The sequence below is a fragment of the Bradyrhizobium sp. Kon58 genome, assembly GCF_055807455.1.
The window spans coordinates 1-112716 of sequence record NZ_JBVVOT010000001.1 but is presented as its reverse complement, the minus strand read 5'-3'; the positions used below and the strand labels follow the sequence as shown (position 1 = coordinate 112716).

At 64.1% G+C, this 112716-nt stretch carries 103 protein-coding genes and 1 pseudogene (1 of these 104 only partly in view); 57 read left to right on the top strand and 47 right to left on the bottom strand.

What is annotated here, in order from left to right; all coding sequences use genetic code 11:
* The 6 genes from accC to AC0L20_RS00495 all read right to left on the bottom strand — a co-directional run.
* A protein-coding gene (gene accC, locus AC0L20_RS00520; RefSeq protein WP_473286971.1) for an acetyl-CoA carboxylase biotin carboxylase subunit crosses the window boundary here: on the bottom strand, positions 1-1049 show its 5' portion. It extends 310 nt beyond the left edge of the window; only the first 1049 of its 1359 coding nucleotides appear in the window; the start codon lies at positions 1047-1049; its stop codon lies beyond the left edge, outside the window.
* A gap of 60 nt (positions 1050-1109) precedes the next feature.
* The gene (accB, locus tag AC0L20_RS00515; protein WP_473286969.1) at positions 1110-1598 is read right to left on the bottom strand and encodes an acetyl-CoA carboxylase biotin carboxyl carrier protein; all 489 of its coding nucleotides are present in this window, start codon (positions 1596-1598) and stop codon (positions 1110-1112) included.
* 37 nt (positions 1599-1635) lie between these two features.
* Entirely contained in the window at positions 1636-2103 is a 468-nt protein-coding gene (gene aroQ / locus AC0L20_RS00510) for a type II 3-dehydroquinate dehydratase (RefSeq protein ID WP_456764528.1), read from the bottom strand.
* 264 nt (positions 2104-2367) lie between these two features.
* Positions 2368-3207, bottom strand: a complete 840-nt coding sequence (locus AC0L20_RS00505) for a DUF1236 domain-containing protein (protein WP_473286967.1) — start codon at positions 3205-3207, stop codon at positions 2368-2370.
* A 216-nt stretch (positions 3208-3423) separates the two neighbouring features.
* The gene (locus AC0L20_RS00500; RefSeq protein WP_473286965.1) at positions 3424-4191 is read right to left on the bottom strand and encodes a DsbA family protein; all 768 of its coding nucleotides are present in this window, start codon (positions 4189-4191) and stop codon (positions 3424-3426) included.
* Between the two features lie 111 nt (positions 4192-4302).
* Positions 4303-5706: a M48 family metalloprotease gene (locus AC0L20_RS00495; protein WP_027569830.1), complete on the bottom strand. Its 1404-nt coding sequence runs from the start codon at positions 5704-5706 to the stop codon at positions 4303-4305.
* A gap of 220 nt (positions 5707-5926) precedes the next feature.
* Here AC0L20_RS00495 and AC0L20_RS00490 point away from each other — a divergent pair, with 220 nt between their 5' ends.
* The 3 genes from AC0L20_RS00490 (at position 5927) to AC0L20_RS00480 (ending at position 9175) form a co-directional block, all read left to right on the top strand.
* A complete protein-coding gene (locus AC0L20_RS00490) occupies positions 5927-7114 on the top strand; it encodes a pyridoxal phosphate-dependent aminotransferase (protein ID WP_473286963.1) in 1188 nt (395 codons plus the stop codon).
* An 87-nt stretch (positions 7115-7201) separates the two neighbouring features.
* Positions 7202-7756, top strand: a complete 555-nt coding sequence (locus AC0L20_RS00485) for a biotin transporter BioY (protein ID WP_473287453.1) — start codon at positions 7202-7204, stop codon at positions 7754-7756.
* Positions 7757-7840: 84 nt separating this feature from the next.
* A complete protein-coding gene (locus AC0L20_RS00480; RefSeq protein ID WP_027569833.1) occupies positions 7841-9175 on the top strand; it encodes a dicarboxylate/amino acid:cation symporter in 1335 nt (444 codons plus the stop codon).
* Positions 9176-9201: 26 nt separating this feature from the next.
* On the opposite strand, the gene AC0L20_RS00475 is transcribed toward AC0L20_RS00480, so the two are convergent.
* Entirely contained in the window at positions 9202-10080 is an 879-nt protein-coding gene (locus AC0L20_RS00475) for an SDR family oxidoreductase (protein ID WP_473286961.1), read from the bottom strand.
* 89 nt (positions 10081-10169) lie between these two features.
* Here AC0L20_RS00475 and AC0L20_RS00470 point away from each other — a divergent pair, with 89 nt between their 5' ends.
* Complete coding sequence (locus AC0L20_RS00470; RefSeq protein ID WP_473286959.1) at positions 10170-11006, top strand: helix-turn-helix transcriptional regulator; 837 nt, start codon at positions 10170-10172, stop codon at positions 11004-11006.
* A 71-nt stretch (positions 11007-11077) separates the two neighbouring features.
* Here AC0L20_RS00470 and AC0L20_RS00465 read toward each other — a convergent pair whose 3' ends face one another.
* The 3 genes from AC0L20_RS00465 to AC0L20_RS00455 form a co-directional block, all read right to left on the bottom strand.
* Positions 11078-12310, bottom strand: a complete 1233-nt coding sequence (locus AC0L20_RS00465; RefSeq protein WP_473286957.1) for an NAD(P)/FAD-dependent oxidoreductase — start codon at positions 12308-12310, stop codon at positions 11078-11080.
* Between the two features lie 17 nt (positions 12311-12327).
* Complete coding sequence (locus tag AC0L20_RS00460; protein ID WP_473286954.1) at positions 12328-13554, bottom strand: MFS transporter; 1227 nt, start codon at positions 13552-13554, stop codon at positions 12328-12330.
* Positions 13555-13621: 67 nt separating this feature from the next.
* The gene (locus AC0L20_RS00455) at positions 13622-15118 is read right to left on the bottom strand and encodes an amidase (RefSeq protein ID WP_473286952.1); all 1497 of its coding nucleotides are present in this window, start codon (positions 15116-15118) and stop codon (positions 13622-13624) included.
* A gap of 209 nt (positions 15119-15327) precedes the next feature.
* Between AC0L20_RS00455 and AC0L20_RS00450 the strand changes: the two genes are divergently transcribed.
* Positions 15328-16011: a helix-turn-helix domain-containing protein gene (locus AC0L20_RS00450; protein ID WP_473286950.1), complete on the top strand. Its 684-nt coding sequence runs from the start codon at positions 15328-15330 to the stop codon at positions 16009-16011.
* Positions 16012-16077: 66 nt separating this feature from the next.
* On the opposite strand, the gene AC0L20_RS00445 is transcribed toward AC0L20_RS00450, so the two are convergent.
* Positions 16078-19119, bottom strand: coding sequence for an Rne/Rng family ribonuclease (locus AC0L20_RS00445; protein ID WP_473286948.1), 3042 nt, complete (start codon positions 19117-19119; stop codon positions 16078-16080).
* A gap of 703 nt (positions 19120-19822) precedes the next feature.
* Here AC0L20_RS00445 and AC0L20_RS00440 point away from each other — a divergent pair.
* The 8 genes from AC0L20_RS00440 (at position 19823) to AC0L20_RS00405 (ending at position 29791) form a co-directional block, all read left to right on the top strand.
* A complete protein-coding gene (locus tag AC0L20_RS00440; RefSeq protein ID WP_473286945.1) occupies positions 19823-21115 on the top strand; it encodes an N-acetylmuramoyl-L-alanine amidase in 1293 nt (430 codons plus the stop codon).
* A 331-nt stretch (positions 21116-21446) separates the two neighbouring features.
* The gene (locus AC0L20_RS00435) at positions 21447-23948 is read left to right on the top strand and encodes a penicillin-binding protein 1A (protein WP_354054830.1); all 2502 of its coding nucleotides are present in this window, start codon (positions 21447-21449) and stop codon (positions 23946-23948) included.
* 111 nt (positions 23949-24059) lie between these two features.
* A protein-coding gene (prfB, locus tag AC0L20_RS00430; RefSeq protein WP_456764514.1) for a peptide chain release factor 2 occupies positions 24060-25191 on the top strand; the annotation gives its coding sequence in 2 pieces (ribosomal slippage) (positions 24060-24128 and positions 24130-25191; 1131 coding nt in all).
* On the top strand, positions 25191-26072 hold the full coding sequence (locus tag AC0L20_RS00425; RefSeq protein ID WP_473286940.1) for an NAD(P)-dependent oxidoreductase: 882 nt from the start codon (positions 25191-25193) through the stop codon (positions 26070-26072). Before prfB ends, AC0L20_RS00425 begins: the two co-directional genes overlap by 1 nt.
* A 14-nt stretch (positions 26073-26086) precedes the next feature.
* Positions 26087-26962: a DMT family transporter gene (locus tag AC0L20_RS00420; protein ID WP_473286936.1), complete on the top strand. Its 876-nt coding sequence runs from the start codon at positions 26087-26089 to the stop codon at positions 26960-26962.
* Positions 26963-27075: 113 nt separating this feature from the next.
* Positions 27076-27435: a hypothetical protein gene (locus AC0L20_RS00415; protein ID WP_473286934.1), complete on the top strand. Its 360-nt coding sequence runs from the start codon at positions 27076-27078 to the stop codon at positions 27433-27435.
* Positions 27436-27535: 100 nt separating this feature from the next.
* Positions 27536-28447 (top strand): DMT family transporter, encoded by a 912-nt coding sequence (locus AC0L20_RS00410; RefSeq protein WP_473286930.1) that lies wholly within the window; start codon positions 27536-27538, stop codon positions 28445-28447.
* A 108-nt stretch (positions 28448-28555) separates the two neighbouring features.
* The gene (locus tag AC0L20_RS00405) at positions 28556-29791 is read left to right on the top strand and encodes an ABC transporter substrate-binding protein (protein WP_473286927.1); all 1236 of its coding nucleotides are present in this window, start codon (positions 28556-28558) and stop codon (positions 29789-29791) included.
* Positions 29792-29816: 25 nt separating this feature from the next.
* On the opposite strand, the gene AC0L20_RS00400 is transcribed toward AC0L20_RS00405, so the two are convergent.
* The 3 genes from AC0L20_RS00400 to AC0L20_RS00390 form a co-directional block, all read right to left on the bottom strand.
* Positions 29817-30302, bottom strand: a complete 486-nt coding sequence (locus AC0L20_RS00400; RefSeq protein WP_473286925.1) for a low affinity iron permease family protein — start codon at positions 30300-30302, stop codon at positions 29817-29819.
* A gap of 98 nt (positions 30303-30400) precedes the next feature.
* Positions 30401-31759, bottom strand: a complete 1359-nt coding sequence (locus AC0L20_RS00395) for a M23 family metallopeptidase (protein ID WP_473286922.1) — start codon at positions 31757-31759, stop codon at positions 30401-30403.
* 110 nt (positions 31760-31869) lie between these two features.
* Positions 31870-32562 carry a peroxiredoxin gene (locus AC0L20_RS00390; protein WP_473287452.1) on the bottom strand — a complete coding sequence of 231 codons (693 nt, stop codon included), beginning with the start codon at positions 32560-32562 and terminating at the stop codon, positions 31870-31872.
* A 204-nt stretch (positions 32563-32766) separates the two neighbouring features.
* Here AC0L20_RS00390 and AC0L20_RS00385 point away from each other — a divergent pair, with 204 nt between their 5' ends.
* Positions 32767-36564 (top strand): YhdP family protein, encoded by a 3798-nt coding sequence (locus AC0L20_RS00385; RefSeq protein WP_473287451.1) that lies wholly within the window; start codon positions 32767-32769, stop codon positions 36562-36564.
* 184 nt (positions 36565-36748) lie between these two features.
* Here the strand turns inward: AC0L20_RS00385 and AC0L20_RS00380 are convergent, their stop codons facing one another.
* The 4 genes from AC0L20_RS00380 to tyrS all read right to left on the bottom strand — a co-directional run bounded on the left by AC0L20_RS00380 (position 36749) and on the right by tyrS (position 42050).
* A complete protein-coding gene (locus AC0L20_RS00380) occupies positions 36749-38443 on the bottom strand; it encodes a methyl-accepting chemotaxis protein (protein ID WP_473286919.1) in 1695 nt (564 codons plus the stop codon).
* 397 nt (positions 38444-38840) lie between these two features.
* Positions 38841-39245, bottom strand: coding sequence for a DoxX family protein (locus tag AC0L20_RS00375; protein WP_007609771.1), 405 nt, complete (start codon positions 39243-39245; stop codon positions 38841-38843).
* 222 nt (positions 39246-39467) lie between these two features.
* A complete protein-coding gene (locus AC0L20_RS00370; RefSeq protein WP_473286916.1) occupies positions 39468-40739 on the bottom strand; it encodes an MFS transporter in 1272 nt (423 codons plus the stop codon).
* A 57-nt stretch (positions 40740-40796) separates the two neighbouring features.
* Entirely contained in the window at positions 40797-42050 is a 1254-nt protein-coding gene (gene tyrS, locus AC0L20_RS00365) for a tyrosine--tRNA ligase (RefSeq protein ID WP_456764504.1), read from the bottom strand.
* A 164-nt stretch (positions 42051-42214) separates the two neighbouring features.
* Here tyrS and AC0L20_RS00360 point away from each other — a divergent pair, with 164 nt between their 5' ends.
* The 3 genes from AC0L20_RS00360 to AC0L20_RS00350 all read left to right on the top strand — a co-directional run bounded on the left by AC0L20_RS00360 (position 42215) and on the right by AC0L20_RS00350 (position 44437).
* Complete coding sequence (locus AC0L20_RS00360) at positions 42215-43318, top strand: anhydro-N-acetylmuramic acid kinase (protein WP_473286911.1); 1104 nt, start codon at positions 42215-42217, stop codon at positions 43316-43318.
* A gap of 107 nt (positions 43319-43425) precedes the next feature.
* Positions 43426-44103: a glutathione S-transferase family protein gene (locus tag AC0L20_RS00355; protein WP_473286908.1), complete on the top strand. Its 678-nt coding sequence runs from the start codon at positions 43426-43428 to the stop codon at positions 44101-44103.
* A 10-nt stretch (positions 44104-44113) separates the two neighbouring features.
* Positions 44114-44437 (top strand): DMT family transporter, encoded by a 324-nt coding sequence (locus tag AC0L20_RS00350; RefSeq protein ID WP_473286905.1) that lies wholly within the window; start codon positions 44114-44116, stop codon positions 44435-44437.
* An 11-nt stretch (positions 44438-44448) separates the two neighbouring features.
* Here AC0L20_RS00350 and AC0L20_RS00345 read toward each other — a convergent pair whose 3' ends face one another.
* Complete coding sequence (locus AC0L20_RS00345) at positions 44449-45096, bottom strand: alpha/beta hydrolase (RefSeq protein WP_007591562.1); 648 nt, start codon at positions 45094-45096, stop codon at positions 44449-44451.
* Between the two features lie 344 nt (positions 45097-45440).
* On the opposite strand from AC0L20_RS00345, the gene AC0L20_RS00340 reads away from it, so the two are divergent.
* From AC0L20_RS00340 to AC0L20_RS00305, 8 genes are all read left to right on the top strand, one after another.
* Positions 45441-46580, top strand: coding sequence for a cysteine desulfurase family protein (locus tag AC0L20_RS00340; RefSeq protein ID WP_473286903.1), 1140 nt, complete (start codon positions 45441-45443; stop codon positions 46578-46580).
* 116 nt (positions 46581-46696) lie between these two features.
* Positions 46697-48193, top strand: a complete 1497-nt coding sequence (sufB, locus tag AC0L20_RS00335; protein ID WP_473286901.1) for a Fe-S cluster assembly protein SufB — start codon at positions 46697-46699, stop codon at positions 48191-48193.
* Positions 48194-48255: 62 nt separating this feature from the next.
* Positions 48256-49005, top strand: a complete 750-nt coding sequence (gene sufC / locus AC0L20_RS00330; RefSeq protein WP_473286899.1) for a Fe-S cluster assembly ATPase SufC — start codon at positions 48256-48258, stop codon at positions 49003-49005.
* An 11-nt stretch (positions 49006-49016) separates the two neighbouring features.
* Positions 49017-50339 carry a Fe-S cluster assembly protein SufD gene (sufD, locus tag AC0L20_RS00325; RefSeq protein WP_473286897.1) on the top strand — a complete coding sequence of 441 codons (1323 nt, stop codon included), beginning with the start codon at positions 49017-49019 and terminating at the stop codon, positions 50337-50339.
* Positions 50336-51583, top strand: coding sequence for a cysteine desulfurase (locus AC0L20_RS00320; protein ID WP_247408656.1), 1248 nt, complete (start codon positions 50336-50338; stop codon positions 51581-51583). The genes sufD and AC0L20_RS00320 overlap by 4 nt, the downstream gene beginning before the upstream one ends.
* Positions 51580-51951: an SUF system Fe-S cluster assembly protein gene (locus tag AC0L20_RS00315; RefSeq protein WP_007591551.1), complete on the top strand. Its 372-nt coding sequence runs from the start codon at positions 51580-51582 to the stop codon at positions 51949-51951. Before AC0L20_RS00320 ends, AC0L20_RS00315 begins: the two co-directional genes overlap by 4 nt.
* An 85-nt stretch (positions 51952-52036) precedes the next feature.
* Entirely contained in the window at positions 52037-52447 is a 411-nt protein-coding gene (locus tag AC0L20_RS00310; RefSeq protein ID WP_007609828.1) for a HesB/IscA family protein, read from the top strand.
* A gap of 138 nt (positions 52448-52585) precedes the next feature.
* Positions 52586-53041, top strand: coding sequence for a TfoX/Sxy family protein (locus tag AC0L20_RS00305; protein ID WP_473286895.1), 456 nt, complete (start codon positions 52586-52588; stop codon positions 53039-53041).
* Positions 53042-53044: 3 nt separating this feature from the next.
* Here AC0L20_RS00305 and fabA read toward each other — a convergent pair whose 3' ends face one another.
* From fabA to AC0L20_RS00285, 4 genes are all read right to left on the bottom strand, one after another.
* Complete coding sequence (gene fabA, locus AC0L20_RS00300) at positions 53045-53575, bottom strand: bifunctional 3-hydroxydecanoyl-ACP dehydratase/trans-2-decenoyl-ACP isomerase (protein ID WP_473286892.1); 531 nt, start codon at positions 53573-53575, stop codon at positions 53045-53047.
* A gap of 108 nt (positions 53576-53683) precedes the next feature.
* On the bottom strand, positions 53684-54751 hold the full coding sequence (locus tag AC0L20_RS00295; protein ID WP_473286889.1) for a GGDEF domain-containing protein: 1068 nt from the start codon (positions 54749-54751) through the stop codon (positions 53684-53686).
* Positions 54752-54916: 165 nt separating this feature from the next.
* Positions 54917-56521, bottom strand: a complete 1605-nt coding sequence (locus AC0L20_RS00290; protein ID WP_456764492.1) for a DEAD/DEAH box helicase — start codon at positions 56519-56521, stop codon at positions 54917-54919.
* Between the two features lie 299 nt (positions 56522-56820).
* Positions 56821-57786 (bottom strand): AraC family transcriptional regulator, encoded by a 966-nt coding sequence (locus AC0L20_RS00285; protein ID WP_473286886.1) that lies wholly within the window; start codon positions 57784-57786, stop codon positions 56821-56823.
* A gap of 210 nt (positions 57787-57996) precedes the next feature.
* On the opposite strand from AC0L20_RS00285, the gene AC0L20_RS00280 reads away from it, so the two are divergent.
* On the top strand, positions 57997-59511 hold the full coding sequence (locus tag AC0L20_RS00280) for a caspase family protein (protein ID WP_473286884.1): 1515 nt from the start codon (positions 57997-57999) through the stop codon (positions 59509-59511).
* A 66-nt stretch (positions 59512-59577) separates the two neighbouring features.
* On the opposite strand, the gene AC0L20_RS00275 is transcribed toward AC0L20_RS00280, so the two are convergent.
* Positions 59578-59712 (bottom strand): hypothetical protein, encoded by a 135-nt coding sequence (locus AC0L20_RS00275; protein WP_456764490.1) that lies wholly within the window; start codon positions 59710-59712, stop codon positions 59578-59580.
* A 118-nt stretch (positions 59713-59830) separates the two neighbouring features.
* On the opposite strand from AC0L20_RS00275, the gene AC0L20_RS00270 reads away from it, so the two are divergent.
* A complete protein-coding gene (locus AC0L20_RS00270) occupies positions 59831-61087 on the top strand; it encodes an FAD-dependent oxidoreductase (RefSeq protein ID WP_473286881.1) in 1257 nt (418 codons plus the stop codon).
* Between the two features lie 179 nt (positions 61088-61266).
* The gene (locus AC0L20_RS00265; protein WP_473286879.1) at positions 61267-62034 is read left to right on the top strand and encodes an outer membrane protein; all 768 of its coding nucleotides are present in this window, start codon (positions 61267-61269) and stop codon (positions 62032-62034) included.
* Between the two features lie 109 nt (positions 62035-62143).
* Here AC0L20_RS00265 and AC0L20_RS00260 read toward each other — a convergent pair whose 3' ends face one another.
* The 4 genes from AC0L20_RS00260 to parE all read right to left on the bottom strand — a co-directional run bounded on the left by AC0L20_RS00260 (position 62144) and on the right by parE (position 66635).
* On the bottom strand, positions 62144-62914 hold the full coding sequence (locus AC0L20_RS00260; RefSeq protein WP_473286876.1) for an SDR family NAD(P)-dependent oxidoreductase: 771 nt from the start codon (positions 62912-62914) through the stop codon (positions 62144-62146).
* A gap of 21 nt (positions 62915-62935) precedes the next feature.
* Positions 62936-63121: a hypothetical protein gene (locus AC0L20_RS00255; RefSeq protein ID WP_007591540.1), complete on the bottom strand. Its 186-nt coding sequence runs from the start codon at positions 63119-63121 to the stop codon at positions 62936-62938.
* A gap of 221 nt (positions 63122-63342) precedes the next feature.
* Positions 63343-64125 (bottom strand): outer membrane protein, encoded by a 783-nt coding sequence (locus AC0L20_RS00250; protein ID WP_473286874.1) that lies wholly within the window; start codon positions 64123-64125, stop codon positions 63343-63345.
* Between the two features lie 467 nt (positions 64126-64592).
* Positions 64593-66635 carry a DNA topoisomerase IV subunit B gene (gene parE, locus AC0L20_RS00245; protein ID WP_473286870.1) on the bottom strand — a complete coding sequence of 681 codons (2043 nt, stop codon included), beginning with the start codon at positions 66633-66635 and terminating at the stop codon, positions 64593-64595.
* A gap of 273 nt (positions 66636-66908) precedes the next feature.
* Here parE and AC0L20_RS00240 point away from each other — a divergent pair, with 273 nt between their 5' ends.
* The 5 genes from AC0L20_RS00240 (at position 66909) to AC0L20_RS00220 (ending at position 71060) form a co-directional block, all read left to right on the top strand.
* The gene (locus AC0L20_RS00240) at positions 66909-67439 is read left to right on the top strand and encodes a DedA family protein (protein WP_473286866.1); all 531 of its coding nucleotides are present in this window, start codon (positions 66909-66911) and stop codon (positions 67437-67439) included.
* 223 nt (positions 67440-67662) lie between these two features.
* The gene (locus AC0L20_RS00235) at positions 67663-68331 is read left to right on the top strand and encodes an FMN-binding negative transcriptional regulator (RefSeq protein WP_473286863.1); all 669 of its coding nucleotides are present in this window, start codon (positions 67663-67665) and stop codon (positions 68329-68331) included.
* Positions 68328-69311 (top strand): N-acetyl-gamma-glutamyl-phosphate reductase, encoded by a 984-nt coding sequence (gene argC, locus AC0L20_RS00230; protein ID WP_473286860.1) that lies wholly within the window; start codon positions 68328-68330, stop codon positions 69309-69311. The genes AC0L20_RS00235 and argC (AC0L20_RS00230) overlap by 4 nt, the downstream gene beginning before the upstream one ends.
* Before the next feature lie 100 nt (positions 69312-69411).
* A complete protein-coding gene (gene argC / locus AC0L20_RS00225) occupies positions 69412-70458 on the top strand; it encodes an N-acetyl-gamma-glutamyl-phosphate reductase (protein WP_473286857.1) in 1047 nt (348 codons plus the stop codon).
* 14 nt (positions 70459-70472) lie between these two features.
* Positions 70473-71060, top strand: coding sequence for a class I SAM-dependent methyltransferase (locus AC0L20_RS00220; protein WP_473286854.1), 588 nt, complete (start codon positions 70473-70475; stop codon positions 71058-71060).
* A 22-nt stretch (positions 71061-71082) separates the two neighbouring features.
* Here the strand turns inward: AC0L20_RS00220 and AC0L20_RS00215 are convergent.
* From AC0L20_RS00215 to AC0L20_RS00200, 4 genes and pseudogenes are all read right to left on the bottom strand, one after another.
* Positions 71083-71193, bottom strand: a pseudogene (locus AC0L20_RS00215) (MAPEG family protein); the annotation flags it as partial.
* A 74-nt stretch (positions 71194-71267) separates the two neighbouring features.
* The gene (locus tag AC0L20_RS00210; protein WP_473286852.1) at positions 71268-72035 is read right to left on the bottom strand and encodes an outer membrane protein; all 768 of its coding nucleotides are present in this window, start codon (positions 72033-72035) and stop codon (positions 71268-71270) included.
* A 183-nt stretch (positions 72036-72218) separates the two neighbouring features.
* Positions 72219-72617, bottom strand: a complete 399-nt coding sequence (locus tag AC0L20_RS00205; RefSeq protein ID WP_473286848.1) for an MAPEG family protein — start codon at positions 72615-72617, stop codon at positions 72219-72221.
* A gap of 65 nt (positions 72618-72682) precedes the next feature.
* The gene (locus AC0L20_RS00200) at positions 72683-74491 is read right to left on the bottom strand and encodes a PHA/PHB synthase family protein (protein WP_473286846.1); all 1809 of its coding nucleotides are present in this window, start codon (positions 74489-74491) and stop codon (positions 72683-72685) included.
* 253 nt (positions 74492-74744) lie between these two features.
* Between AC0L20_RS00200 and AC0L20_RS00195 the strand changes: the two genes are divergently transcribed.
* The 5 genes from AC0L20_RS00195 (at position 74745) to AC0L20_RS00175 (ending at position 79712) form a co-directional block, all read left to right on the top strand.
* The gene (locus tag AC0L20_RS00195) at positions 74745-75020 is read left to right on the top strand and encodes a hypothetical protein (protein ID WP_027517741.1); all 276 of its coding nucleotides are present in this window, start codon (positions 74745-74747) and stop codon (positions 75018-75020) included.
* Between the two features lie 215 nt (positions 75021-75235).
* The gene (locus AC0L20_RS00190; protein ID WP_018454429.1) at positions 75236-76456 is read left to right on the top strand and encodes an LL-diaminopimelate aminotransferase; all 1221 of its coding nucleotides are present in this window, start codon (positions 75236-75238) and stop codon (positions 76454-76456) included.
* A gap of 29 nt (positions 76457-76485) precedes the next feature.
* A complete protein-coding gene (locus tag AC0L20_RS00185) occupies positions 76486-77802 on the top strand; it encodes a homoserine dehydrogenase (RefSeq protein ID WP_473286844.1) in 1317 nt (438 codons plus the stop codon).
* Between the two features lie 97 nt (positions 77803-77899).
* On the top strand, positions 77900-78901 hold the full coding sequence (glpX, locus tag AC0L20_RS00180; RefSeq protein ID WP_007609885.1) for a class II fructose-bisphosphatase: 1002 nt from the start codon (positions 77900-77902) through the stop codon (positions 78899-78901).
* A 91-nt stretch (positions 78902-78992) separates the two neighbouring features.
* The gene (locus tag AC0L20_RS00175) at positions 78993-79712 is read left to right on the top strand and encodes a haloacid dehalogenase type II (RefSeq protein WP_473286842.1); all 720 of its coding nucleotides are present in this window, start codon (positions 78993-78995) and stop codon (positions 79710-79712) included.
* A 30-nt stretch (positions 79713-79742) separates the two neighbouring features.
* On the opposite strand, the gene AC0L20_RS00170 is transcribed toward AC0L20_RS00175, so the two are convergent.
* From AC0L20_RS00170 to AC0L20_RS00160, 3 genes are all read right to left on the bottom strand, one after another.
* Positions 79743-81563 (bottom strand): peroxidase family protein, encoded by a 1821-nt coding sequence (locus AC0L20_RS00170; RefSeq protein WP_473286840.1) that lies wholly within the window; start codon positions 81561-81563, stop codon positions 79743-79745.
* Between the two features lie 195 nt (positions 81564-81758).
* Positions 81759-82730: an MBL fold metallo-hydrolase gene (locus AC0L20_RS00165; protein ID WP_473286838.1), complete on the bottom strand. Its 972-nt coding sequence runs from the start codon at positions 82728-82730 to the stop codon at positions 81759-81761.
* A 189-nt stretch (positions 82731-82919) separates the two neighbouring features.
* Positions 82920-83585: a GntR family transcriptional regulator gene (locus tag AC0L20_RS00160; RefSeq protein WP_473286836.1), complete on the bottom strand. Its 666-nt coding sequence runs from the start codon at positions 83583-83585 to the stop codon at positions 82920-82922.
* Positions 83586-83702: 117 nt separating this feature from the next.
* Here AC0L20_RS00160 and AC0L20_RS00155 point away from each other — a divergent pair, with 117 nt between their 5' ends.
* From AC0L20_RS00155 to AC0L20_RS00130, 6 genes are all read left to right on the top strand, one after another.
* A complete protein-coding gene (locus AC0L20_RS00155; RefSeq protein WP_473286833.1) occupies positions 83703-84497 on the top strand; it encodes an enoyl-CoA hydratase/isomerase family protein in 795 nt (264 codons plus the stop codon).
* Positions 84498-84506: 9 nt separating this feature from the next.
* Complete coding sequence (locus AC0L20_RS00150) at positions 84507-85766, top strand: CaiB/BaiF CoA transferase family protein (protein ID WP_473286831.1); 1260 nt, start codon at positions 84507-84509, stop codon at positions 85764-85766.
* Positions 85767-85818: 52 nt separating this feature from the next.
* Positions 85819-86811, top strand: a complete 993-nt coding sequence (locus AC0L20_RS00145; RefSeq protein WP_473286828.1) for a Bug family tripartite tricarboxylate transporter substrate binding protein — start codon at positions 85819-85821, stop codon at positions 86809-86811.
* 193 nt (positions 86812-87004) lie between these two features.
* Entirely contained in the window at positions 87005-87487 is a 483-nt protein-coding gene (locus AC0L20_RS00140) for a tripartite tricarboxylate transporter TctB family protein (protein WP_473286825.1), read from the top strand.
* Positions 87488-87498: 11 nt separating this feature from the next.
* On the top strand, positions 87499-89049 hold the full coding sequence (locus tag AC0L20_RS00135) for a tripartite tricarboxylate transporter permease (protein WP_473286821.1): 1551 nt from the start codon (positions 87499-87501) through the stop codon (positions 89047-89049).
* Positions 89046-90050: a 4-hydroxythreonine-4-phosphate dehydrogenase PdxA gene (locus AC0L20_RS00130; protein WP_473286818.1), complete on the top strand. Its 1005-nt coding sequence runs from the start codon at positions 89046-89048 to the stop codon at positions 90048-90050. The genes AC0L20_RS00135 and AC0L20_RS00130 overlap by 4 nt, the downstream gene beginning before the upstream one ends.
* Positions 90051-90057: 7 nt before the next feature.
* Here the strand turns inward: AC0L20_RS00130 and AC0L20_RS00125 are convergent, their stop codons facing one another.
* Positions 90058-90474 (bottom strand): cupin domain-containing protein, encoded by a 417-nt coding sequence (locus AC0L20_RS00125; RefSeq protein WP_473286814.1) that lies wholly within the window; start codon positions 90472-90474, stop codon positions 90058-90060.
* A 10-nt stretch (positions 90475-90484) separates the two neighbouring features.
* On the bottom strand, positions 90485-91228 hold the full coding sequence (locus AC0L20_RS00120) for an SDR family oxidoreductase (RefSeq protein ID WP_473286812.1): 744 nt from the start codon (positions 91226-91228) through the stop codon (positions 90485-90487).
* Between AC0L20_RS00120 and AC0L20_RS00115 the strand changes: the two genes are divergently transcribed.
* The gene (locus AC0L20_RS00115) at positions 91227-91439 is read left to right on the top strand and encodes a hypothetical protein (protein ID WP_473286810.1); all 213 of its coding nucleotides are present in this window, start codon (positions 91227-91229) and stop codon (positions 91437-91439) included. The genes AC0L20_RS00120 and AC0L20_RS00115 overlap by 2 nt on opposite strands.
* A gap of 25 nt (positions 91440-91464) precedes the next feature.
* On the opposite strand, the gene AC0L20_RS00110 is transcribed toward AC0L20_RS00115, so the two are convergent.
* Positions 91465-92475, bottom strand: coding sequence for a formylglycine-generating enzyme family protein (locus AC0L20_RS00110; RefSeq protein WP_473286807.1), 1011 nt, complete (start codon positions 92473-92475; stop codon positions 91465-91467).
* Positions 92476-92976: 501 nt separating this feature from the next.
* Here AC0L20_RS00110 and AC0L20_RS00105 point away from each other — a divergent pair.
* The gene (locus tag AC0L20_RS00105) at positions 92977-93963 is read left to right on the top strand and encodes a helix-turn-helix domain-containing protein (RefSeq protein ID WP_473286804.1); all 987 of its coding nucleotides are present in this window, start codon (positions 92977-92979) and stop codon (positions 93961-93963) included.
* Positions 93964-94124: 161 nt separating this feature from the next.
* Here the strand turns inward: AC0L20_RS00105 and AC0L20_RS00100 are convergent, their stop codons facing one another.
* Positions 94125-95201 (bottom strand): methyl-accepting chemotaxis protein, encoded by a 1077-nt coding sequence (locus tag AC0L20_RS00100; RefSeq protein WP_473286802.1) that lies wholly within the window; start codon positions 95199-95201, stop codon positions 94125-94127.
* A 265-nt stretch (positions 95202-95466) separates the two neighbouring features.
* Complete coding sequence (locus tag AC0L20_RS00095) at positions 95467-96987, bottom strand: hypothetical protein (RefSeq protein ID WP_473286800.1); 1521 nt, start codon at positions 96985-96987, stop codon at positions 95467-95469.
* A 218-nt stretch (positions 96988-97205) separates the two neighbouring features.
* Here AC0L20_RS00095 and recJ point away from each other — a divergent pair, with 218 nt between their 5' ends.
* From recJ to AC0L20_RS00080, 3 genes are all read left to right on the top strand, one after another.
* Positions 97206-99047, top strand: a complete 1842-nt coding sequence (gene recJ, locus AC0L20_RS00090) for a single-stranded-DNA-specific exonuclease RecJ (protein WP_473286797.1) — start codon at positions 97206-97208, stop codon at positions 99045-99047.
* A gap of 51 nt (positions 99048-99098) precedes the next feature.
* Positions 99099-99908: an SDR family NAD(P)-dependent oxidoreductase gene (locus tag AC0L20_RS00085; protein WP_473286795.1), complete on the top strand. Its 810-nt coding sequence runs from the start codon at positions 99099-99101 to the stop codon at positions 99906-99908.
* Between the two features lie 109 nt (positions 99909-100017).
* The gene (locus AC0L20_RS00080) at positions 100018-100815 is read left to right on the top strand and encodes an aldolase (RefSeq protein WP_473286793.1); all 798 of its coding nucleotides are present in this window, start codon (positions 100018-100020) and stop codon (positions 100813-100815) included.
* 6 nt (positions 100816-100821) lie between these two features.
* Here AC0L20_RS00080 and AC0L20_RS00075 read toward each other — a convergent pair whose 3' ends face one another.
* A complete protein-coding gene (locus AC0L20_RS00075; protein ID WP_473286791.1) occupies positions 100822-102051 on the bottom strand; it encodes a lytic murein transglycosylase in 1230 nt (409 codons plus the stop codon).
* A 134-nt stretch (positions 102052-102185) separates the two neighbouring features.
* Between AC0L20_RS00075 and AC0L20_RS00070 the strand changes: the two genes are divergently transcribed.
* From AC0L20_RS00070 to AC0L20_RS00060, 3 genes are all read left to right on the top strand, one after another.
* Positions 102186-102446 (top strand): hypothetical protein, encoded by a 261-nt coding sequence (locus AC0L20_RS00070; RefSeq protein WP_219680264.1) that lies wholly within the window; start codon positions 102186-102188, stop codon positions 102444-102446.
* 72 nt (positions 102447-102518) lie between these two features.
* Entirely contained in the window at positions 102519-102770 is a 252-nt protein-coding gene (locus AC0L20_RS00065) for a hypothetical protein (protein ID WP_456764460.1), read from the top strand.
* 85 nt (positions 102771-102855) lie between these two features.
* Positions 102856-103035, top strand: a complete 180-nt coding sequence (locus AC0L20_RS00060; RefSeq protein ID WP_354160552.1) for a hypothetical protein — start codon at positions 102856-102858, stop codon at positions 103033-103035.
* A 27-nt stretch (positions 103036-103062) separates the two neighbouring features.
* On the opposite strand, the gene AC0L20_RS00055 is transcribed toward AC0L20_RS00060, so the two are convergent.
* Positions 103063-103587, bottom strand: coding sequence for a MarR family winged helix-turn-helix transcriptional regulator (locus AC0L20_RS00055; RefSeq protein WP_473286786.1), 525 nt, complete (start codon positions 103585-103587; stop codon positions 103063-103065).
* 54 nt (positions 103588-103641) lie between these two features.
* On the opposite strand from AC0L20_RS00055, the gene AC0L20_RS00050 reads away from it, so the two are divergent.
* Together AC0L20_RS00050 and AC0L20_RS00045 are read left to right on the top strand one after the other, a co-directional pair.
* A complete protein-coding gene (locus AC0L20_RS00050) occupies positions 103642-104121 on the top strand; it encodes a carboxymuconolactone decarboxylase family protein (RefSeq protein WP_473286784.1) in 480 nt (159 codons plus the stop codon).
* Positions 104122-104142: 21 nt separating this feature from the next.
* Positions 104143-104646, top strand: coding sequence for a cupin domain-containing protein (locus AC0L20_RS00045; RefSeq protein ID WP_473286782.1), 504 nt, complete (start codon positions 104143-104145; stop codon positions 104644-104646).
* 100 nt (positions 104647-104746) lie between these two features.
* Here the strand turns inward: AC0L20_RS00045 and AC0L20_RS00040 are convergent, their stop codons facing one another.
* The 3 genes from AC0L20_RS00040 to efp form a co-directional block, all read right to left on the bottom strand.
* Positions 104747-105655, bottom strand: a complete 909-nt coding sequence (locus tag AC0L20_RS00040; RefSeq protein WP_473286780.1) for an amino acid ABC transporter substrate-binding protein — start codon at positions 105653-105655, stop codon at positions 104747-104749.
* A gap of 180 nt (positions 105656-105835) precedes the next feature.
* Positions 105836-107458, bottom strand: coding sequence for a M23 family metallopeptidase (locus tag AC0L20_RS00035; RefSeq protein ID WP_473286778.1), 1623 nt, complete (start codon positions 107456-107458; stop codon positions 105836-105838).
* Positions 107459-107481: 23 nt separating this feature from the next.
* On the bottom strand, positions 107482-108048 hold the full coding sequence (efp, locus tag AC0L20_RS00030; protein WP_027569909.1) for an elongation factor P: 567 nt from the start codon (positions 108046-108048) through the stop codon (positions 107482-107484).
* A 162-nt stretch (positions 108049-108210) separates the two neighbouring features.
* Here efp and epmA point away from each other — a divergent pair, with 162 nt between their 5' ends.
* Genes epmA through AC0L20_RS00015 form a run of 3 tightly spaced genes read left to right on the top strand, consistent with a single transcriptional unit; the run spans position 108211 to position 110648 of the window.
* On the top strand, positions 108211-109275 hold the full coding sequence (gene epmA / locus AC0L20_RS00025) for an EF-P lysine aminoacylase EpmA (protein WP_473286774.1): 1065 nt from the start codon (positions 108211-108213) through the stop codon (positions 109273-109275).
* Positions 109272-110366: a lysine-2,3-aminomutase-like protein gene (locus AC0L20_RS00020; protein WP_473286772.1), complete on the top strand. Its 1095-nt coding sequence runs from the start codon at positions 109272-109274 to the stop codon at positions 110364-110366. Before epmA ends, AC0L20_RS00020 begins: the two co-directional genes overlap by 4 nt.
* Before the next feature lie 30 nt (positions 110367-110396).
* The gene (locus tag AC0L20_RS00015) at positions 110397-110648 is read left to right on the top strand and encodes a hypothetical protein (RefSeq protein ID WP_027569912.1); all 252 of its coding nucleotides are present in this window, start codon (positions 110397-110399) and stop codon (positions 110646-110648) included.
* Between the two features lie 53 nt (positions 110649-110701).
* Here AC0L20_RS00015 and AC0L20_RS00010 read toward each other — a convergent pair whose 3' ends face one another.
* Both AC0L20_RS00010 and AC0L20_RS00005 read right to left on the bottom strand, forming a co-directional pair.
* Positions 110702-111787: a 3-deoxy-7-phosphoheptulonate synthase gene (locus AC0L20_RS00010; RefSeq protein WP_473286769.1), complete on the bottom strand. Its 1086-nt coding sequence runs from the start codon at positions 111785-111787 to the stop codon at positions 110702-110704.
* A 234-nt stretch (positions 111788-112021) separates the two neighbouring features.
* A complete protein-coding gene (locus AC0L20_RS00005) occupies positions 112022-112600 on the bottom strand; it encodes an HdeD family acid-resistance protein (RefSeq protein ID WP_007609955.1) in 579 nt (192 codons plus the stop codon).
* Positions 112601-112716: the final 116 nt, after the last annotated feature.

The following is a 112716-nucleotide window of genomic DNA, read 5'->3' as shown; positions in this document are numbered from 1 at the left end:
GGCGAAGGACGAAAGGTCTGCGGATTCTCGGCGTTGATGCGGCACTCGATCGCGTGGCCGATGACCTGGACCTCTTCCTGCCTCGCCGGCAGGTCGCCGCCGGCGGCGATGCGGATCTGCTCCAGCACGAGGTCGATGTCGGTGATGCTCTCGGTGACGGGATGCTCGACCTGGATGCGCGTGTTCATCTCGATGAAGTAGAACTCGCCGTCCTCGAACAGGAATTCGATGGTGCCGACGCCGAGATATTTCATCTCGCGCATCGCCTTGGCGCAGGTCTCGCCGATCTTGGCGCGTGCAGCCGCAGTCAGCACAGGCGAGGGACCTTCCTCCCAGACCTTCTGGTGGCGTCGCTGCAGCGAGCAGTCGCGTTCACCGAGATGAATCGCGCCGCCGCGGCCGTCGCCGAGGATCTGGATCTCGATGTGACGCGGCTTCTGCAGATATTTCTCGAGGTAGACGGAGGCATCGCCGAAAGCGGATTTGGCCTCGTTGGCAGCCGTCGACAGCGCGACCTGAAGATCGGCCTCGCTCTCGGCCACCTTCATGCCGCGGCCGCCGCCGCCGGCGGCGGCCTTGACCAGCACGGGGAAGCCGATCTTCCTGGCGATCGCCATCGCGTCGTCGTTGGGGCCGACCCCTCCGTCGGAGCCGGGCACCACGGGGATGCCGAGCTTCTTGGCCGTCCTCTTGGCTTCGATCTTGTCGCCCATCAGGCGGATGTGCTCGGCCTTCGGGCCGATGAAATGCAGATTATGCTCGGCGAGGATCTCGGCGAAGCGCGCGTTCTCAGACAGGAAGCCGTAGCCGGGATGCACGGCATCGGCGCCGGTGATCTCGCAGGCCGCGAGCAGCGCGGGCACGTTGAGATAGCTGTCCTTGGACGCCGGTGGCCCGATGCAAACGCTCTCGTCCGACAGGCGCACATGCATGGCGTCGGCGTCGGCGGTGGAGTGCACGGCGACGGTCGCGATCCCGAGCTCCTTGCAGGCCCTGAGGATGCGAAGGGCGATCTCGCCGCGATTGGCTATGAGGATCTTGTCGAACATGGTGTCCTTATTGGACTGACGCGCGGAAAGCGGCGAGGGCGATGAGACCGCCCTCGAACGTCACTCAATGATCACGAGTGGCTCGCCGTATTCGACCGGCTGGCCGTCCTCGATCACGATCTGCGTCACCGTGCCGGCGCGCGGCGAGGGGATCTGGTTCATGGTCTTCATGGCTTCGATGATCAGCAGGGTCTGGCCGACCGAGACCTTGCTGCCGACCTCGATGAACGGCTTGGCGCCGGGCTCCGGCGACCAATAGGCGGTGCCGACCATCGGCGAGGTCACGGCGCCGGGATGCTTCGACAGGTCGGCAGCGGCAGGCACGGCGGCAGCTGCGGCCGCGGGGAGGGCAGCGGGGGCGGCCGCCATCTGCATCGGCATGGTCGCGGCGACGCTGATGTTGCGGGCGACGCGCAGGCGCAGGCCGGCACGCTCGATTTCGATTTCGGTGAGGCTGGTCTCATCGAGCAGCAAGGCGAGCTCGCGGACGAGGGCGGAATCCTCGCTGGAAAACTTTGCGGCTGCTTTGTCGTCTGGCTGGCGCGCCATGTTGTTTGATCCGAATGTTCTGTGTGATGGGAGAGCGTCAGGCTTTGGGCTTGATGCCGAGCTTGGCGGCAAGGCCCTGGATGGCGAGGCGGTAGCCCTCGATGCCGAAACCGCAGAGCGAGGCGAAGGCCGCGCGCGCGGTGTAGGAGTGATGTCGGAAATTCTCGCGGGCGTGGATGTTGGTGACGTGCACCTCGACCGTCGGGATCTGCACCGCCAGCAGCGCGTCGTGCAGCGCGATCGATGTGTGCGAATAGCCGCCGGCATTGATGATGATGCCCTTCATCTTGCGGGCATGTGCCTCGTGGATGAAGTCGATCAGCTCGCCCTCGCGGTTGGACTGCCGGCAGTCGGCCTTGAGGCCGAACATAGCCGCCGTCTCCCGGCACAGCGCCTCGACGTCGGCCAGCGACGCATGCCCGTACTTCTCGGGCTCGCGCGTCCCCAACATGTTGAGGTTCGGCCCGTTCAGGACAAGGATCGTGTCGGTTGCTGGTTCGGCCATTCCAATCCCGCAAGAGGCGCTTCGGCGTGGCGGGGGTTATAGGTAACAAAGCGCGTGAGGGGAAGCCTTGAAGGACCTCCGAGCCGGCTTCAGATGCCTCATCCGGGGTGCAAAAACCTGTGCGCAAGCTACGGAAATTGCTTGTTAACCAGTCCGAACCATGGCTGCCGCAGTGCCAGAGGGGCGGGGTCTCCCGAGAGACCGAAAGCCCCCGCCGATCTCTCGGCGGGGGCTCGTGCGGGACGGGTCGGTCAGCGGACCGGCTTACCCCTCGATGACGTACACGATCTCGCGCGTCTGCGGACGAACGATGACGTACTGGCCGTGCACGAAGATCACCTCGTAGCCGCGCCACTCCGGATAGATCTCGACGATCCGCGGCGGGAGCGGGTGGAAATGAACGCTGGCAGGGACCGTCGTGCCGACAGAGATGTTGAAGTTGACGTTGGTCGTTTCTTCGATCTTGGTCGACTTGATCGCGGATGTGATCTCGGTCCGCTTCTCGGGGGGCGGTGCAGAAGCGGTCGCGGAGGCCGTGCCGGTCGTGGTCTGAGACTTGGTATCGGCAGCCTTGTTGTCCGCACCCTTGGTCTGACTGTCTGCGCCCTTGGTCTGGGCGTTCATATTGCCGCTCTTGGTGTCAGTCTCCGTGCTCTTGGACTTGTCCGTCTGGGACTTGTCCATCGTGCTCTTTGACTTGTCCTGTGCTGCCTTGTCCTGCGCTGACTTGTCATGCATGGACTTGTCCTGCGCGGACTTATCCTGCGCGCCTTGGGCGTGCTCACCCTTCGCCGCGCCGGCCTTCTCGTCGGCCGCGTTCTTGTTCATCGGGCCGGACTTATCCATCCCGCCCGACGATTTCTCCTCGGCTGCACCGCCGGACTTCATGGCGCCGCCAGTCTGGCCGACGGTGCCCTTCTCCTGAGCGGATTCACGGCCCATCGAGCCGCCGCGCTCGGCGGCGCCGGAGGGCTGCGAATGCTGGGTCGGCTGCGCGCCAGCACCGCCACCGCTGTCGCGGTTCATGGTGCCCTGCGCGTTCGCCAGACCGGTGCCGGCGACGAGCGCGAGCGCGGCGACCGAGATCATAAAGCGGTTAGACATTGAATTCTCCTCACGTGTTTCTCTGCGTCATTGCCCGCGCCGACAACGAAAGGAGGTATCAGGAGTTCCGGAACATTGGCGGTTCCGCGGCATTTGTTTGTTGAATGCCAGATGAACGCGCGCGCCAGATTTCGGCGCAATGAAAAGGCCGGCGTTTCAGCCGGCCTTTTGCATGCGTGAGTTGTAGAGCAGATCGCTGATCAGCAAGTCGCCTTGTTAGCAGGTCGCTTTGCCGCAGCGGGCCACAGCGATCTTTTCCTTCAGGCTATCGACACCGACGGCGCCGACGACGATCTGCTTGCCGATCACGTAGCTCGGCGTGCCGTTCATGCCCATCGCTTCGGCGAGCTTGAAGTTCTCCTCGATGGTGCTGCGCACCTCGGCGCTGCCGATGTCCTTCTCGATCTTCGCGGTGTCGAGACCGGCTTCCTTGGCCGCCTGAAGCGCGCGCGCCTTGTCGGCCGCGCCACGGCCGCCGAGCAGCTTCTGATGGAAATCGAGATATTTCTTGCCGGAGGGATCCTGCATGCGCACCGCGACGGCGACCTGGGCTGCTTCCACCGAACCCTGGCTCAGCACCGGAAACTCCTTCAGCACCACCTTCAGCTTCGGATCAGCCTTCATGAGGGTGAGCATGTCGTCCATCGCGCGCTTGCAGTAGCCGCAATTGTAATCGAAGAACTCGACGAAGGTGACGTCGCCGTCCTTGTTGCCGAGCACGACCTGGCGCGGCGAGTTGAAGATCGCATCGGAATTCTGCGCGACGCTGGCCTCGTGCTTCTGCGTCTCGGCCGCGGCCTGGCGCTTGGTGAGCTCGGTCATCGCTTCCTCGAGCACCTCAGGATGGGTGACGAGATAGTTCTTGATGATCACCTCGATGTCCGTGCGCTGGGCATCGGAGAAGCTGTCGGCCGACGCGGGCGCGGCTGCGCCGAACATGGCGAGCGCAAACAGCGCGGGAGCAAGCAGGCGCAGCGAAGGCATAGGCAAATCCTCTTATCCAAAGCAGGTTTCGGAAAACGTCCCGGCGGACTTAAGCTCAGTGTCGTGACGTCGTTTCGTAAGGCGTCGACTTGTAAGGTCGTCTTGGTCTTGTCAGTTGCGCGGCGGTTTCGACGCCACGATGTCGTCGGCCTTGACCCATCCGGGCGTGCCGACGGCGAAACGGGTTTTCGCGCGCGTCGCAAGCTCGCGGGCGGTCTTGTTGTCGCCGCGCAGATAAGCGGCCTGCGCCGACGCCAGATCGGCCTCGGCATAGTCGCCCTTCCGGCCATAGGCCATCGCGAGCTGCATGTAGCCGAGAATGGCCTCCGGTTCCCGTGCGACCGCGGCCCGGAGAATCCGAACGGCGTCATCGGTGTAGGCCTTATTATCGGACCCAACCAGAGCCTGCCCAAGTAACATCTCGATGAGGGGCGCGTTGTTCGAAAGTGCGACAGCCTTGCGCAGGGCAGGGATCGCCTCGGCCGGCTTGCCGCCCTCCAGCAGGGCCTGGCCGCGCACCTCGTAAAAATACGCATTGTTGGGCTGGACCTGGATCAGCGCGTCGATCTGGGTGAGCGCGCTGCGCAAATCCCCGTGCAGATAGGTGCTGATGGCGCGGGCGTAGCGCGCCGGCATGCTGTCATTGGTCAGGGGATAGCGGCGATACACCGTCTCCGGCCGCTCCATGAAGGCGGAGATCTTGGCGCGCACCATGTCGTGGCGGAGCTGGAGCGCGGGATCGTCCTTCTTGTCCCAATAAGGGCTGGAGCTGGCGAACTCTTGCAGGGACGCGACGCGCTCGGCGGGCATCGGATGCGACTGGAGATAGGGATCGGCGCCGCGCGCGGCGAACAGGCTCTCGCTGGTGAAGCGCTTGAAGGTCTCGTACATGCCCTTCGGCGACTGCTGGGTCGCAGTCAGGAATTTCACGCCGGCGCGATCAGCGTTCTCCTCCTGCTGGCGCTGGTAGGACAGCAGCGTCCGGCGGATCATCTCCTGGGGGCCGGCGAGGGCGGCGGCTCCTGCATTGGCAAGGCCATTGTTGCCGGCGCTGCCACTGCCGCGGGTGCTGCCTACGGCCATCGCGCCGGCGCCGAGCAGCATGGCGATGATCATCTGGGTCTGCGCATTGGCGAGTTGCTCGCGCAGCTTGGACAGATGGCCGCCGGCCAGATGCCCGGTTTCGTGCGCGAGCACGCCGATGATCTGGTTCGGCGTCTCCGACTGGAGGATCGCACCGTAATTGACGAAGATGCGGCGGCCGTCGGCGACGAACGCGTTGAACGAGCCCTCGTTGACGATCACCATCTGGATGTTCTGCTTTTCCAGACCGGCGGCGCGCAGGATCGGGCGCGTGTATTCGCGCAGCAGCTGCTCGGTCTCGGTGTCACGCAGGACCGGTGGCCCCTTGGCCTGCGCATGCGCGGCCGAGAACGGCGTCAGCGCGATCGCAGCCGCCGCGACGAGGGAGGTGAGGGCGGTGGCCTTCTTGCGCAATGCGATCTGGAACAACATCAAGCGGTCTGGGTCAAACGGTCTTGTCAGCAAGCTTGTCAGGCATTCCTGGTCAAGCCGTTCAGTGATTGGTTTTGGCGATTGGCGGCGGACCGGATACGCGATATGCCCCTTTGAGCCGTACCCCTTATGAGCCGTACAATGCGGCCAGTCTGGGGCGCAAGCACCCCGTTTTTCCCGGGTCGGACGGATCGGCCCCGCCAGCGAATAGCAGAAATCGATGCACGATGCGACATTGAGGAACCGATTGGGAGAGTGGCTCGCGCCCTCCCGCCGCAGCGATGTTCCCCCGTTCATGGTGATGGACGTGATGGCCGCGGCGGCCCGAATCGAGGCAGCTGGAGGCCATGTGATCCACATGGAGGTTGGCCAGCCCGCCGCCGGCGCTCCTAAGACCGCGATTGCAGCCGCCCATGCGGCGCTCGAGGCGGGGCGGATCGATTATACCTCAGCGCTCGGCATCCCCTCCTTGCGCGCGCGCATCGCGCGGCATTATCGCGATGCCTATGGCTGTGACGTCAGCCCCGAGCGGATCGTGGTGACCACCGGCTCTTCCGGCGGGTTCATTCTGGCATTCCTCGCGATGTTCGAGCCGGGCGACCGCGTTGCCGTAACGGTGCCGGGTTATCCGCCGTACCGTCATATCCTCACCGCGCTCGGCTGCGAGCCGGTGCTGATCGAGACCACGAACGAGACCCGCCATGCGCTGACCGGCGAGGCGCTGCTGGCCGCCCATCGCAAGGCTCCGCTGAAGGGCGTGCTGGTCGGCAGCCCCGCCAATCCGACCGGGACGATGATGTCCCGCGAGGCGCTCGCCGGCCTGATCGCTGCGGCGGAAGACGCGGGCATCCGTTTCATTTCGGACGAGATCTATCACGGGCTCGACTACGCGTTTCCCGCGGTGACGGCGGCGGCGCTGTCGGACCACGCGCTCGTGATCAACTCGTTCTCGAAGTATTTTTGCATGACGGGCTGGCGCGTCGGCTGGATGGTCGTGCCCGAGATTCTGGTGCGGCCGATCGAGCGGCTGCAGCAGAACCTGTCGATCTCGGTGCCGTCGCTGTCGCAGATCGCGGCCGAAGCGGCCTTCGACGGCGCGGCCGAGATGGAGGAGATCAAGCACGGCTATCAGGAAAACCGGCGCATCCTGATCGAGGGATTGCCCAAGGCCGGCCTGACCAGGTTTCTGCCGGCCGACGGCGCATTCTATCTCTATGCGGACGTCTCGGACTTCACCTCCGACAGTTTCGAGTTCGCCAAGCAGATGCTCGAACAGGCCCATGTCGCGGTCACGCCGGGGCTCGACTTCGATCCGATCCATGGTCGTTCATTCATAAGGCTCTCTTATGCGCGTTCGGCTGCGGAGATGCGGGACGCAGTTGACCGGATCGCTCACTGGCTTAAATAGCCGCCAGTTTTCGACAGCCTTCTGGAGTGCAACTTGTCTGACCGTTCCGTCCCGTCTCCCGTCACGCATTCTCCTCTCGCCGCATTGATGTGGCCAATCCGGCCCGGTGAAACGGTCGGCGCCTTGCGCGCCGTCGTGCTGATTGCGCTCGGCACCGCCTTGATGGCGCTGTCAGCCAAGGTGAACCTGCCGCTCCCTTACGTGCCCATGACATTGCAGACGCTGGTCGTGTTGATGATCGGCGCCGCCTATGGCTGGCGGCTTGGCAGCGCAACCATGATCGCCTACCTCGCCGAGGGCGCAATGGGCCTGCCGGTGTTCGCCGGTCCGGTCGGTGGAATCGCACCGCTGGTGGGCCCGACCGCGGGCTATCTGTTCGGCTTCATTGGCGCCGCCTTCGTCACCGGCTGGCTCGCCGAGCGCGGCTGGGATCGCAGCGCAATGCTGCTGTTTGCGGCCATGGCGGCCGGCCACATCCTCATTCTGGCCGCGGGGTTTGGCTGGCTGGCCTTCGGCCTTGGCCTGGGCGCCGCAAAGGCGTGGCAGGTCGGCCTGATGCCGTTCGTTGCGGCCTCGCTGGTCAAGAACGCGCTGGGCGCAACGTTGATGCCGGCGATACGCCGGGTCGTCGATCCCAGGTAAAGCGCGCAATAACGAGCAGTTCCGATTGACAGGGCCGGCCAAGTTGATCTTGGCTGGCCTGGCGTTTTGAGGGGGAGTGAAACAATGACGACGACAACGATGGTGGGGGCGCCGGTCGCGCCGCCCGCCGCAAAGCCGTGGTACAAAGTCCTTTATATCCAGGTGCTGATCGCGATCGTGCTCGGCGCCATCGTCGGCTGGCTCTGGCCGTCAGTCGCCACCAATGAGTGGATCAAGGCACTCGGCGACGGCTTCATCAAGCTGATCAAGATGGTGATCGCGCCGATCATCTTCTGCACCGTTGTCTCGGGCATCGCCCACATCCAGGACGCCAAGAAGGTCGGCCGCATCGGCGTCAAGGCGCTGGTCTATTTCGAGATCGTCTCGACCTTCGCACTGGTGATCGGCCTCATCATCGGCAATCTGGTGAAGCCGGGTGCGGGCTTCGGCGGCGCCGCCGCCAACGCGCAGGCCGTCGCCAACTACGCCAAGCAGGCCGAAGGCCAGAAGTCGGTCGACTTCGTGCTGCACATTATTCCGGACACCGTCGTCGGCGCCTTCGCGCAGGGCGAGATCCTGCAGGTGCTGCTGTTCTCGGTGCTGTTCGGCTTCGCCATCATGGGGCTCGGCGAACGCGGCCACACCATCCGCAGCTTCATCGACGACGCCGCGCATGCGGTGTTCGGCGTCATCTCCATCGTGATGCGCGCGGCCCCGATCGGCGCCTTCGGCGCGATGGCCTACACCATCGGCAAGTTCGGCACCGGGGCGATCCTCAACCTGGTCGGCCTGATCGCGACGTTCTACGTGACCGCGGCGCTGTTCGTGTTCGTCGTGCTCGGAACCATCGCGCGCTTCGCCGGCTTCTCCATCTTCAAGTTCCTTGCCTACATCAAGGACGAGCTGCTGATCGTGCTCGGCACCTCGTCCTCGGAAAGCGCGTTGCCATCCTTGATGGAAAAGCTCGAGCGCCTCGGCTGCTCGAAGTCGGTGGTCGGCCTCGTGGTGCCCACGGGCTATTCGTTCAATCTCGACGGCACCAACATCTACATGACGCTGGCGACGCTGTTCATCGCGCAGGCGCTGGGCTTCGATCTCACCTTCGGCCAGCAGCTCACCATCCTGGTGGTGGCGATGCTGACCTCGAAGGGCGCCTCCGGTATCACGGGCGCGGGCTTCATCACGCTGGCGGCGACGCTCGCCGTGGTCGATCCGCGCCTCGTGCCGGGCATGGCGATCGTGCTCGGCATCGACAAGTTCATGAGCGAGTGTCGCGCGCTGACCAATCTGTGCGGCAACGGCGTTGCCTGCGTGGTCGTCGCCTGGTGGGAGGGCGAGCTCGATCGCGACAAGCTCAACGCCAACCTCGCCAGGCAGATCGATCCGACCGACATGGAAACGGCGGTCACGACGGACTGATCTGCATTTGGCGGTGCCGAGCGCCGTCAGATATTGAAGTAATGGGGCTGGTCGAGATCCTCGATCAGCCCTTTTTCTTTGGGCGACCAGCCGAGAGCAGCACGCGTCTTCGCGCTCGAGGTCGGAACGTCGGCGCCCGCGAACTGTGCGAACCAGCCGAAATGCGCGGCCGCTTCCTCGGGCGATTGGGACACCACGGGCACGCCGAGCCGCCGGCCGATCACTTCCGCAATCGCCTTGAACGGCACGCCTTCCTCGGCGATCGCGTGATAGTGCTTCGCGGTTGCGCCTTGCTCCAGCGCCAGCCGGTAGACGCGCGCGGCATCGAAGCGGTGCGCGGCGGGCCAGCGGTTGCTGCCATCGCCGACATAGGCCGATACGCCTTTCTGGCGCGCGAGGTTGATCAGGATCGGGACGAAGCCGTGGTCGCCCTCGCCATGCGTGGAGGGCGGAAGACGCACCACGGCGGCGCGGACGCCGGCCAGCGACAGCGCGGTCGCTTCCGACACGCGTGGAAAGCGGTGCGATGATTCATCGTCCTCGGCGGCGAGGCGGCCGGGCGCAAGCAGTGCGACGCCGGAGGTGACGATGAGGGGGCGACCGGAGCCCTTGAGCTCCTCGCCGATCGCCAGGATCGCGCGGCGGTCGAGCTCGCAATTGTCCAGAAACTTCGAGAAGTCGTGGTTGAAGCCGAGGTGCAGGACGCCGTCGGAGGCGGCCGCGCCGCTGCGCAGGGACGCGTGATCCTCCAGCGACCCGCGGTGGACATCGGCGCCCATCGCGGCGAGCGCCGCGGCTCCCGCGTCGGAGCGGGCGAGGCCCGTGACCCGGTGGCCGGCAGCGATCAGGTCGCGGACGACGGCGGAGCCGACGAAGCCGGTGGCGCCAGTGACGAAAACACGCATGAGTATCTCCAGAGTTGGTGGAGACGACCATCTGCGCTAGGATTATCCGGGTAAAGTAGTGACATTATCAGGGTATGATAGCTAACAGGATGAGCGAGAGCGCGACAGCCGAGAACCTCTTGGGGACCTACCTTAGGGATCGCCGCACCCGGCTCGACGCCGCTGCGTTCGGCTTCGCCGGTAGCCGCAGGCGTACGCCGGGACTCCGTCGCGAGGAGGTGGCGCAGCGCGCCAATATCAGCCCGACCTGGTACACCTGGCTCGAGCAGGGCCGCGGCGGCGCGCCGTCGCCCGATGTGCTCGACCGCATCGCGCGAGCGCTGATGCTGACCGATGTCGAGCGCGAGCACCTGTTCCTGATCGGCCTCGGCCGCCCGCCCGAGGTGCGCTACCAGGCGAGCGAAGGCGTCTCGCCGCGGCTGCAGCGCGTGCTTGATGCTCTGGAGACCAGCCCGGCGATTATCAGGACTGCAATTTGGGACGTCGTTGCCTGGAATCGCGCGGCCACCATCGTCCTGACTGATTACGCCAAGCTCCCGCCGGAGCGGCGCAACATCTTGCGGTTGATCTTCTGCGAGCCGCGGGTGCGCGCCGCGCAACATGACTGGGACAGTGTGGCCCGCTTCGTGGTCGCCGCCTTCAGGGCGGATGCAGCGCGGGCCGGGGCCGTCTCGCATGTCGCCGACTTCGTCGACGAGCTCTGCCGCCTCAGCCCCGAATTCGCATCGCTATGGCGCGACAACGACGTCCGCGCCCATGGCGAAGGCGTCAAGCATCTACGCCACCCCGTGCTCGGTCCGATCGCATTCGAATATTCGGCCTTTGCCGTCGATGGTAGGCCCGATCTCGGTATGGTCGTCTACAATCCGGCGACGCCTGATGATGCCGAACGCATCAGAAAACTGCTCGCCGAGCGCGCCGACTGACGGAATTTGCGTACTCGCGCGTTCAACCTGCATCTGGCGACGCGCGCGGTGCTTGCCGTCAACACTGGGAATTAGAACCGCTCCGGCCGGTACGGCGCCGGATCGATCGTAGGCGTTTCGCCGCTCATCATCTCGGCGAGCAGGCGCCCGGTCGCGGGCCCGAGCGTAAAGCCCTGGTGGCCGTGGCCAAAGTTCATCCAGAGGCCGGGATGGCGTGGGGCAGGGCCGAGCACCGGCAGCATGTCGGGCGTGCAGGGCCGGGTGCCGAACCACGGATCGGGCTCGACCCGCTTGCCGAGATCGATCAGCTCGCGCGCGGACGCTTCCGCGCTGGCGAGCTGCACGGGCGTTGCGAGCGCGTCCAGGCCGGTCAGCTCCGCGCCGGTGGTGATGCGGATGCCTTTGGCCATCGGACCCATGGCGTAGCCGCCGGCTTTGTCGACCAGCGGCAGATCGAGCGAGGCGCCACCGCTGTAATGCATGTGGTAGCCGCGCTTGCGCACCAGCGGGATGCGATAGCCGAATTTGAGCAGGAGATCGGGCGACCACGGCCCGAGCGTCACCACCGCGTGGGCGGCGTCGATGTGTCCAACGTCGGTGTCGACCGACCAGCCGGTCGCGGTTTGCCGCAGGCTCTGGGCATCGCCAAGCACGATGGCGCCGCCGAGGCGCTCAAACAGATCGGCATAGGCCGTGACCAGCGCGCCGGGATCGGACACGGTCCAGGTGTCGAGCCAATGGATCGCGCCGGGCAGGTCGTCGCGCAGGACAGGTTCGGCCTTGGCGAGCTCGGCGCCCGAGAGCGCACGAAACCTCACGCCGAATTCGCGCTGGTCCTCTTCCGCCGCCTTGACGGCGAGATCGAACGAAGCTGCGTCGCGATGCAGGTGCCGGTATCCCGCGCGGCGGATCAGATTGTCGGCGTGGGCTTCGCGAATGAGGATGTCGTGCTCCGCCGTCGCATAGGCGATCAGCCGCGCCCAGGCGTCGATTGCCTCGCGATGCCGCTTCGGCGCCGAATGCCACCAATAGCGCAGCAGGGGCTCGATATGGAGATGAAGCGACGACAGGCTGTAACGCACGTCGTTGGTGCGGCCGGTCGCGATCTTCAGGAGCGTGGCGAGGTCGCGTGGCATCGGATAGGGGCGCACCGCTTCCGCCTGGATCATCCCGGCATTGCCGTAGCTGGTCTCGCGGCCCGGCTCCCTGCGGTCGATCAGCGTGACGGTCCAGCCGCGCTGCTGGAGGTGCAGCGCCGCGCTGACGCCGATCATGCCGCCGCCGAGGACGATCACGCTTTGCATCGGAAGGAATTCTCCTGTCAGGCCGTCTGCGGCATGAGCTTCGGCTGGGCCGTGTTGATGGTTGCGGCGACTACGACCGATAACGCCGTCATCGCCACGAGGAAGCCGAAGGCGGCATCGAACGATCCGGTTCCGGTCACGATGAAGCCGATCGCGACGGGGGCGACGAAGCCCGCGCTCTGACCGCCGAGATTGACCATGCCGATGCCGGATCCGATCTGGTCGTCGCGGAGCAGCTTGGTCGGAAGCGCAATCACCGAGGCCAGCACGAAGGATTTGAAGAAATAGACCACCGACTGGTAGGTGATCAGCATCGCGATCGTCTCCGCCTTGTACATGGCGTAGAGGAAGATGCCGGTCAATGCGGAGGCGCCGATCAGCAGATATTTTTCGCGCTCGGCGAAGAACGTCGTCATCACCCAGCCGCCGATCGCAGTCGCGATCGTCGCCATCACGAACGGGATCGGCGCCACGATGCCGACGGTCTTGAGGTCGAGCCCGCGCTGCTGGAGCAGATAGAGCGGCATCCAGGAATCCAGGCCCTTGTTGACGCAGCTGAGGCCGAACCACACCACCATCAGCTGCCACAGCAGCGGATTCTTCATGAGCTCGCGCATCGGTGCACGGTTCTCGGCCTTCGCCCCCGACGGGGCCGGATCGTTCGCGCCCGGGCGGCCCAGATACGGGACGAAGACGAAATAGGCCACCGCGAACACGATGCCCGCGATGCCGATCGCGTTGAAGGCATGGCGCCAGCCGAGCCAGAGGATCAACGGCGCCATGATCAGCGGCGCGATCATGCTGCCGGCATAGTTGGACGACAGCAGCAGCGCCGACATCTTCGGCCGGCTGTCCTTCTTGAACACCTCGGCGACGGCGCGGATGCTCGCCGGCGGGAAGCCGCCCTCGGCGATACCGAATAGGAAGCGGATCGCGATCAGCGAGGTGAGCGACCAGGCAAGACTCGTGAACGCCGTGAACAGCGACCACATCACGATGGTGATGATCACCACATATTTCGATCCGAAGCGGTCGGAGAGCCATCCGCCCGGCACCTGCATCGCGGCATAACCGAGGAAGAACGCGCTGATGACGATGCCGAGATCTGCGGCCTGGAGGTTGAAGTCCTTGCCGATCTGGGCCAGCGCCAGCGAGATCGCGGCGCGGTCGACATAGGAGATGCAGTAGGCGACGTAGAGCAGGACGAATGCGACGACGCTGGTCTTCCTCGGCAATTCCGTCATCCTCGTCTCCGTTGCTCTGCCAGGGCTGGCTTCGGTCGTTGCCGCGTTCAGGTCATTCCCAAGTTCTTCATTCCCAGGTCAGGAAGCCGGGTGCAGCCGACAGCGGCGGCGCCGCGGCAAGCCGGGCCAGATCGGGCGCCGGCCGGCACAATTGCGCGTCGCCGGCGAACGCTGCTTCGAGGCTCGCGGCCACCGCGAGCACGGCGGCGTCACCGCCACGCTGACCGACGATCTGCAGGCCGAAAGGCAGGCCAGATTCATCGAGGCCGAGAGGAATGCTGATGGCGGGATGGCCGGGAAGCGTGACCGCATAAGCGAGCGCGAGCCAATGGAAGTAGGATTTCGTTGGTACCCCGTCGATCTCCGCGGGATGCGGCTCCGACCACGGCCGCGGACTGAGCGTGATGGTCGGGCTGATCAGCACGTCGCAGCTTTCGAAGAAACTTTGCCAGGCGCGATAGATCCGCGTCTGCGTCGTTGCGGCGCGCGCGTGATCTTCGAGCGTGTAGCCGAGGCCTTCCTCGACATTGGCGCGGACATTGGGCCCGAGTATCTCGGGCCGCTCCTTGTAGTTCTTGCCATGTGTCGCCAGGAACATGCCTGCACGCAGCACGGCGAAGGCGTCGTCGGCACCGGAGCAATCCGGCGTCGCCTCGCGGCACTCGGCAAAGAGAGGTGCAAGCTTGCTCACGCGCTGCCGGAACACGCGCCGGATCGCCTGCTCGGTCGGGGCGAAGCCGAAACCTTCGGTGAAGGCGAGGCGCAGCCTGCCGAGCTCTGCGGGGCGCGGCGCGGCCCAGCGTTCGGCACGCGCGCGCACAGCCTCGCCGGGCAGCGTATAAGCGAGCGGATCGCGGGCATCGTCGCTCGCCATCACCGACAGCATCAGCGCGGTGTCGGCGACATTGCGCGCCATCGGCCCGTCGGTCGACAAATTGGACCAGCCGAACACGCGCTTCTCGCTGGCGACGAGGCCGTACGACGGACGCATGCCGACAATGCCGGCGAAGCCCGCCGGATTGCGCAATGAGCCGCCGGTATCCGAGCCCGAGGCGAGCGGGGCCATGCCGCAGGCGAGCGCCACCGCCGAGCCGCCGGAGGAGCCGGCCGCCGAGCGCATCGGATCGAACGGATTGCCGGTCGCGCCGAACACGGGGTTGCGGGTGTTGCCGCCGGCCGCCCATTCCGGCGTGTTGGTCTTGCCGAAGATGATGGCGCCAGCCGCGCGCAGCCTTGCCACCGAGCCCTGGTCGGCGAGCGGGACGTTGTCCCTGTGCAACGGGCTGCCATAGGTGGTGCGCAGGCGAGCAGTGTCCTGGGTGTCCTTGATGAGAACAGGGAGGCCGTGGAGGGCGCCATGATCCTCGCCGCGCAGGATGGCGGCCTCGGCTTCCTTGGCGGCGGCGCGAGCGCCAGGCTCGTCCAGCGTCACGACGGCGTTGACGGCGGGATTGACGGTGGCGATCCGCGACAGGCACGACTCCAGCAGCTCGACGGGTGAGATGTCCCGGGTAGCCAGTCGGCGGCGCAGTTCAACGGCGCTGGAATCGCAAAGCTCGGACAATGCCAATCCCTTTCAAAATTTGAAAACGATTTAGCATATCGGAAAGTGAAGGCTGCGCACCAATATTCGTCAGAACCGGCCGTTTCATGCACAAATGCTGGTTTACCTGCCCAAGCCGCGACCAGATGCGGAACCTGGCGCCGCCCTCAGTCGAAAAGATTAAGTGGATCGGTCAAACAATTTCTCTGTTGCCGTGGTAGCCTTGCTGCATGAGCGAGATCCTGACCACGCCGGAGGGCGCCAATTCCCAGCTCGGCCAATGCCTCAAGGCTGCCCGTCAGGCGCGGGGGCTGACGCTCAAGCAGGTGGCGGAGCGGACCGGCATGGCGCTGTCGACCCTGTCCAAGGTCGAGAACGGCCTGATGTCGCTGACCTATGACAAGCTTCTCCAGCTCACCTCCGGCTTGAAGATGGAGATCGCCGAGCTGTTCAATCCGGTGCCCCCGCGTCCCGAGCAGAGCCGGCCGGTCACGGCGCGACGGAGCATCAGCCGCGCCGGGCAGGGGCAGGTGATCACGACCGGATTCTACACCTACACCTATCAATGCACCGATCTGATCGGCAAACGCATGGTGCCGATCCTGGCCGAAGTCCGGGCGCGCTCGCTGGAGGAGTTCGGTCCGCTGCTGCGCCACGCCGGTGAGGAATATTTCGTGGTGACGAGCGGACGCGTTGCCGTCCACACCGAGTTCTACGCACCGGAGATCCTGGGCGAAGGCGACGGCATCTATCTCGACAGCACCATGGGCCACGCCTACCTCAACGCCGGCGAAGCACCTGCTGCGAAAGGCGTCTGCCTCTGCACCAGCGAGGCGCCCGACCTCTATGATCAGCTCCGCCGGATCGCATCGCGCGACGTGGCGCCGATCGAAGGCGACCCACCGTCGCTCTGAAGTCGGCAATGGAGCGCGGAACGAAAAACGCCCGGCCGAGGCCGGGCGTTTCTGATTGGGGCTCGTCTATTCGCCGCCGCCGAAGCGGCGCGACCACCAGCCGGCACGACGCGGTGCGGCCGACGTTTCGCTTGCCGCTGCGGGCGCGGGCTCCGGAGCCGGTGCGGGCGGGGCAACCGGCTCGGCCGCCTGAGCAACCGGTGCCGGTTCACTCTGGCTGCTCGACAGGAAGCTCACCTTCTCCCGAACCGTCGAACGGCGTCGTGCAGCCTTGTCGTCGGCGTGCTCTTCGTCCGCGGCAGCAGGAGCCGGCTCAGGCTGGGTCGTTGCCTCGATCTTTGCCTCGGCGCGCGGCTCTGGCTGGGTGACCTGTGGCTGCGAGGTGTGCTCGGCCTGCGCGATCGAGGGCGCAGCCTCGCCGCCAAAACCGTCGAAATCGGCGACTGCGTCAGTCGCTTCCGACGGCGCATTGGCCGCGAGCTCGTCGCCGATGGAGCCGGCGAGACCTTCCTCGCCAGGGCCGCGACGGCGGCGTCCGCCACGGCGACCACGCCGGCGACGGCGATCGGCGCTGCCCTGCTGCTCGCCACGGGCTGCCTGCTCCTCGCCTTCCTCGCCGTCCGGCTCGGCCTCGGCATCCTCTTCGCCTTCGCCGGCCGCCAGGGCCGTCTCAGCAATAGCGGGAGCGCCATCTTCGCGCGTCTCCTCGTCGCGCGGGCCACCGCGACCGCGGCGACGACGGCGACGCTTGCGGCGCTGGCTGTCCTGTTCGGTCGCAGCGTCGCCTGCGGCCTGCTCCTCGACGAGACCCTCGGTCTCCTCGGTCTCGACCTCGGATTCGGTCTCGGGATCGAACTCCTCGTCGTCATAGGCTTCTTCGACCAGGGGCGGCGGGCTTGCGGCCGCCTGGGCCGCCAGCAGAGCCTTGGCGGCTTCCAGCGTATGCACCTGCTCGCCGCGGTCGATGACATAGGCCTGAGGCCCGTTGACGCTCGGGTCGGCGATGACCGCCAACGTGACCTTGAAGCCGTTCTCGAGGTCGCGCAGATGGCCGCGCTTGTGGTTCAGCACATAGAGCGCGACGTCGGTGCGGGTGCGGACCACCAGATTGTGGGTCGCGCCCTTCATCAGGATCTCTTCGAGGCCGCGCAGCAATTGGAGCGCAACCGAGGACACCGAGCGCACATGGCCGGTGCCGCCGCAATGCGTGCAGGGATCGGTCGAGGACTCCAGCACGCTGGCGCGGATGCGCTGGCGCGACATCTCCAGCAGGCCGAAATGCGAGATGCGTCCGACCTGGATCCGCGCGCGGTCCTGTCGGAGGCAATCGGACAGCTTGCGTTCGACCGCGCGATTGTTGCGCTTCTCGTCCATGTCGATGAAGTCGATGACGATCAGGCCGGCGAGATCGCGCAGCCGAAGCTGACGCGCGACCTCCTCGGAAGCCTCGAGATTGGTCTTGAGCGCGGTGTCCTCGATATGATGCTCGCGCGTCGAACGTCCGGAGTTGACGTCGATCGAGACCAGCGCTTCGGTCTGGTTGATCACGATGTAGCCGCCGGAGCGCAGCTGCACGGTCGGCGAGAACATCGCATCCAGCTGGCTTTCGACGCCCATGCGCGAGAACAACGGTTGGCCGTCGCGATACTGCTTCACCGCGCTCACATTGGCGGGCATCAGCATCTTCATGAAATCGCGCGCTTCACGGTAACCGGATTCACCGGCAACTGAGATCTCGTCGATCTCCTTGTTGTAGAGGTCGCGCAGCGAGCGCTTGATCAGCGAGCCTTCCTCGTAGACGAGGGTCGGGGCCTGCGACTTCAGCGTCATGTCGCGCACCGTCTCCCACATCCGGATCAGGTACTCGAAATCGCGCTTGATCTCGGGCTTGGTGCGGGCGGCACCCGCGGTGCGCAGAATGATCCCCATGCCCTCGGGCACGTCGAGATCCTGCACCACTTCCTTCAGGCGCGAACGGTCCTGCGCGCTCGTGATCTTGCGGCTGATGCCGCCGCCGCGCGCGGTGTTCGGCATCAAGACGGCATAGCGGCCGGCGAGCGAGAGGTAGGTCGTCAGCGCCGCGCCCTTGTTGCCGCGCTCTTCCTTGACGACCTGCACCAGCATCACCTGGCGGCGCTTGATGACTTCCTGGATCTTGTACTGGCGGCGGGGACGGAAGGTGCGCTCCGGCACTTCCTCCAGCACATCGTCGCCGCCGACGGATTCAACGACGTCCTCTTCGGCTTCCTCGTCGTCCTCGTCTTCGTCGTCATCCTCGGCCGTCGCTTCGGAGTCGTGATGCGGAGCCTGCGCATTCTCGCCGGCGGCGTACACGGCGTCGGCAGGCTCAGCGGCCGATGTCACGGCCTCGGCAAGATCGTCGGCGTGTGCGTCGGAGGCAACCTCCTGCGGCTCGGCAACGGCCTCGGTGGCGACCGCGGGCTCGGCGCCGATCGCTGCGACAGGCGCCGGTGTCTCGTCGGCATGATCATGGTCGTGCTCGCCATGATGGTCGTGATCGTGGTCGTGATGATCGTGGGCGTGGTGATCGTCACCATGGGCATGATCATGGTCGTGGTGATCATGTCCTTCGTGGTTACGTGTTTCGTGGCCGTGATCGTGATGATCGTGGCCTTCGTGCTCGCCCTCGTGCGAAGCGCCCTCGGGCAGGGCCTCGCCCTGGACCTGCCGGACCGCGGGATCGCCTTCGACGACCTCGCTGCGGACGCGCTCGCCATGGCTACGGCGGCGGGAATTGCGGTGGCGGGAGCGGCGGCGGCCCTGGGAGCGGTTCTCGCTCTCTTCCTCGGCCTCGCGATGGGCCTGCTCCTCGGCTTCGATCAGCGCCTGCCGGTCGGCAACCGGGATCTGGTAGTAGTCGGGGTGGATTTCGCTGAAGGCGAGGAAGCCGTGGCGGTTGCCGCCATATTCGACGAAAGCGGCCTGGAGCGAGGGTTCGACCCTTGTGACCTTGGCGAGGTAGATATTCCCGCGCAGTTGCTTGCGTTGCGCGGTCTCGAAATCAAACTCTTCGACGCGATTGCCGCGGACCACGACGACCCGGGTCTCTTCCGGGTGGGTGGCATCGATCAACATCTTGTTGGGCATGTCTTAACTCTTGGCGGCGGCGGGCGCGATTCACCGTGGGCGCCATCAGCGCTGCCGGGTGACGCGACGGTCCACCTGATTCGGGGGTGAGGGGAAGGCCGAAACACCGTCTCTCGCGCCTTGCCGAACCGGAAGCCGGAGGACCGAAGCGGCGCGCGGAATTTTCACTCCGCAGCGTCGCGAATGGTCCTTCAGAATTGGTCGGCACAGTCTGGCGCATCAAGCGTCGGCCCGTATGAAACATTGGGCGGCGGGGCCGCCCCTCAATCAGTTGCTGTTGGCCAGGCATGGCGCGAGCGCGCTCGCCTTGGGTATTACGAACCGCTCCCTTGGGATTAAGGGACCGGGTAACGGGTTGCGCCGCTGTCAGAACCGTCCCGGAAACGTGGTGGTAACCGGGGACCGTCCGCCGCCGGGGCTTGCCCCGTCCACCTCGCTGCCGCGCACCGCGCTGGACTTAGAGAGGAACGGAAAAACGCTGGAATTCCCAAACCTTGAGAGTTCCGGCGCTGCACCGGGAGGCTGAATGCGACACAACCGGAAATATCGGCCGTCAGCATTCCGTACATACGTGGATTGGGCCATCCGTGCAAGGAGCGTCGCACGGCGGTCACAGTCAGCGAGTTTCGCGTGTCCGTCATTAAGGATCGTTTAACCCTGTGGTTCTATTGCGTTAAAGAGGCTGCTCGGAGGCACGGAATCGGTGGCGAGCCGCGCAAATCAAAGGATCTTGCTGGGATGCGTGCTGCTCTGCGCGGCGGCATTGCCGTGCGCTGATTCCTCGCGCCTGAAGGCCGCCGAAAGTCAGCCTCAACTCCCTGTTGCATCAGCGAATTTCCCGACGGCCTCGGCCGCCCGGCTGGCCGGTGACGGCCGGCAAACCCGCTTTGTCCTCGACATCGATCAGACCGTGACCTTCCGCGCCGTCACCTTGGCCGACCCGTACCGGGTGGTGGTCGACGTCCCCCAGGTCAATTTTCAACTTCCCGCCGGAACCGGGTCCAGCGGACGCGGCCTGGTCAAGGCCTTTCGCTATGGGCTGGTGATGCCCGGCGGCTCCCGAATCGTGTTCGACCTGTCGGGCCCGGCCAAGATCGCCAATTCCTACGTGGTGGAGGCTGCCAACGGTCAGCCGGCGCGGCTGGTGCTCGAACTGGAGGAGGTCGAGCGCGCCGCCTTCGTGCCGTCGCTGGCTCCGGAAAACCGTCCTGAGCTGCGGCCGGCAATTGCCGATCCGCCGCCCGCGACGGTTCCCGCATCTGCACACCCTGAAGCCGGGCAGAAGGCCGATGGCCGCGCGGTGGTCGTCATCGATCCCGGCCATGGCGGCATCGACAACGGCACGCAGTCGAGCGGCGAGAGCGAGAAGAATCTGGTGCTGGCCTTCGGCCTGGCACTGCGCGAACGGCTGGAAAAGACCGGCAAATATCGCGTGGTGATGACACGGGACGACGACACCTTCATCCCGCTCAACGACCGCGTCAAGGTCGCCCGCAACCTCAAGGCGGCGTTGTTCGTCTCGATCCATGCCGACGCGTTGCCGCGCGCCGAGGGCGATGCGCAGGGCGCGACTATCTACACGTTGTCCGACAAGGCCTCCGACGCCGAGGCGCAGCGGCTGGCGGATGCGGAAAACCGGGCGGACGCCATCGCCGGCTTCAACCTCGCGGAGGAGCCGACCGATGTCGCCGACATCCTGATCGATCTCACCCAGCGGGAAACCCGCACCTTTTCAAGTCGTTTTGCCCGCCTGTTGATGGGCGAAATGAAGTCGACCGTGCGGATGCACAAGCATCCCCTGAAGTCAGCCGGCTTCCGGGTGCTGAAGGCGCCCGACGTGCCGTCGGTCCTGGTCGAGATCGGTTATGTCTCCAACAAGGGCGACCTCGAGCATCTGGTCTCCGAGGGATGGCGGTCACGTGCCGTCGGCTCGATGGCGCAGGCGATCGACGGGTTTTTGGCGAAACGGATGGCCACGGCCGGATCGTCCAATTGACGACCGGCCGGATCGTCGAATTTACGACCGGGGGATCGTCATATTGACGACCGGGGGATCGTCGAATTGAGAGTGATTTTCCGTCCCGCCGCAAAAGCCCTAGTTTGGCCACAGCGGGCGCTTTATAAAAACGCCGCAGGGGGTTCCGGAATCGGCGAGAATCCCGCTCGGCAAGCGTCTTGGGTCCGGCACTGATAGTATTGAGTAAGGCCGGTGAATTCGCGACGGTTTGGTGCCTGTTTTCGGTGCCAAGGGCCGAACTTGGGCTGATCTTAAGCTGGTCTTGAGCTGATCTTTGGGCTGATCCAGAGTTTGAACGGATAAACAGATAATGCGCTTGCTGGTGCGGTTCATGGGCTTCCTGTTCGCCGCGGGAACAGTGTTGTTCCTTGTCGGGGTCGGTGCCATCGCAGGCCTGATCTGGCATTTCTCCAAGGACTTGCCGGACTACTCTCAGCTTCAGGATTACGAGCCGCCGGTAATGACCCGCGTGCACGCGACCGACGGCTCGCTGCTCGGCGAATACGCCAAGGAGCGGCGGCTTTACCTGCCGATCCAGGCGGTGCCGAAGCTCGTGATCAACGCTTTCCTCGCGGCCGAGGACAAGAATTTCTACGAGCATGGCGGCATCGACTACACCGGCATGGCGCGCGCCGGCGTGGTCTACATCCAGAACTACGGCTCCAATCGCCGCCCGCAGGGCGCTTCCACGATCACGCAGCAGGTCGCCAAGAACTTCCTTCTGACCAACGAGGTCTCCTTCGCGCGCAAGATCAAGGAAGCCTTGCTGGCCATGCGGATCGAGAAGACCTACTCGAAGGACAAGATCCTCGAGCTGTATCTGAATGAAATCTATCTGGGCTTAGGTGCCTACGGCATCGCGGCTGCGTCCCTGGTTTATTTCGACAAGTCGGTCAACGAGCTGACGGTGGCGGAGGCGTCCTATCTGGCGGCGCTGCCGAAGATGCCCGCGACGCTGCATCCCGTTCGCAACCGCGACCGCGCCATCGAGCGCCGCAACTACGTGATCGATCGTCTGGTTGAGAACGGCTGGGTCAAGCAGGCCGACGCCGACAAGGCGCGCAAGGAGCCGCTGGCCGTGACCAGCCGTTCCAACGGAGCCCACACCTTCGCCGGCGAGTATTTCGCCGAGGAAGTGCGCCGGGACATCTTCGAGCGCTATGGCGAGAAGAAGCTGTACGAGGGCGGCCTCTCGGTCCGCACCACGCTCGATCCGAAGATCCAGGTCATGGCGCGCAAGACCATGGTCGCCGGTCTCGTGAACTATGACGAGCAGCAGGGCTATCGCGGTGCCATCAGCAAGCTCGATATTTCGGGCGACTGGGGCGTGAAGCTCGCCGAGATAAAGTCTCTGTCCGATATCTCGCCGTGGCGCATGGCGGTGGTGCTGGAGACCAGCGACCAGTCGGCGCGCATCGGTTTCCAGCCGAGCCGCGAGCTCGGCGGCGCCGTCAGCAAGCAGCGCGAGACCGGCCTCATCACGCTCGACGGCATCAAATGGGCAAGAGCGGCCTCGGGGGCTGCGAAGGGCAGGGCGGCAAGCGCAGTGTCGCAGGTGCTTCAGCCCGGCGACGTGATCTACGCCGATCCGCTGTACAAAGACGCCCAGCCTGTCGAAGGCCAGTATCGGCTGCGCCAGATCCCGGAAGTGTCCGGCGCGATGGTGGTGATGGACCCGTGGACCGGCCGCGTGCTGGCAATGGTCGGTGGCTTCTCGTTCGACCAGAGCCAGTTCAACCGCGCCACGCAGGCCTATCGGCAGCCCGGTTCGTCGTTCAAGCCGATCGTCTATTCGGCCGCGCTCGACAACGGCTATACGCCCTCGACTGTCGTGCTCGACGCGCCCATCGAGATCGACCAGGGCCAGGGCGCGGGCGTGTGGCGGCCTGAAAACTTCTCCTCGGGCAAATTCCAGGGGCCGGTGACGTTGCGCAATGCGCTGCGGCAGTCGCTCAACACGGTGACGGTGCGCCTCGCCCAGGACATCGGCATGCCCCTGATCGGTGAATATGCCCGCCGCTTCGGCGTTTATGACGAACTGCCGAACTATCTCTCCTACGCGCTCGGCGCCGGCGAGACCACGGCGATGCGCATGGTCACGGCCTATTCGATGCTCGCCAATGGCGGCCGCCGCGTGAAGCCGACCCTGATCGACCGGATCCAGGATCGCTACGGCCACACCATCTTCAAGCACGACCAGCGCGAATGCCGCGGCTGCGACGCGCCGGGCGGCTGGAAGAACCAGAACGAGCCGCAGCTGATCGACCGCCGCGAGCAGGTGCTGGATTCCATGACCGCCTATCAGATCACCGAGCTGATGGAAGGCGTGGTCCAGGCCGGTACCGCGACCGTGGTCAAGCAGGTCGGCAAGCCGATCGCCGGCAAGACCGGCACCACCAACGAGGCCAAGGACGCCTGGTTCGTCGGCTTCTCGCCCGACGTCGCCGTCGCCATCTATATGGGCTACGACAAGCCGCGTCCGCTCGGCAAGGGTAACGCCGCGACCGGCGGCCATCTCGCAGCTCCCATCGCACGCGACTTCCTCCAGCTCGCGCTTGCCGACAAGCCGGCGGTCCCGTTCAAGGTGCCGGCCGGCATCAAGCTGGTGCGGGTCGTCGCCAAGTCCGGCATGCGCGCCGGTCCGGGCGAGACCGGCGGAACCATCCTCGAAGCCTTCAAGCCGGGCACGGCGCCGCCGGATAATTATTCGGTCATCGGCGTTGCCGATGCCGATGGCCGCATGCCGGCGTCACAGCAGCAACAGCCGGATTCCGGCTTCTTCATGCGGCCGGGCACCGGCGGGCTGTACTAAGGCTTAGGACAAGACAGACGTTCGTCGCCGCGGCGGTTGCGCTTTGCAGCCGCCGCCGCTACATCCCGATGTCATTAGACGCGGAACAATCCCGCGAGACCAGAGAATCCCATGCGCGCCGAAATCGAACGGTTGGTAGAAGAGATCAAGCAGTCTGTCGGGCTGCTGAGGAGGCATCTTTGACGTCGAGAAATCGACGGCGCGCCTCGCTGAGCTGAACAAGCTCGCAGAAGATCCCAACCTCTGGAACGATCCCCAGAAAGCCCAGAAATTGATGCAGGAGCGCACCTCGCTCGAGGATGCGCTCTCCGGCATCGGCAAGGTCGAGCAGGAGCTCGAAGACGACATCGGCATGATCGAACTCGGCGAAGCCGAGGGCGATGAGGGCGTCGTCAAGGAAGCCGAAGCCGCGCTGAAGACCCTCAAGAAGGAAGTTGCCCGGCGCGAGCTCGAGGCGCTGCTGTCGGGCGAGGCCGATAGTTTCGATTCCTATCTCGAAGTGCATGCCGGCGCTGGTGGCACCGAGAGCCAGGACTGGGCGCAGATGCTGCTCCGCATGTACTCGCGCTGGGCCGAAACCCGCGGCTTCAAGGTCGAGATGCTGGAAGAGTCCGAGGGCGAAGAGGCCGGCATCAAGTCCGCGACCATCCAGGTCTCCGGCCACAATGCCTATGGCTGGCTCAAGACCGAGGCGGGCGTGCACCGCCTGGTGCGGATCTCTCCATTCGATTCCAACGCGCGGCGGCACACCTCGTTCTCGTCCGTCGCTGTGTTTCCGGTGATCGACGACACCATCAAGATCGACATCAAGGAATCCGACGTCCGCGTCGACACCATGCGCTCCGGTGGTGCCGGCGGCCAGCACGTCAACAAGACCGAGTCCGCGGTGCGGCTGACGCATATCCCGACCGGTGTCGCCGTGGTCTGCCAGGCCGGCCGCTCGCAGCACAAGAACAAGGCGCAGGCCTGGGACATGCTGCGCGCCCGGCTTTACCAGATCGAGCTGAAGCGGCGGGAAGAGAAGGCCGCCGCCGACCAGGCCGCCAAGACCGACATCGGCTGGGGCCACCAGATCCGCTCCTACGTGCTCCAGCCGTACCAGATGGTGAAGGATCTGCGCACGGGTGTGCAGACCTCCGACACATCGGGCGTGCTCGGCGGCGACCTCGACGACTTCATGGCCGCGACCCTGGCGCAGCGCGCCTTCGGCACTCCCGGCGCCGATATCGAGGATGTCGACTGATGCCGCGGATCGCCTTCATCGGGCTTGGGCGGATGGGCCATGGCATGGCCGGCCGCTATCTCGATGCTGGCTTCACGGTGACCGTGTGGAATCGCAGCAAGGCCAAGGCGGAAAATCTGCTCGCGCGCGGCGCGCAGTGGGCGACCTCGCCTGAGGACGCGGCGATCGACGCCGACGCGGTCGTGACCATGGTCGCCGATGACGAGGCCTCGCGCGCCGTCTGGCTCGGGCCCGAGGGCGCAGCCAAGACGGCGAAGGCCGGCACCATCGCGATCGAATGCTCCACCGTCTCCTATGACCATGCGCGCGAGATGGGCCGCGAAATGAATGCGCGCGGGCTGATCTATATCGATTGCCCCGTGACGGGATTGCCGGATGCGGCCGCCAGCGGAAAGCTGACGCTTTTGGTTGGCGCCGATGCCGCCGATCTCGAACGCGCGCGGCCCTATCTCGAACCGATCGGCTCGACCATCCGCCATTTCGGCGCGGTCGGCGCCGGCACAGTCTACAAGCTGATCAACAACCTGATGGGCGCGATCCAGATCGCCGGCCTCGCCGAGGGGCTTGCCATTGCCGAGCAGGCCGGGCTCGACATGAACCTTGTGCTGGACTCGATTCAGGCGGGCGTCGCCGCAAGTCCGCAGGTGCAGCGTCACTCCAGGCGCATGGTCGCCCGCGATTTTTCCGGCGCGACGTTCACGGCAGCGCTGCGGCACAAGGATGCCGCCTACGCGGTGAAGCTCGCCGAGAGCCTGCTGGCCGACAAGCCGCTGGTCGCACGCGCCGCGGTCGAGGCCTACGCGCAGGCGAAGGCCGCGATGCCTGACGACGACGAAGGCAAGATGATCGAGCTGGTGTCGCGGCCGAAGAAACCGTCCTAGCGGATCACATCGACATGGGGCAGCCTCGTTCGGAACGCGGTCTCGGCATTGCCCTCGTCATATCAGCCGCGATTGCCTGGAGCACGGCGCCGTTCTTCACGCGGCTTCTGCCTTTCGATCCCTGGACCATCCTGTTCTGGCGCGGCCTGTTCGGCGGCAGCCTGACCACGGTCTTCCTGGTCATGATGCAGGGCCGCGCTGCGCTATGGCAATTGGTCGTGCCGGGGAAGGGCGGCTTGCTCGTCGCGTCATCGTCGACGGTCGCTATGGTCTGCTTCATTCCCGCTCTTCAGATGACCAACGTCATGAATGTCGCGGTGCTGATCGCAACGCAGCCCTTCGTCGCCGCGGCGCTGGCGTGGCTGTGGCTTGGCGAAGCCGCCACATGGCGGACGCTGATCGCGAGCGTGATTGCCTTTGCCGGCGTGGCCGTCACGGTCGGCGGTGTGCAGGCCGGAGCCGATCTGGGCGGCGTCGCCTTGAGCTGCCTGATGGTACTCGCCGTCTCCGCCATGACCGTGGCGATCCGGCGCTACCGGCAGACATCGATGGTGGCGGCGGCCGCACTCTCGAATTTCCTGGGAAGCCTCGCCAGTCTGCCATTTGCCCGTGATCTCGCGCATGTGGGTGGAAGTGATCTTCTGACACTTGCGATGTTCGGCTGCCTCCAGGTCGCACTCGGCCTGACGCTGTTCGTGCTCGGCTCGCGCTTCTTGCCGTCTAGCCAGTCCTCCCTGATCGCGACGCTGGAGACGCCGCTGATGCCGTTCTGGATCTGGCTTGCCTTTCGCGAGATACCTGCCGTCCACGCTCTCGTTGGCGGTGTCCTGGTGATTGGAGCAGTCGTCGCCGACATCGCTGCTGACGCGCGAAGCCGGGAAGACGTTTGACGGCCAACGTTGTGTGACCTGTGGAGCAATCGTCATTTCGGAAGCTGAACGAGGGATGGAACGCAGAGCCGAATGCTCCGTGGCCGCGCGTGGCTATATCTGGCCGAGACATCTTGCTGCGCTTCCTGGTCAACGCTTTTCGATTCACGTCGTTCGCGGAGGAAGATGAAGGCATCCTTCGTTTCAAAAATTGCGCCCGGTATCGCCTCGGGCCAACCAACGACGAGGGATGGTTTCGCGGGCAATGCCGTTACAGCAAATTAGCGCCGGGTTGGGGTGAATTCTACGAGATCGCAGGTCCTGATCTCCATTTGATGGATCCCGTCGACTGGAAGATGGCGGGTGGGGCTTCGACTTCGTCGCGTCACTTCCTGTTCTATTTTCGCGATGAGACGTTCGAGTGCATCGCCGACGAATGGACTTTCGAACCTGTTCCGGAAAATGCTTTGGCCAACAAGCTGCGTGCCGGTTGAGCTGAATCCCACTTCCCGATCTCCGTCGCGTCGGAAATCGGGTGGCGCTGTTCGCTGCGGTGTCCTAGGGCGGCTGTCTCGCCCACCGTCATGAGACGCCATGCCCCCGAATGATAACCGGATCGACGCGCGAGACTGGTCGCTGCTCGCTGTGCTCTCGGTTCTCTGGGGCGGCTCGTTCTTCTTCAACGGCGCGGCGCTGCGGGAATTGCCGCCGCTTACGCTGGTGCTTTTGCGCGTTGCACTCGGATCGGCCATTCTGCTGCCGCTGCTCCGCATGCACGGCATCGGTTTTCCCAAGGGCATCGCCGGCTGGAAACCGTTCTTTGCGATTGGGCTCCTCAACAACGTCATCCCGTTCTCGCTGATCGTGGTCGGCCAGACTTTCATTCCAAGCGGGCTGGCGTCGATCCTGAATGCCACCACGCCGCTGTTCACGGTGATCGTGATGGCGGCGGCAGGAGAAGAGGCCTTGCGGCTGCGGCGCGTCGCCGGCGTGGCAGTGGGCCTCGCCGGCGTGATCATCCTGCGCGGATGGGGCGCTGAACCACGGGCAGGGCAGGGGCTCGGCATCCTGCTCTGCCTCGGCGGCGCCTTCAGCTATGGCTTTGCGGCGCTGGCAGCGCGGCGGTTGTTGAAGGACTCCCCGCCGCTGGGGACGGCAGCATATCAACTGATGGCTTCCACGGTGATGATGGCGATCGTCGCCGGCGTAGTGGAGCAGCCATGGCGGCTCCCGATGCCGGGCGTGACGATTTGGCTCGCGGTGCTCGGCCTTGCCGGCCTGTCGACGGCGCTCGCCTATATCGTCTTCTTCCAGATCCTGCGGCGCTCGGGCGCGACCAACGTGATGCTGGTGACACTGCTCATTCCCGTCACCGCCGTTCTTCTGGGATGGCTTGTGCTGGGCGAACCGATTTCCATGCGCGAGATCGCGGGCGCGATCGTGATCGGCAGCGCGTTGCTGGTGATCGATGGGCGCGTTCTGAACCTGCTGCGGCGCGGCACATAGTTTCGGAGCCGCCGTTTCACCTCACGGAAAATCGCGGCGCTTGCCAGCGGAGAGACACCTTGCGACACTCTCGGCAAAACAAGACTACAAAACACAGGGGAGAGAACGATGCCGGGTCGTCGCAATAACCTTGCTGCCCTCGCCATTCTTGTTGCCGGCGTGCTCGTCACGACACCGGCCCTAGCGCAGAAGAAATACGATCCCGGCGCCACCGACACCGAAATCAAGCTCGGCAACATCATGCCCTATAGCGGGCCGGCGTCGTCCTATGGCGTGATCGGCAAGACCGAGGCCGCATTCTTCAAGATGATCAATGACCAGGGCGGCATCAACGGCCGCAAGATCAATTTCATCAGCTATGACGACGCCTATTCGCCGCCAAAGGCGATCGAGCAGGCGCGCAAGCTGGTCGAGAGCGACGAGGTGTTGCTGATCTTCCAGCCGCTTGGCACGCCCTCGAACTCCGCCATCATGAAATACATGAACGCCAAGAAGGTACCGCAGCTCTTCGTCGCCTCCGGCGGCACCAAGTTCGGCGACCCCAAGAATTTCCCATGGACCATGGGATTTCAGCCGAACTACCAGAGCGAGGGGCGGATCTACGCGAAATACATCCGTGACAAGTTTCCGAACAGCAAGATCGCGGTGTTCTGGCAGAACGACGACGCCGGCAAGGACCAGTTCAAGGGGCTGAAGGACGGGCTTGGCGACAAGGCCAATATGATCATCGCCGACAAATCCTATGAGGTCAGCGATCCCTCGATCGACTCGCAGATCGTTGCGCTTCACGATTCCGGCGCCGACATCTTCTTCTCATGGGCCGCGCCGAAAGGCTCGGCGCAGGCGATCCGGAAAGTCGGCGAACTCGGCTGGAAGCCAAAATTCTTCCTGGCTAACACCGCGACCTCGGTCGCCTCGGTGCTCAAGCCCGCCGGGCTCGACTATTCCAAGGACATCATCTCGACCGTCTATTTGAAGGACCCGACCGATCCGACCTGGGACAAGGATCCTGCGGTGATCAAATGGCGCGAGTTCATGGACAAATATTACCCTGACGGCGACAAGGCCAATTCCAACAATGTTTACGGCTACGTCCAGGCCGAGGCGATGGCGCAGGTGCTGAAGCAGTGCGGCGACAATCTCACGCGAGACAACGTGATGAAGCAGGCCACGAACCTGAAGGATTTTCACACCGACCTGATGCTGCCCGGCATCATGGTCAATACGTCGCCCGACGATTATTTCCCGATCGAGCAGATGCAGCTGATGCGCTTCAACGGGCAGGCCTGGGAGCTATTCGGCGACGTCATCACCGGCGAGGTCGGCCACGAGCGCGGCCAGTAGTCAGCCTCAGTTTCGGCGTCACCGCTTATTCGGTGACGAGATCGGCGGCGCGTTTCGCCTTCTTGCCGGCACTCTTGACCGTCTCTTCTCCGACCTTCTCGGCCTCGGCGCGAAGCTCACATTTGGTGCGGATCTCGTCGAGCTCGTCGTCGGTCAAATGCTCAATTCCCACGAAAGAATTGTGTGCCGCGCTCACCCGGATCAGTTCGTCGAGCTTCACCTGGATGGCCGCGCTATCGCGATTCTGGGAATTCTGAATCAGGAAGACCATCAGGAACGTCACGATTGTGGTGCCGGTGTTGATCACCAACTGCCACGTGTCGGAGTAGTGGAAGACGGGACCGGTGACCGCCCAAACCAGGACGATGCCGGCTGCAATCATGAATGTCAGCGCGCGCCCGGCAGCTTGAGATGTTCGGTTGGCAATGTCGCTGAAGAGTTGAGCCGCGCTGTTGCGTGGCTGGTCCGCTTTATCCTTGGCCGGACGAGCTTTCGTATCGGTCTGTTGCATCAGAAGATCGCGCCATTGAGGACCTGCGACCTAACGCGGAGGGAACTCCGAAGTTCCGCCATGTAAACCCGGACTAGGCGATCGCGCTCCCAACGAGCCTAGCCCGCGCTGAGTCGCACGCCGGCGCGCAAGAACTTCTGCGGATCGACCGCTTCGCCGTCGATGCGGGTTTCATAGTGCAAATGCGGGCCGGTGGAACGGCCGGTCGAGCCGACGAGCCCGACGACCTGGCCGATCTTCACGATCTCGCCGACCCTGACGTTGATCTCGGAGAGATGGCCGTAGCGGGTCGCAAGACCATTGCCGTGATCGACCTCGATCATGCGGCCGTAGCCGCCGGACCAGCCGGCCGAGACGACCTTGCCATTGGCAGTGACGCGAACGGGATCGCCGCTCGCGGCGCGGAAGTCGAGCCCGGTGTGCATCGCGGGCCGGCCGAGGAACGGATCGCTGCGCACGCCGAAGCCGGAGGTGAACTCGACCTCGCCGATGACGGGCTTGCGATAGGGCACGAGTGCGAGTGTGCGATTGAGCCGGTCCATCTCGGCGCGGGTGCTGTTGATGCGATAGAGCTGCTTCTCGAACGGCCCCGAACTGGCGGTGAGCTTCACGGGTACGAAAGGCCCGCCCATCGCCGTGCGCGGCACGGCGGCTTCGAGATTTGCGAGGTTTAGGCCGAGATCGCTGACGACGCCGCGCATCCGGCGCATGCGTGAATCCATGCCTTCCTCAACGGCGTTGAGCGCCGCCATCTGGCGACGCTCGACCTGGTCCAGCGAGGTCGTGAGCCGAACGACGACGTTGTCGAACCCTTGATTCTTGGCGAATTGATTGACGGGCGGAGCTGCGAGGGTCGGCGCGCGCGACTCGAGCCGCGCTTCCCGATCCGGCGGCGCCACGAAGATCACGGTGTCGCTGATTGGTGAGGGCTTCGGCGTGCCCTGCGTCGTCTGGCTGGCATCGCCACGCTGCGGGGTGGAGCGGGGAATCGATCCGGTCACGTCCGGCATGGACCCGAGCGCCGTGGCACGGGACTCCAGCGCCGTCTGGCGCTTCATGATCTGGTCGAGCTTCTGGTCGAACTGCTCCTGGTCGAGCAACTGCCGGCTGGTGGTGCGGTCGACTTTGGCGCGTAGCTCGGCGATGCGGTCCTCATAGGCGTATTGCATCTCGGCCTGCCGGGCGATCAGCCGGGTGAGGACGTCGTCGCGGAAGGCGAAATAGGTCGCGGTTGCGGCCGACCAGAGCCCGAGCAACACGATCGTGCCGACCACGATCCAGAACACCACAGGCCCCAGGCGAACCTGCTTGCCGTGATGCACGATGGTGTAGGCGTCGTCGGTGTCCGGAAGGGGAAGCGCGGTTGCCACCGCGGCAGCACGGCGATGAAAGGCTCGGCCGTGGTCGTGGGGGTGATGTTGGGGGTACTGCGAGAGTTGGGCAGAACTTTTCGACATCGGCACTCCCGCGCCGGTCGGATGAGTCCGTACGGCCTAATTGCCGCGGCAATCTGGGCCAGTCATGGTTAATTTTCCGGAAACGGAACCGCTTGAATTTAAAGGATTGGTTAAAGGCTCCTTGCGGCTTCCAGCACTTCGTCGGCGTGGCCATCGACCCGGACATTGCGCCAGATCCGGGCGATCTTGCCGTCGGCGCCAAGCAGCATCGTGGTGCGAAGAACTCCCAGGAAGCTCTTGCCATACATGGACTTTTCGCCCCAGGCGTCGTAGGCCTCCAGCATCTTGTGCGTCTCGTCCGAGATGAGGGGCACGCCGAGACTGTGCTTGTCGCGGAACTTGTCCTGAGCCTTGACCGGATCGGCGGAGATACCGAGCACGGCGGTGCCAGCCGCGGCGAAGGCGCCGGTCAGCCGGGTGAAATCGATGGCTTCCCTGGTGCAGCCCGGCGTGTCGGCGCGGGGGTAGAAGAACAGGACCAGCTTCTGGCCGGCATAATCCGACAGCGCGACGACACCGCCACCGTCGCGGGGCAGGCGGAAGGCGGGGGCCTTCTGACCCTCGGCCAAGCCGGCCTTCGCCGTCGCTTTGGGCGCTGATGCCGATTTGGAAGAATTTAACCGTTTCGATGCGGCCTTATGCGATGCTGTCTTTGCTATGGTCCCAGTTGATTTGCTCGCCGGTGTCCGCTGTGTTTTCGCGGGCTTGGTTTGAGTCGCAGCCCGCACTTTCACGGGTGTCTTTTTAGCCGTCGGACTGCCGGAGGGCGTTTTGGACGATTTCTTTCGGGATTTCTTGGACATACGCCTTCCTTTCGTCGCTTTCGGCGGGTCAACCAAAGCGGTATTGCAGCCCTTTTCCGCTATGCCGGAATCGTGCCCTCTGCGGGGGGAGTCTGACGACGCCGGAGTCTGGTTACAAGGAATTCCACGCACCACCCCACTGCTCGTTGAACGCGCTCCCGGGGCGACATGACGAACAGAAGGAATATTCGAGGTATGGCGGCAATGCCGGCGCGGGAAGCTTCGCTTCCCGTCGACGGCTGCGGCCCCGGCGGCGCTCAATCCCACGACGGGCGCCTGTATCGAGAGGCAATGGCAAGGAATACGTCGCCCCAGGATTACAATCGGGATTCGGATCGGCGCGGCAGCCAACCAGAGCAGCAGCAATGGGACGACGCCGATTGGGATCCGGATCAGGAAGCGGCGGCGGGCTATCGGGCGCGCCGGCTGTTGTCGCGTTCCAATTCGGGCTTCCATCGCTTCGCTGACGGGTTTGGTCCGTTGCGCCGCTGGCTGGGCGGCGGTCGCTGGCTGAAGCGCGTGGCCGTGGTCGTCGGTGCCCTGGTCGTCATCTTCGTCGGCTGTTTCGGCGCGCTGTGGTGGCGGCTCGGCGCCGGCCCCATCAATCTCGACATTGCGACGCCGTGGCTCGCGGCCGCGATCGAGGACAATATCGGTCACGGCAACACCGTGGAGGTTGGCGGCACGCAGATCGAGCGGGCCGGGCGGATCCGGATCGCCGTGCGCATCCGCGATATCGTCGTGCGCGACCACGATCATGTCATTGTCGCCACCGCACCGAAGGCCGAGGTGAAGCTGTCGGGTGCAGGCCTGCTGATGGGGCATCTGCGCGCCGAAAGCCTCAACCTCGTCGACGCCGAGCTCGCGATCCGGATCGCGCCTGACGGCACCGTCACGGTATCGGCTGGCGACACCGCAAAGCCGCTCGCAACCGGCGTCGCATCCAAGAAGGACGCGGGGCTGCCGCCGACTTTCCCGCGCAACGGTGTGCCACCGCCGCCATTCGCCACCGAGCCTGCGACCTCCGACGCATCGCAAGCCGCGACCCAGGTCACGGCCCCGACTGGCATTCTTCAGGGCCTCGACTGGCTCGACAGTCTGAGCATGACCGGCCTCGACGGCCAGAATCTCAACGAGATCGGCCTGAAGAACGGCAATCTGATCGTCGACGACCAGCAGCGCGGCAGCAAATGGACGTTTGAGAACATCACGCTCAGCCTCCGCCGACCGAGCCGTGGCGGCGTCGCGCTCAGCCTCGGCGAGGAGGGCGCGCGTCCGTGGTCGCTGCGTGCCACGATCGGCCCCACCGAGAACGGCGTGCGCTCGGTCGATATCCGCGCCGACAAGGTTTCGACCGCCAACATCCTGCTGGCGCTGCGGGTGAAGGATCTCACCTACACCGCCGACCTCCCGCTGACCGGCGAGCTCAAGGGCGAGCTCGGCCGCGACGGCGTGCCGACCTTCTTTCGCGGCAAGATCGCAGTCGGTGCGGGCAACATCATCGACACCGATACACCCGATTATCCGATGGCGATCGACTCGGCCGAGATCAATGTCGAGTGGGACGCCAATCGGCGGGTGCTGGTCGCTCCGTTCAAGGTCCTCTCGGGCGCGAACCGTATGACGCTTCTGGCTCATGTCGAGCCGCCCAACGGCACCGTCAATGACTGGCAGCTCGGTTTCAGCGGCGGTTCGATCCTGCTCGGCGGCATCGACAACGAGCCGCCGCTGGTCTTCAACCGTATTGCGATCGGCTTCCGCTTCGACACCGACCACAAGAGGCTGCTGTTGACGCAGGCCGATATCTCCAACGGAGAGATCGGCGTCGCCGGCACCGGTGCCATCGACTATTCGGGCGAGCCACGGCTGACATTGGGTTTTGCGGGAACGCCGATGTCGGCCTCGGCGCTCAAGCGGATGTGGCCGACGCTTGTCGTTCCCGAATTGCGCGAATGGGTGATCGAGCGGATCGAGCGTGGAACGCTCCAGCGCATCGAGATCGGCGTTAATTCGCCGACGAAGAATCTTCCGCGCAAGGGCCCACCCATTCCCGACGACGGCCTGTCGGTCAATATCGTGGCGAGCGGTGTCACGGTTCGCCCTGTCGATGGCCTGCCGGTGGTGCACGATGCCGATTTGAAGGCGCGCGTGACCGGGCGCACCGCGACCGTGAACATCGGGCAGGGCATTGCCGATACGCCGGCGGGTCGCAAGGTCACGATTTCCGACTTCGTCTTCGAGGTGCCCGATATGGCGCCCAAGCCGTCGCCGTCGCGAACCAGATTCCGTGTCGAAGGTCCGGTGCCTGCGGCTGCCGAAATGCTTTCCAACGATCGCTTGAGCGATCTGTCGTCGACCGTCATCGATCCCAACGCCAGCAAGGGGACGTTCTCGGCGAACGTCCAGCTTGGGCTGCCGGTCAAGGGCGAGCTGACCAAAGCCGACACCACCTACAGCGTTACCGCCGATCTCAATGGTTTTGGTGCCGACAAGCTGGTGATGAACCAGAAGCTGGAGGCCAACAACCTCAAGGTCGTCGCGAGCAATCAGGGCTATCAGGTAAAGGGCGACGTCAAGATCAACGGGCAGGCGGCCTCGCTCGATTATCGCAAGCCGGCCGAGGGCGATGCGGACGTCAAATTGCAGACCACGCTGGACGATGCGAGCCGCGCGCGCCTCGGGTTCGATCTGGGCCCCGCCGTCAGCGGATCGGTGCCGATCAAGCTGTCAGGCAAAATCGCCGGGGGGCCCGACCAGACGACCAAGCTCGGCATCGAGGCCGACCTGACCTCGGTCAAGCTCGACAACATCCTGCCCGGCTGGGTCAAGTTGCCGGGCAGAGCGGGCAAGGCCAGCTTCAAGGTGGTGCCGACAGCGCAATCCACGCGCCTGGAGGAGATCGTCATCGAAGGCGGCGGCGCCTCGATCAAGGGGTCGCTCGAGGTCGATGCCAACGGCGATCTCATGAACGCAAACTTCCCGACCTACGCGCCGTCCGACGGCGACAAGGCGTCGCTGAAGGTGGAGCGCAGCCAGGACGGCGTGGTCAAGGGCACCATGCGCGGCGACGTATTCGACGGCCGCGGCTTTCTGAAATCGGCGATCTCAGGCAATTCCAAGGACGATGCCAAGAGCAAGACGAAGAACGTCGATTTCGACATGGACGTGAAGCTCGGCGCCGTCATGGGTTTCAACGGCGAGGCGATGCGCAGCGTCGAGGCCAAGATGTCGCGGCGCAACGGTGCGGTCAAAGCCTTCACGCTGAGCGGCAGGATCGGAAAAGACACGCCTGTGGCCGCCGATTTGCGCGGCGGCCGCGCCCAGGGCAACCGCGAGGTGATCTATCTCCAGACCAGCGATGCCGGCAACTTCCTGCGCTTCACAGACACCACCAACAAGGTCTTCGGCGGCCAGATGGTGGTGGCCATGGAGCCGCCGACGTCGGAGCCTACGACGCGGGAAGGCCTGATCAACGTGCGCGACTTCTCGGTCAAGGGAATGGATCAACTCGATCGCGTCGCGGCGGGCGCTCCCAATGGCGCGCAGAGCGGCGTCGCCTTCACGGCGTTGCGCGCGGAGTTCACGCGGCAGAACGGCGCGCTCACGATCCGCGACGGCGTGGTCAAGGGGCCGATGATCGGCGCCACCATCGAGGGCTCGATCGACTTTCCCGGCAACCAGGTCTGCATGAGTGGCACCTTCGTGCCGATGTATGGCGTCAACAACATCTTCGGCCAGATCCCGTTGTTCGGCATCTTCCTCGGCGGCGGCAACAATGAGGGATTGATCGGCGTGACCTACGAGGTCGTCGGCACGCCGGCCGCGCCCGTGATGCGCGTCAATCCGATTTCGGCGATGGCGCCCGGCCTGTTCCGCAAGATCTTCGAATTCAACACCGGCAAGCAGAACTCGCCGTTCGAGGAATTCCCGTCGCAGTCGAGCGATGGCTCGACCGGAACGACGCGCCAGCTCTCGAGCGGCTGCACCCTCGCGCGGCGATAGCGGCGAGGCCACCCCTTCGCGTGTCCGAGAATGAATGCGGTGGTGGTTTGCGCGCGGCCATCCTTCGAGACGCCCGCTCCGCGGGCTCCTCAGGATGAGGTCCTGTTCCACGGATAAATCTTAGATCCTCATGGTGAGGAGCCCGCGGAGCTGGCGTCTCGAACCACGAGGCCCGTGCGCCGCCTTACGCCGCGCGCACGCCGGCCAGGAAGGTCCCGACTTCGCCGGAGAGCTGCTCGGCCTGCTTGGAGAGGTTTGACGCCGCGGCGAGCACCATGCCTGCGGCATTGCCGGTCTCGTTTGCTGCCGTGCTGACGCCGCCGATATTGGTGGTGACTTCCTGGGTCGCCTCCGCCGTCTGCGAGACGCTGCGGGCGATCTCGGCAGTGGCGGCGCCTTGCTCCTCGATCGCAGCGCCGATCGAGGTGGCGATCCGGCTGACCTCCTCGATGGTGGCGGTGATGCCGCCGATGGCGTCTACCGCTTCCTTGGTCGCGCCCTGGATCTGGGCGATCTTGTCGCCGATCTCGCGGGTGGCTTCCGCAGTCTGGCTCGCCAGCGACTTCACCTCGGAGGCGACGACGGCGAAGCCGCGGCCGGCCTCACCGGCGCGCGCGGCCTCGATGGTGGCGTTGAGCGCGAGCAGATTGGTCTGCGCCGCGATGCTGGAAATCAGCTCGGCGACATGCTCGATCTGCTGGGCGCCGTCCGAGAGGGCGCGCACGATGGTGTCGGTGCGGCGTGCGCTGTCCACGGCGCGGCCGGTGACCACGGCTGATTGCGCGACCTGACGGCTGATCTCCGTGATGGAGGAGGAGAGCTCCTCGGCGGCAGCCGCGACCGTCTGGACGCGCTGGCTGGCTTCGGTGGCGGCCGAGCCGACGACGGCGGCGCGGCGGTTGGTGCCTTCCGCGGTCGACGACATCGACTTGGCGGTGACCTCCAGCTCGCCGGAGCCCGAGGCCATCAGGCCGACGAGCTGGCCGACGGAGGCATCGAAGCGATCGGCAAGCGAGATCAGCGCGTCGCGCTTCTCCTGCTCGCTGCGGGTCTTGGTGGCGACCTGCTCGGCCTCCAGCTTGCGCGCCGTCAGCGCGGTCTGCCTGAGCACTTCGAGGGTCTCGGCCATGCGGCCGATCTCGTCGCCGCGACCGGTCTCCTCGACCGCCGCGTCGATGGCGCCTTCGGAAATGGCCTGCATGCGGTTCTTCTGGCGGTCGAGCGCGCCGAGCACGTCGCGGGCGATCAGCCAGGACAGCGTCGCCATCAGCAGCATCAGGCCGATGCCGATCGCCCCCAGTTCCAGCGTCAAGGCTCGCACGTCGGCGTCGATGTCGTCGACATAGAGGCCGTAGCTGATCGTCGCGTTCCAGGGCGCGAATTTGCGCGCGAACACGGTCTTGCGGACCGGCTCGGTCTGGCCGGGGCGGGGATAGAGATAGGAGGTCACGCCGCCCTGTGCGGTCTCAGCGCCGGCCTTGATAATGGCGTCGGCGATCAGGACGCCATTGGAGTCCTTCGCACCGGTGATCTTGCCTTCGAGCTGCTGGTTGGCGCCGTTGACGATGAGGGACGTATCGGCGTTATAGACCACCGGATAGCCTTGGCCGCCATTGAAGCTCATGCGGCGGCCGCGCTGGTGGAACTGGATTTTTGCTTCAGCCTGCGTCAGCTTGCCGGCGCCGACTTCCTCCTCAAGTGATTGGGCGAGGTTGTGGAGCATATCGACGGCGGTCCGCATCTGCTGGACGCGGTCCTCCAGCATGCGGCTCTTGCTGAGCACGGACGACACCCCGATGATGGCCGTGACCGTGAGAGCCGAAAGACAGACCATGCTGGCGAGCTTGGTGCGGATCTTGAGGTGGCTCAGCAGCTTCATCACAGCCTCGACGGAATGGTTATTGTTGCTCGCGTCGGTAGCATGAAATTCTTACCAATCATGAATGGACGCGTGCGACGAGCTGCCGCGCAAGCGGCGTCCGCAAGCTGCATGCGCAAACATCCATGCGGAAATGCGCCGCGTCGGCGCTTGGCAAGGCAACTCGGAGAAAGATTGTGTGGGTCTTTAGTCCCGACCGAATCCGGTGGGAGCGGACATGAACCGATTCGTCCACCGCCTCATCATGTCGATGCTGCTGGTCGCGGTCCTCGTTCTCGTCTGGAACGTGCTGGGCTCGCGCTGAGATGGCACCCGTAAATGTACGGGTGCCATCTCTTTATCCGCGAATCAATTGCTGCCACCTCAGCGCCGCGCGAACGCGCCGCCGGTCGTGCCGCTAGTCCTTGCCCATCGCCGCATCGGCGCTGACCGAGCCGCCGCCGGCTGCTGAGAGATAGAGGCAGGCGAAGCAGAACAGGATCGCCGCGGTGCCACCATTGAGCAGCGGCAGGAACACCGGCGTCTCGCCCTTGAACATGTGGCCCATGAAGTAGGCGAAAGCCATCTCACCCGACAGGATGAACGCCGCGAGGCGGGTGAACAGGCCGATCATCAGCAGCGCGCCAAGCACGAGCTCAAGCGTACCGGCTGCGTAGATGATCGGCGGGATGTTTGCGAAGTAGGGAAGCACCGGAAACTTGAACAGCTTCGCGATGCCGTACTGGAGCAACAGGAGTCCAGTGATGAAGCGAAACAGGCTCAAGAGAACCGGTTGAAAGCGAACGAGATAGGGAAAGTTCATTGGTTTGTGCCCTCCATCCAATGCTTGCGACTAGGACCGCATTCAGTTCTGCCCTGCAAGCCGCCCAAGGGCAATTTGCGCTGACATTTTTGTCATGTCGGACAAAACACCGCAGAAAGGACTTTCAGTCGCGCGCGATCCACATTTTTTTGCGGCTGTTCGCGTCGTGCCCATCCGTAATTTCCCGGTGACGCGAATGCGCTCAAGTTACCTTGAGGACACCTACCGCCGCAAGGCGGGCACGACCAGGAACGGGATCATCCCGAGCACCACGCTCGCAAGCGCGAAGGCGAGCAGCGCGTTGTAGCCATGGGTCGCGTCATGGATCAGGCCGCCGCTCCAGGAGCCGAAAGCCGAGCCGAGCCCGCTGCCGATCGAGATCGTGCCGTAGATGGTGCCGACACGCTTGCCCCCGAAGATTTTCATCGCGGTCGCCGTGATCAGCGGTCCACGTGAGCCCATCATGCTGCCGAAGCAGACCACGAATCCGGTGAGCAGGAGGAGATTGGCGGAGTATTGCAACAGCCACAGCAGGAAGATGCCGAGGATCGAGATTGCGTAGCTGAGCAGCACTGACGGCCGACGTCCGATCAGGCCGTCGAGCGCGGACACGCCGAGCATGCCGAACACCAGCACGACGCCGGAGAAGCCCCAGGCCGTCGCGGCCTGCAGCGGCGGAAAGCCGGCATCGATCAGATAGGCCACGATCTGGGCTGCGATCGCATACATGCCGACCGCAGTGAAGAAGAAGGTCGAGAACAGCGCCCAGAAGGCGTGATGGCGCATCGCGCTCGGAAGGGTCCAGCCGTGATCGACGAAATCCGGATCGGTCTTCTTCGCGATATGCGGCGAGCCCGAGGCGAACCGCCGCCATGGCAGCAGCATGAGCGGCACCAGCAGGCCGAGAGCGGCGAAGCCGAACAGCTGGTAGGTTTCGCGCCAGCCGAGACGATCGATCAAAAGCTGCGAAGCCGGCAGCAGCGCCAGTACGCCGCCACCCATCGCCGAGTAGACCACCGCCATCGCGGTCGGCAGCTTTGGGCCGAACCAGCGGCCCAGCAGGATCGAGTTCGGCACATTGCCGATGAAGGCGACGCCGACGCCGACGCAGAGTCCGATCGAGAGCTGGAACTGCCAGAGTGACTGCGCGTGGCTTGCGATCAGGAAAGCCGAGCCGAGCAGCAACAGGCCGAGTGCGTAGACGATGCGCGGTCCGGAATGATCGAACAGGCGCCCGACCAACGGCGCGGTCAGTCCGCTGACGAGCCAGGTCAGCGAATAGATCGAGACCACCTGGGCGCGATCCCAGCCAAAGTTTTCCGAGATCGGCTTCAGGAAGACGGTGAAGCTTTCGCTGAGGCCGCGGCCGAGCACGGCGAGTGTGAAGCAGAGCGCGAGCACCACGAGCGCGGTGCGCACGACGCCCTGCGGCGTCGCCGTGACGCGTTCCCTGGTCGCTTGCTTGGACTGTTCCTCTAGCGTGTTCTGGTCCATTGCCGATCAGGGAGCGCGCTTCAGCGCGCCCTGACAAGCAGCGAAAAGCTCATACGCCTATGCAGGCCTGAGCAGGATGTGCTTCTTCTTGCCGAACGACAGTTTGATCACGCCTTCCGGCGTCAAGTCGGCCGCCGACAACGCCATCTTTTCGTCGGTGACGGGCTCGTCATTGACGCGCAGGCCGCCGCCCTTGATCTGGCGCCGTGCTTCGCCGTTGGAGGCAACGAGACCCGCCTTGACGAAGGCGTTGAGCACGCCGAGGCCGGCGTCGAACTCGCCGCGCGGAATTTCCACGGTCGGCAGGCTCTCGGCCAGCGCGCCTTCCTCGAAGGTGCGGCGCGCGGTCTCGGCCGCCTCGTTCGCGGCCTCGCGGCCGTGCAGCAGCGCGGTTGCCTCGGTGGCGAGCACCTTCTTGGCCTCGTTGATCTCGGAGCCTCCGAGCGCCTCGAGCTTCCTGATCTCGCTCATCGGCAGCGTCGTGAACAGCTTGAGGAATTTGCCGACGTCGGCGTCTTCGGTGTTGCGCCAGTACTGCCAGAAATCATACGGCGAGAACTGGTCGGCGTTGAGCCAGACCGCGCCTTGCGCGGTCTTGCCCATCTTGGCGCCCGACGCGGTCGTCAGCAGCGGCGTCGTCAGCGCGTACAGTTGATGGGTGCCCATGCGACGGCCGAGATCGACGCCCATGATGATGTTGCCCCACTGGTCGGAGCCGCCCATCTGCAAGTTGCAGCCGGTCCGCCTGGCGAGCTCGACATAGTCGTAGGCCTGGCAGATCATGTAGTTGAACTCGATGAAGCTCATCTCCTGCTCGCGCTCGAGGCGGAGCCGCACCGAGTCCATGGTCAGCATGCGGTTGACCGAGAAGTGCCGGCCGACGTCGCGCAGCATCTCGATGTAGTTGAGCTTTGTCAGCCACTCGGCATTGTCGAGCATGATGGCGTCGCTCTTGCCCTCGCCATAGCGCAGCACTTTTGCGAACACACCACGGATAGATTCCTTGTTGGCCTCGATCTCGGCGACGGAGCGGATCGCACGCGTCTCGTCCTTGCCGGAGGGGTCGCCGACCATGGTGGTGCCGCCGCCCATCAGGGTGATCGGCTTGTTGCCGGACTGCTGCAGCCAGTGCAGCATCATCATGGTCAGGTAATTGCCGATGTGCAGCGAGCGGGCGGTGCAATCGTAGCCGACATAACCGGTCACCTCGCCCTTGGCGGCGAGTGCGTCCAGCCCCTCGAAATCGGAGCACTGATGGACGAATCCACGTTCCTGCAGCGTGTTGAGGAAATCCGATTTGAATGCAGTCATTTGTCGGCGCGCCTGACAATTCTTGGTTTACTGTTTTGGGAGCAATTTAAGGGTCTTCTATGGGAACTCGATTGCTGCCCGCCACTTTGGCCTGTGGCATTATAAGATGTGTCCCTCTGGCACAAGATCGGCATGCCGGAAGGGTCTCTTGAGGACGCTGATCCATGATGTTGACGGCACTCGGTTTGATGAGCGGCACCTCGCTGGACGGGGTGGATGTCGCGCTGATCGAAACCGACGGAAAGCAGGTGAAGGCATTCGGGCCGTCCGGCTACCGGCCCTATAGCCCGGCGGAGCGCAACCTGCTGCGGCAGGCGCTGAGCGAGGCGGTGCACCTGCCGCAGCGCGACGCCCGGCCGGGGATCTTGGCCGAGGCCGAGCGCGCGGTGACCCAGGCGCATGCTGAGGCGGTGGCCGCCTTCATCGCCCAGAACCGGATGAAACCGGAAGACATCGACATCGTCGGCTTTCACGGCCAGACCGTGCTGCACCGCCCCGAGAAGCGACTGACCGTGCAGATCGGCGATGCGCCGGCGCTGGCCAAGGCGATCCATATCCCGGTGATGTATGATTTCCGCGCCGCCGACGTCGAGGCCGGCGGGCAGGGCGCGCCATTCGTGCCGGTTTATCACCGCGCGCTCGTCCATTCGCTGGAGCGCGAAGGGCCGATCGTTGTGGTCAATATCGGCGGCGTCTCCAACATCACCTATATCGACGGCAACGACACGCTGATTGCCTGCGACACAGGCCCTGGCAACGCGCTGCTCGACGATTTCATGTATCGCACCATGAACCAGGCGTTCGACGCGGACGGAAAGTTCGCGGCCCTCGGCAAGGCGGACGAAGCCTGGATCGCACGGGCGCTGGAGTTGCCGTTCTTCGCAAACCCGCCGCCGAAATCGCTCGACCGCAACGACTTTGCTGCCCTCAAGCTGGGCGATATCGCGCCGGCCGACGGCGCCGCGACGCTCACCGCCTTCACCGCGGCGGCCATCGCCCGCATCATCCCGCTGCTGCCACGCAGGCCGCGAAGCTGGATCGTCTGCGGCGGCGGCGCCCGCAACCGGACCATGCTCCAGATGCTGCGGGAGCGCGTGGGGTCCGCCACTGTCGAGGCCGCCGAGACGGTCGGCTGGGCCTCCGACGCCATCGAGGCGCAGGCCTTTGGCTTCTTGGCTGCCCGCGGCCTAAAGGGCCTGCCGCTGTCGTATCCCGCTACCACGGGCGTGCCAATGCCAATGACGGGCGGGGTGATCGCGCGACCGTGAGGTGATCCTACAGCGATACCGGTCGATGCAAATGCATCGAACTTGACGAGTGCATGCAAATGCATCTATATTGGATGCAGTTGCATCCAACCGCCGGGATCGTTGCCATGACCGCTTCCCTCAAACTGATTAGCCACAAGCTCTGCCCATACGTGCAACGCGCGGTGATCGCGCTCAAGGAGAAGGGCGTTTCGTTCGAGCGGGTCGACATCGATCTCGCGAACAAGCCCGACTGGTTTCTCAAACTGTCTCCGCTCGGCAAGGTGCCGGTGCTGATCGTCTCGACCGACAAGGGCGAGGTCGCATTGTTCGAGAGCAACGTGATCTGCGAATACATCGAGGAGACGCAAGGCGGCCGAAAACTGCATCCGACTGATGCGCTCGAGCGTGCCGAGCATCGCGCCTGGATGGAGTTCGGCTCAGCGATTCTCGGCGATCTCTGGGGGCTGGAGACCACGACCGACCCGGCGACCTTCGAGAGCAAGCGTCAGGCGCTTGCGGCGAAATTCGCGCGTGTCGAAGCAGCGCTCGTGGCGGGGCCTTATTTCTCAGGCGAGGCGTTCAGCCTGGTCGACGCGGTGTTCGCGCCAGTGTTCCGCTATTTCGATCTGTTCGATGAACTGACCGAGCATGGAATCTTCAGGGATTTGCCAAAGGTGCAGGCGTGGCGGGCCGAACTGGCGAAGCGCCCCAGTGTGCGCTCGGCGGTCGACTCAAATTATCCGGAATTACTCCGCGCCTTCCTCGTGCGCCACGACGCGCATCTGCTCAAGCTTGCGGCCTGAGCCCAAGCCGATGTCCCAATCCATGGCCTGGCTGATGCTGGTGATCGCCGGCGCACTTGATGTCGGTTGGGCGATCTCGATGAAATATGCGGAAGGCTATACGCGCACCGGCTGGAGCGTCGTTTCGCTCGTGCTGCTCGTAGCCTTCGTTGTCCTGCTCGGGCGTGCCTTGAAGGTGCTCGAGGTCGGCGTCGCCTATTCGGTGTGGACCGGGATTGGCGCCGCCGGCACCTTCATCATGGGCGTCGTGCTGTTCGGCGAGACCTTGAGCGCGATGAAGCTTGCGGGCATCGCGCTCGTCTTGATGGGAATCGTCGCGCTCAAGCTGGCTTGAGCGGTGCCCCTTTAGCGCACGTTGGCGAGGCGCATGTCGAGATAGGCGGTGATGGTTTCCATCAGCGGCTCGAGCTTGGCGTCGAAGAAATGATTGGCGCCAGGGATGACCTGCTGGTCGATCACGATTCCCTTTTGCGTCTTCAGCTTCTCGACCAGCGTGTTCACGTCCTTGGGCGGCACTACCGCATCCTTCTCGCCATGCACGATCAGGCCGGAGGACGGGCAGGGCGCGAGGAACGAGAAGTCGTAGAGGTTGGCGGGCGGCGCGATCGAGATGAAGCCCTCGACCTCCGGACGGCGCATCAGCAGCTGCATGCCGATCCAGGCGCCGAAGGAGAAGCCGGCAACCCAGCAGGCGCGCGCTTCGGGATTGATGGTCTGCGCCCAGTCGAGCGCCGCGGCCGCGTCCGACAATTCGCCGGTGCCGTGGTCGAACGAGCCCTGGCTGCGGCCGACGCCGCGGAAATTGAATCGCAGCACCGAGAAGCCACGATGCGCGAACGCATAGTAGCACTGGTAGATGATCTGGTGATTCATCGTGCCGTGGAACTGCGGATGCGGATGCAGGACCATCGCGATCGGCGCGTTCTTCTGCTTGGCCGGATGGTAGCGGCCTTCGAGACGGCCGGCGGGGCCGGTGAAAATAACTTCAGGCATGATGATCTCTTGATTGATCCCTTGAAGACGCTCTTCAACAATCAACCGATTGTGCGGATTTCATCGGCTGCTGGGCCGATCAATCCGCGAATGGAAGGGTGGAGCGGCGCCCTCGGATGATGCGCGAGCGGCGCGCGGCGAACTGACGCGCGCGTTCTAACATGAGGCGAGGGTCAAAAAGCAAGCATCTTGAACATCCCGCAATCGGCTCAAGACCTTAGCGTGTCATGGCCGTCATCGCGCGAAGGCGATTGGGAATCGAGATTGCCAAGCGCTGCCCGGGGGCCCATGTCGGGTACCAGTGCGTAAGAAGCAGCCTGATCCGGATGGTAATATAATACGTCATGCCGAGCCGTGTTTATCTCGACTGGAACGCGACCACGCCGCTTCGCCCTGAGGCGCGAAGCGCAATGCTCGCAGCCTACGAGCTGATCGGCAATCCGTCCTCGGTTCACGCCGAGGGGCGCGAGGCGCGTCGGCTTATTGAGGAGGCACGGACCACGCTTGCGATGGCTGTGGGAGCGCTGCCGCGGAACGTCGTCTTCACCTCCACGGGAACCGAAGCCAACGCGCTGGCGCTGTCACCGGGGCTTCGGGGGCCGTCTGGGGGGCCTGTCGAGCGGCTTCTGGTCTCGGCCGTCGAGCATGCTTCGGTACTGGCAGGCGGTCGGTTCCCGGCAGATGAGATCGGTCAGATCAGGGTCACGCGTTCCGGTGTGATCGACCTCGATCATTTGAAGGCGCTGCTCAGCGAGGGGCCGCCGGCGTTGGTTTCCGTCATGGCCGCCAACAACGAGACGGGCGCACTGCAGCCGGTCACTGACGTCGCGGGAATCGTTCACGGGGCCGGCGGCCTCCTGCACGTCGATGCAATCCAGGCGCTTGGAAAAATCCCCTTCGATATCAGGGTGATCGGCGCGGACCTTGCGACCTTTTCTGCGCACAAGATCGGCGGCCCCAAGGGGATCGGCGCACTGGTCGTGGCCGAGGGCGTGGCCGGACTTGAGCCGGTGCTGCGGGGCGGCGGGCAGGAGCTGAACCGGCGCGCCGGAACCGAGAATGTCGCCGGCATTGCCGGCTTCGGGGCATCCGTGCGGGTTGCCCTTCAGGCTTTGCCGGAGGATGCGGAACGGATGGTAACCCTCAGAGATCGCTTGGAAAATGGCATTTGCTCCATGGCCGGCGCAACGGTCTTCTCAGGTGACGTCAGGCGGTTGCCTAATACCTTTCTTTTCACGGCTCCTGGCTTGAAAGCCGAGACCGCCGTGATCGGCTTCGACCTCGAAGGCGTCGCCGTGTCTTCAGGCTCCGCCTGTTCCTCGGGTAAGGTGCAGCCGTCCCACGTGCTGTCGGCGATGGGGTATGATCCCACCGTCGCGCAGGGAGCGGTGCGTCTCAGTCTGGGCTGGTCCACGGAGCCGGATGACATCAACAGGGCGTTAGAGGCTTGGCGAAAGCTCGGTAATACCCTACTTAAGGGATAAGCGATGAAACACGGCTTGAACGGTTCTAAGCGCGTGCGTCCCGCCAAGAAACATCGTAATAGTCGTCCGAGTTTGATGATCCACCGCGGTCCTTGAAACCGCGAGCGGAGGATAGAATGCCAGCCGTGCAAGAGACGGTCGAGCGCGTGAAGCGCATCGACGTCGATCAGTATCGTTATGGGTTTGAGACCCTGATCGAGTCCGACAAGGCCCCCAAGGGGCTGTCGGAAGAGACCGTCAAGTTCATCTCCGAGAAGAAGAACGAACCCGCCTGGATGCTCCAGTGGCGGCTCGAAGCCTATCGGCGTTGGCTGACCATGACCGAGCCGACCTGGGCCCGCGTCGACTATCCCAAGATCGACTTCCAGGACCTCTATTACTATTCGGCGCCGAAGCCGAAGAAGACGATCACCTCGCTCGACGAGATCGATCCGGAGATCCTCAAGACCTACGAAAAGCTCGGCATCCCCTTGCGGGAAGTCGCCATGCTCGAAGGCGTCGAGCCCAAGCCCGGCGAGCAGGATCCCAACAGGCGCAAGATCGCGGTCGACGCTGTCTTCGATTCGGTCTCGGTTGCGACCACCTTCCAGGCAGAGCTGAAGAAGGCCGGCGTGATCTTCATGCCGATCTCGGAAGCGATCCGCGAGCATCCCGAACTGGTGCAGAAATATCTGGGATCCGTGGTGCCGACGTCGGACAATTTCTATGCGACGCTGAACTCGGCGGTGTTCTCGGACGGCTCGTTCGTCTACGTGCCGCCGGGCGTGCGCTGCCCGATGGAGCTGTCCACCTACTTCCGCATCAACGAGCGCAACACCGGCCAGTTCGAGCGCACGCTGATCATCGCGGACAAGGGCTCCTACGTCTCGTACCTCGAAGGCTGCACCGCGCCGCAGCGCGACGAGAACCAGCTGCACGCGGCCGTGGTCGAGCTCGTCACGCACGACGACGCCGAGATCAAATATTCGACGGTGCAGAACTGGTACCCGGGCAATTCGGAAGGCAAGGGCGGCATCTACAATTTCGTCACCAAGCGTGGTGACTGCCGCGGCAACAATTCCAAGATCTCCTGGACCCAGGTCGAGACCGGTTCGGCGATCACCTGGAAGTATCCGAGCTGCATCCTGCGCGGCGACAATTCGCGTGGTGAATTCTACTCGATCGCGATCTCGAACGGCTATCAGCAGGTCGACTCGGGCACCAAGATGATCCATCTCGGCAAGAACACGTCGAGCCGCATCATCTCCAAGGGCATTGCGGCCGGCAGGTCGCAGAACACCTATCGCGGGCTCGTCACGGCGCATCGCAAGGCGACCGGCGCCCGCAACTTCACCGCCTGCGATTCGCTGTTGATCGGCGACAAATGCGGCGCGCACACCGTGCCCTACATCGAAGCCAAGAACTCGTCGGCGACGTTCGAGCACGAGGCCACCACGTCGAAGATCTCCGAAGACGTGCTGTTCTACTGCATCCAGCGCGGCCTCACGCAGGAGGAGGCGGTCGGCCTCGTCGTCAACGGCTTCGTCAAGGACGTGCTGCAGCAACTGCCGATGGAGTTCGCGGTGGAAGCGCAGAAGCTGATTTCGATCTCGCTGGAAGGATCGGTCGGCTAGCGCCGGCCCTCGCGGCGCGCGTTGCGCGCCCCATGCATCATTTGAATAAACTGGACACCAAGATGGCTTTGCTTGAAGTGAAAGACCTCAAGGTTCGTGTCGAGGAGCGTGAGATCCTCCACGGGCTGACGCTGACCGTGAACGAGGGCGAGATCCACGCGATCATGGGGCCGAACGGCTCCGGCAAGTCGACGCTGTCCCACGTCATCGCCGGCAAGCCGGGTTACGAGGTCACTGACGGCGAGATCCTGTTCAAGGGCGAAGACCTGTTCGCGATGGCCCCGAACGAGCGCGCGGCCAAGGGCGTGTTCCTGGCGTTCCAGTATCCGGTCGAGATTCCCGGCGTCTCCACCATGAATTTCTTGCGCACCGCGCTGAACGCGCAGCGCAAGGCGCGCGGCGAGAGCGAATATTCGACGCCGGACTTTTTGAAGAAAGTCCGCGACGTCTCGAAATCGTTGAACATCCCGCAGGACATGCTCAAGCGCGGCGTCAATGTCGGCTTCTCCGGCGGCGAGAAGAAGCGCAATGAGGTGCTGCAGATGGCGCTGTTCGAACCCAGCCTGTGCATCCTCGACGAGATGGATTCCGGCCTCGACATCGACGCGCTGCGCATCGCAGCCGACGGCGTCAACGCGCTGCATTCGCCCAAGCGCGCGATGGTTGTCATCACCCACTATCAGCGGCTGCTGAACTACATCGTGCCTGACGTCGTGCACGTGATGTCAAAAGGCCGTGTCGTGAAGAGCGGTGCCAAGGACCTGGCGCTGGAGCTGGAGTCGTCCGGCTACGCCCAGTACGAGGACGCGTAAGGAATTTTGCGATGAACGTTGCTGTGGCAAAGACCGGAAACGGCCGCGCGGTGAGCGATCTGTTCGCCAGCGCCGAAGGCCGTCTGCCGGGTTCGCCTTCCGTGATCGCTGTGCGCCGCGAGGCGTTCGAGACCTATGAGCGTCTCGGCCTGCCGCACCGCCGGATCGAGGAATGGAAATACACCGATCTGCGCGCGCTGGTCGGCGAGGTGTTGCCGCTGGCGGCTGCGCCCAATGCGGCTGCGTTGAAGCGCGCTGCGGAGGCGGTGAAGGCGCACGCGATTGGAGGCGCCCCCAAGCTGGTGCTGGTCGACGGCGTGTTCGCGGCCGATTTGTCGGACCTGAAGGAACTCGGCTCCGAGGTGAGCGTCAAGACGCTGCGTGAGGTGCTGGAGAACAAGGCCAATCCCGCCGCTGCCGATCTCCTGCAGACCATTTCAAGCGACGCCGTGATCTCGCTCAATGCGGCGATGGCGACTGACGGCGTGGTGATCTCGGTCGCTGATGGCGCGCAGCCGTCCGCCCCCGTCCAACTTATTCATGTCGCGACCGCATCTTCGGCCTCATCGTTCACGCGCTCGCATCTGCGTATCGGCAAGGGCGCCCGGGCGACGATCATTGAAAGCTTCGTCGCGGCTGGAAAGACGAGCGCCTACCAGGTCAACGACGCGGTGATCCTCTGGGTCGGCGACAACGCCGATGTCGCTCATATCCGCCTGATGGACGATTCGCCGGATGCGGTGAACATCACCTCGCAGTTCGTCACGGTCGGTGCGAACACGAAGCTCAATTTCTTCAACATGACCACCGGTGCTGCGGTCAGCCGCCTGCAAGGCTTCATCACGCTGGCGGGCGAAGGCAGCGAGCTTTCCGTCAACGGCGTGAACCTGTTGCAGAAGACCGAACATGGCGATACGACGTTGGTCGTCGACCATGCCGTGCCGAACTGCGTCAGTCGGGAAGTTTTCCGCGCCGTGATCGACGACCGCGCCCATTCGGTGTTCCAGGGCCGCATCATCGTTCGGCCCGATGCACAGAAGACCGACGGCAAGATGATGATCCGTGCGCTGCTGCTCTCGGACGAGGCGGAAGCCGACAACAAGCCCGAACTCGAGATCTTCGCTGACGACGTCTCCTGCGGCCATGGCGCCACCGCCGGCGCGCTCGACGACAGTCTGCTGTTCTATCTGAAGGCGCGCGGCCTGCCCGAGAAGCAGGCCCAGGCGCTGCTGATCCAGGCCTTCGTGGGCGAGGCGATCGAGCAGATCGCCGACGATGATCTGCGCGAGCACGTGATCGGGATTGCCGAGCGCTGGCTGGAGCGGCGCCAATGAGCACGCATCCGGCAGTCAAGAACGGCTCTTACGACGTCGCGCGCGTGCGCCAGGATTTTCCGGCGCTGGCCATGCAGATCTATGGCAAGCCGCTGGTCTATCTCGATAACGCGGCTTCCGCGCAGAAGCCGAGTGCCGTGCTCGATCGCATGACGCAGGCCTACACCTCCGAATACGCCAACGTGCACCGCGGCCTGCATTACCTCGCCAACGCCGCGACCGAAGCCTATGAGGGCGGCCGCACCAAGGTGGCGCAGTTCATCAACGCTGCCCGGACCGAGGAAGTGATCTTCACCCGCAATGCGACCGAGGCAATCAATCTCGTCGCCTCGTCCTGGGGTGAACCGAACATCAAAGAAGGCGACGAGATCGTCATCTCGATCATGGAGCACCACTCCAACATCGTGCCCTGGCATTTCCTCAGGGAACGCCATGGTGCCGTGATCAAATGGGCGCCCGTCGACGACGAGGGCAATTTCCTCATCGAGGAATTCGAGAAGCTGCTGACATCGAAGACCAAGCTGGTCGCGATCACGCAGATGTCGAATGCGCTCGGCACCATCGTCCCGGTCAAGGACGTCGTGAAGATCGCGCACGCCCGCGGCATCCCCGTGCTGGTCGACGGCAGCCAGGGCGCCGTGCATCTGCCCGTCGACGTCCAGGACCTTGGCTGCGACTTCTACGTCTTCACCGGCCATAAAGTCTACGGTCCGACCGGCATCGGCGTGCTCTGGGCCAAGTACGACCACCTCGTCGCGATGCGCCCGTTCAACGGCGGCGGCGAGATGATCCGCGAGGTCTCGCGCGACATCGTCACCTACGGCGATCCCCCGCACAAATTCGAGGCCGGCACGCCGGCGATCGTCGAGGCGGTCGGGCTTGGCGCCGCCATCGACTACGTCAATTCGATCGGCAAGGAGCGTATCGCCGCGCACGAGCACGATCTCGTCACCTACGCCCAGGACAAGCTGCGCGAGATCAACTCGCTGCGGCTGATCGGCACGGCGCGGGGCAAGGGCCCGGTGATCTCTTTTGAGCTCAAGGGCGCCCACGCCCATGACGTCGCCACCGTGATCGACCGCCAGGGCATCGCGGTGCGCGCCGGCACCCATTGCGTGATGCCGCTTTTAGAGCGGTTCAACGTCACAGCCACATGCCGGGCGTCGTTCGGCATGTATAATACGCGGGAAGAAGTCGATCATCTGGCACAGGCGCTGCTGAAAGCGCGGGATTTGTTCGCATGAGTGACACGGCAGAAATCAAAGCCAATCCGATGGAAACCCAGTCGGCGCTGCCGCCTGAGGAGACCGAGCGTCTCACCACCGAGATCATCGCCGGGCTCAAGACCGTGTTCGACCCGGAAATCCCGGCCGATATCTACGAGCTCGGCCTGATCTACAAGGTCGAGATCAAGGACGATCGCTCGGTCGACGTGCAAATGACCCTGACGACGCCGAATTGTCCGGCCGCCGGCGAGCTTCCGACGATGGTCGAGAACGCGGTTGCCAGCGTCCCCGGCGTCGGCGTGGTCGACGTCAAGGTGGTCTGGGAGCCGGCCTGGACGCCGGAACGCATGAGCGACGAGGCCCGCCTCGTGCTCAACATGTGGTGACGCGTAATCTTGGCTTTAGATACTCGTTAGATCCTTGTTGGATCCTTGGCATTGAATTCGCTCGGCAACGGACCACATTATTGACATGACACAGATATCGTCGGGCTCGACACCAGCATCCACTCCAAAGCCGCGGCGGCCCCGCCCGCAGGTGATGCGGCTGACGGACGCTGCTGCCCAGCGCATCAGCGAGCTGACCCAGCGGGCCGATTCCGAGATCGTGGGCCTGCGCGTCGGCGTCAAGAACGGCGGCTGTGCCGGTCAGTCCTACACCGTCGAATACGCCCATGATGTCCGCCCGACCGACGAGGTCGTCGAGGACAAGGGCGTCAAGATCCTGGTCGATCCGAAGGCTGTGCTGTTCCTGCTCGGCACCGAGATGGACTACAAGGCCGACAAGATGCAGGCCCAGTTCGTCTTCAACAACCCCAACCAGATCTCCGCCTGCGGCTGCGGTGAGTCGGTCGAGCTGCGCCCGGCGCAGATCGACGGGTAGTTTTTCCGTCATTGCGAGGAGCACTTGCGACGAAGCAATCCAGACTGTCTCCGCGTCGACAGCCTGGATTGCTTCGCTTCGCTCGCAATGACGGCGGTGGTATGAACGCGCTGGGCTGCTCGCCCCGGGAATCCTGCCATGGACCGCGAATTCCTGATCGACCTGTTCGCCGATTTCGGCCCCGTCGCCATCCGGAAAATGTTCTCCGGCTACGGCATCTCCGCCGACGGCGTCAACTTCGCGCTGTCTCTGCGCGCCGGCCTATTCTTTCGCGCCGACGAGATGACCATCCCGGACTTTGAAGCGGAAGGCTCGAAGCCGTTCCAATACTCGACCCGCGCCAAGACCGTGGTGGTGAACTCCTATTGGGAGCTGCCGGCCCGCCTGTTCGACGATTCCGCGGAACTCGCGCAATGGGCGAGGGCCGCGCTCGCCGCCGCCCAGCGCGCCAAGGTGAAGAAGCGGCCCAAGGCCAAGAAGACACCGAAGAAGGCGGCGAACAAGCCGGCCAAGAAGGTCGCCAAGCCTGCGAAAGCGCCGAAGAAAGTCGGCAAGAAGAGCCCGGCCCGCAAGCGCGCCACGCGAAGGGCTTGAGGTTCAATCCACGGCCTTGGTCAGACCAACCCGCATGTCCTTGGCAGTGAAGACGCAGGTGCCGTCGGCAAGCACGCGACCGTCGGCAATTCCGAGCACCAGCTTGCCGCGCCGGACCATCCGCATGGCGACCTCGTAGCGCACGCATCGTGTGTCCGGTGTAACCTCGCCCGTGCACGCGACCTCGCCGACGCCGATCGCGCGGCCCTTGCCCGGCGAGCCCGACCATCCCAGCCAGTAGCCGACCATCTGCCACATGGCATCCAGCCCCAGAGACGCTGGCATCGTGGCATCGCCGCGATAGTGGCAATCGAAGAACCAATGGCCCGGCGCGATGTCGAGCTCGCCGACGATATGGCCCTTGCCGAACTCGCCGCCGTCCAGGCTGATCTCCGTGATGCGATCCATCATCAGCATCGGCGGCGCCGGCAATTGCGCATTGCCCGGGCCGAAATAGCCGCCCTCGCTCGATCTCAGCAGGTCGTCCCTGGTGTAGGACGGTTGCGGCGTGTGAAAATCATGCGGGTTGGGCAAGACGACAAGTCCTCCGGATGCGCGCAGTCGGACGCCTCAAGACGGCGAGGGAGATGTCGTTCGTCAGGCCAGAATGTCAAGCGCAGGTGGCGGCGCGCAGCTTCGGCGTCACGCCACCCGGTTGTGCGTCTCGACCGCGAATTCCGGATCGGCCTCGCAGATCACGCGGTTGCGGCCGTTGCGTTTGGCGGCGTAGAGGCAGGCATCCGCGCGTTCGATCAGCGCGTCGGTGTCGTCGCCCTGCTTGAGCATGGAGACGCCGACGGAGATGGTGACGCGGCCGAGGATTTCGCCGGTGGACTTCTTTTTCAGTTCCTTGGCCATCACCGCGCGGCGGATGTGATCGGCCACCGTGAGGGCCTGGCGCAGCGCGGTGTTGGGCAGCACGACCGCGAATTCCTCGCCGCCATAGCGCGCGGTGATGTCCTGGCCCTTGATGGTCTGCTTCAGCGACAGGCCGACCAGCCGCAGCACCTGGTCGCCTGTGAGATGGCCGTAGGAATCGTTGAACGACTTGAAATGATCGATGTCGACCAGCAGCAGCGACAGCGGCTCGCCGGAGGCGAGCGCGCCTTGCACGGCCATGTCGATCATGCGATCGAAATATTTGCGGTTGCCGAGCCCCGTCAGCGGATCGGTCAGGCTCTCGGCGCGGATCGCCTCCAGGCTCTGCTGGAGGTTGCTGATCTCGCTCTTCGACAGCGTCAGCCGGTCTTCCAGCGCTTTGTTGGTCTCGCGCATCTCGCTGGTCGAATGCAGCAGCGTCTCGACGATCGACTTGAGCTGCTCGCGGCTCTCGGCCGATGAGAGCTTTTCGGTCGCGCCCGACAGGCTGGCATCGTAGGAGCCGGTCATCCCGAGCGCGTCACCGAGTACCTTCATCACGTCGTCGATCTCGCCGATGACGCGCGCGCCGACCTTGTCGATGCGGTCGGTGGTCTTGATGTGGGAGAGGTAGGTCTCGTAGATCTGATCGAGATCGGCTTCGGTCAGCTTGCCGCTCCGCGCCAGTGTCTCGTTGATGATCTTGTTGAGCGGGGCGTTGTAGCCGGTGGCGTAGACGAACCAGATCTCGTAATTGCGGGGAATTGCCGTCTGTCGTAGCGATCGGATCTGACCGAGCGCTACCTCGGCGAACGCCATCGTGCGTTCGTGTTCGTCGAGCACCTTGACCACGGAACATACCCCACAGCGATCGGCGTGCCGTCGACCGCAGCAATACTTAAATTATGTTCGTAGGCTAACGGACGATCGTGAACGCCCCGTAAATATACGTCCACGAATACGTCCAAAAAAGTGCGCGCAGCTTTATTTCAACCAAAGCCGGGCGCACATCGGGCTTCAGGCGCCGGCTGGGGAGCGAACCGGACGCAGCAGAAAGGCCGGCAGATGCGAGTGGTCGCCCGGCTCGCTGTCGGCCTCGCGTTGGCGGCGCGGCTCGGGACGGCCGATCGACGGCACATGCGACGGATTGGCCTGCTGGCGCGCACCGTCACGCGGCTCGGATGATGGCTTGGCTTCGCGCGGAGGCCTGGCTTCACGCGAAGGTCTGGCTTCACGCGAAGATCTGGCTTCACGTGGAGGCCTGGCCTCGCGCGCGGGCCGTGCTTCGGAAGCGGGCCTTGCTTCGGAAGCCAACCTTGCCTCGGGAGCGGACCGTGCTTCGGCTGAAGGCTGTGCCTCGCCACGCGCTTCGCGCGGCTCCTGGCTGCGCTCACGATCGCGACCGCGTTGCGGCTTGCCGCGTCCGCCGCGTGAACGTTCACGGCCGCGCTGCTCGCGCGGACGCTCGCTCGCATCGGAAGCATCGGTGCGGACTTCGAAATCGCCTTCGGCGCGCGGAATGCTCTGGCCGATCAGCTTCTCGATCGCCACCATCGACTTCTGGTCGGGCGGCGTGACGAGCGAGATCGCCATGCCGGACCGGCCTGCGCGACCGGTGCGGCCGACGCGGTGGACATAGTCGTCGGGATGGTGGGGAACGTCGAAATTGAAGACGTGGCTGACCTCGGGGATGTCGAGGCCGCGGGCGGCGACGTCGGACGCGACCAGCAGCGGCAGCTCGCCCTTGCGGAACTGTTCGAGCGCCGCCGTGCGGGCCGACTGATCCATGTCGCCGTGCAGCGCGCCGACGCTGAAGCCGTGCTTTTGCAGCGATTTGTGAACGACGGCGACATCGCGCTTGCGATTGCAGAAGATGATCGCGTTCTGGAGATCCTTGGCCTCGCGGAGCAGTCGGCGAAGCAGCTCGCGCTTCTCGTGCGCCTCGCGCCCGGCCGGGACCTGACACTGCGTAACGGTGACAGCGGTGGTGGCGGGCTTCGATACCTCGATCTTCTGCGGATTGTGCAGGAAGGTCTCGGTGATGCGCCGGATCTCCGGCGGCATGGTCGCGGTGAAGAACAGGGTCTGCCGCGTGAACGGGACGAGCTTGCAGACGCGCTCGATGTCGGGAATGAAGCCCATGTCCAGCATGCGGTCGGCTTCGTCGATGACGAGCAGCTCGACGCCGGTGAGCAGCAGGCCGCCGCGCTCCGTGTGGTCGAGCAGGCGGCCGGGAGTGGCGATCAGCACATCGACACCGCGCGTCAGCTTGGCATCCTGGTCGCCGAAGGAAACGCCGCCGATCAGGAGGGCGACGTTGAGTTTCTGGCCCACGCCGTAACGGTCGAAGTTTTCCTTCACCTGCGCCGCGAGTTCGCGGGTCGGCTCAAGGATCAGCGTGCGCGGCATGCGCGCCCGGGCGCGGCCCTTTTCGAGAATGGTGAGCATCGGCAGCACGAAGGCCGCGGTCTTGCCGGTGCCGGTCTGGGCGATGCCGAGAACGTCCTTGCGAGCGAGGACGTGAGGGATCGCCTGTTCCTGAATGGGGGTGGGGGTGGTGTAACCGGTGGCCGCCACTGCGGCGAGGACTTTTTCGGATAGTCCGAGATGGGTAAAAGACATTGAGCCTCTGGTCGAAACCGCCGTTCGGATTCGAGGGTAATAAGGCTGTCGCGTTCCACCCCAAAACGGCGCGCTCTCAAAGAAGCTGGGGGTGCTGACTCACGCGAACAAAGCGCCAAGCTCAGGAATCGCTCTTCGATACCGAGCCGCGTCGACCCGGAACATAGGCGGGAATCGGCCAAAGTCAATGGAGCAGCCGCGGGAAGACCCTAAAAAACCTGAGGTTTTCGCTCAAATAGCGGGCGAGGCTGCGGTTTTCGGGCCAATCCAGCGGTCGGCCGGAGCTGCCCAAACGTCGGCTAACGCCCTTCCGGACCCTGGGCGCGGAAGTCGCCGGGGGCCATCCCATAGGCGGCGTTGAAGACCCTGTAATAGGTCGCGAGGCTGTCGAAGCCGCAGGCGGTCGCGATGTCGGCGATCAGCCGGTCCGGGGCTTCGCGCATTAGGCGGCGGCTCTGGTTCAGGCGTTCCTCCGTCACGGTTTGCGAAAAACTCTTGGCTGCGCCTTCGAACAGCATGTGCAGGTGACGGACCGACACGCCGAGACGGTCGGCCACCATCGTTGGCGCCATATCCGGGTCTTGCAGGTGACGCGCGATCAGGCGCCGTGCCAGCGAGAGCCGGGCGATCCGCAGCGCGGCCTGCCCGAGGCGGCTGCCGGGCCGCAGGATGCCGCGCTCGATCAGTGCCAGATGGGCTAAAGCCTGGACGAGGGGGGCGGCATCGGCGGCGCCGTCATCACCCGCGGCAACCGTACCGAGATCGGCAAAGCAGGCGTCGAGCAGGGGCGCCAGGGTGGAATCGTCGAACGTCCGGGGCGCAAGCTCGCGCACGCGCTTGTCCTGCGTGGAGAGGCCGCTCACGGGAATCTTCAGGATCCGCAGGTGGAAGCCTCCCGCGCCCAGCGGCGCGGCGCGATAGGGCTGGTCGGTATGGCTGGTGGCGAAGCTGCCATTGGCGATCGTGAAGTCGCTGCCGCGCATGCCGCCGAACCAGGCGCCGCTGCCGAGCTGCTGATAGATGCAGAGGCTGTCGCCCGGCGCGTCAGCGATGTCGGTCATGCTGCGCTCGACCGTGTAATGCGAAGCCTTCAGCTCGACGAGGCCGGCTCCGCCAAGCTGACACAGCGAGAATTCGCCGAAGAAGTCCGCGCGGCGTTCGCGCTCGAGTTCGGCGGTGACGCCGAACAGGCCCTTGGCGCGCACCTCGCGCCAAAAGTCGAAGCGGTCGTGCGGCTCGACCTCGTCGGTGCACCAGCGATACACGGCGTCCCCTCGCTTCCAGCGGAATTGCCCACAAGAATTGACCGAGAAAAAGCAAATTCCGGTGGCATCTACCATAGGCTAGACGACAGACCTGAGTCCTCAGGGCTGTTGAACCAGCGCTATGGCTGGGCCGACTATCACATCAACGACGCGGTTCCCATGAACCGCTGTTCGAAGGAACCGGCGTGGGCCGTTCTTGAGGGATTTTCGATGACACGTCGGCTTTTCAGAGTACTGGCAGCGCTTGGCCTCGCGGCCGGCCTCAGCGGTTTCGCGCTTCCCGCCTGTGCCGAGAAGCGCGTCGCGCTCGTCGTCGGCAACAACGACTACAGGAACGTTCCGAAGCTGCTCAAGGCGGTCAACGACGCCCGCACCATGGGCGATACGCTGAAGCAGCTCGGATTCTCGGTGATGGTCGCCGAAAACCAGAGCCGGCAGCAGTTTTCGGAGACGCTGCTCGCGTTCGATCGGACGATCGAGCCCGGCGACACCGCATTCTTCTTCTATGCCGGCCACGGCTTCGAAATCGCAGGCCAGAACTATCTGCTGCCCACGGACGTGCCGGCGGCGACGGAAGGGCAGGAAGAGCTGGTGCGTGACGCCTCAATCCTGGCCGATCGCATCGTCGAGCGCCTCCAGAACAAGAAGGCGCGAACCTCGATCCTGGTGTTCGATGCCTGCCGCAACAACCCGTTCGAGCGCAAGGGTACCCGCGCCGTCTCCGGTGGTGGCGGGCTTGCCCCGATGGTACAGCTGCCCGAAGGCGTGTTCTCGGTCTTCTCGGCGGGCCCGCGCCAGACCGCGCTCGATCGCCTCTCCAACGATGACGCCAATCCCAATTCGGTGTTCACGCGCACCTTCGCCAAGGAGCTGCTCCAGCCCGGTGAGAACCTCGTGCAAGTGGCGCAGCGTACGCGCCGTCTCGTTGCCGAGATGGCCGACACCGTCAAGCACAGGCAGGTGCCGGTCTATTTCGATCAGATGGTCGACGACGTTTTCCTCAGCGGCATCGCCAAGGATGCCGCGGCGCGCCCGGCCGATCCGCCGGCGCAGAAGCTCGCGGCGCTGCCACCGGTCTCGGTGCCGCGCGTGCCGAAGGAGGAGACCACCAACGCGCCGATCGCGAGCTTCTCGCGTCACAATGGCGGCTGGAGCGTGGTGTTCTCCTTCGCCGATCCGACGCTCGGCGTTTCCTGGCGCATGGCCGGCAATGGCGACTTCCGCGAAACCGGCTTCATCGATACGCTCGACCCGCGCACGCGCAAGAGGATGCCGAACCCCTCGATCGAATTGCCGCCGGACGCGCAGGCCGGCACCATCGAGGTCCGCTATGTCGACCAGTCCGGTGACATGCAGGGCCCGTTCCCGATCAGGTTCGATCCCGAAGCCGCGCTGATCCGCGACCAGCGCAAGATCCTCGACATGACCGCGACGAGCTGGCTGTCATTCCGCGAGTTCAACGGGCTGCTGGTCTACTACACGCACCTCGTGTCCTACCGCTGCGCCATCCGCGAGGTGCGCATCGGCATCGACACCGCCGTTCCGAACCAAGTCTTGAAGATGCCGGGCTGCGACATGCGCGACCCCAGCGCGATCAGCGCCGGCATGCCGCTCTACATGAAGCTCGCGCCGGCAACGCAGTTCATCTCGGTGGAGCTGACCTACCGCGACGGCAGCGTGTCGGAGATCAAGAGCTTCCGCAGCGCGAACCGCAGCAACAACTGATGAAGCGGGCGAAGGCGTCGCGCACGCTTTTGCCACCCGCTTCCTGATGAAGCGCTTGAGCTTGTCCTACTCCTCGTAAGGATAACCGTTGTGTTCGATGCGCACCGGCGCAAGCGGCGGCCTGCGCGGTGCGATCATGATCAAGACGAAAAGCACGTTGATCAGGATCCAGACGCCGAGCAGTATGAGGATTGTCTGCACTGCAATTTCCTGAATGAGTCGGAATTGACAGCAAGGCTAACGGCCATTCACAACTGCGGCAAATGAATCTTGCTTGCTGCAGTGCACGCAAACCTTGACCCGTAATGAGGACCCGGCCGTGAACCCCAATACGTCGCCGCATCCCCATGGCTCCTCGGTGAAGGTCCGCTGTTGCATCGTTGGCGGTGGACCGGCCGGCATGATGCTCGGCTATCTCCTTGGGCGCGCCGGCATCGATGTCGTGGTGCTGGAGAAGCATGCGGATTTCTTCCGCGACTTCCGCGGCGACACCGTGCATCCCTCGACGCTCGAGGTGATGGACGAGCTCGGTCTGATCGACGGATTCCTGAAGTTGCCGCATCAGCGTTTGCAAAAGATGGACGGCCTGTTCGGCGGTACCCCCGTTCGCATCGCCGATCTCAGCCGCCTCCGCACCAAGTACCCCTTCATTGCCTTTATGCCGCAATGGGATTTCCTGAATTTCCTGCGCGAGGCCGGCCAGCGCTTCGCCTCGCTGAAGGTGATGATGAACACGGAAGCGGTCGATCTGATCCGCCGCGGCGAGACCATCGCCGGCGTGCGGGCGAATACGCCTGATGGCATCGTGGACATCGAAGCCGATCTCACCATCGCCTGTGACGGCCGGCATTCGACCGTGCGAGAGCATTCCGGCCTCGAGGTCGAGGAGATCGGCGCGCCAATGGACGTGCTGTGGTTTCGCGTTGGCCGCAAGGCGCACGAGACCGAGAACGTGTTCGCGCGCGTCGAGCCCGGCAAGATGATGATCACCTTCGACCGCGGCGACTATTGGCAATGCGCCTATGTCATCGCCAAGGGACAATACGACGCGGTGAAGGCGAGGGGATTGCAGGCGCTGCTCGACGACGTCGTTCGCATGGCGCCGATCCTGAAGAGCGGCATTGCCGATGTGAAGAGCTTCGACGATTTCAAACTGCTGACCGTCGCAATCAACCGCCTGAAGCGGTGGACGCAGCCAGGCCTGCTTCTCATCGGCGATGCCGCACATGCGATGTCGCCGGTCGGCGGCGTCGGCGTCAATCTCGCCGTGCAGGATGCGGTCGCGACCGCAAATTTGCTGGCGGAGAAGCTGCAAAACGGCTGCCCGTCGGAGGAGGAGCTCGATGCCGTGCGCCGTCGCCGCGAATTCCCGGTGAAGATGACGCAGCGAATGCAGATGATCGTGCAGAACAACATCATCAGTGGCGCCTTGCAGGGCGGCGACCGGCCGCTGAAAGTGCCGCTGATCGTGCGCCTCATCACCGCGGTGCCGTGGCTCCAGGGTATTCCGGCGCGCCTGCTCGCGCTTGGCGTCCGGCCCGAGCACGTGCAGTCGAAGGCTGTGCCGGCATCGTAGCGCAAGGACCCGGTAGGGATAACGCCGCGTTAAATCGCGCTCGGCGCGTGGCCTGCGTGCAACAGCGCAAACGGATTGAAGGCGCACTGCTTGCCAATCCGACTTCTTAACTGTCTTGATTCAAATTTGAGTAAGAACTGCGTGTGAGCGTGCACCCATCAAAGAACACGGGGTGTACCATGCGTAACAAGTTGATTGCCGCCTTCGCCTGCACGACCGCACTGGTTTCGACCGGCGCCGCTTCCGCCGCCGATCTCGGTTCGCGTTACACGAAGGCGCCCGCCTATGCGGAGCCGCTGTTCAACTGGACCGGCTTCTATGTCGGCGGCCACATCGGCGGCGCATGGACCAACGAGCAGTTCATCAACAACGGGACCGGCGCGCCGTTCGGCGATCTGACCCCGGGGCAGGGCTACCGTCAGCGCAACTCCGGCATCCTGGGTGGCGCCCAGATCGGCTACAACTGGCAGGCCAACAACTACGTGTTCGGTATGGAAGGCACGATCTCGGGCCTCGACAACAAGGGCTCGTTCCTGAACACCGCGTTTGGCGCCGGTGACGACGTGTTCTCCTGGCGCGCCAATGTGCTTGCCACCGTCGTCGGTCGCGCGGGCTTCGCCGTGCAGAACAACCTGTTCTACATCAAGGGCGGCTATGCCGGCGTGAACAACCGTCTGTCGGTCACCGACACCGTCGGCGTGGCTACCGGTTCTGGCGGTCAGACCCATTGGGCCAACGGCTGGACCGTCGGTGCCGGTTGGGAATACGGCATCACCCGCAACTGGATCGTCGGCCTCGAATACAACTACGCAGCCTTCACCAGCCAGACCTATCAACTTGGCGGCACGTCGGGCAATTACAGCTTCGATGCCAAGCCGCGCGACCTCCAGTGGGCCGTCGTGCGCGCCAGCTACAAGTTCGACGCGCCTGTCATCGCCCGCTACTGAGTGGGTCAACGAACGACCAAGCAACCATAAAAGACAATCACTGCCCAAATTCAAAAGCCCCGGCATTGTCCGGGGCTTCTTTTTTGTGTGCAGGTTTCTGGCGTACGGCCTACGCCATCACCGAGAACCCGCCATCGACGGGGATCGCGGTGCCGGTGACGAAGTTGGAGGCGGACGAGGCAAGGAACACGGTGATGCCGGCGAAGTCGTCGATGTCGCCCCACCGCCCCGCCGGCGTGCGTGCCAGCACCCGCTCGTGCAATCCCGATACCTGCTGCCGCGCACCGCGGGTCAGGTCGGTGTCGATCCAGCCGGGAAGGATGGCATTGACCTGGATGTTGTCGGGCGCCCACGCATTGGCGCAGGCGCGCGTGTACTGAACGATGCCGCCCTTGCTCGCCGCATAGGCCGTTGCGAAGCTCGCGCCGAAGATCGACATCATCGAGCCGATGTTGATCACCTTGCCGTTGCCGGACGCCTTCAGCGCGGGATAGGCCAGCTTCGAGCATAGGAAGGCGCTGGTGAGGTTGGTGTTGATCACCGTATTCCATTCGTCGAGCTCGAGCTCGTGCGGCGGCTTGCGGATGCTCATGCCGGCATTGTTGATGAGGATGTCGATGCGGCCGAGATCCCCGACGACACGCTCGACCATCGCGGCGATGGCAGCCTTGTCGGTAACGTCGGTGGGAACACTGATCGCCTTCACACCGCGTTGACTGAGGTCGGCGATGGCGGCGGCAGATTTGGTTTCGTTGCGTCCGACCACGGCGATGTTGGCGCCGGCATCGGCGAGGCCACGGGCCATGCCGAGCCCGATGCCGCCATTGCCTCCCGTGACGATCGCGACCTTGCCGCGGAGATCGAACCGACTGGTTGTCATGCTGCTATTCCCTGGTTTCTTCTATTGGTTGCTCTGCCAGATCAGCACCAGCCCGAAGCCCGCCATGGCTGCGCCATAGCCGGCCCATTGCAACTGGTTGACCATGAAGCTCGATCGCGGCCACGCGACGGTGCCCGTGCCCTGTCCGATCCAGAGCAGCCCGACGGCAAGGGCAAACAGGCCTGCTACAAGCAGAAATCTGCGCATGCATTCCTCCCCATGGGACCGCTTCTGTCGTGACGCGGCATGACCATTGCCGCGGCCCGAAAACTTGGCGGGAGACTAGCCGTAGCCGTGGTTCGGATACAATGGCCGCTGATGCAGGCCGCAGGGCGGATGCATGTCCATACGCAAGGTCCGCTGAAGCACCGTACAACGAAAAAGCCCCGGACGATGCCGGGGCTTTGACGTCTGAACTTGCGTTCGGATCAGTACTTCGCGACGACCGGACCGGTCCAGTTGAAGCGGTAGACCAGCGAGGTGGAAATCGTCTGGTTCCAGCTGTTGGCGCGGATGTCGCGGCCGACGACGACGTTGCCAGCATCGAACAGTTCGTTCTGGGTCTTGGCGTTGTAGAAGGCCGAGCGATATTCGGTCTTCATGAACCAGCCGGGCGACTGGATGCCGAAGATGTTCAGGTTGTTCTCGACGCCGCCGCCGATGAACCAGCCATTGCGGTTGTAGCTGTTGAGATGGATACCGGCGGGCACGCCGGCCAGGGTCATGAAGTTGGTCTGGCCGAAGTGAGCGCCCGAGTAACCGCCGTTGACGTAGGAGAGAACGTTCGGAGCGACCAGCCAGCCGAGGCGGACACCAGCGGCCCAGGAATCTTCCAGCTTCTGGTTGCCGGTGATGCCAGCGATCGGATCCTGAATGGTAGCACGGATGCTGCCGAACTGACCGTCAGCGAACACGCCGGCGACCCAGGTGCCGCTGAACTGCCAGTCGTAGCCGAGACCGACGGTGCCGAACCAGCCCGAGCCACCCTGGCGCTGATCGATCGTCAGGGGAACTGCGCCGACCGTGGTCTGCACGCGCTGGTCAGCGGCAGAGAGGCCGCCGCCGGCGCCGCCGAAGAGGTAGAAGCCGGTCCAGCTGGCGACGGGAGCCGCCATCGGCGCCTTCACGTAGGGACGGGCGCCAAGGTCAGCGGCCGAGGCCGAACCGGTCATCGCGGCAACCGCGGTCAGTGCGAGCAAAATCTTCTTCATCTTAAAATCCCCAAGCTTTGGTCTGTCTGGAAGGCGCGAGCGCACTGAAGTCCGTGTGATCTGATGTCCCGGACTATACCTGCTTCTCTCCGAAATGCTGTTGCAGAGCAGGCACAGTCGCCGGGAAACGCCGCACGGCAGGGATTCTGAGCACCGTCGTGGAAATTTGAAATAGGCTTGTATTATCAATGTATTACGTCGAATTTTGCGATTTGTATTTTGGTAACTTCTCGTTAGTAAATCCGGCTTTGTCCGAAATGGAGGCAATCCTGCATCAGCCCGGCTGGGTGAGTCGTTGGCCGAGTCACGATGCGACGAGGCAGGGAATCACCGAAGTCGAGGCGAACCGTTGGCAGGATCGGCGGGCAGGGTCGTCGGGAAATGGCGCTTGTCGTCCCCAAAAACAAAAGAGCCCCGGGATTCATGCCGGGGCTCTTGATGGGATGCGACCGGGCAGCACCTGCGGATCAGACGTCCAGCAGGTCGTCATTGGCGAATTCGGCCTTGTCCGAGATGAACGCGAAGCGCGCTTCGGCCTTGGTGCCCATCAGCCGCTCCACCGAATCCGCCGTGGTATCGCGGTCGTCAGCGAGCAGAACCACTTTCAGCATGGTCCGCTTGGCCGGATCCATGGTGGTTTCCTTGAGCTGCGCCGGCATCATTTCGCCGAGGCCTTTGAAGCGATTGACCTCGACCTTGGCGTTGGCGTTGAACTCGCTCTTGATCAGCGCTGCCTTGTGCGCGTCATCACGGGCGTAGACGGACTTCGTGCCGTTGGTCAGCTTGTAGAGCGGCGGCACGGCGAGGAAGAGATGGCCTTCGTCGATCAGCCGCGGCATCTGGCGATAGAAGAAGGTGATCAGCAGTGAAGCGATGTGGGCACCGTCGACATCGGCGTCGGTCATGATGATGATGCGCTGATAGCGCAGATCCTCCTCGCGATACTGCGCGAGCATCCCGCAGCCGATCGCCTGCACGAGGTCGGCGAGCTGCGTGTTCGCCGTCAGCTTGTCCTTGCCGGCGGACGCGACGTTGAGGATCTTGCCGCGCAGCGGCAGCACGGCCTGGGTTTTGCGGTCGCGCGCCTGCTTGGCACTGCCGCCGGCCGAGTCTCCCTCGACGATGAAGAGTTCTGAGCCGTCCAAACCCGCATCGCTGCAATCGGCGAGCTTGCCCGGCAGGCGCAGCTTCTTGCCGGCGGTCTTGCGCGCGGTCTCCTTCTCCTGCCGGCGGCGCAGCCGCTCCTCGGCGCGGTCGACGACGAAGTCGAGCAGCCTGTTGGCCTGGTTCGGATTGCCCGACAGCCAATGGTCGAACGGATCCTTCATCGCCTGTTCGACGATGCGCTGCGCTTCGGCGGTGGCGAGACGGTCCTTGGTCTGGCCCTGGAATTCAGGCTCGCGGACGAACACCGAGAGCATCACGGCTGCACCCACCATCACGTCTTCAGACGTAATGGACGACGCGCGCTTGCCCTGGCCGACGCGTTCGGCGTGGTCCTTGAGGCCGCGCAGCAGCGCGCTGCGCAGGCCGGATTCGTGCGTGCCGCCGTCAGGCGTCGGCACGGTGTTGGTGTAGGAGGACAGGAAGCCGTCGGCATCCGCGGTCCAGGCGACCGCCCATTCGCAGGCGCCATGCGCGCCGTTGCGGCCCGATTTGCCGGAGAAGATGTCGGGATGCACCAGCGTGTCGGCATGGATCGCGGCCGCCAGATAATCCTTGAGGCCGCCGGGAAAGTGGAACGTCGCTTCCGCCGGAACGTCGTCGACGCCCTTGAGCAGTTCGGGCGCGCAATTCCAGCGGATCTCGACACCGCCGAACAGATACGCCTTCGAACGCGTCATCTTGAACAGGCGCTGCGGCTTGAAGGCTGCCTTCGCACCGAAGATGTCGGTGTCCGGCTTGAAGCGCACGCGGGTTCCGCGGCGGTTGTTGATCTTGCCGAGATCCTCGAGCTTGCCCTTCGGGTGGCCGCGCTCGAACGTCATGCGGTAGAGTTTCTGGCTGCGCGCGACCTCGACCTCGAGCAGCGAGGAGAGGGCGTTCACCACGGAGATGCCGACGCCGTGCAGGCCGCCCGAGGTCTCGTAAACCTTGGAGTCGAACTTGCCGCCCGAGTGCAGCGTGCACATGATGACTTCGAGCGCCGACTTCTTCGGGAATTTTGGATGCGGATCGATCGGGATGCCGCGGCCGTTGTCTGCGACGGTCAAGAAGCCGTCCGCGCTCAACTCGACTCCGATGAAGGTCGCATGCCCTGCGAGCGCCTCGTCCATCGAGTTGTCGATGACTTCGGCGAAGAGGTGATGCAGCGCCTTCTCGTCGGTGCCGCCGATATACATGCCGGGCCGGCGGCGCACCGGTTCCAGACCTTCGAGGACCTCGATGTCGGCTGCGGTGTAGTCGGCCTCGGCACCGCCTGCGCGCGGGATCGCCTTGGCGGCGCGGGGCTTCGGCTCATCGCCGCCGAAAAAATCGTCTTTTGCTTTGGGCTTCAACTGCTTGGACATATATCTTTATGCGTTTTGAGGGCCGCATGAGCGGCGAATCGGTTGGGCCGACTATGCCACTTCTGACCTGGAAAGGTTATCGCAGGGCGGGCCGGGCGGTGTGGTTGGGAGCCAATCCCGGCGATTTTACGCCGCAGCCCCATCAATTCCCGGCAATGTGACGTTCCGGTCCGGCCTGGACCGGACTTTGTGACTTGATGTCACACAAGTCCTTGGCTTACCAGTCCTTTTCATCGAGCAGCACCTTCGGGCAGGGCGGAAAGGCTATTTTGAATGGAGCAGTTTGCGCACGCGCTGGCCGATTTCGTGCGCTCTCACCAGACATGGGCAGCTCCCATCGTGTTCGTGCTCGCCTTCGGGGAGTCGCTCGCCTTCATCTCGCTGCTGATCCCGGCCTGGGGCGCGTTGGTCGCGATCGGCGCGCTGATCGGCGCGAGCGGCATCAGCTTCTATCCGGTCTGGATCGCCGGCGGCATCGGCGCGGCGCTGGGCGACTGGGTCTCCTACTGGTTCGGCTACCGCTACAAGGAGAAGGTCGCCCAGATGTGGCCGCTCTCGCGCTATCCGGAACTCCTGCCCCGGGGTGAGGCCTTCGTGCGCAGCTGGGGCGTGCCGAGCATCTTCATCGGCCGCTTCTTCGGTCCCTTGCGTGCCTCCGTGCCGCTCGCAGCCGGCATTTTCGAGATGCCCTATTGGAGCTTCCAGGCCGCCAATTTCGTCTCGGCGCTGATCTGGTCGGCGGCGCTCCTGCTGTTCGGGGACGTGATCGCCAAGATCATGGAATGGATCTGGCGCGTGGTGTGACGTCCGAACCTTGACGCGAACCGCAACTGGCCCTATAGCCCCGCGCCATGATCAACGCCGCGACCATTTTGTTCGCCCGTCGCCGCCGCCGCTCTTTAGCGGTTTGGGCGGTCGATCGCGTTTGAGATCATCGTCTTTGCCGCTGGATCCGATCCGCGGCATTCTCTCTCCTGTCAGTGCGATCTGATCCGGCGGCCACCAAGGAGGCCAGCAGGAGACTACGATGTACACGCCACCCTTTTTCAAGCAGGACCGCGCCGCGAGCCTGAAATTCGCCGACACGCGCGGCTTCGGCACCATCTGCGCCTTCGACGGCCACAAGCCGGTCGCCTCGCCAATTCCGTTCTACTTGACCTATGCCGCCGACGGCACGCCGCAGGCCGCCTTTCACGTTGCCCGTCACAATCCGCTGCTAAAGCTTGCGGACGGGACGACCTCCTGGCTGCTCGCGATCAACGGCCCCGATGCTTACGTGTCGCCGGACTGGTACGTCTCGCCGGATCAGGTGCCGACCTGGCTGTACCAGTCGGTCCATCTGACCGGGCCGGTGCGGTTGTTATCGGATGGTGAACTGGCCGTGCAGATCGACACGCTCAGCGACAAGTTCGAGAGCTGGCTGTTGCCGAAGAAGCCGTGGACCTCAGGCAAGATGACTGCCGGGCGGCTCGAGGCGCTGAAGAAGGGAATCGTGGGTCTGGTCATGACGGTTGAAGAGGTCGAAGGCAGCTTCAAGCTCAATCAGCACAAGTCCGAAGCCGACTATATGGCGATCGCCAACGCGCTTGGCGCGCAAGCCCATGCTGACGCCAAGGCGATCGCGCAACTGATGCAGGACGTAAGGCCGGAGGCCTTCGCGGCCGAAACCAACAAGCTCGAAAGGAGCGTACCATGAGCCTCGCGGACACCACCAAAGCCCCGACCACATGCGTCACCAAGAAGCCCGCCAGTGTCTTCGTCGACGGTGGCTCCGGCACCACCGGGCTTGGCATCAACGAGCGGCTGAAGCTGCAGAACGACGTGGTCGTGAAGACGATCGCCGACGACAAGCGCAAGGATCCCGCGGCCAAGAAGGCGCTGATGGAGGAGGTTGACCTCGTCATCCTCTGCCTGCCGGACGACGCTGCCAGGGAGACGGTTGCGCTCATCGACAGCATGGGGCCGTCAGGCCCGAAGGTGCTGGATGCCTCGACCGCGTACCGGGTCGCGCCCGATTGGGCCTATGGCTTTCCGGAACTGACGCCGGATCAGGCCGGCAAGATCAAGGCTGCGAAGAAGGTCTCCAATCCCGGCTGCTATCCGACCGGCGCGATCGCGCTGCTGCGACCGATCGTCGATGCCGGCCTGCTGCCTGCGGACTATCCCGTCACCGTCAATGCGGTGAGCGGCTATTCCGGCGGCGGCAAGTCGATGATCGCGAGTTTCGAGGACGGCAGCGCGCCCTCGTTCGAGCTCTACGGCCTTGGCTTCGAGCACAAGCATCTGCCGGAGATGCAGCTCTATTCGAACCTGACCCGGCGGCCGATCTTCATCCCGTCCGTCGGCAATTTCCGGCAGGGCATGCTGGTCTCGGTGCCGCTCCAGCTCGACACGCTGCCCGGCAAGCCCAGCGGCGCCGATCTCCAGGCCGCACTGGCCAAGCGTTACGCCAGCTCGAAATACGTCTCGGCGATGCCGCTTCAGAACGAAGCGACCAAGGCAGGCAAGCTTGAGCCGGAAGGGCTCAACGAGACCAACATGCTCGAGCTCTACGTCTTCGCCAGCGACAAACATCACCAGGCGGTGCTGGTCGCCCGGCTCGACAATCTCGGCAAGGGCGCGTCCGGCGCGTCCGTGCAGAACATGCGGCTGATGCTGGGCCTTGCCGAGGAGTAGCCGATCAGCGTTGCCTGCCAGACCGGTCCGGTGGACGAAGCGACGCTGCAATTTTCTACTCCGGCAAGACGATCCTGCGATGCCTGAAAGGAAACGTGTGATGAGTTCGAAGAGAATCGGCATTCTCGGCGCGTCCGGCTACACCGGCGCCGATGCGGTGCGCCTGCTGGCGCGGCATCCGAATGCGGAAATCACGGCACTCACCGCCAACACCCATGCCGGCAAAGCCATGAGCGAGGTGTTTCCGCATTTCTTCATGCTGGATTTGCCCCAACTCGTGGAATGGGAAAAGGTCGACTGGACCAAGCTCGACGCGGTGTTCTGCGGACTGCCGCACGGCACCACGCAGCAGATCATCGCGGCCGTGCTGAAGGCCAACCCGAAGATCAAGGTCCTCGACATGTCCGCCGATTTCCGGCTGCGCGACAAGGAAACCTACGCGCAGTGGTACGGCCACGAACATCAGGCGCTCGCGTTGCAAGGCGAAGCCGTCTACGGCCTGACCGAATTCTATCGGGAGAAGATTACCGCGGCGCGGCTGGTCGCCTGTCCCGGCTGCTATCCGACGGCAGCGTTGTTGGCGCTGGTGCCACTGGCGAAAGCAAAACTGATCGACGTCGATGACATCCTGATCGACGCCAAGTCAGGCGTCACCGGCGCCGGACGCGGCCTGAAGCAGAACACGCTGTTCAGCGAGGCGGGCGAGGGGATTTCGCCGTATTCGGTCGGCACGCACCGGCATGCGCCGGAGATCGAACAAGAGATCGGCGTCGCGGCGGGCGCGCGCGTGACCGTCAATTTCACGCCGCATCTCATACCGATGTCGCGGGGCGAACTCTGCACGTCCTACGTCAAGCTCAACGGCGCGACGCCGGACGATTTGCGGGCCACGCTCGCGCAAGCCTACGCGAACGAGCCGTTCGTGCATGTCGTCAAGAAGGGCGTGCTGCCGCAGACCCAGAACGTACGCGGCTCGAACTATGTGCAGATCGGCGTCATCGCCGACCGGATCAAGAACCGCGCCATCGTGATCTCGGTGCTCGACAATCTGGTGAAGGGCTCGGCCGGTCAGGCGATCCAGAACATGAACCTGATGTTCGGATTCCCCGAGACCGCTGGACTGGAGCAGATCGCGCTGTTTCCCTGATCGGAGTGGTTGCCGTGGACGAAGGGACTCTGCAATTCTATCGCAGCAACGCCCGGTCCTATGCGGACTGGGCGAAGGCGCCCTCGACGCGACTGCGAGGCTTTCTCGCTCTGCTGCCGTCCGGCGGCTCGATCCTCGAGCTCGGCTGTGGCGCCGGCAATCATTCGGCGGTGATGCTGGCCGAAGGTTTTTCGGTGCGCGCCACCGACGGCTCGCCTGAGATGGCCGAGATCGCGTCGCAGCGGCTCGGTCATGCGGTCGAGGCGATGCGGTTCGACCAGCTTGACGCGCACGAGGCCTATGACGGCGTCTGGGCCAGCGCCTGTCTCCTGCACGTGCCGCGCGACGAACTCGCCGGCATCCTGGCGCGGATTCATCGCGCGCTCAGGCCGTCAGGCGTGTTCTATGCCAGCTACAAGATGGGCGAGGGCGACAGCCGGGACAGTCTCGGGCGCTATTACAATTATGCGTCGCCAGAATGGCTCGAGGCGACTTACGCCAGCGCAGGTCCATGGATCACGCTGTCGTCGGACAGGAACGTGATCCAGAGCTTTGACGAGACGCCGGCGAACATGCTGCATCTCGTCGTTCGCAAGGCCTGATCTAGAACAACGAGGCCTGATCTCAAACCACCTTGAAGATCGCTACGGCGAGCACGGCCTGCGCGATGAAGCCGATGGTGAAGGCCAGCGCGCGGAATATCGGGATCCCGAGCGCATAGACGATCGGATGCGCTGACGAGTAGGAGCAACATTCGCTGCTCGTCATGGCCGGGCTTATCCCGGGCATGACGGTTGCGAGACGCTTCCTCAGTACTTCGCGATGATCGGGCCGCCAAATTTGTAGTTGATGCGGGCGGTGATCAAATCGACGTCCTGGCCGATGCGGTCGGTGCGTGAGAACGTGCCGACCGGCGTCAGCGCGCCGTTGGAGGTGAGCGTGACGTCGTGACGGCCCATGAACAGATGGTCGTATTCGAGGCCGACCGACCAGTTCGGGGCGAAGCCGTATTCGATGCCGATGCCGACCGTGCCGCCCCAGCGGGTGTCGTCGGCACGATCGAACTCGGCTCCGGCCAGACCACCCGTTCCGATACCGCGGTAGCGATCGCGGGTGACGGCGGCGCCGCCCTTCACGTAAAGCAGTGCGTTATTCCAGGCGTAGCCGACCTGGCCGGTGAACAGGCCGAAAGCATCGACGCGGGTGCGGTTCGCGACGCCGGCTACGGTGCTGGTGTTCCGGCCCGAGAGATCGGCCCAGTCGCCCTGTGCTTCGAGGCCGAACACGAAGGCGCTGCTCTGCCAGCGATAACCGATCTGGCCGCCGGCGACGGCGCCCGTTGCGTCATGGCAGCCTTCCGCAACGCCGGGCGCGAAACCAACAGTCTGGTCCCAGCAATTGCGTGACGAGCCATAGCCGCCGTTGGCACCAATGTAGAAGCCGCTCCAATCATAGATCGCCGCGATCATCGGCGGCGCCTTGGTGTAGGGACGGGCGGCGAGATCTGCGGCACTGGCCTGGGTCGCGACGGCTGCGAGCGAGAGGCCGGCGAGCGCGGTTGCAATCTTCCAATTCATGTTTGCCCCGAATCATCAATGCGATGGGCAAATATACCTGTGGATGGGCGATCCTTCGTGTGCACCCAGGATCGCATCCCTGTTTTTTGTTGCACTGTCATCCTTTGGCAACACCGGCGGCCGGGGCAGGCTTTCGAGGATTTCCCCCCCTTTGTTGCAGGCGCTAAGCCATCGGAGGTGCGATCAAACCACCTTGAAGATCGCGACGGCCAGCACAGCCTGCGCGATGAAGCCGACGGTGAAGGCCACCGTGCGGAACACCGGGATCCCGAGCGCATAGACGATCAGATGCGCGACGCGCGACCAGAAATAGACGGCGCAAGCAAGCGCCGTCCATTTCGAGGAGTAGTCGATTGCGTTCAGGATCAGCACCAGCGGCGCGAACAGCACGAGGTTCTCGACGGCGTTGTCATGCGCGAACATCAGGCGGTTCGCCCATTCCGATTGCGGCTTGTCGGTGCGCGAGGGATTGGCCATCGCGCCACCGAGACCGCGAATCTGGCAGCGGTTGATGGTGTAGGGAATCCAGAGGATTCCGGTCAGGGCCACCGTCAGTGTCAGCCAGAACAATTCACGCGTCATAACCCGGTCCCCTCATCAATTTCTGCTGCAGGCGTAGAGCTTATACGAAAGCGCGGAAGATTCTGCTATGCGCGAACCCTGACATAGCTGCCGGGCGCGTCCTCGATCGGGGGAAACGCCTCGCTGCCGACCGTGCGGGCCGGGACTTCCTCGGGATCGAGTGCGCCCAGCCATTGCCGCCAGTCCGGCCACCACGAGCCCTTGTGCTCGACCGCGCCCTTCATCCACTCGGCGACGTTAGCGGACTTGACGTTGTCGTTGGTCCAGTACTGGTATTTGTTCGAGGCGGGCGGATTGACCACGCCGGCGATGTGGCCCGAGCCGGACAGCACGTATTTCACCGGGCCGCCGAAGAACTGGGAGCCGTACAGCACCGATTCCGCCGGCGCGATATGGTCCTCGCGGGTTGCGAGATTGTAGATCGGCACCATGACCTTGGAGAGATCGAGCAGGGTGTTGTCCAGCACCAACGTGCCGGTCGAGAGCCGGTTCTCCAGATAGCAATTGCGCAGATAGTACGAATGGTTCGACGCCGTCATGCGCGTCGCGTCCGAATTCCAGTGCAGCAGGTCGAACGCGCTCGGCTGCTGGCCCTTGAGGTAATTGCTGACGACATAGGACCAGATCAAATCGTTGGAGCGCAGCATGTTGAAGGCCATCGCCATCTTCGAGCCTTCGAGCACGCCCGCCGCCTTCATGTCCTGCTCGAGGGATGCGATCTGCTCCTCGTCGACGAACACGAGCAAATCACCGGCATGGGTGAAGTCGACCTGTGCCGCGAAGAACGTCGCGGATGCCACGCGCTGGCGGCGCTTCTCGGCGAGCCAGGCCAGCGTGGTCGCGAGCATGGTGCCGCCGACGCAATAGCCGGCGGTGTGCACCTTCATCTCGCCGGTGACCTTCTCGATCACGTCCATCGCCGTGAGCGGGCCTTCCTTCATGTAGTCTTCCCAGCTCTTGGCACCGAGCCGCTTGTCGGGATTGACCCATGAGATCACGAACACGGTGATGCCCTGGTCGACGCACCACTTGATGTAGGATTTCTCCGGCTTGAGATCGAGGATGTAGAACTTGTTGATCCAGGGCGGGATGATCAGGAGCGGCGTGCGCAGCACGTTCTCCGTCGCCGGCGCATACTGGATCAGCTGCATCATCTCGTTCTGGTAGATCACCTTGCCCGGCGTCGTCGCCATGTTCACGCCGACGACGAGATTGTCCGGATTGGACTGACGGATCTTCAGCGTGCCCTTGCCGGCGGCGATGTCCTCGGCCAGCATCTTCAGCCCGCGCGCGAGATTTTCGCCGCTGCTGGCCACCGTCGCGCGCAGCACTTCCGGATTGGTCAGCACGAAGTTGGAGGGCGATATCGCGTTGGTGAGCTGCTGGACGTAGAACTCGGCCTTGCGGCGGGTCTGCGGATCGAGCCCCTCGGCGTCGCGCACAAGCTCCTGCGCAAACTTGGTCGTGAGCAAATAGAGCTGCATCATGAAATCGAAGAACTGGTTCGACTTCCATTCCGGATCGGCAAAGCGCTTGTCGCGCGGCGAGGGCGCGATCGCGGGCGGGGCGTCCTGACCGGCCATGCGGCGCGCCGCCGAGCCCCAGAGGTCGAGATAGTCCTTGGCGAGCTTGGTCTGGAGTGCGGAGGCCCGCGACGTATCCGACAGCCAGTATTCGGCGACGGCGGTGAAGGTCTTGACGACCTCGGCAAGCTCGGCCGGCGGACGATCCTGCACCTCGCCGCTCTCGCGCGGCTTCAGGTACGCGGCGAGCGCCTTGCCGCCGCTCTCCATCGCCCGCGCGACATTCATCGCGAAGGCTTCCGCATCGAACTTGGTCTCGGGTTTGGGCGTATCGGTCGTGGCCATACTCATGAGCAGAACAGTAACGATTCATTCCGTATTCGTCACCGCGAAGCTCGCATGTTTGGCATTAAACACTCTCGAAGATGTGTTGCGGTGCGACAAATTTTCTTGGTTCCGTCACAATCGAGCCGCACCGCTCGGCTTGGTGGATCGGGGCTATTTTCTCGCTCGGACCATTTGGGCAGCAATGGTTTGAGCTTGGGCGCGGACTTGGGTAAGGTTGCCCGGGGCCGTGCTTTGGGACGAAGTGGGGATTTCCCTAGTGTTGGCGTTGAGGGACCTGCAAAAGTCGCGACGGATCTGTGGCGCGCTGCTGATGGCGACGCTCGCCCTGGGCGGCTGCTCGAGCCAGCTTGCCGATATGACGCCTTCCGATGCGCAAGCGCATCCCAGGGAGGCCGGTAGCTATCTGCCGGTGCACGATCTGCCGCCGGATCGCGATCAGGCGGTGATGCCGCCGGACCAACGCGCCAAGATCGAGGCCGAACTTGCTGCCGCGCGCGACCGTCAGGCGGTTGCCACCAAGGACGCGAAATAGCGCGCTGCAAGGTAATCGCTGGCGCCTCCGCCTCGCCGTGCTAAAAGACCTTAGTTCAGCCGAGAGTCAGGGCGAACGACTTCAGTCACCGTCGTCGATAATTGCTCTAAGTATTTGATCTTGAGTAATTTTCGCGAGGGAGGCGAGCGCCTTTCCGCATCGCCATTATGGCCTGTCGATTCTGTCCTGACCGGTTGCCCGGAGCCGAGAGAGCCATGGAAGAGTTTTACCGCATCCGCCGCCTTCCGCCTTACGTGTTCGAACAGGTCAACCGGGCCAAGGCAGCCGCGCGGAATGCCGGCGCCGACATCATCGACCTCGGCATGGGCAATCCGGACCTGCCGGCGCCAGCGCACGTGCTGGAGAAGCTGAAGGAGACGCTGGGCAAGCCGCGCACCGACCGCTACTCGGCCTCCCGCGGCATCCCCGGGCTGCGCCGGGCCCAGGCCGGCTACTACGCCCGCCGTTTCGGCGTGAAGCTCAATCCCGACACTCAAGTGGTGGCGACGCTCGGCTCCAAGGAGGGCTTTGCCAACGTGGCGCAGGCGATCACCGCGCCCGGCGACGTCATCCTTTGTCCGAATCCGAGCTACCCGATTCACGCCTTCGGCTTCTTGATGGCAGGCGGCGTGATCCGCTCGGTGCCCTCGGAGCCGACGCCGCAATTCTTCGAGGCTGTCGAGCGGGCGATCGTGCATTCGATCCCGAAGCCGCTGGCGCTCGTCGTCTGCTATCCTTCGAACCCGACCGCCTATGTCGCGAGCCTCGACTTCTACAAGGACCTGGTCGCATTCGCGAAGAAGCATGAGATCCTGATCCTGTCCGATCTCGCTTATGCCGAGGTTTATTTCGACGAAAGCAACCCGCCGCCCTCGGTGCTCCAGGTGCCGGGCGCGATGGACGTCGCTGTCGAGTTCACCTCGATGTCGAAGACCTATTCGATGGCTGGCTGGCGCATGGGCTTCGCGGTCGGCAACGAGCGCGTGATTGCGGCACTCGGCCGCGTCAAATCCTATCTCGACTACGGTGCGTTCACGCCGATCCAGGTCGCGGCGACCGCCGCGTTGAACGGACCGGACGATTGCATCAAGGAGATGCGCGACACCTACCGCAAGCGGCGCGACGCGCTGGTGGAATCGTTCGGCCGTGCCGGCTGGGAGATCCCGCCGCCGGAAGCGTCGATGTTTGCCTGGGTGCCGCTGCCGGAAGCCTTCCGCAGCGTCGGCAGCATGCAGTTCGCGACCCTGATGGTGGAGAAATCCGGTGTCGCGGTCTCGCCCGGCGTCGGCTTTGGCGAGCATGGTGAAGGATATGTCCGTATCGCCATGGTGGAAAACGAGCAACGGATCAGGCAGGCCGCGCGCGGCGTGCGCCGCTTCCTTGAAAGCGGCATCGAAACGTTGCACAACGTCGTTCCGCTCGCCACTCGGCGTTAAGTTCTCTTCCGCAGGTTTTCCAAGGCATCATGGTTGCACCCCTGAAAGTGGGCATAGCGGGGCTCGGCACCGTGGGCGCCGAAGTTGTCCGTCTGATTGAAACGCAGGCGCGCGTGCTTGCCGGCCGCAGCGGCCGCGGCATCCGCGTCGTCGCCGTCACCGCGCGCTCGAAGGCCAAGAAGCGCGGCGTCGATCTGCGCGGCGTCGAGTGGGTCAAGGATCCGCTTGCCCTCGCCACGCATCCCGGCATCGACTGCTTCGTCGAGCTGATGGGTGGCTCCGGCGATCCCGCCCTGTCGGCGGTCGAGGCCGCGCTCGCTGCCGGCAAATCCGTCGTCACCGCCAACAAGGCGTTGCTGGCAAAGCACGGCCTCAAGCTGGCAAAGGCCGCCGAAAAGCACGGCGGCGCGCTGAATTTCGAGGCAGCCGTCGGTGCAGCGATCCCTGTCATCAAGACGTTACGCGAAGGTCTTGCCGGAACCGGGATCAACCGGGTCTACGGCATCCTCAACGGCACCTGCAATTACATCCTGACCCGGATGGAGCAGGAGGGCCTGTCCTTCGCCGAATGCCTGAAGGATGCGCAACGGCTCGGCTATGCCGAGGCCAATCCGTCGTTCGACGTCGACGGCCACGATACCGCGCAAAAGCTCGCCATTCTTGCCAGCCTCGCTTTCGGCACGAAAGTTGCTCAAAGCGCCGTGTATGTCGAAGGTATCTCCTCCATCGCGCCGGAAGATCTCCGTGCCGCCGACGATCTTGGTTACCGGCTCAAACTGCTCGGCGTCGCCGTTCGCACCGCCAAGGGTATCGAGCAGCGCGTGCATCCGACCATGGTTCCAAAATCCTCGTCGATCGCACAGGTGATGGGTGTCACCAATGCTGTCACGATCGATGGCGAGGGCATCCCGCCGATCACGCTGGTCGGCCCCGGTGCCGGGGGAGCGGCGACCGCATCCGCCGTCGTGGCCGACATTGCCGACGTCGCGCGCGGCATTCGCGCCAATCCGTTCGGCCGGCCGATTGCGCAGCTGCGCGATACCAAGAAGGCGCCGATGGAGCGCCACGAGGGCGGCTACTATATCCGCCTTCTGGCACGCGATTTCCCGGGCACCGCGGCTGCGATCGCGACGCGGCTCGCGGAGCAGAAGATTTCGATCGAGTCGATCGTGCAGCGCCATCCCAATGGTGGCGCCGCGCCGGCAGACGGGAAGGCGGTCCCGGTGCCCGTCATCCTCATCACCTATGCCACGCACGAGGACGCCGTGCGCCGCGCGCTCGCGGCCGTGCAGAAGGACAAGGTGATCAGCGGACGGCCGCAGGTCATCAGGATCGAGAAGAACTGAGCATGCTTAAGCAATGACACGGTTCGAACGAACTGTGGGTGTTACGAGTTGATGCGGCGGAGATGTCCGTCCAAAACTGTTTCGAAGGAGTGAGCCGATGTCGACCCATATTTCAGTCCCGCCGCAAGCATTGCTTGAGCGCATTCTCACGCTGGAGATCGTGCGTGTGACGGAGCGGGCGGCGGTGTCTTCGGCGCGTCTGCGCGGGCACGGCAACGAGAAGGCTGCCGACCAGGCCGCGGTGGACGCGATGCGGCGCGAGCTCAACAAGCTGCCGATCGAGGGCACCATCGTCATCGGCGAGGGCGAGCGCGACGAGGCGCCGATGCTCTTCATCGGCGAGAAGGTCGGCATGAACGCCGGCCCGCAGGTCGACATCGCGGTCGACCCGCTCGAAGGCACCACGCTGTGCGCCAAGAACATGCCGGGCTCGATTGCCACCATGGCGATGGCCGACGGCGGCACGCTGTTGCACGCCCCCGACGTCTACATGCAGAAGCTCGCGATCGGTCCCGGCTATGACAAGGGCGTCGTCGAGCTCGATGCGACGCCGGCCGAAAACGTCCGCCGCCTCGCCAAGGCCAAGGGCGTCAAGCCGGACGGCATCACCGTTCTCGTGCTCGACCGGCCGCGCCATGCCAGCATCATCGAGAGCGTGCGCTCGACCGGCGCCGCCGTGCGCCTCATCACTGACGGCGACGTCGCCGGTGTGATCCACTGCGCCGACCCCGACAATACCGGCGTCGACATGTATCTCGGCACCGGCGGCGCGCCGGAAGGCGTGCTCGCGGCCGTGGCGCTGCGCTGCATCGGTGGCCAGATGCAGTGCCGTCTCATCCTCGACTCCGACGAGAAGCGCGAGCGCGCCGCCAAGATGGGCGTCAACGATCCCAAGATGATTTACGGCATCGAGGACATGGCGCGCGGCGACTGCCTGTTCGCCGCCACCGGCGTCACCACGGGCTCGCTGCTGTCAGGCGTCAAATTCCGCAAGGACGGCGTGATCGAGACCGAGACGGTGGTGATGCGTTCCGTCACCGGCACCGTACGCTACATCAAGGCCGAGCACCGCGAACTGGCGAAGTTCCACCTGGACTGATCGACGTAACGACGACGGCCGTCATTCCGGGCTTACGCCTCACGGCGCATCCCGGAATGACCAATAATAAGCAGCCTAAAGGGAAGCGCGCATGTCGGATCTCTCCGCCGTCAAAGCCCTCGTCTTCGACGTGTTCGGCACCGTCGTCGACTGGCGCACCAGCCTGATCACGGACTTCATGTGGTGGGCGAAGGGCCGCGGCATCTCCGCCGACTGGACCGCACTGGTTGACGGCTGGCGCGGCATGTACATGGCTTCGATGGATGACGTGCGCAAACATCCAGAGCGCGGCTATGTCATGCTCGACGATCTGCATCGCCGTTCGCTGGAAAAGCTGGTCACGCAATTTTCGATTCCAGGCCTGACCGAAGCCGATCTCGATCACCTCACCAAGGGTTGGCACCGCCTGCACCCGTGGCCCGACAGCGTCGCGGGCCTGACGCGGCTGAAGACGAAGTTCGTGATCTCCCCGCTGTCGAATGGCAATGTCGCGCTGCTGACCAACATGGCGAAGTTCGCAGAGCTTCCCTGGGACCTCATCATGTCGGCCGAGCTGTTCGAGCACTACAAGCCCGATCCCGAAACCTATCTTGGCGCCGCGCGCCTGCTGTGCCTCAAGCCGGAAGAGGTGATGATGGTCGCCGCCCACAACGGCGATCTCGCCGCCGCGCAGAAGAACGGGCTGAAGACGGCTTTCGTGGCGCGACCGACCGAATACGGTCCGCTCCAGAAGGTCGATTTCGAGGCCACCGGCAATTGGGACATCGTCGCCAAGGATTTTGGCGGAATCGCCGACAATCTCGGATGCTAGGGCGGCTGCGACTCTGCAGAGCGCCAAGGCTCAGCGTCGCAGCACGTTCCACGGGGCGAAGGCGTTGTTGACGCCCTCGAGCGCCGGTCCGAGGTGCGGCACATGCCGCAGCAGCACCGATTTCATTCCGTTGTTGTGGATCCAGTCCAGACCGAAATTGGTGTAGACTTCCGCACGGTAGTCATCGGTGAAGAACCGGTCGCTCTTGAGACGCCGCGATGCCATCAGGATGAAAATGCGGAAGGCGGTATCGCTGAAGCCAAAACCGTCCGGCAGGTCCTCGGCCAATAGTCCGACCATCAGATCAACGCGATCGACGTCGCCCTTGTAGATCGCGCGCATCTTCCCGGCGGCACCGGGGATGCTGGTGATTTCCTCGAATGTCTTGACCCGATTCTTGCCGACCAGTTCGCGAAACCGATTGTAGCGCGGCACGCCGCGCTCGCGATCACGCATGATGTCGATCGCCGCCACGTCGAGCAGCGGCTGGTCGTCTTTCGTGAACTGGCGCAGAAAGTTGGGATAGTTGTGGAGGCGAATGGCGCCGGGATGAGCGGTGCCGAACGAGTACAGCAGGTCGACGAAGCCGTGAGTCTGCATGAACTCGCGGGAGGCGGGGCCCTGCATATCGACCAAACCGCTAGGGCTAATCTCTGTGCTATCGAGCCGCCGCACATCAATCGTTTCCGGGAGCAGCGGGTGCAGGCGGTACACGGCGGTGAATTCCTCGGTCATCGCGTAGGGCGCGCTGTGCTGATCCGTCGGAGAGCCGATGATACCAAAGGCGGCTTCGCTGTTCTTGCCGAGCACTGCGCGCAGCACCCGGCACGGGATCCCCGACCAGTTCGCGTGCATGCTGAAGTCCAGTGCGGGATGGCCGAGGATGCCTGGCGTCCATTCGACGGTGTGGATCTTGGCGATCAGGGCCGCGTTGATCAGCCGCGCATGCTGGAATAACGCCTCGTCGTTCCAGGTCGGATACCGCGTCTTCAAGCCGTCGCAGATGACATTGTGCTCGCGTGCAAAGAGGTTGTGCAGCAGGCTGAGCCCCACCCACCAATTGTCGTTGAAGCCGGTGAGATCGGCGCCCGGATGCACCGGATCGGCTGGAAGCATCCCATCATCGCCGACCGCGATCTTCCCATCTGCCCCGGAACGGATCTGCATCTGCCTCGCGCGGTCGCTGCCGTAGATCTGTCCGGCGTCCCACCAGTGCGAGTTGAGGTTGCGGAACGTGGGGGTCGCGCCGAGCCATGGTTCACGTGGCGTCTCGTCGCAAACGGTCCGACGGATCTTCATGCAGCCGTCGATCCGCTGATCCGCTGGCCATTTGTCGGTTGGCTTCAGCGGAATCTTGAATTCGTTTCCCGACTTGGGGGACCCATGGCTGAACCAATTATGGGTTTCGAACTGGATCCAGGCGGCGGCCAGTAGATTGAGGCTGGTCGCGGGAATGAATTCGCGGCGCGCCAGCAATTCCTCCGAGATCACGCGCGGACTGGGTTCGAGCAGGTCGTCCAGGCTGTCCGGCACGCAGTCGGGCAGCGCGAAATTGCGTCCGAACCGGGCGCCAGCCATCCCCATGCGCGGATGGTCGAGGCTGTTGAACGAGCCGTCGGCGGAACGCCAGCGGTCATTGCCCGTGCTCCAGCGAGGCGATGTCGTGCCGTAGCCGGTATGGTGCAGATTGCGCTCCCGCAGCCGGTCGCGGAACGCCGAGAGATTGGCAGCTCCGAGCAGCCTCGGCAGTTTGTCCCATCTGACAAAGAAGTTGATGGCCCGATAGACAACATCCGGGACCCGTTGGAGCAGGTCACGATGGAAGACAAAACCATCGTTCTCGCGGGACATTGACGCTCCCAAACAAATTCACGTCAATAAAATTCGATTTGCAATTAGTAGCTGTAGTTCAATAACACCAAAATGTCCGCCTGCCAACGCCGCCGGAGACATTGCGGATTGTAGTTGCTTGCCGGTCAGCCGGACAGCGATGATCGTTCGGACAGTCCGGGCGGCGCTTGCGCCACCCGGACCTGATCCGACGATCTACAAGGTCATCTGCATCGGTTCGGGATAATAATGGAATCCTTCGCCGGCCTTGGCAACGTGACCATAGCCCGGCCATGCGAAGTGATAGGACATCACGGGCGTCTTATTCGCCGCAAGCATAGTCAGCAGCCTGACGCGCGATTCTGCCGCCTGCTTGGGATCGGTGTCGTAGGAGAATTCCATCCGCGGCCGCTCGAGCAGCAGGACGGGATGGTGCGAGAGGTCGCCCATGAAGGCGAAGGACTTGCCGGCCGACGAGACCATGAAGATGGTATGGCCGACGGTGTGACCGGGCGCTGCGATCGCCTGAACGCCGGGCAGGAATTCCTGGCCATCCTTGAAGAACACGATGCGGTCGCGCACCGGCAGCAGGTTCTTGCGGGCGTGAACGACGAAATCCTTGGCGTCGCTGCCGAGCTTGCCTTCGTCGGTCCAGAAGTCGAAATCGGTCTGCGAGATGTAGATCTGCGCGTTCGGAAACAGCGGCTTGCCGCCGTCGTCCACGATGCCGCCGATGTGGTCGATATGGGCATGCGAGCAGACCACGGCGTCGATGTCACCGGGCTTGATGCCGGCCTCGGTCATGCTCTTCTGTTGTCGGCCGGTGGTGGCGCCGAACATCTTCGAACTGCCCATGCCGGTATCGAACAGGATGAGCTTGTCGCCGGTGTTGACGATCGGAGAGTTCTGTTCGAGCACGACATTGTCGGGCGACAGGAAATTGTCGACGAGCATCTTCTTCACCTCTTCCTTGGGAACGCCGGTGAAGGTCCCTGAGGGGTCGCCGAGCGGCAGCGGTCCGTCGGAGACGACAGTGACTTCGGCATCGCCAAGAACGAAGCGGTGCCAGTATGGCGTCTGGGTACCGAGCTTGGGAGCGCGCGCCATTGCGCTGCTGCCGAGCATTGCGCTGGCACCAAGGCCAGCCCCGAGGGCCAACAAGGACCGGCGTGAGACATCGATTGTCATGCGTTTCCTCCGCTTTTGTCTTTTGTTTTGCGCAATTGTTTGCGCGTTACTTTCGGCCAGCGCCGATCGCCTCGCGTCAGCACGATCCGACGTACGGCTGAATGCAATCAATGATTGTGTCGCGATTGTGTCTCTTGACCGCGCGTTGTAGTGGGATCGCAAGTTTCTTTCTGCGTCGCGAACGCCGTCTCACGCAATCCGCGGCACCAGGTCGCTGCCTTCCGTTTCGGCAAAGCCCGCCTGCAAAACCTCTTCGCGCTTGTGGCGCAGATGCGCGCGCAGGATATGGGCGAGGCCGACGCCGTCGCGCCTCTGCAGGGCGTTCAGGATGGCATCGTGCTCCTGCACGGCGACCGCCCAGCGCTGGGGCGTCATCGGCGTGACATAGCGCGCGCGCCGGATGCGTGCGGTCACGGACGCATACAACCCGGCGAGCACCGGGTTTCCGGCCGCAGCGACGATGCCTTCGTGAATGGCGCGGTTGCCGCGATAGTACTGGATCAGATCGCGCTCGCGATAATGCCGCACCATGTCCCCGTGCGCGGCGGCGATCGCGTCGATCTCGGCATCCGTGATGCGCTCGCAGGCGAGTTCGCCGGCGAGCGCCTCGAGACCCTGGCAGACCTCGAACAGGTCGCGCATGTCCTTGTCGGTCAGTTTTGCTGCGCGCGAGCCGCGATGCGGCAGGAGCTGCACGAGACCTTCGGCGGCGAGCACCTTGAGCGCCTCGCGGAGCGGCGTGCGCGATATCTGCAGCCGTTCGCACAGCTCGCGCTCGGGAATCCGCGCGCCCGGCGGGATTTCGCCGTCGAGCAGGATGGCCCGGATGCGGCCGACGACTTCCTCATGCAGCATGGGTCTGAAGTCCATTTGAATGCAAAAATGGAGCTATACCCGAAATAATGCAAGTCCCAGCTTGTAAATCGGTAATTTTGCATTCAAAAATGTAGAAAAGCAGAAGGACATGAGGAAATGGACCAGCAGGTGGTGGCGGAAGACCTCGTTTTCGAGCGCCAGGACGGCATCGGGCGGATCACCTTCAACCGCCCGCAGGCCCGCAACGCCTTCACCTTCGCGATGTACGAGCGGCTTGCCGCGATCTGCGAGGAGATCAACGGCGATCACGCGATCAAGGTGCTGGTGCTGCGCGGGGCCGGCGACAAGGCCTTTGCCGCGGGCACCGACATCAATCAGTTCCGCGATTTCAAGTCGCCGCAGGACGCGATCGACTACGAGAACCGCATCGATCGGGTGCTGACCACGCTCGAGCAGTGCCGCGTGCCGACGATCGCCGCGATCAACGGGTTCTGCACCGGCGGCGGCGCAGGCATTGCCGCGGCCTGTGACCTCCGCATCGGCACCCAAAGCGCGAAGATCGGCTTTCCCATTGCCCGCACGCTCGGCAATTGCCTGTCGATGTGCAATGTCAGCCGTCTCACCGCGCTGATCGGCGCCGCCCGCGTCAAGGATCTGATCTTCACCGCGCGCCTGGTCGACGCGACGGAGGCCGCCAGTGTCGGGCTGCTCGGCGAGGTCGTCGAGGATCTCGCCGCGCTCGACCGACGCGCGGACGAGGTTGCCCGGCTCCTGGCCAGCCACGCGCCGCTCACGCTGAATGCGACCAAGCAGGCCGTGGCGCGCCTGCAAAGGCGGCTGACGCCGGACGAGGGCGAGGACCTCATCCTGATGTGCTACACGAGCCAGGATTTTCGCGAAGGGCTCGATGCTTTCCTCACCAAGCGCGCGCCGCAATGGCGCGGCCAGTAGGACGCCCCGATGCAAAGCGATCGCCCGCAATCAACCTCCGGCCGTTCGGGGCCGCTTGCCGGCCTCAAGGTCATCGATCTCACCCATGTCATGGCAGGGCCGACCTGCACCTTGATGCTGGCCGACATGGGCGCCGACGTGATCAAGATCGAGAAATCGCCGAACGGTGACGACACCCGCCATTCGGTGCCGCCGAAGATCGGCGACGAGGCGGCCTCCTTCCTGATGATGAACCGCAACAAGCGCGGCATCGTGCTGGATCTGAAGACCGAGGGCGGCAAGCAGGTGTTGCGGCGGCTGATCGCGGGCGCCGACGTGCTGGTCGAGAACTTTGCGCCGGGCGCCATGGAGCGCCTCGGCTTCGGCTACGAAGACCTGCACAAGCAGAATCCAGCGCTGATCTATTGCTCGCTGTCGGGCTTCGGCCGCACCGGACCCTACAAGCATCGCCGCGGCTTCGATCTGGTCGCCCAGGCCATGAGCGGCATCATGAGCTTTACCGGCGAACGTCCCGATGGTCCGCCCGTGAAATGCGGCCCGCCGCTGTCCGACATAACTGCCGGCCTGCTGGCGAGCATGGGTATCCTTGCGGCCTACACACACCGTCTCAAGACCGGCGAAGGGCAGTGGGTCGAGACCTCGCTCTATGAGGCCGCGCTGGTGCAGACCTACTGGCAGTCGACCATCGCGCTGGCCGCGGGCACCGCGCCGCGCGCGATGGGCTCGGCCCATCCGCTCAACGCGCCATATCAGGCCTTCGAGGCCTCGGACGGCTGGCTGGTGGTCGGCGGCGCCAACAAGAAGCACTGGCTCCTGATGCTGGAGGCCCTTGGCGCGAGCGAGCTGGCCGCCGATCCGCGTTTCATCAACGGCGCCGACCGCATGGCCAATCTGAAGGAGCTCGAAGCTGTCCTGAGCGAGCGCTTCCGCACCCGGACGCGGGCGCAGTGGCTCGCGGCATTGGAGGAGAAGGGCGTGCCGTGCGGACCCGTGCACGACATGCTGGAGGCGCTCAGCGATCCGCAGACGCTGGCGCGCGAGATGGTCGTCGAGGTCGAGCATTCCACGCTCGGTCCGGTGAAGACGATCGGCTTGCCGGTCAAGTTTTCGGAGACCCCAGGCAAAGTGCGTACGGGCGCGCCGGTCTACGGTGAGCATACAAGCGAGGTGCTGGTCGAGCACGGGTTCGACCAGAAGCAGATCGAAGCGCTCGAAAAAGAAGGCGCAATCGTGCTGGCATCGGGAAGACGCGAGGAACGCGTCGCCTGACCGGACGTCGAAAACGACAAGAACAAGAGACAAAAATCAGCTGGAGGACATCATGGGTCGGACGTCAACGCTTCTGCTCTCCGCCGCCGCAACAGTGCTCGCCGGCACGACGCCGGCGCTCAGTGCATGGCAACCGCAAAAGCCGATCGAGTTCGTGGCGACCGCCGGGCCCGGCGGCGGCACGGACAATCTCGCGCGCGCCGTGCAGAACATCATCACCAAGCACAAGCTGGTGGAGCAGCCGATCGTCGTCGTCAACAAGGGTGGCGGCAGCGGCGCGGAAGGCTATGTCTACGGCAAGGCCTCCGCCGGCGATCCCTACAAGGTGATCTTCGGCACGTCGAATGCCTGGCAGCAGCCGCTCGTCTCCAAGGTCGCCTTCAACTACACCGATCTCACTGCGATCGCGGCGATGGCGCAGGACGAGTTCCTGCTCTGGGTCAAGCAGGACGCGCCCTACAAGACGGCGGCCGACTATCTGAAGGCGGCCGCATCAGGCGAATTCAAGATGGGCGGCGCGCAGTCGAAGGATACCGACGAGGTGCTGACCCGGATGATCGAGAAGGCCGGTCACATCAAGCTGACCTACATTCCCTTCAAGAGCGGGGCCGAGACCGCCGTGCAGCTCGCCGGCGGACACCTCGACTCCCACGTCAACAATCCCAGCGAAAGTCTCGGGCAGTGGCGCGGTGGAACGCAACGACCGCTTTGTGTTTTCAGCCCGAAGCGGCTGCCGCAGGGCGCCAAGGTCACCGCGACCGAAGGTTGGGGTGATGTTCCGACCTGCGTCGAGCAGGGCCTCGACATCAAGCAATATGAGCAGCCGCGGACGGTGTGGCTCCCCGGCAAGGTCACCCCGGACCAGGCTGCATTTTATGTTGACCTGATGAAGAAGGTGCAGGCGACGCCGGACTGGAAGGACTACATCGAGAAAACCTCCCAGGTGGACACCTTCCTGACCGGCGCCGAGTTCGACAAGTTCATCAAGGAGGACCTCGATCACGTCAAGCAGGTCGCGGGCGAGCAGGGCTGGTTGGTCAAGTGAAGCGGCCGATGGCGTTCGATTGCGCAGCCGAGTTCAACCACCGTCCTCATCCTGAGGAGCCCGCCGCAGGCGGGCGTCTCGAAGGATGGCCGCGGATGGGATGTCGCCCGGAGCCGTCCTTCGAGACGCGCGCCAAAGCGCGCTCCTCAGGACGAGGACTGAGCAAACATCTGGCGTTTCGCTGGAGTGGCCCATGATATCGCGCCGCGCCCTCGAGCTTGCGACCGCAATCCTCACCGGCGGCTTTGGTGTGGCCGTCGTCGTCTCCAGTCTCGATAACGGTATCGGTTGGTCGAGCGCGGGCGTGGACGCCGGGACGTTTCCGTTCCTGACCGGCATCATCATCGTGCTTGGAAGTCTCTACAATCTGGTGCGCGGTTTGATGCCGGTTACGTCACTGGCGAACGTCCCCATTGCCATCACATCGATCGAGCTGCGACGGCTTGCCGGCCTGTTCGTGCCGGCCGCGATTTTCGTGGCTGCGATTCCGTTGCTCGGGATGTACGTCGCCTCAGCCCTGTACATCTTCGCGGTGCTCGCGATCCCCCGACAACAATCCGTGCCGCGCGCGCTTGGCACGGCGGCGGCGACAGCGCTCGCGCTCTACATCGTGTTCGAGCGCATGTTCCAGGTGAGCTTGCCGCACGGCGCGCTCGCCGCGGCGTTCGGCTTCTGACGGAGAGGCCGATGGACAATCTTGGAGAACTTCTTCACGGCTTTGGCATCGCGATCACGCTGCCGCATCTGGCGCTGATGGTGATCGGCGTGCTGCTCGGCATCCTCGTCGGCGTGCTGCCCGGGCTGGGTGCTCCGAACGGCGTGTCGCTGCTGCTGCCGCTGACCTTCGGCATGCAGCCGGTCTCCGCCATCATCCTGCTCTCCAGCATGTATTGGGGCGCGTTGTTCGGGGGATCCGTGACCTCAATCCTGTTCAACATCCCGGGCGAGCCGTCGTCGGTCGCCACCACCTTCGACGGCTACCCGATGGCGCGCGATGGACGTCCGACCACGGCGCTCGCCACCGCCTTCGGTTCGGCGGCCTTCGGCGCGCTGATCGGCGTCATCCTGATCACCTTCCTCGCGTCATGGGTGGCGCAGGTCGCACTCGCCTTCGGTCCGGCGGAATATTTTGCGGTCTATTTCCTGGCCTTCGCCAGCTTCGTCGGCATGGGCGGGGCGGCGCCGATCAAGACCGTCGTGGCGCTGGCGATCGGCTTTGCCATTGCCGCCATCGGCATCGACACCGTCTCCGGCAGCGTGCGCCTCACGATGGGTGTCGACGAGCTGGTCAAGGGCGTCAACTTCGTCGTCGCGGTGATGGGCCTGTTCGGTATCGGCGAGCTGCTCGTCGCCGTCGAAGAGGAGTTTCACGCCCGTGCGGTCTCGTCGAAGATTGAGTGGCGCGAGGTGTTTCGCGCGATCGGCCGCCTGCCGCGGCATAGCGTGGCACTGCTGCGGAGCGCGGCCATCGGATGCTGGATGGGGATCACGCCAGGCGGCCCGACCGCGGCATCCTTCATGAGCTACGGCATCGCCCGCCGCTTCTCGCGCCGCGGCCGATATTTCGGCACCGGAGAGGTCGAGGGCATCATCTCGCCGGAGACGGCCGATCATGCCGCCGGCACCAGCGCGCTTCTGCCCATGCTCTCGCTCGGCATTCCCGGCTCGGCCACTGCGGCCGTCATGATGGGCGGGCTGATGATCTGGGGGCTCAATCCCGGGCCGATGCTGTTCGTCGACCAGAAGGACTTCGTCTGGGGCCTGATCGCCTCGATGTATGTCGGCAATATCGTCGCCGTCGTGCTGGTGCTGCTGACCGTGCCCGTCTTCGCGGCCCTGATGCGGATTCCCTTCGTGATCATCGCGCCGCTGATCGTGATCATCTGCGTCGTCGGCGCCTATTCGGTGTCGAACTCCTATCTCGACGTCGTCATGATGCTCGGCTTCGGCATCGTCGGCTATCTCTTCAAGAAGCTGTTCTATCCGCTGGCGCCGCTCGTGCTCGCGATCGTCATCGGCGACAAGGCCGAGGACGCGTTCCGGCAGTCGATGCTGATGTCCAAGGGATCGCTCGGGATATTCTTCGCCAACAAGCTGGTGACATGCCTCATCGTGGCCGGCATCACGCTGCTGCTGCTGCCGCTCGTGCTGCAGCTTGCGCGCCTGCTGCGCAAGCCTGCGCCGTCGACCCACGAGACGACAGCTCAAGAGACCGCTCGGGAGAAAGTAATCATATGACCGCAAAGCCGCTCATTGCATTGGCAATGGGAGATCCCGCCGGCATCAGCCCGGAATTGACCGCCAAGCTCGTGGTGCATGACGACATCCGCGCCCGCAGCCGGATCGTCGTGATCGGCGACCGCCGCATCTTCGACGCGGGCGCGTGCATTGCTGGCGTCAAGCCGGAGCTGACAACAGTGGAGCAAGGAGCGGATTTGCGCGCGGCGGAGGGCGAGACGCTGTTCGTCGATCTCGGGCACCTCGATCCCGGCGACATCAGGCAGGGTGTTGCGAGCCTTGCCGGCGGCAGGTTCGCGCTTGCCAACTACAAGCAGGCGCTCGAACTCGGCCGCGACGGCCGGGTCGATGCCGTCTGTTTCACGCCGTTCAACAAGCAGGCGATGCGGCTCGCCCGCGCCGAGTATGACGACGAGATCGCGTTCTCCGCGGAAGTGGTCGGACTCAAAACGCCCGCAAGTGAGTTCAACGTGCTGGACCGGCTCTGGAACGCCCGCGTGACGTCCCACATCCCGCTCAAGGACGTTGCCGCGCGACTGTCCAGCGAACGCATCCATCGTGCGCTCAAACTGACTGATGCGTGCATGCGCAATGCCGGCTTCGCCCGGCCGCGCATCGCGGTCGCCGGTCTCAATCCGCATGCCGGCGACGGCGGCAATTTCGGCCGTGAAGAGATCGATGTCATCGCCCCCGTGGTCGCGGCCGGCCAGAGCGAGGGTATCGCGGTCGAGGGGCCGTTCCCGGCCGACACGGTGTTTTTGCGTGCCAAGGGCGGCGCCTTCGATGCGGTGCTGACGATGTATCACGACCAGGGCCAGATCGCGATGAAGCTGATGGGCTTTGATCGCGGCGTAACCCTGCTCGGCGGCTTTCCGTTCCCGATCTGCACGCCGGCGCACGGCACCGCCTACGACATCGCCGGCCAGGGCATTGCATCAATCGGTGCCAGCCGCGCCGCGGTGTTGCTCGCGGCAGAGATGGCCGCGCGTCGCCTCACATGATCCGGCGCTACTTCGGCAGCGGCATCGTCAGTTCTTTGTCGGCGGTATCCACCACGAACACGGCGAGGAGCTTCGCGGGCTCGGTGTCGCTGGCATTGGCGCTGACGGCATGGCGGTCGCCGGGCTTTTCAGAGAAGTTCTCGCCCTTGTGAAAGACCTTGGCGGGGCCGTCATTGACCTGACTGCGGATCGCGCCTTCCAGGACGGTGGCGTAGATGAAAGCCGAGGGCGCGTGGATGTGGGCGGGCGAGGAGCCTCCGGGACCATACTCGACCAGCACGCCTTTCATGCTCTTGCCGGGAACATTGGGCAGCGCCTGGTCGAACACGACCGTCACCTTGGCCGTGGGTGCCGCCGTCTCGGCGGCATGGGCCGTCAGGAATGATGCGGCATAAACGGCGGTTGCGATCAGCAATCTGCGCATAGGAGTCTCCTCAAAGCCTCGCGAGCCATGTTGCAAGCGACGTCTTCCCGAGCCGCGCCTCGCCGAGGGGGTTCAGCGATGTGTCGTCGATGCGAGCGCCGTAGTACGGCGCCTTTGGGTCTCCCACCACCGGTCGGGCGTCGCCGGATGCCTTCACGCGCCGTCCGATGAATTCATTGAAGGGCGCCTTCTCAGGTCCTGCAATATCCATCGTGCCGTTGAGCGGCTGGCCCATCGCGACCTCTGCGAGGCGATCGGCGACGTCCTCGGCTGCGATCGGCTGAAACAATGCCGTGGGAACGACGATCCGGCCCTCGGCCGCACCCATATCACCGATGGCGCTGAGGAATTCGAAGAACTGGGTGGCGCGGACGATCGAGTAGGGCACCGGTGACGCCTTGACGATGGTCTCCTGCGCCAGCTTGGCCCGAAAATACGCGATGTCGGGCGAACGCTCGGTCCCGACGATCGAGAGCGCCACGTGATGCTTCACGGCGGCGGCCGCCTCGGTCGCAGCGAGGTTCTTGCTCGAACGCTGGAAGAATTCGAGCACGGCGGCAGGCTCCCAGGACGGCGCGTTGGCAACGTCGACGACGACATCCGCGCCCGCCAGCACTGCTGCGAGGCCTTCCCCGGTCACGGCGTTCACGCCTGATTTCGGCGAAGCCGCGACGGCGTCGTGGCCTTGTTGCTTGAGCTTCGCTACGAGCTTGGATCCGATCAATCCGGTCCCGCCGATCACGACGATCTTCATGGCCTATCTCCTCGGCACGTTGCGGGCGCAAGGGTTTCAGGGTCGACGGCGCGCGCGTCGCGAAAGCGATGAGGCGACACTTACCGGGGAAATGGGGCAGGCTCTTGCCTGTAATCGGCCTGCGTTGTCCAAAAATGCTGAAGATGTTTATCGATCGCCGATGGATAAAGTTGCGTATCAAAATCATCCGACGCGCGGAGCGCACCGCTGACGCCAGCATCCGCCAGCGGAGCTCGCTAGATTGCAGCACGTCCTTGTTGGCGTTCGGTCACAGACGGCATTCGCACCACACAGCGGAACCCGACATGGCTGGTCGAGGTATCGACCGGCTCGGCGTGCCGCGCAGCCGGGCGGTATCGGCGGCAATAGTTCGGCGCGCACAGGTGCGAGCCGCCCTTGAGGACCTTGCGCGGAATCTGGATGTCGGGGAGGCGCGGGTCGTAACTTGTGTGCTCACCGCCGCCGCGAGGATTTTTGGGGATGCAGCAAGGTTTGGCAACATCGGCGGCGTGCTTTGACGACCACCAGTCGGAGGTCCACTCCCAGACATTGCCGATCATGTCGTAAAGACCGTAGCCGTTCGGCGGGAAGGCCATGACCGGCGAGGTACGCTCGTACCCATCCTCGCCGTGATTCTGGACGGGGAAGTTGCCCTGCCAGATATTGGCCATGTGCTTGCCGCCCGGCATCAACGCATCGCCCCAGGCGTATTCCTCCGCCTCGAGGCCGCCGCGCCCGGCGAACTCCCATTCCGCCTCCGTCGGCAATTCCTTGCCGGCCCAGCGCGCATAGGCGGCCGCATCGCTAAAGGAGACATGGACGACGGGATGGTCGTCGAGGTCCTTGATGTTGCTGCCGGGACCATAGGGATGACGCCAGTTGGCGCCGCGCAGGAAAGTCCACCACTGGCTCCAGTCGGTGAGATCGGTGATGCGCGGCAGCGGGGAGAACACCAGCGATCCCGCGTAGAGCATCTCCGCCAGCGCGCCTGGATAGTCCTTCGGGTCGGGAACGACCTGCGCCTCGGTGACATGGCCGGTTGCGTCGACGAACTGCTTGAACTGCCGGTTAGTCACCGGCGTGCGGTCCATCCAGAAGCCGTCGACAGCGACGCGATGGCTCGGCGCTTCCTCGGGATAATGATGGTCGGATCCCATGCGAAACGTTCCGCCGGGAATGAAGACCATCTCGCCGGTCTTCAAATCATCCGGCAACCACTCGCAGTGATCCAGATCCGCTCGCAACATGGTGGAAGCTCCGATACGCGCATTCCACCTGATGCTACTGCGCCGATTCTGGCAGACTTCGACGATAGCGCTTTGCCCGGCCCATTGGACGCATTGTTCGGTCCCCTCTTTTTTGGCGCTCGGGGGAGAGGAGGACGCTGCGTTGCGTCAACATCTCTTTCCTTTGCACGCACGTTTTCGAGCACGCGGCAAATCCATGCCGCGTGCGCTCTGCCATCCGCAGAACGCTTCCGCTCAATATCGCTAAGGTTGCAAACGGTATCCGAAGATTGGACGGCTGTGATGTGCAGTTTGTGCCAGTCTGCCCGGGCAGTTGGTGAGACCTAGTGCCCCATGTCGAAAATCCCTCAGTGCAAAGGCAGTTCAGTGGCTATCTAGCAACAAACTTGGCGATGATTGTCTCAAAACGCGAAGTCAGTCTGTCGCACCCACCTCGCGTTGTGGTGGTACTTTGCCACCGCGTGCCGCAGAATTGTCGCGCTTCAGTAACAGGGTACAGCCATGGGGCAATTCCTACTGGTTGATTCGCGCAAGCTGGACGGTTTCGAAGGTCTTCAGCAGGCTGTCCATGGCTCGCATGTCGATGTGATGCAACTCGGCCGCGGTCGGTTGCGCGGAACGTTATCTCATGTCGGCATCGGCGACTTCTCGCTCAGCATTGGTGCTTTCAACGTCGGCATGCGCACGCAGCGGGTTTCCAGCGACGACAGACTGATCATCGGGATGCTGCTCGCGGCCGAAGAGCGCGTCGCCCACTGGTCGTTCGACATGCAGCTCAATGATGTGCTCGTCATTCCGCCGCGGCTCGAACATGACGGTGTTTTTCACGGCGGCTCCGCCTACGCCGCCATGCGCTTCGACCTCAATGAAGTCGCGACGCTGTTCGGCGGAGAACCACGGCTGAGCGACCCCGACACATGGCGCAGCCGCGGTCATTTCCGCGCGCACATCGAGACCGGCGCGATCGCCTCGCGCCGCCTGGTCCGGATCATGTCGCACCTGCGCGACAACAAACATGGGCTGACGCCATCAACTGCCGATTTCTGGAAACGAACGATCGCCGAATGCATGGCTGCCAACGTCGCGTCGTCGCTGCCACCCGACGGCAATGGCTGGCTCCCTTCTGCACGCCGGCTGGTCCGCAAGGTCGAGGAGTTTCTCGACGACGCCGGCACGCGTCCGGTGCATGTGTCGCAAATTTGCGCGACGTTGGGTGTATCGCGGCGTACCCTGCACCGCGCCTTTCAGGAGGTATTCGGCCTCGGCCCGGCCAGCTTCCTCAGGCACAAGCGGCTATGCGCTGTTCATTCGATCCTGCACCAGAGCGCACCCGGTTCGACCACCGTGACAGCCGTCGCCATGCAGCAGGGCTTTTACGAGCTCGGCCGGTTTTCGCAATATTACCTGGCAATGTTCGGGGAGCGTCCGTCGCAAACGCTTGGAATTGCGACGCTGCAGGCCGTCGAAGACGACATCGCCAGAGCCTAGCGCTCTGGGCTCGGGACGCGAACGAGGCCATGATGGCATGCATGCAGGTGTTTTGCCCGCGTCAAACGGCGAAAAAATTCCGTCATTAAAACAACGACATGGCTACTGTGCATGGGGTTGTTTTCACGGGTTTGAGTTGGATGGGCAGGCCGCCTCCAGCTTCACGCCCCGCAGACGATCACCCCGTACCAGCCGAGCCCCCGATAGGTCTCGTAGCCGGGCGTCGCATGGAACGCGACCAACGTGCCGGAGCGGTCCTGATAGAAGCCGGAGCGCTGGCCATTGAGCGACAGCGAGATGCGTTCGCTGAGAATGCCTTGTCCGTCAGAAGCGGCGATCACGCGAAGATTGGAGTCGACCAGCAGCACGCGCGCCTTGTCGCTGTCGCCGACGCGCACGCCTTGCACGATGGCGCGGGCCTGTGCCTCCCAGTCGAAATGGATGGCGAGCACCCCGATCGGCGCGCCGTTGGCCTGGCCGCCGGCGCGGACACTGGCGCAATAGGTCGCGACCTGCGCGTTGCCGAGTAGCGGCTGGTTCTCGACGTCGCCGGCGACATAGTCGTCGCCGGAGCGCAGGGTGTTGGCCTCGCGAAACCATTTGGTGTGGGCGACGTTCTGGCCGACGGCGCGAAAGCGGTCGGCGCGGCCGTTAGCGATGACGTTGCCCTCGAGATCGCAGAGCCAGAGGTCGAGATAGACGGTGTAGGCGCCCAAGATCACGCCGAGACGCTGCGAGGCATGGGAGACGGCCGCGGCGTCGGGCGAGGCCGCGCAATCGACCAACGCTGAATCGGTCGCCCACCAGCGCACGTCGCAGGTACGTTCATAGAGGTTGCGGTCGATCAGCTCGATGGCGTTGAGCGACAAATCGACCATGCGCTCGCCGCGCGAGCGCTGGCTCATCCGGTCGATCGAGGAGACGAGATCGCCGGTCCGTTTCGTCAGTTGGCTTTCGAGCTCGCGGGCGATGGTCTCGACCTGCTGGCCGACACCGCGGACCTCCTGCGCCACCACGGCGAAGCCCGCGCCCTGCGCGCCGGCGCGCGAGCTTTCGATCAGTGCGTTCAGCGCCAGCATCTTCATCTGGTTGGTGATCTGCTGGATCGCCTTGGTCTTGTCGACAGCGATCTGGTTGACCTCCGCCGTGAGGCGGTTGATCAGCGCGGAGATGTCGGAATCATCATCAGCGGGTTCATTTGCGATCGGCTTGGCTTTGAGACCCAGCGCAGCAGACATCGGGGGCTTCCCTTGGCAATGAGCTGATCTGCAACGAACCCGGAACCATCACTGACAGATCGAATACAATTCTTTTTCGAAGATTCCGCCTAACGCCTGCTTAATTTGCTGTTCGGCGGAATGCCTAAAAGGTAGTCAGTCCGGCCTGTCGGCGGCCGTCACGGCCTGCCGGCCCCGGACCCTGCAAATACTCGAAGTTTCGCATGGGAACCCGACCGCCTGAGGCCTGTCGGCGTGCCGGGATACTCAAACGAGCGCCATAAGATCAGCGTTGGGGGAGGCAAACAACGGCAAGCTCATGTACCAGGCCGACCGAGCCCGGCAGCGGCCAGACTGCCCCATGCCCACAATAATCGATCGCGGCTTGCCATTGCGCATCCGTCGGTGACGCGAGTCTGTAGCCGGTCGCCTGCTCGAACAGCCCCAGCTTGGACCACGGCGAACCGAGGCCGGACGTATTCATGTCGATCGACGATGTACTTAGTGCGAGGGGGTGCGTCTTCCGACGGCCGACGACAGCCAGCGATGTCACCTCGCCAAAGGCGGGATCGGCTTCGAGTCGCGCGATGATGCGGCTTGCTTCCAGATGGTCCCAAAGATTCATGCGCCGCTGGTCAAACAGGATCGAGGCGTCGGCACCAATGTAGCCCGCGACGACGATAGCGAATGCGGCCATCAGACAAAGGTTCAGTTTGGCGAATGCAGACCGAAAGCCGATCACGCCGAGCGCGGCAATGCATAGCGCGATTGGTGATAGCAGTCTCGGCGCTAACCAGGCGACGTCGCCGATGAGTGGCGCAATCGCGGCGCACACCATCGCAACCAGGACGGCCAGTGCCGCAACGAGCGCCGCGACATTGTCCCGCCGCTGCAAGGTCATTCGCAGCAGCAGGAAGATGCTGAGCACCAGCGCGAGAACTGCCGCGATCGACGTCGTCGGGACGATGCCCTGTCCTGGCAGAAGTGAAAGCTGCATCGCAGCACCGAGTGTGTGAACCTTTTGGGAGAGGTCTGGTGAGCTGACCCGAAACGCTCTCCCCGCGGCAACCGCCGGAAATAGATATTTGGTCGAAATCAGGCACAGCACGTAAACGGCGAAACCAGCCAGCAGGACTGCAGTGCGGCGGAGGAAACGACTGAGCAAAACGGAAAGGTCGGACTTCGAGGCTGTGTCGCAAACGCTGAGGTCGGCCACCAGGACAAGCAGGCCGGCTGCCGCGACGTGGCCAATCACAACCTGATAGTTTCCCAACGCAAGGACGACGGCTCCGATACTTGCAGAACGCCAGAGCGATGATGGCGGTGCACGATAGGCGCTCCATACAGCCACTGCCGCGAAGAAGACCGCCAGGACTGTCGCGAGGGTGACCTCGCCGTAGTAAAAGTATTCGGTCGCAAACGGATGCAGTGTGAATAGCCTCGCAAATGCGAATGCCTCTTGCTGCCTAATGTCATCGATGATCGCGGTTGCGAAGATGAATCCAGAGATGATGAAGAGCGGAATCGACAGGCACATCGATGCGGACATTGATTCGATCGGCTGGAACCCGATCTGCGCCTGCAGCCACCACACCGCTGCGCGAACGAAGCGCCCGTCGCTGAGAGAGTAGGCGATTTCGCCGCTGAACGACTTCCGGGCGACGTCATAGCTATCAATGGAATACATCGGCGCAAACAGGGCCTGGCCACGCGCAATGATGTTGAGACAGAGCACGGCCCAGAATGGTACGGCGAACCGCGAGATTGTGTCCCTTGCGACGCTAGTGTTCGACACCTCGGCCTGCACGATCGCCTCTGCTGATATCGAGCGATGTTGTCGAGAGACAACAGCGCGATCCCGGAGGCCAAAATGTGGGGCTTTTCAGGAGATGCTGTGCAGAGCAGGGTGCGATTTGGCGGTCCATGGAATCCGGAAAAAAATCAGCTGCGCTGTGCAAAACCGCCCGGCCTGGGCATCGGGCGATTGCCCAATGTGCTACCTTCGTCGTACGGACTGAATGCAATATGGCCCCTCCCGTATCCGCGCTCCCCGTCGAAGCGCCCCAGGCATTCCTGGGGGTGGCGCGCTCGCTCACCGACAAGCTCTGGCGCGACCGGCTGGATGCGCGCGGGGCGGCGAAAGCGCTTGCCATCGTGCAGCGCCACCAACTGCCCGAACTGCTGGCGCGGGTGCTGGCAGGCCGCGGCGTCGACAGCGATGCCGTCGCCGATTTCCTCGATCCCACCATCCGCAAGCTGCTGCCGGACCCGTTCACGGTGACGGAGATGGAAGCCGCCGCGAAGCGGATCGCGGATGCCGCAGCGAACGGCGAGAAGGTCGCGATCTTCGGCGACTACGATGTCGACGGCGCGACCTCGGCGGCGCTGCTGACCTGGCATCTGCGCCATTGCGGGCTCGATCCGCTGATCCACATTCCCGACCGCATCTTCGAGGGCTACGGGCCCAACACGGAGGCCGTGCGTGCGCTGGCCGAAAAGGGCGCCACGCTGCTCGTCACCGTCGATTGCGGCACCACCAGCATCGAGCCGCTCGCCGAAGCAAAACGTCTTGGTATGTCGGTCGTCGTGATCGACCATCATCAGGCCGGCACGGAGCTGCCGGAGGTCGATGCGCTGGTCAATCCGAACCGGCTCGACGATCTCTCCGGCCTCGGCCATCTCGCCGCCGTGGGCCTCGTGCTGGTGACGCTGGTCGCGGTCAATCGTGAATTGCGCCAGCGCGGGTTCTGGAATGCGGAGATGCCCGAGCCGGATCTGCTCGGCATGCTGCATCACGTTGCGCTCGGCACGGTTGCCGATGTCGCGCCGCTGATCGGTCTCAACCGCGCGTTCGTCGCCAAGGGTCTGATTGCGATGCGGCGGCGCGACCATGTCGGCCACACCGCGCTGATGGACGTGGCGCGGCTCAACGGCCCGCCGGAGGCCTGGCATCTCGGCTTCATGCTGGGGCCGCGCATCAATGCCGGCGGCCGCATCGGCCGCGCCGATCTCGGCGTGCGGCTGCTTTTGGAGGGTGACAGCGTCGAGGCCGCGCGGATCGCAGCCGAACTCGACCGCCTCAACAGTGAGCGCCGGATCATCGAGCAGGCGGCCGAAGCGCAGGCCGAAGCCGAGGCACTCGCCTCGATCGGGCTCGAGGACAAGATCGGCGTGATCGTGACGGCCTCCGAAGGCTGGCATCCCGGCGTCGTCGGTCTCGTTGCGTCCCGGTTGAAGGAGAAGTTCTCGCGGCCCGCCTTCGCGATCGCGCTGGAGCCCGGCGGAATCGGCACCGGCTCCGGCCGCTCGATTGCCGGCGTCGATCTCGGCAAGGCCGTGCGGCAGGCGGTCGCCGACGGCATTCTGCTCAAGGGCGGCGGCCACGCGATGGCTGCGGGCGTCACGCTGCGGAAGGAAAAGCTCGCCGAATTTCGCGCCTATCTCGAGCATGCCCTGGCGCGGGACGTTGCCGAGGCGCGCCACGTCAACGAGCTCTACATCGACGGCGCGGTCTCCGCGCGCGCGGTGACGACTGAGCTTGCAACGACGCTCAACCGCGCAGGTCCTTTCGGCAGCGGCAATCCGGAAGTCGTGTTGGCGCTGCCGGCGCACCAGCTCGTCTATGCCGACGAGGTGGGACAGGCGCATTTGAGGCTACGCTTCAAGTCGGGCGACGGCGCCATCGTCAACGGCATCGCGTTCCGTTCGATCGGACAGAAGCTTGGCAACGCGCTCGTTGCCAATCGCGGCCAGCCATTGCATGTCGCGGGATCATTGTCGGTCGATCGCTACCAGGGCGCCGAGCGTGTGCAATTCCGCGTCATCGACGTCGCGCTACCCGACCAGGGACCATCCATGATTAGATAGGCCCGGCAAACAATAAAAAGCTAACAGCAAAAAAGAAAAAAGGGAGTGAACATGGCAGGGCAGGTTGAGGGCAAGGTCGCGCTGGTGACCGGCGGCGCATCCGGAATTGGCGAGGCAATTGTTGAGCTGTTCGCGCGCGAGGGCGCCACCGTCATCGCCACCGACATCGACGAGCTGCGCGGCCCCGAGCTCGCCGATCGCATCACCAAGGCCGGCGGCAAGGCGATTTTTCTGGAGCAGGACGTCACCAGCGAAGAACGCTGGATCGAGATCACAGCCGAGATCGCGAAGCGCTTTGGCCGGCTCGATATTCTGGTCTCGAATGCCGGCATCGGCATCGCCGTGCCCTCGATCGTCGACATGACGCTCAACGACTGGCGCAAGCAGAACGCGATCAACCTCGACGGCGTCTTTCTCTCGGTCAAGCATTGCCTACCGTTGATGCGGAAGACCGGCGGCGGCTCGATCGTCATGATGTCCTCGCTCGCGGGCCTGCGCGGCGCGCCCGGGCTGTCGGCCTATTCGGCGACCAAGGGCGGCGTGCGGCTGTTCGCAAAATCGATCGCGATGGAGTGCGCGGCGGCCTGTGACGGCATCCGCGTCAACTCCGTTCATCCCGGCATCATCGACACACCGATCTGGGGCAAGATCCCGACCGGCGCGACCGGCAACCAGGGCAACGCGCCGATCGACCCAGACGAGCGTGCGCGCGTCGTCACGCCGCTCGGCCGGGCCGGACAGGCTGCGGAAATTGCCTCCGGCGTGCTGTATCTGGCCTCCGATGCCTCGCGCTACGTCACCGGCAGCGAGCTCGTCATCGACGGCGGCATGAACGCCGGCGGCGTGCCGCGGCGGCAATGAACCGCCGCGCGGGCTGCGAAGGGCAGGGTGGCGCCCGCGGGGGCTGACGCGCAGGCGTCGGACCTGTACAACGCGGACGTCTTCCGACCGACAGAGGTGTCCTTCCGCCATGGCGCACAGCCTTCACTCTTCGTCATCCACGCCCGCAACATTTCGCTCGAACCGTCCGGATCTCGCGAGCGACGCGATCCGCAGCGCGCGCGAGGATCTCGCCGCCTGCTTCCGGATGGCTGCGCGCAACGGCTTTGAGGAGGGCATCTGCAACCACTTCTCGGCCGTGGTGCCGGGCCATGACGATCTCTTCCTGGTCAACCCTTACGGCTACGCCTTCCGCGAGCTGACCGCGTCAAAACTGCTGATCTGCGATTTCCACGGCAACGTGCTCGCCGGCGAAGGCGTGCCCGAGGCGACCGCGTTCTACATCCATGCCGAGATGCACAAACGCCTGCCGCGCGCCAAGGTCGCCTTTCACACCCACATGCCCTATGCCACGGCACTGTCGATGACCGAGGGCGATCCGCTGATCTGGGCCGGCCAGACCGCGCTGAAATTCTACGGTCGCACGGCCGTGGACCGCGACTACAACGGTCTCGCGCTCGACAACCGCGAAGGCGCGCGCATCGCGTCCAGCGTTGGGAATGCCGATATCATCTTCATGAAGCATCACGGCGTGATGGTGCTGGCACCGACCATCGCGGAAGCCTGGGACGATCTCTACTATCTCGAACGCGCCGCCGAGGTGCAGGTGCTGGCGATGTCGACGGGGCGGCAGGTGCTGCCGGTCGATCCCGCGATTGCGGCCGAGACCTACAAGCAGATGCGCGAGGGCGATTCCGAATCCGCGCGGCTGCATCTTGCGGCGATCCGTCGCCAGCTCGATGCGGAGGAGCCGCAATATAGGCACTGAGCCTGCCTACGATCCCTGCCGCAGCTTCGCCAGCACCTTCAGCCCGCCATAGCCGTCCGCAGGCGTGATGCCCGCGCGCTGCTGAAAATCCTTGATCGCCTTCATGGTGTCATTGCCGACACGGCCGTCGGTGCCGCCGGTGTCGAAGCCGGCCTTGGTCAGGCGCGTCTGCATCTCCTGCACCTCGGCGAGCGTCAGCGCGCGCTCGGAGCCGGGGAATGGCTGGATGAAGGGCGGGGCGCCGAGGCAGCGGTCGCCGAGATGGCAGATCGCCAGCGCGTAGTTCATCGAGGGGTTGTAGCTCTTCACCGCGTTGAAATTCGGTCCCAGCAGAAATGTCGGCCCGCCCGCAACCGGCGTCCATATCTGCGCCGATGCGGAGGGTTGCGGGAATGGCTGGCCGTCGGCGCGGGTGACGCTGGCCGCCTGCCAAGCCGCATAGGTCCGGCTGCCGCTCATCTCACCGGGCGCGCGCACCTCGTAGCCCCAATGCTCGCCGCGGTGCCACTTGCCGCGATTGACGAGATATTTTGCGGTCGAGCCCAGCGCGTCGTCGGGCTTGCCGAATGGCGAGACCTTGCCGTCGCCATCGTAGTCGATACCGACATTGAGCCAGACCTCCGGCATCCATTGCGAATGCCCCATCGCGCCGGCCCAGGATCCCTGCATCTGCTCCGGCGTGCTCCAGCCCTTGTCGACGATGCGTAGCGCGTTGATCAGCTCGGTCTCCCAATAGGCTTTGCGCCGCGGCTCGTTCCAGGCGAGCGCGGCGAGCGAGGGAAACACCGGCGTCATGTGGTTCTGCTGCACCAGCGGATCGCCATAGGCGGACTCGACGCCCCACAGCGCCAGCAGCGTGCCGCGCTCGACGCCAAAATCGCGCTCGATGCGTGCGAGCAGCGCCTCGTTGTTCTTCAGCGCGATCTTGCCGTTGATGATGCGCCAGTCGGAGACGCGACGGTTGATGTATTGCCAGACCTGCTCATGGAATTCGGGCTGGTTGCGCATCTGCTTGAACACGCTCATGTCGGGTTCGACCCGCGCCATTGCGCGCTGCCATGTGGCGGCCGAAATGCCTTTCGCCATGGCACGTGCGCGAAAGCCCTCGCGCCATTCCTCGAAGCCTGGAGGCGCGGCCAGGATGCGCGTTGGGATTGCGACGAGTGCGGCTGCGCCGAACGTGGATCGAAGCAGAGCGCGGCGGCTGCGAGAGGCTATGGAATCAGCGTGTTTCATGGACCCATTCTAGCGGGAAACATGGTGGCTGTGACCAGTTCCTGGAACTGCAGGAACAGACGCTGGCCCCGCGTTCCCCGGAACAAACTGTCGCACTCCCGCATTCCCCCAGCATCACGTTCGAGGAGGAGAAGATGAGGAAATATCTGTTTGCCGCCGCCATGGTCACCGCCATCGCCGCGCCTGCTTTTGCCGATGAAGTCGGCGTTCACGTCGGTCCCGTCGGTGCTGGCGTGACCGTCGGACAGTCTCACGAATATCGTGAGCGGGACCGCGATCGCGACCGCACCACCGTTATCAAGGAGCGCGAGCCCGCCGACCGCACCACGGTGATCAAGAAGGAAGATGAATTCGGCAATCGCAGCAAGACCGTGATTCATCACGACAACGATTGACGGAGTGGGGCCCCGGCCGATCGCCGGGGCCCTCCGTCGCACGCAGTCCGTTCATCGAGAATTCGGGGTGGAATGAAGATACGCGCGCATGCGGAAAGCCATGTCGTCGAGTTGGACGACGGATCGCGATGGCAGATCTTTCCCGGCGATCTCGCGACCACGCTGAGCTGGAAGCCCGAAACCGATCTGCACCTGGAACGAAGCGGCGAGCGGGTGAGTTCGCATGAGCTGGTGAACGACGCCGATCAAAGCCGCGTCCGGGTGATCGCAGCGGGCGAGACCTGGCCTGATGGCGAGGTTAAGAAAGTGTTGAAGGGCGGGTAGGGCGCACCTGCAATAGGTCGGATATCCCCAATTTTGAGCCTGTCACTTTACGGTCGGTTTGCCTCCGTCTGCGCACAATGCGTGAATGCAGGAGCTGTTCGACATCATCCGCGCCAATCCCTGGCCGTTCGGCGCCGGGTTGTTCGTCGTCATCCTGATGATCCTCGCGGAGAACTTTGGCCGCGGTATTCAAGGCGACGGCGCGGTCAGTGACTTCTCGGATTCGGACGGTGGCGGCTGCGGCGATGGAGGAGGCGGCGACTAGGGCCGCTCGCCGGCAGGCGCGCTTCGCCTAGTCCTCCTGCAAATCGGCCGCGATGCCTGCGAGCCAGCGGCGAATGCTTGCTTCGGCCTTGGCGTCGAGCCGGGCGGCAAGGCGCTTCTCCAACGCAATCACCCGTTCTCGACACGCCTTCAAAAGCGTCGCGCCGCGGGGCGTCAGCGTCCATTGCTGGATGCGGCCGTGGACGGGATGGGGCGTCATCACAATCGCACCGTCACGTTCGAGATTGCGGATGATGACGCCGACGGTCTGGGGCGTCAGAAAGGTGAGGCGGGCGACGTCGGCGCCCGAGAGGCCCGGATAGGCATTGAGCATGGTCAGCACCGCGAATTGCGGCGAGGTGACACCGAGATCGGCCAACGACCGCTCCATCGTCAGACGGACTGCGGCGTGGGCCTGGCGCAGCAGATAACCGAGATAACCCTGCTCGCCGCGCTTGCCTTCCCCTGGAGCTGGGACGCGCACCGCCGGGACGGCCGTGGCTGCCTTCCGCCGCGGTTGCGATCTCGTGATATCAGGCGGCTTGCGCGTCATGTAAGTGCTCTTATAATGTGTCAGCACTCTTACAATACCACGAGGTGAACGGCAATGTCACACGCCCGCAGCGAATATGAGAATTTCAAGAAGATCGCGCCCGACGCGTATGAGCTGGTGCTGGCGCTCGGCCAGGTCGCGGCCAAGGCCGGCCTCGACAAGCAGCTTCTCGAACTGGTCAAGCTGCGCGCTTCGCAGATCAACGGCTGCGCCTTCTGCCTGCAGCATCACATCCTGCTTTCGGAGCGGATCGGCGTCCCATTGGACAAGCTCAATTTGGTCGTGGTCTGGCGCGAGGCGCCGATCTTTTCCGCGCGGGAACGTGCCGCGCTGGCCTGGGCCGAGGCGCTGACCTGCCTGCCCGACGGAGTCGGCGAAGAGGTGTACGCCGAGGCGAGCCGTGAATTCTCCGAGACCGAGCTGACATACCTGACCTCGGCGGTCGCCTCGATCAACGTCTGGAACCGTTTTGGTGCGGCGTTTCGCTGGACGCCGGCGAAGCGGGCGGTCGCAGCGAATGCGGCGGCGTCCTGATTGCAACGAAGGGAGATCACGATGACAGCAATGAGTTTGCCCACCACACCGCGCCCGTTGCCATCGCGCTCGATGGCGATCGCCGTTATCGGCGGGCTCGCCTGTGCGCTTGCGATCGGGAAGGCGCTGCCGGTGACGATGGACACCATATCCGGCGCACTCTCGCCGCTCTGCGCCGCAGCTGCCGAAAGCTCGCCGCTCGACAAGGTCGAACCGATCGGCTCCTACGCCCTGCCGAACGTACCGGGCAAACGCGTCACCATCGTGCGCGTGTTCTACGGTCCCGGCGGGTTCTCGCGGCCGCATCGTCATGCGGGATCCGTCACCGCCTACATCACCAAGGGCGAGATCCGCTCCCAGCTCGGCGGCGGCCCGGTCGAGACGTTCGGCGTCGGCCAGTCCTTCTTCGAGCCGCCCGGCTCGACCCATCTGGTCTCGGCCAATGCCAGCACCACGGAGCCGGCGGAATTGATCGCGGTGTTCGTGGCAGACGAGGGCGCCCAGCTGACGACGTTGCTGGATTGATCCGTAGCCCGGGTGAGCGAAGCGACACCCGGGGCAGTCGTCGCGTGAGTCCCGGATGTCGCTTCGCTCATCCGGGCTACGTTACCGGCGTGCTCTCTCGTCAGCCGCCATAGGATGCTGGATCAGGGTTGTCCGACGGGTGCTCGAACGACTTCTTCATCGACACCGGCATGGGCACGTGGAAGTTCAGGCCGCGCGGCGGCACCGGCTCCATGAACCATTTGTTGTAGATCTTCTCGATCTCCGAGCTCTTGTAGAGTTTTGCGGTCGCGCGATCGACCACCGCCTTGAACGGCGCGTCGTCCTTGCGCAGCATGATGCCGTAAGGCTCCGGATCGGAGAACGCGCCGGTGCTGATCGCGTAGAGCGACGGATCCTTCGAGGAGGCGATCATCGCCGCCAGCTGGATGTCGTCCATGACGAAGGCCACAGCGCGGTCGGTCTCGACCATCAGGAACCCTTCGGGGACATCCTTCGCGTTCATCACGGTGATGTCGAGCGAGCGGGCCGCATTGGCCTTGTTGAGCTGCGTGATGTTGGTGGTGCCCGAGACCGAGACGACGGCCTTACCCTTGAGATCGTCGATTTGGTCGAGCTTCGAAGTCTTCTTGGACACGAAGCGGCTCGCCGTGAGGAAATGCGTGTTGGTGAACCACACTTGTTTCTGGCGATCGGCGTTGTTGGTCGTCGAGCCGCATTCGAGATCGACGGTGCCGTTCGCCATCAGCGGAATGCGGCTGGAGGAGGTGACCAGGTTCTCGTTGACTGCGAGCTTGTCCAGCTTGAGTTCGGCCTTGATCTCCTCGACGATCTTCATGCAGATGTCGATGGCGTAGCCGACGGTCTTCTGCTTCTCGTCGATATAGCTGAAGGGCACCGCACTGTCGCGCACGCCGAGCGTGATCGCGCCGGTGTCCTTGATCTTCTTCAAGGTCCCGCTCAATTCCTGCGCATGAGCCGGCACGCCGAACGCGACGGCCAGAACGGCCGCTATTGTGAGACAACGCATGTGCTTTCCTTCATCCTGTTTGCCCGTTGGGAGGAAAGCAATTCTGAGGCCAGACAATTCTGAGGCCAGAGAAGGCTCCGTCATAAGGAGGCCGGGCCGGTCAGGCGGCGTGCGTGCAATTCGCTGTCATAGGACTGTCATCAGACAGTTTGGTTGGCTGTCTAGATGGCGCAAGCAGCGTCAGTTCTCCTCGCCGCCCGATCCCTCGCGCAGGTCCGGCTTGAGCACGTCCTCCGGCAGCGCATGCGCCACGGGCTGCGGCGTGCCGGCGATCTCCGGGCCGACCTCGCGGCCGCGGGCGCGGATCAGGCGCTCGTACGCCGAGACCAGCGTGACGTAAGGACTGACCCAGATCCAGCCGTCGCGGGTGAACACCTGCACGTCGAAATGCAGATGCATCGAGGTGCCGGCGGGATGGTCGAGATAGTTCGAGACCACGCCGATCTTCTCGCCCTCCGATACGATGCGGCCATTGAGCAGGCCATCGGCGTTCAGCGCCTGCGGGTTCATATGCATGTAGCGGAAACGAATGTGCTCGTTCCGGCTGTTGATTTGCAGCGTCACGGCCTGGTCCTTGGAAGCGCGTATGACCCTCGCATCGCGCACGGCGACGACGGCGCGCTGCTTGGGATCGCAGGCTTGGCGGCCTTCACCAGGCGGTGGGCACTCGGCCGCGCGGATGTCCTCACCCTGATGGCCATAACCGCCGCCGCATTGCCAGACCTCGAAACTGCGGGACTCGCAGAAATTGTCCCGCCAGGGATAGGCGGTCGTGCTCTCCATCTTGTCGCGCTTGGCATAGGATTGCGAGTGTATGAACGCGGGCGCCTTCTCGAGAGGAAAGCGGATCTGTGCGTAGGCCATCACGTCGGGATGGCCGCCCTGCTTGCGATAACCGGTGTTCGGGATGATGTCGCCACTCGGCCGGTAGGTGAAGTCAGGGGAACGTACCGCAGGACGATCGAGAATGTTGGAAGCGATGTCCGTGAGCGGCCGCATGCGCTGGCCGCCGGCCACGCGCAACGCCTTCAGGAAGCGCTCGGCGACCGGATAGGCCTCCTTGCAGGCAAGCCGCCGCGGCTTTGCGACGCTGTCGAGGCATTGGATCGATACCACATAGGTGACGCCGAAACGGGTGAAAGCGTAACGCACATAGCCTTCCCGGATGAACTTGCGCAGGTCCGGGTAGAGCGCCGCGAGCGGTTTGACCGGCTCGCCCTTGCCGCCCGAGGGATCGGCAATGTCATAGACGAGCGCCGAACCCGTAATCTGCACCTCGACCGGCCTTGCGAAGACTCGGCTCGGCATGCCGTCTCCGGTACCAGGCTCGAACGAAAAGGTCGCGCTGTAGCCGGCGGGCCCGGCATCGAACATGTCGACGGAATTGAAGTCGGCCTGGTAGCGCGACAGCGCGAGGGTCGCCGGCGCTCCATTGCGCCGTGCTTCGAAATACGCGGCAGCGTCGAACGGCAGCAACACGGGCACGGAACTGCGGGCGATGCCGGTGAAGAATTGCGAGGAGATCGCATTGAGCTGCACCAGCGCCGGCATCGCGCGCGGATCATAGCGCGGCACCGAACGGCGGGGTGCGAAGATGAAATCATCCGCCGCCCGGGGATGGGCATTGATTTCGGTGCGGAGCTGGTCGAGCGCCGCGCGCCAATCGACGCGCAGCGCCGTGAGTGAGGGGCTGCGGAACTCATCCGCAGCCAGCGGAGAGGCAATGAGGAGCGCAAGCGACGCCAGAAGTTGCGAGACGAAGCGGAAACTTTTCCCAACCACTGTCTCGCCCCCCGGCGGCACCCGTTGCGCTCGCTTTGGCCCCGTCAGTCCTTGGCGCGCTCGGAGTAGGAGCCGTCTTCGGTCATCACGACGATTCGGGTGCCGACGGCGATGTGCGGCGGCACGGTGGTGCGCACGCCGTTGGACAAAATCGCGGGCTTGTAGGACGAGGAGGCGGTCTGGCCCTTGGTCACGGGCTCGGTCTCGACCACTTCGAGCGTCACACGCTGCGGCAACGCGATCGACACCACATTGACGTCGTGCGTCGACAATTTGACCGTCATGCTCTCCTGAAGATAGGCCGCGGCGTCGCCGATGACGTCCTTCGACACCTGGACCTGGTCATAAGTTTCAGGGTTCATGAAGTGGAAACCGTCACCGTCTTCATAGAGATAGGTGAAGTTGCGTTCTTCGATCGTGGCCTTCTCGACCTGGTCGGTGGTCTTGTAGCGCTCGGAGATCTTTACCCCGTCCGAGATTCGGCGCATTTCGATCTGGCTGACCGGGGTGCCCTTGCCGGGATGGATGTTCTCGGCGGTCACGACGACATATAGCTTGCCGTCTTGCTCGATCACGTTGCCCTTGCGAATAGAACTGGCGATGACTCTCAAAGCTGTATTTCCTGCTTGCTTGGCCCGGCTCGGGCCAGGACGTGGTCAAATTGATGGGGGACCTGGGGCCCCAAATCAGACCGCGGCACCCGTTTCGGGCCGCAACATACTGGTTTTGCCGTTGGATGCCAGCATTTTGCTGGCCGGCGGGGCAGTCGGCTAATGGCTGGGGACAAGCCGATGTCGCCGTTCTGGTCCCCCTCGCGGCATCTCGACCGCCGGCCGTTCCTTCAGGCCAGGGGAGCCATCACCGGGGCTCTACGGGGATTTTTCGCCGAGCAGGGCTTCATCGAGGTCGAAACCTCCGTTCTCCAGATCTCCCCGGGCAACGAGACCCACCTGCATGCCCCCCGGACCGAGATCATGCGACCCGACGGCAGCCGTGTGAGCCGATATTTGCGGACCTCGCCGGAATTCGCCTGCAAGAAGCTGCTGGCGGCCGGGGAGACCCGGATTTTCGAGTTCGCCCGGGTGTTCCGGGACCGCGAGCGTGGCGACCTGCATTTGCCCGAGTTCACCATGCTCGAATGGTACAGGGCAGACGCCCCCTATGACGCCATCATGGCCGATTGCGTCGTCCTCATCGCCCGCGCGGCCCAGGCGACCGGCATCGGCACGTTCGCCTTCCGCGGCCGGACCGCCGATGCCTTCGCCGAGCCGGAGCTTGTAACGGTGGCCGGCGCCTTCGAGCAATTTGCGGGAATCGACCTGCTTGCGACCATTTCCGGCGGCGAGGGCGACCGCGCCGCGCTCGCGCGGTCAGCTGCCGGCAAGGTCCGCGTGGCCGAGGACGACACCTGGTCCGACATCTTCAGCAAGGTTCTGGTCGAGCATGTCGAGCCGCATCTGGGGCATGGGCGTTTGACCATTCTGTTCGAATACCCATCTCCAGAGGCGGCACTGGCGCGCGTGAAGGCGGGCGATCCCCGCGTTGCCGAACGGTTCGAGGTCTATGCCTGCGGTGTCGAGCTCGCCAACGGCTTTGGCGAACTGACCGACGCCGAGGAGCAGCGCAAGCGCTTCACGCAATCCATGGCGGAGAAGCAACGCCGCTACGGCGAAGCCTATCCGCTGGACGAGGACTTTCTGGACGCGGTCGCGGCCATGCCGGAGGCAAGCGGCGTCGCGCTCGGATTCGACCGGCTGGTGATGCTGGCGAGCGGCGCATCGCGAATTGATCAGGTGGTCTGGACACCGCCTGCAGATGAAACGTCAAGCGAGACATGATGAAGAGCAATCTTGCGCGCACATTTCGCGAGCCGGCCGAACTTGTGGCCGAGCAGCTGGTATCAGCCGAAGCGCTGCCGGCGCTCGAACGCGTTGCCGCGCGCTACGCGGTTGCGATCACGCCGGCGCTGGTCGATCTGATCGACAGGTCCGATCCCGACGATCCCATCGCGCGGCAATTCGTTCCGACGGCCGCGGAGCTCGAGATGCAACCGGGCGAGAACGCAGATCCAATCGGCGATCATCCGCACTCGCCGGTTCCCGGGATCGTGCATCGCTATCCCGACCGCGTGCTGTTCAAGCTCGTTCACGTCTGCGCGGTCTATTGCCGCTTCTGCTTCCGCCGCGAGATGGTCGGACCCGGCAAGGAGAACGCGCTCTCGGACGGCGCCTATCGCGCGGCGATCGACTACATCCGATCGCACAGCGAGATCTGGGAGGTGATCCTGACCGGGGGCGATCCCCTGATGTTGTCGCCGCGGCGGATGAGCGAGATCATGGCGGATCTTGCCGGCATCGATCACGTCAAGATCATCCGCCTTCACACCCGCGTGCCCGTGGCCGAGCCCGCGCGCATCAGCGAGGAGATGGTGGCGGCGCTGAAGGCCGAAGGCGCCACCACCTGGGTGGCGCTGCATGCCAACCACGCCCGCGAACTGACGGGGCCGGCGCGTGCCGCCTGCGCGCGGCTGGTCGATGCCGGGATTCCCATGGTGAGCCAGTCCGTGCTTTTGCGCGGGGTCAATGACAGCGTGACCGCTCTGTCAGATTTGATGCGAGCTTTCGTCGAATGCCGGATCAAGCCCTATTATCTGCATCACGGCGATCTCGCGCCTGGCACGGCGCATCTGCGAACGACGCTCGCCGAGGGGCAGGATTTGATGCGGCAGCTGCGCGGACGGGTGTCCGGACTGTGTCAGCCCGATTATGTCATCGACATTCCCGGCGGCGCCGGCAAGTCGCCGGTGGGACCGAATTACGTGTTGCCGATGCAAAATACCGCACCTGATGCGGGTGATGCGGCATCGGAAACGCGCTATCGTATCGTGGACTATTGCGGCGACATTCATCTCTATCCGCCCGAGACCTGAAGATGCCGGCTTGAGAAATGGAGAGGTAAAATGAGAAGCATCATTTTGGCACTGTCGCTTCTGACGGTGTTCGGCAGCGCCGGCTTCGCGCAGACGGGAAGCAAGGGATCGACGACCTCGGGACAATCGGCGGGTTCTTTGCCGCCTGCGCCCGTCGGTCATCGGCAGCCGCGCGTCGGCGACGTGCCGAACGAGAAGAATCTGAGCGACCCGAACGATCCCCTCAGCAAGGAAAATCAGGCGCTCGACAAGAAGATCAAGAGCATCTGCCGCGGCTGCTAGGCGCCGGAGCGGCGGGCAGGGTGCGACAGCCTCACCCCGCCCGGATCGTTCGGTCAGGCGGAGCGCTCGTGCAGCCCTGCGCGCTTGGTGTTGCGCCGGATCTCGACCGCGTCAGCGAGCTGCTTGAGCACGGTTGCCGTGGTCGCCCAGTCGATGCATCCGTCCGTGATGCTCTGGCCATAGGTGAGCGGCTTGCCCGGCACCACGTCCTGGCGCCCGGCGACGAGATTGCTCTCGACCATCACCCCCATGATCCGGTTCTCGCCGCCGGAAATCTGCCTGGCGATGTCGGCCGTCACCAGCGGCTGGTTTTCCGGCTTCTTGCTCGAATTGGCGTGGCTCGCATCGACCATCACGAGCGGTGCGACGCTCGCTTTCGCCAGATCGTTGCAGGCCGCCGCGACGCTTGCCGCATCGTAGTTCGGCGTGCTGCCGCCGCGCAGGATGATGTGACAATCCTCGTTGCCCGCGGTTGAGGCGATCGCCGAGCGGCCGAGCTTGGTCACCGCCATGAAATGATGCGGATTCGAGGCCGACTTCACCGCGTCCGCCGCGATGCGCACGTTGCCGTCAGTGCCGTTCTTGAACCCGACCGGGCAGGACAGCCCCGAGGCCAACTCGCGATGGATCTGGCTTTCGGTCGTGCGCGCGCCGATCGCGGCCCAGGACACGAGGTCCGCAATGTATTGCGGCGTGGTCATGTCGAGGAATTCGGTGCCGGCGGGCAGGCCGAGATTATTCACCGCCGAGAGCACGTTGCGCGCCAGCCGCAGGCCCTTGTTGATGTCGAAGCTGCCGTCCAGATCAGGATCGTTGATCAGGCCTTTCCAGCCGACCGTGGTGCGCGGCTTCTCGAAATAGACCCGCATCACGATCTCGAGCTGGTCGGAAAGCTCTTCGCGCAAGCTCGCGAGGCGCTCGGCATATTCGAGCGCGGCCCTGGGATCGTGCACCGAGCAGGGGCCGACCACGACCAGAAGCCGGTCGTCCTGGCCGTTGAGGATCGCATGGATGGCGTTGCGTGCTGCCATCACCACGCGCGTCGCCGTGAGCGTGCGCGGGACTTCCCGCATCACCTCTTCGGGCGTGCTCAGCTCTTTCAGTTCGCGGATACGAAGATCGTCGGTCGTGCTCAGCACGGCGGGCTCCTGTCATTTTGAGAACCTGCCGGCCAATAAAAAAGCCGCCAGGTCTGGCGGCTGTTCGGACTAGATGCTGCAATTTGTCAGATTGAGCGTGATCCTCCCACCGCCAGCGAGCTGTCGTAGCTAAAATACCAATAAAAGCTGGTGGTGGCGGTGATCATGGCCAGTCATATAGCGCGCGGTCGGCGGCTTGTCACCCCCGAATGACGTGACGGCGCAAGGGGCGCCTCAACTGTTGCTTTTGCGTGCCGCCAGCGCCATGCCGATCAGGGTGGCGCCGCCGAACAGCAGGTTGATGCCGACGAGGATGCCGATCGCCCATTCCGCCGAGCTCGGCAATCCCGTGATCACCATGAACGAGATCGCGATGTCGACGAGGCCCGAGATCAGGAGCCACGACCAGCGGCCGCCCGGCTCGCGACGATGCTCCAGTGCGTACATGATGGTGGCGACGCCCTCGGCGAGGAAATAGGCGCCGAGCACGATGGTCAGCGTCAGCACGGCCTGCATCGGTCGCGCCAGCAGCAGCATGCCTGCGAGCACGGCGAGCGCGGCCGAGATCAGCGACCACCAGAAGCCCGGCGTGCTGCGCGCCCAATAGGTGGCGATCAATCCGCCGATGCCGCTGATCAGGAACATCCAGCCGAGGAAGATCGCAATCGCAAGGCTTGCGAGCGGCGGCAGGATCAGCGCGGCAACGCCGAGCACCGCAAGCAGGATGCCTTCGAACAGGAAGGCCTTCCAATGCGCCTTGACCGTCCGGCTCATGGCGGATTGCAGCCGGGAAAGATCCTCAGGCGATGTCATGGGCAGGCTCCGGATCGAGAGGCGTGTGCTCGATCTAGTCTAGGGTCTGTACTCAATAGGGATTCCCTTCGAAATTGGATTGTGATTCAAGCGTCTCAGTTGAAGGGAGGCTTGAA

Excerpts from the sequence above, each read along its gene's own strand:
- AC0L20_RS00250 (WP_473286874.1), bottom strand. The coding sequence starts at position 64,125 with ATGAAGAAGATTTTGCTCGCACTGACCGCGGTTGCCGCGATGACCGGT.
- AC0L20_RS00375 (WP_007609771.1), bottom strand. The coding sequence starts at position 39,245 with ATGAACTTTCCCTATCTCGTTCGCTTTCAACCGGTTCTCTTGAGCCTG.
- AC0L20_RS00310 (WP_007609828.1), top strand. The coding sequence starts at position 52,037 with ATGACACAGATATCGTCGGGCTCGACACCAGCATCCACTCCAAAGCCG.
- AC0L20_RS00385 (WP_473287451.1), top strand. The coding sequence starts at position 32,767 with ATGCCGGCGCGGGAAGCTTCGCTTCCCGTCGACGGCTGCGGCCCCGGC.
- AC0L20_RS00370 (WP_473286916.1), bottom strand. The coding sequence starts at position 40,739 with ATGGACCAGAACACGCTAGAGGAACAGTCCAAGCAAGCGACCAGGGAA.
- AC0L20_RS00340 (WP_473286903.1), top strand. The coding sequence starts at position 45,441 with ATGCCGAGCCGTGTTTATCTCGACTGGAACGCGACCACGCCGCTTCGC.
- AC0L20_RS00410 (WP_473286930.1), top strand. The coding sequence starts at position 27,536 with ATGCCCCCGAATGATAACCGGATCGACGCGCGAGACTGGTCGCTGCTC.
- AC0L20_RS00395 (WP_473286922.1), bottom strand. The coding sequence starts at position 31,759 with ATGTCGAAAAGTTCTGCCCAACTCTCGCAGTACCCCCAACATCACCCC.
- AC0L20_RS00065 (WP_456764460.1), top strand. The coding sequence starts at position 102,519 with ATGAAGATACGCGCGCATGCGGAAAGCCATGTCGTCGAGTTGGACGAC.
- AC0L20_RS00185 (WP_473286844.1), top strand. The coding sequence starts at position 76,486 with ATGGTTGCACCCCTGAAAGTGGGCATAGCGGGGCTCGGCACCGTGGGC.
- AC0L20_RS00290 (WP_456764492.1), bottom strand. The coding sequence starts at position 56,521 with ATGTCTTTTACCCATCTCGGACTATCCGAAAAAGTCCTCGCCGCAGTG.
- AC0L20_RS00235 (WP_473286863.1), top strand. The coding sequence starts at position 67,663 with ATGTACACGCCACCCTTTTTCAAGCAGGACCGCGCCGCGAGCCTGAAA.
- AC0L20_RS00320 (WP_247408656.1), top strand. The coding sequence starts at position 50,336 with ATGAGCACGCATCCGGCAGTCAAGAACGGCTCTTACGACGTCGCGCGC.
- tyrS (WP_456764504.1), bottom strand. The coding sequence starts at position 42,050 with ATGACTGCATTCAAATCGGATTTCCTCAACACGCTGCAGGAACGTGGA.
- AC0L20_RS00400 (WP_473286925.1), bottom strand. The coding sequence starts at position 30,302 with ATGCAACAGACCGATACGAAAGCTCGTCCGGCCAAGGATAAAGCGGAC.
- recJ (WP_473286797.1), top strand. The coding sequence starts at position 97,206 with ATGGCCCCTCCCGTATCCGCGCTCCCCGTCGAAGCGCCCCAGGCATTC.
- AC0L20_RS00045 (WP_473286782.1), top strand. The coding sequence starts at position 104,143 with ATGACAGCAATGAGTTTGCCCACCACACCGCGCCCGTTGCCATCGCGC.
- AC0L20_RS00205 (WP_473286848.1), bottom strand. The coding sequence starts at position 72,617 with ATGACGCGTGAATTGTTCTGGCTGACACTGACGGTGGCCCTGACCGGA.
- AC0L20_RS00420 (WP_473286936.1), top strand. The coding sequence starts at position 26,087 with ATGGGGCAGCCTCGTTCGGAACGCGGTCTCGGCATTGCCCTCGTCATA.
- AC0L20_RS00115 (WP_473286810.1), top strand. The coding sequence starts at position 91,227 with ATGGCCTATCTCCTCGGCACGTTGCGGGCGCAAGGGTTTCAGGGTCGA.
- AC0L20_RS00105 (WP_473286804.1), top strand. The coding sequence starts at position 92,977 with ATGGGGCAATTCCTACTGGTTGATTCGCGCAAGCTGGACGGTTTCGAA.
- aroQ (WP_456764528.1), bottom strand. The coding sequence starts at position 2,103 with ATGGCCGAACCAGCAACCGACACGATCCTTGTCCTGAACGGGCCGAAC.
- sufC (WP_473286899.1), top strand. The coding sequence starts at position 48,256 with ATGGCTTTGCTTGAAGTGAAAGACCTCAAGGTTCGTGTCGAGGAGCGT.
- AC0L20_RS00390 (WP_473287452.1), bottom strand. The coding sequence starts at position 32,562 with ATGTCCAAGAAATCCCGAAAGAAATCGTCCAAAACGCCCTCCGGCAGT.
- AC0L20_RS00005 (WP_007609955.1), bottom strand. The coding sequence starts at position 112,600 with ATGACATCGCCTGAGGATCTTTCCCGGCTGCAATCCGCCATGAGCCGG.
- AC0L20_RS00305 (WP_473286895.1), top strand. The coding sequence starts at position 52,586 with ATGGACCGCGAATTCCTGATCGACCTGTTCGCCGATTTCGGCCCCGTC.
- AC0L20_RS00240 (WP_473286866.1), top strand. The coding sequence starts at position 66,909 with ATGGAGCAGTTTGCGCACGCGCTGGCCGATTTCGTGCGCTCTCACCAG.
- AC0L20_RS00140 (WP_473286825.1), top strand. The coding sequence starts at position 87,005 with ATGATATCGCGCCGCGCCCTCGAGCTTGCGACCGCAATCCTCACCGGC.
- AC0L20_RS00130 (WP_473286818.1), top strand. The coding sequence starts at position 89,046 with ATGACCGCAAAGCCGCTCATTGCATTGGCAATGGGAGATCCCGCCGGC.
- AC0L20_RS00445 (WP_473286948.1), bottom strand. The coding sequence starts at position 19,119 with ATGCCCAACAAGATGTTGATCGATGCCACCCACCCGGAAGAGACCCGG.
- glpX (WP_007609885.1), top strand. The coding sequence starts at position 77,900 with ATGTCGACCCATATTTCAGTCCCGCCGCAAGCATTGCTTGAGCGCATT.
- AC0L20_RS00085 (WP_473286795.1), top strand. The coding sequence starts at position 99,099 with ATGGCAGGGCAGGTTGAGGGCAAGGTCGCGCTGGTGACCGGCGGCGCA.
- AC0L20_RS00110 (WP_473286807.1), bottom strand. The coding sequence starts at position 92,475 with ATGTTGCGAGCGGATCTGGATCACTGCGAGTGGTTGCCGGATGATTTG.
- AC0L20_RS00190 (WP_018454429.1), top strand. The coding sequence starts at position 75,236 with ATGGAAGAGTTTTACCGCATCCGCCGCCTTCCGCCTTACGTGTTCGAA.
- AC0L20_RS00015 (WP_027569912.1), top strand. The coding sequence starts at position 110,397 with ATGAGAAGCATCATTTTGGCACTGTCGCTTCTGACGGTGTTCGGCAGC.
- AC0L20_RS00255 (WP_007591540.1), bottom strand. The coding sequence starts at position 63,121 with ATGCGCAGATTTCTGCTTGTAGCAGGCCTGTTTGCCCTTGCCGTCGGG.
- AC0L20_RS00480 (WP_027569833.1), top strand. The coding sequence starts at position 7,841 with ATGACGACGACAACGATGGTGGGGGCGCCGGTCGCGCCGCCCGCCGCA.
- AC0L20_RS00425 (WP_473286940.1), top strand. The coding sequence starts at position 25,191 with ATGCCGCGGATCGCCTTCATCGGGCTTGGGCGGATGGGCCATGGCATG.
- parE (WP_473286870.1), bottom strand. The coding sequence starts at position 66,635 with ATGTCCAAGCAGTTGAAGCCCAAAGCAAAAGACGATTTTTTCGGCGGC.
- sufD (WP_473286897.1), top strand. The coding sequence starts at position 49,017 with ATGAACGTTGCTGTGGCAAAGACCGGAAACGGCCGCGCGGTGAGCGAT.
- AC0L20_RS00100 (WP_473286802.1), bottom strand. The coding sequence starts at position 95,201 with ATGTCTGCTGCGCTGGGTCTCAAAGCCAAGCCGATCGCAAATGAACCC.
- AC0L20_RS00020 (WP_473286772.1), top strand. The coding sequence starts at position 109,272 with ATGATGAAGAGCAATCTTGCGCGCACATTTCGCGAGCCGGCCGAACTT.
- accB (WP_473286969.1), bottom strand. The coding sequence starts at position 1,598 with ATGGCGCGCCAGCCAGACGACAAAGCAGCCGCAAAGTTTTCCAGCGAG.
- AC0L20_RS00165 (WP_473286838.1), bottom strand. The coding sequence starts at position 82,730 with ATGACAATCGATGTCTCACGCCGGTCCTTGTTGGCCCTCGGGGCTGGC.
- AC0L20_RS00170 (WP_473286840.1), bottom strand. The coding sequence starts at position 81,563 with ATGTCCCGCGAGAACGATGGTTTTGTCTTCCATCGTGACCTGCTCCAA.
- AC0L20_RS00060 (WP_354160552.1), top strand. The coding sequence starts at position 102,856 with ATGCAGGAGCTGTTCGACATCATCCGCGCCAATCCCTGGCCGTTCGGC.
- argC (WP_473286860.1), top strand. The coding sequence starts at position 68,328 with ATGAGCCTCGCGGACACCACCAAAGCCCCGACCACATGCGTCACCAAG.
- AC0L20_RS00350 (WP_473286905.1), top strand. The coding sequence starts at position 44,114 with ATGTCCCAATCCATGGCCTGGCTGATGCTGGTGATCGCCGGCGCACTT.
- AC0L20_RS00485 (WP_473287453.1), top strand. The coding sequence starts at position 7,202 with ATGTGGCCAATCCGGCCCGGTGAAACGGTCGGCGCCTTGCGCGCCGTC.
- AC0L20_RS00470 (WP_473286959.1), top strand. The coding sequence starts at position 10,170 with ATGAGCGAGAGCGCGACAGCCGAGAACCTCTTGGGGACCTACCTTAGG.
- AC0L20_RS00495 (WP_027569830.1), bottom strand. The coding sequence starts at position 5,706 with ATGTTGTTCCAGATCGCATTGCGCAAGAAGGCCACCGCCCTCACCTCC.
- AC0L20_RS00450 (WP_473286950.1), top strand. The coding sequence starts at position 15,328 with ATGAGCGAGATCCTGACCACGCCGGAGGGCGCCAATTCCCAGCTCGGC.
- AC0L20_RS00475 (WP_473286961.1), bottom strand. The coding sequence starts at position 10,080 with ATGCGTGTTTTCGTCACTGGCGCCACCGGCTTCGTCGGCTCCGCCGTC.
- AC0L20_RS00315 (WP_007591551.1), top strand. The coding sequence starts at position 51,580 with ATGAGTGACACGGCAGAAATCAAAGCCAATCCGATGGAAACCCAGTCG.
- AC0L20_RS00055 (WP_473286786.1), bottom strand. The coding sequence starts at position 103,587 with ATGACGCGCAAGCCGCCTGATATCACGAGATCGCAACCGCGGCGGAAG.
- epmA (WP_473286774.1), top strand. The coding sequence starts at position 108,211 with ATGGCTGGGGACAAGCCGATGTCGCCGTTCTGGTCCCCCTCGCGGCAT.
- AC0L20_RS00465 (WP_473286957.1), bottom strand. The coding sequence starts at position 12,310 with ATGCAAAGCGTGATCGTCCTCGGCGGCGGCATGATCGGCGTCAGCGCG.
- AC0L20_RS00380 (WP_473286919.1), bottom strand. The coding sequence starts at position 38,443 with ATGAAGCTGCTGAGCCACCTCAAGATCCGCACCAAGCTCGCCAGCATG.
- AC0L20_RS00135 (WP_473286821.1), top strand. The coding sequence starts at position 87,499 with ATGGACAATCTTGGAGAACTTCTTCACGGCTTTGGCATCGCGATCACG.
- AC0L20_RS00050 (WP_473286784.1), top strand. The coding sequence starts at position 103,642 with ATGTCACACGCCCGCAGCGAATATGAGAATTTCAAGAAGATCGCGCCC.
- AC0L20_RS00155 (WP_473286833.1), top strand. The coding sequence starts at position 83,703 with ATGGACCAGCAGGTGGTGGCGGAAGACCTCGTTTTCGAGCGCCAGGAC.
- AC0L20_RS00260 (WP_473286876.1), bottom strand. The coding sequence starts at position 62,914 with ATGACAACCAGTCGGTTCGATCTCCGCGGCAAGGTCGCGATCGTCACG.
- AC0L20_RS00460 (WP_473286954.1), bottom strand. The coding sequence starts at position 13,554 with ATGACGGAATTGCCGAGGAAGACCAGCGTCGTCGCATTCGTCCTGCTC.
- AC0L20_RS00120 (WP_473286812.1), bottom strand. The coding sequence starts at position 91,228 with ATGAAGATCGTCGTGATCGGCGGGACCGGATTGATCGGATCCAAGCTC.
- AC0L20_RS00490 (WP_473286963.1), top strand. The coding sequence starts at position 5,927 with ATGCACGATGCGACATTGAGGAACCGATTGGGAGAGTGGCTCGCGCCC.
- AC0L20_RS00280 (WP_473286884.1), top strand. The coding sequence starts at position 57,997 with ATGACACGTCGGCTTTTCAGAGTACTGGCAGCGCTTGGCCTCGCGGCC.
- AC0L20_RS00345 (WP_007591562.1), bottom strand. The coding sequence starts at position 45,096 with ATGCCTGAAGTTATTTTCACCGGCCCCGCCGGCCGTCTCGAAGGCCGC.
- AC0L20_RS00405 (WP_473286927.1), top strand. The coding sequence starts at position 28,556 with ATGCCGGGTCGTCGCAATAACCTTGCTGCCCTCGCCATTCTTGTTGCC.
- sufB (WP_473286901.1), top strand. The coding sequence starts at position 46,697 with ATGCCAGCCGTGCAAGAGACGGTCGAGCGCGTGAAGCGCATCGACGTC.
- AC0L20_RS00040 (WP_473286780.1), bottom strand. The coding sequence starts at position 105,655 with ATGCGTTGTCTCACAATAGCGGCCGTTCTGGCCGTCGCGTTCGGCGTG.
- AC0L20_RS00070 (WP_219680264.1), top strand. The coding sequence starts at position 102,186 with ATGAGGAAATATCTGTTTGCCGCCGCCATGGTCACCGCCATCGCCGCG.
- AC0L20_RS00200 (WP_473286846.1), bottom strand. The coding sequence starts at position 74,491 with ATGAGTATGGCCACGACCGATACGCCCAAACCCGAGACCAAGTTCGAT.
- AC0L20_RS00125 (WP_473286814.1), bottom strand. The coding sequence starts at position 90,474 with ATGCGCAGATTGCTGATCGCAACCGCCGTTTATGCCGCATCATTCCTG.
- AC0L20_RS00075 (WP_473286791.1), bottom strand. The coding sequence starts at position 102,051 with ATGAAACACGCTGATTCCATAGCCTCTCGCAGCCGCCGCGCTCTGCTT.
- AC0L20_RS00145 (WP_473286828.1), top strand. The coding sequence starts at position 85,819 with ATGGGTCGGACGTCAACGCTTCTGCTCTCCGCCGCCGCAACAGTGCTC.
- AC0L20_RS00265 (WP_473286879.1), top strand. The coding sequence starts at position 61,267 with ATGCGTAACAAGTTGATTGCCGCCTTCGCCTGCACGACCGCACTGGTT.
- AC0L20_RS00500 (WP_473286965.1), bottom strand. The coding sequence starts at position 4,191 with ATGCCTTCGCTGCGCCTGCTTGCTCCCGCGCTGTTTGCGCTCGCCATG.
- AC0L20_RS00080 (WP_473286793.1), top strand. The coding sequence starts at position 100,018 with ATGGCGCACAGCCTTCACTCTTCGTCATCCACGCCCGCAACATTTCGC.
- AC0L20_RS00360 (WP_473286911.1), top strand. The coding sequence starts at position 42,215 with ATGATGTTGACGGCACTCGGTTTGATGAGCGGCACCTCGCTGGACGGG.
- AC0L20_RS00210 (WP_473286852.1), bottom strand. The coding sequence starts at position 72,035 with ATGAATTGGAAGATTGCAACCGCGCTCGCCGGCCTCTCGCTCGCAGCC.
- AC0L20_RS00505 (WP_473286967.1), bottom strand. The coding sequence starts at position 3,207 with ATGTCTAACCGCTTTATGATCTCGGTCGCCGCGCTCGCGCTCGTCGCC.
- AC0L20_RS00150 (WP_473286831.1), top strand. The coding sequence starts at position 84,507 with ATGCAAAGCGATCGCCCGCAATCAACCTCCGGCCGTTCGGGGCCGCTT.
- AC0L20_RS00435 (WP_354054830.1), top strand. The coding sequence starts at position 21,447 with ATGCGCTTGCTGGTGCGGTTCATGGGCTTCCTGTTCGCCGCGGGAACA.
- AC0L20_RS00175 (WP_473286842.1), top strand. The coding sequence starts at position 78,993 with ATGTCGGATCTCTCCGCCGTCAAAGCCCTCGTCTTCGACGTGTTCGGC.
- argC (WP_473286857.1), top strand. The coding sequence starts at position 69,412 with ATGAGTTCGAAGAGAATCGGCATTCTCGGCGCGTCCGGCTACACCGGC.
- AC0L20_RS00355 (WP_473286908.1), top strand. The coding sequence starts at position 43,426 with ATGACCGCTTCCCTCAAACTGATTAGCCACAAGCTCTGCCCATACGTG.
- AC0L20_RS00160 (WP_473286836.1), bottom strand. The coding sequence starts at position 83,585 with ATGCTGCATGAGGAAGTCGTCGGCCGCATCCGGGCCATCCTGCTCGAC.